Consider the following 115,343-nt stretch of genomic DNA (forward strand, 5'->3'; position numbering starts at 1 on the left):
AAATCACTAGAAGCGCTAAGAGTTCATTTTCAGCCAAGAGTTGCACATATCCCATGGTGGCACAACTAGCAGTAATCTTCATTAAGCATTGTTTTCAGCAAGGATATAACCTTTGCTGACGGCGTGATAAGTGAGAGTAATCACTTCAACAAGACATCAATAACTGTGTTTGAAGTCGTGGTTTTGGACTTCGTTTTAAAGCTTTAGAGCAGAAAAAAGGGGCCCGAAAGCCCCTTTTTTCTGCTTCAACCTAGGTTGTCCCTCGTCGGGTTGCCCGAGCAACTGGCTCTGGTGAAACCTAGCTAAGCCTCTGGTGCTTCTTGCCGCGGTTTGCCGCACGGCGCGCACGACGGTTCATACCGGCCTGTGGGTTAGCTCCCTTCGGCATCGGCCCCTTGGGCATGTTCGCGCGCGCATCGCGAATGCGGTCCATCGACTGGATGCGCTCATTCAAAGCATTGGCCTGATCCTTATTCAGGTTGCGCGGCAGACGCATGAGTTCGCGCTGCAGCTTCTTTGGCGGGACCTGCCCCTCGTCGCTGCCAGCAATCATGTCGTAAATCGGAGCTTCGCCCGCAATGCGTGCCAGCGACTTCTTCTCACGAGCAATCATCTGCTTGACGCGGTTCGGGTCACCTTCACCGACCAGCACAACACCGGCGTTACCAATAACACGGTGAACAGCATCCATGTGCTGATTAGCGACAACACCGGTCTTGACGTGCCAGACATAGCCAACGCCCTGACGCATATTGTCCAGCGTCCACGCCGCAGCACCGGCCTGGCCTTCTGCCTCTGTGTAGAAGGAAGCCTCAAGACGCTTGGAGAAGATGTACATCGCGACCATAAAGCCGATCGAAATACCAATAATCGTCAGAACCCAGGGCCAGACTCCACCAATGAGCAGGCCAAGCAATAACAGAAGGATAATCGGACCGAAGAAGCCCAGTGCCATGTACGGCACGAGCTTGTTGTCCCGCGAGCGCTGCAGCTTAAACGCTTGCCACATCTGGCTACGGGTCTGCTTACGCTGAGCGCGCTTGGCGGCGCGGTTCGCCTTCTTCATTTCTTTCGCATCATTGGTCGCCATAATCACCAACTTTAGGGCATGCGATGTAGTTTTAGGCAATAGACCGCGCCGTAGCGCCGTTTCGCTTTACGACGGCGCTGAGGCCGTCAGGCCTCTAGGAAGCCGGAATAGCCGAAGTGACTGGCGTATCCTCCGATGCACCATAGCGGTCGAGTAGGGTTGAGGCCTCCTGCAGGGCGAGGTCGCTGCCGCCGTCGTCGGCAAGCGCGGAGAGATGCTCAGGCAGCTCCTGACCGCGGTGCGCCAGCGCGCGGGCGTAGAGCCGTCCAGCGCGGTAAGAGGAACGGACTAGCGGTCCTGACATGACGCCAGCGAAGCCCATCTCTTCGGCAGCCTTGGAGAGTTTGACGAACTCTTCCGGCTTGACCCAACGGTCAATTGGGTGGTGCAGCGGGGTGGGCCGGAGGTACTGCGTAATTGTCAGGATGTCGCAGCCGGCTCCGTGCAAATCTTCCATAGCGGAGATGATTTCGTCGTAGGTTTCGCCCATGCCCAGGATGAGGTTGGACTTGGTAACCAGCCCAGCTTCGCGAGCACGAGTGATGAGTTCCAAGGAGCGCTCGTAGCGGAATGCTGGACGGATGCGCTTGAAGATGCGCGGCACCGTCTCCAAGTTGTGGGCGAAAACCTCGGGCTTGGCATCGAAGACCTGCTGTGCGGCGGATTCGTCGCCACGGAAATCGTCGACCAGGAGCTCGACCCCCGTATTCGGGTTGAGCTCGTGAATCTGTCGGCATGTCTCTGCGTAGAGCCAGGATGCGCCGTCGGGCAGGTCGTCGCGGGCGACACCGGTGATGGTCGCGTAGCGAAGATCCATCTCGCGGACGGACTCGGCGACACGGCGCGGCTCGTCCTTGTCCAAGGGATCCGGCTTGGCAGAGTTAATCTGGCAGAAGTCGCAGCGGCGGGTGCACTTGTCGCCGCCGATAAGGAAGGTGGCCTCGCGGTCTTCCCAGCATTCGTGAATGTTTGGGCAGCCAGCCTCCTGACAAACTGTGTGCAGGGAGGCGCCCGAGACACGGCTCTTCATGTCTTTATAGCTGGGGCCCGGGCGAACCTGGTTGCGGATCCACCGTGGCTTGTTTTCGATAGGGGTCTCGGCATTTCGTGCCTCGACGCGCAGTAACTTACGTCCTTCTGGCTTAACAGTCACAGTTTCACCCTACTTGTTTGTTGATGAGTACTCGAATATGCCGGTAGTGGAGTTGTGCTTCACCCGGTGTGGCAGGCCCTTCGTGGGGTCGGGCGCGGAGCCAAAGGAATGGTCGGCAACGGTCAGACGGCCTTCCAAAGCATCTTGTAAATCCGCCAGAAGCGACTCTGTCATCTCTGACACGCTAACATCTCGGTCAAGCTCCCGGGATAGGGTGGTCACTCCAGCATCGGAGATGCCACACGGGATGATGTAGTTGTAGAACTCCATAGAGTTGTCGCAGTTCAGACTCAGTCCGTGCATGGTCACATCATGAGTCACGCGGATTCCCAGTGCCGCAATCTTTCGGTCGCTAATTCCGTTTGATGCGGGAATCCATACCCCCGAGCGGCCATCGATGCGGCCAGCAGCTGCGATGCCAGCCCGGCGAACGGTTTGAATGAGGGCTTCTTCCAGTCTGCGGACGTAGTCCACCACATCGACCGGCTGAGCGAGCTTGATGATGGGATACATCACAAGCTGGCCCGGGCCGTGCCAGGTGATGCGGCCCCCGCGGTCGACATCGACGACCGACAACCCATTGGTAGGGCGGTCCTCGGGCTGGGTGCGCTTTCCTGCTGTGTAAAGACTCGGGTGCTCGAGCACGAGAATCTGATCTGGAATCAGGTCTTTCGCACGCTTGGCAGCAAGGTCTGCCTGTAGGTGCCAGGTCTCTTCGTAGTCGACAAGACCCAGGTGCTGAATCTCGATGTCGGAGCTAGAGTCTCGAATGGATTTATCTGCGCGAGTAAAAGGTTTTCTTGGGGCAGTCATGGTGGCCTATAGGATACGCCGAATTTCTGTGGGCCTTAGTTTTCTTGTTACTTGGATAGCACCAGCCACAAAAATACCCCGGTGGTCACTAGAAAGTGACCGCCGGGGCGAAAGTGGCGTGCTCTTGTTGGGTTTAGCCGAAGACGACGCGCAGGATGGAAACGGTAATTGCCGAGATAGCTGCAGCAGCCGGCAGAGTGATAACCCAGGCCAGACCAATCGGCTTCATCAGGTTCCAGTTAGCGGCGCGGTTAACGATACCGACACCGAGAACAGCACCAATCAGAATGTGGGTGGAAGAAACCGGCAGACCCAACAGGGAAGCGATCATAACGACCACAGCAGCAGAGAGCTCTGCGGCGAAGCCCGACGCCGGGTGCATCTTAGTCAAGCCGGAACCGACAGTCTGAATAACGTAGCGACCGATGAACCACAGACCGGAAATCAAAGCGACACCCATTGTGGCCATGACTGCCAGCGGAACACCAGACTCAGAAGAAATTTCGTTGGTACGGAGAACATCCAGAATTGCCACGAACGGGCCAAGTGCGTTAGCGATGTCGTTCGAACCGTGGGAGAAAGCGAACGCAGAAGCGGTGAAGACCTGCATCCAGCTGAACAGCAGGAAGGTCGAGCGGTCGAGGTCCTGGCGCTTCAAAGTGCGGGCGAAGATGTAAACGGCGAGCCACACGGCGGTGGCAATCATGCCCATAATCAGGAAATTGTCCAGGCCGGACAGGCCCAGGTGCAGGTTCTTGAGCCCCTTGAACAGCATCATCGCGGAGATGACGACGGAGCCCAATGCGGCCAGGCCTGGAACCCAGGCTTCTAGCGCGCGGTGAGCGCGGACGTCATCAACCTTGGACTCGATGTCAACGAGCTGGCGGAAGTAGTCAGACTCCAGGTCATTCCGCTCCCAGTCGGCGTCGCGCATCGTCGTCGCGTCGCGAAGCATCGCGTTGGTGTAAGAGATCTGCTCGTGCTCAGGCAGCTTTTCGAACTCTTCACGGTGCTGAGCCTTAAGATCGGCCTTTTCCTGGTGGATGGCCTGCAGCTGCTGAGAAGCCTTGTCGTTATAGACGAGAATCGACTTCTTAATGCCGCCGAACAGGAGAAACGCGACCATACCACCAAGGAGCGGGGAGAGAACCCAGGAAATTGCAATCTGGCCGATCTGATCCCACTGGACCATGCTCCAGCCACCCTTGCCGGTGATGAAACCGACCGTCAGTGCGGCACCAACGATACCGCCGACGATGGAGTGGGTAGTGGAAACTGGCCAACCCATGCGGGTGGCAACGAGGAGCCACACTGCCGCGCCAAGAAGCGCGGACATCATGATGAAGGCGAACTCCATCGGGTCCAAACCGTGGATCGCATTCAGGTCCACAATGCCGGAACGGACGGTGTCAGTAACCTCGCCACCTGCGAGGACGGCGCCCGAAACCTCAAAGACTGAAGCGACAACTAGCGCCTGCTTCATGCTCAGGGTGCCGGCACCGACTGAAGTACCGAAGGAGTTAGCAACGTCGTTACCGCCGATATTGAATGCCATGAAGACGGCGAACGCGATGGTAATCAGAAGAATTGCCGTATTTGCCTGCGGGCCGACGAAGTCATAAGCCCAGAAGGCAAAAATTACGATGTTGATTGCGAGAAGCCCGCCGAAGAAGAGATGCCACCACTTATCTGAGGAGCTCGATTGCTCAGACGATGTGGTCCCGGTCGACGAACTAGTATTCGCTGGAGCCGAGGACATGCTCCACCTTTCTAAGTTACGTACAGAGAGCAAAAATAGGCACGCCAAAGAAGCCTGCTGTCTAATGATTTCTTAGATTGGTAAAGGCTAATTGCTAACTAGATGACGACTAGGTTAACAAATAATGAATTTAATTATCGCTATCTATGGCTCTCGTTGGCGTAGCTGGAAGCGATAGCCGAAACTGAGTGCGTGGGTGTGTGGCGTTTTCGCATTTCGGCAGTACAAGAAGTATGCACATTTGCTACTTGCGGCTTTGCTTTCGGCTAGACCCTCCCGTTGTTCGCTAATGGCTTAATGGCGCAATAACAGCGCGTAAATTCTTTGTGCCGATGGAGTTAGCTATGTGTGGCTACGCGAAATCTGAGTACTAGCCAAGAAGAGGGTGGCTGCGCATTTGAAGGAATCGCTGATTAGGTTCAACTGCGGAACGAATGCGGAAAAAGAAATACCCGCGTCAGTCGCAAAGTGCGACTAACGCGGGCAGGGAAGAGGTGGAACCTCCTGCTAGCAAGCCAGCTAGATATTTCCGCGGCGCTACCACCCCAGGAGGGGAGTAGGCTGCTTAGAGCTGCAGATCCGATTCGAAGTTAGCAACCTCGAGGCGGTCAACAACGGTCGTCATGAAGCGACCTGCATCAGCGCCGTCGATGAGGCGGTGATCGTAGGTAATTGGCAGGAAGACCATGGCACGAATGCCAATGGCATCTGCCTCATTCTCGGTGACGACTACTGCGCGCTTCTTAATCGCGCCGGTGCCGACCATTGCAGCCTGTGGCGGAACCAGAATCGGGGTGTCGGTCAAGGCGCCCTCGGAGCCAATGTTGGTAATGGTGAAGGTGCCGCCGGACAGGTCCTTCGGGGTCAGCTTGTTATTGCGAGCGCGGTCTGCGATGTCCGCGATAGCAGCAGCCAGCTCCGGCAGGGACATATCCTGAGCGTCGTGGATGACCGGGGAGAGCAAACCACGTTCGGTATCGACAGCGATACCCAGGTTGACCTGCTCGTGGTAGGTAATCTCCTTGGTCTCTTCGTTCCAGGAAGCGTTGACGTTCGGGTGGCTGACCAGAGCCTCAACGATTGCCTTTGCAAAGAATGGCAGGAAGGTCAGCTTCGCGCCGTGCTTCTTCTCGAACTCAGCCTTCTTAGTAGCGCGCAGATCCCAGATGGCAGTCATATCTGCCTCGTGGACCTGGGTCAGCTGTGCGGAAGTCTGCAGAGACTCGAGGGTCTTGGCAGCGGTAATCTCGCGGATGCGGTTGACACGCTGGGTGGTGCCGCGCAGCTCAGCGAGCTCAGGGCGAACGCCCTTGGTGGACCAGTTGGAGCCGGACTCAGCAGCAGTCTCCTGGCCTCCCTCGGCAGCGCGCAGAACATCCTGCTTACGAATGCGGCCGCCAATCCCAGAGCCCTGGACCTTAGTCAGGTCAACGCCGTGCTTGTCAGCCAGCTTGCGAACAAGCGGGGTGACGTAAGGAACGTCCTTGTTGGCGGAAGGCTTGGATTCAGCCTTCGGAGCCTCAGCCTTTGGAGCCTCCTTCTTCGGCTCTTCCTTCTTTGGCTCCGGCTTGGACTCTGCCTTTGGAGCTTCCTTCTTCGGTGCGGCCTTCTTTGGCTGGCCACTGCCAACGCGAGCGATGACCTCGCCGACGTCAACGGTGTCGTCTTCGTCGTAGAGGACCTCGAGCAGGGTGCCTGCGACCGGGGACGGAATTTCGGTGTCGACCTTGTCGGTGGAAACCTCGAGCAACGGCTCGTCGACCTCGACGGTGTCGCCGACCTTCTTCAGCCAGGTGGTGATGGTGCCTTCGGTGACGGATTCGCCGAGCTCCGGCATCTCAACGTCGGTGGCGTCGCCAGCGTCAACGTCAGTGGAATTCTCCTCAGTCTCCTCGTTGGCCTTTACTGGCTCCTCGTCCTTCTCGACTGCAGCAGATGTCTCTTCGGCCTCTTCCTCAGCCGATTCGTTGGCGGCCGGAGCAGCGTCTGCATCGCCAACGCGAGCGATGACCTCGCCGACGTCAACGGTGTCGTCTTCGTCGTAGAGGACCTCGAGCAGGGTGCCTGCGACCGGGGACGGAATTTCGGTGTCGACCTTGTCGGTGGAAACCTCGAGCAACGGCTCGTCGACCTCGACGGTGTCGCCGACCTTCTTCAGCCAGGTGGTGATGGTGCCTTCGGTGACGGATTCGCCGAGCTCCGGCATCTCAACGTCAGTAGCGGGACCGGAAGCGGCCTTCGGTGCTTCCTTATCTGGCTCTTCAGCTTCTTCCTTCGGAGCCTCTTCCTCAGTCTCCTCTGCGGAATCGTCAGCGCCTTCCGGCTCTTCGCCCGGCTCGCCGACCTTTGCGATGACCTCGCCAACATCGACGGTGTCGTCTTCTTCAAAGAGAATCTCGGTGAGAACACCGGCGACCGGAGATGGAATTTCGGTGTCGACCTTGTCGGTGGAAACCTCGAGCAACGGCTCGTCGACCTCGACGGTGTCGCCGACCTTCTTCAGCCAGGTGGTAATGGTGCCTTCGGTAACTGATTCACCGAGCTCCGGCATCTCAATAGAGGTCGCCATGTTTGTGCACTCCTCGAAAAGTTAAGAAATCTCGTTTTAAGACGGTTATTACAAATTAGCTTACAGGTTGAAAACTCTGCTTGCCCCGTGGGCTGCGCCCGCTTTCGACTGGTGCGTGGAATAGCTCATTTCAGCCAGGATTCCAGCCGGGTGGGGCGCAGTCGGATGACCGGCTACTTCGTTGCCAAATCCTCAATCACAGAGAACATCGTCCGAACCGGAACGCCAGTGCCCCGCTTCGGGGTATAACCATACTCCCCGGTGGTGTTGAAGGCCGGACCGGCAACGTCGATGTGAACCCATTCAACATCCTCACCAACGAATTCGCGCAGGTATGCAGCTGCAACGCTCATACCGCCAAAGCGAGAGTTCGTGACATTCCGCAGGTCAGCGACCGGAGAATTCAAGGCCTCTGCTAGCTCAACTGGAATCGGCATTGCCCAACCATTTTCACCAATGCTCTGAGACAGCTCTGCAACACGGTCACGGAACTCGTCATTACCCAGGACACCCGGGGTGCGCTCGCCAAGAGCGACCAGCTGCGCACCGGTCAGGGTGGCGGTGTCAATCAGGTGAGTCGGCTTGTCTTCGCAGGCGCGGACAATGGCGTCCGCGAGTACGAGACGGCCCTCTGCGTCGGTGTTCAGAATCTCAATGGTCTTACCGCCGTACTGCGTAATGACATCGCCCGGACGGTACGCCTTACCGCCCGGCATGTTCTCTGCCATCGGAACGGTTGCGGTCACCGGGGTGGAAACACCCAAACGGGCAGCCAGGACGACTGTGGCAATAACTGCCGCAGCGCCGCCCATATCGGAAATCATGTTCTCCATGCTGGCGCCCGGCTTCAGCGAAATACCGCCGGTATCAAAGGTGATGCCCTTACCGACCAGCCCCAGCGATTTCTCTGCCGACTCATCGCCCTTCCAGACCAGACGCACCAGGCGCGGCCCGCGCGAGGATCCGCCACCCACGGCATTGAGGCCTCCGAAACCGCCGGCGCGCAGAGCGTCGTCGTCAAGCACCTCGACCTCGAGCTCTGCGTCACGGCCCAGCGCTGCAGCAGCGTCAGCAAACGTCTCGGGGTAGAGGTGCGACGATGCTGTATTGACGAAGTCACGCGCGGTGGCAACGGCATCCACAATCGCCGCAACGCGCTTTACGACGTCGTCATCAGCGCCCAACACGACCACCTTCTGGGTGTCCTCGTTGCTTTCTTCGGCGCTCTTCTGGCCGGAGTAAGCGTAAGCGCCCAGTGCAAAGCCCTCGGCTGCAGCCTGCGGATCGATGGCGCCGAGAGTGTTAAAGACCACCTTGGCCTTGGACATACGGCGGGCAGCGGCACCGCAGGCACGGCGGATATCCTCTGCATCCAGGTCCTCAGAACCCACGCCAACGCCCGTGACACTGTCGACATCCAGGCCAGCGGGGGCCGGAATGGTGGTCACGGACTCGGCCTTAGCACTGGCGGAGACTGCCTCAAAGGAGGCGAGCAGCTGCTCTGCAACCGAACCGATGGCCTCGGGTGCGACCAGCTCGACGCCATCCTCGCCGTCGATAAGCGCGACGAGAACCGCGTCGGCGTCCGCGGGCAGAGACTTGTCGGCAGCGATGACCACGCGAGTGCCGATAGCCGGCAGGTAATTGGACAAAATTGCGGCGTTGCGAGAGGCGCCGAACTGCGTCGAATCATTGTTAGCGGGGACTGGCATGTAGTTGCATCTCCTTGTAGTCGTACTATGTGGTACACCACCGTATCCCTATTTGCCGGTTCGTGTCCTTCACCCCTGGACAGCGGACCGACGAGACAGCGCCACGACTATTGGAATGTACCCGCGCCTAGTGCCCGCGACGCTGACATTAGCCTGACTAACACGGTCTTTCGGGGCGAGTATTGATACGACTCGATCCTCGACGGTTTAGGATGAAAGACATGTCTGCTTTGGAATTTGCAATCGAACGTAACCCGAATCCACTCTCTGATGTCGAGCGCGAGGAGATTCTGGCCAACCCCGGTTTTGGTAAGCACTTCACCGACCACATGGTCCGAATTGACTGGACTGCAGACAAGGGCTGGCACGACGCCAAGCTGCAGGCATATGGTTCGATTGAAATGCAGCCGTCTTCTTCGGTCCTGCATTACGGGCAGTCGATTTTTGAGGGGCTGAAGGCGTATCGCATGCCGGATGGTTCCATTGTTACTTTCCGCCCGGAGCAGAACGCTCGTCGTTTCCAGCGCTCCGCTGACCGCATTGCGATGCCGCAGCTGCCGGAGGAGACCTTTCTCGAGGCAATCCGTCTGCTGGTTGAGGCCGATGCGGCATGGGTGCCGCCAGCTGGTGGCGAAGAATCCCTGTACCTGCGTCCAATCATGTTCTCCACTGAGAGCACCCTGGGTGTGCACCCGTCGAACTCTTACACCTTCCTGCTCATCGCTTCACCTGCTGGCGCGTACTTCTCCGGTGGTATTAACCCGGTGACCGTGTGGATCTCCCACGAGTACGTGCGTGCCGCGCCGGGAGGCACCGGTGCTGCGAAGTTCGCAGGTAACTACGCAGCTTCGCTGGCGGCTCAGCAGCAGGCAGAGGAAAAGGGCTGCGACCAGGTTGTGTGGCTGGATGCTGTCGAGCGTAGGTACATCGAGGAGATGGGCGGCATGAACCTGGCGTTCATCTACCCGGATAAGACCGCTGACGCTGGTGTTCGCCTGGTGACTCCAGAGCTGTCCGGTTCGCTACTGCCGGGCATTACCCGGGCATCGTTGCTGCAGGCTGCTCAGGATCTGGGCATGAATGTCGAGGAGCGTCGCATTTCCACCGAGGAGTGGAAGAATGATGCCACTTCCGGTGTCATGAGCGAGGCATTCGCCTGTGGTACCGCTGCCGTCATCACCCCGGTCGGTTTTGTGAAGTCCGCTGAGGGTGAGTTTGAGATTAATAACGGCAACACTGGTGAGTGGACTATGAAGCTGCGCGAGCGTCTGACTGGTATTCAGCACGGTGAGGTTGAGGACACCCACGGTTGGATTCACAAGCTCGTTGAGGCTTAAGTTTCGGCGTAAGTCGGAAAAGATAATTTAATAGTTGTTACGAGAATTAGTACTTTCGCAGCCCCTGATTAGTATTTGCTGGTCAGGGGCTGCGTTTTTGCTTCGCTGGTTCCCCAACAGCTGTGCGGTTTTCTCATGGTTCATGAATTGTTCAGAGGGCATTTGTTTAGCCATTAAAAATACCTCTAGCGTGACCGGGGTCACTGTGAAAAACTACCAACACGATTGGTTTTTGTAGTTGGGAAAACAGTTTGAGGTGCTGTGATGGTGGTAGTTCAAGACTTTTTTAAAGATAGTTTTTCGTCAAGTAGTTCAAAGCGCCTAAGGGTAGCCATCGTCGTCACGCTGTTGTTGGCGGCGTGGACGATCGGGTTTAGCGCAATCCCGGCTCCTGTGGCGGCAGCTCAAGATACGCCGCCACCGTCCGGGGTGGAACAGCCCGCTCCTACGGGCGAAGGGGGCACGGGCGAAGCAAAAGCAGAGCTAATCATGGATCTGTCAGGCTCGATGCTTGCCGACGATGCCGGAGGCACCCGCCTCGATGCGGCAAAGCGCGCATCCACGGAGCTGATTGACTCCCTCCCGGATGATGCGCTACTTGGCATGCTGGTTTATGGCCAGCGCGAATCCAGCGATGAATCCAACCGCGAGCGAGGTTGCCAGGACATCGAGGTGCTGTCGCCGGTTCAAAAGGTCGACAAAGAAGGCCTGAAGAGCAGGATTGCCGGGTTGAAAGCTCAGGGCTACACGCCGATTGGCAATGCACTGCGTAAGGCGGCTGATGAGCTTGGTTCAGACGGTGAGCGATCAATCATCTTGGTTTCCGATGGAATTGACACCTGCGCACCGCCACCGGTGTGTGAGGTTGCGAAAGAACTGGCGGGGCAGGGCGTTGGCCTGACCATTCACACCGTGGGCTTCAAGGTTGATGAAGAAGCTCGCGCTGAGCTTGAGTGTGTTGCGCAGGCAACTGGCGGTCAAAGCATGACTGCTGATGATGCCACCCAGCTGGCAGACCACATGAAGTTCTTGGCTCAGCGGTCAGTGCAGGGCTACGAAACCACGGGCACTCCGTTCGAGTTCTCCGAGACTAAAGAAGGCGCGAAGTGGCTCGGCGAGGGCAAGTACCAAACGACGCTGGTGCCAGAGGTCGCCCAGCACGATCGCACCCCGCTCTACTACCGAATCGCAGTGCCGAAGGGGCACAACGCGATTGTTACCTCAAAGGTGTTGGCGAATATCGATGCTGAGGGTAAGGGGCAGCAGAATGTCCGAACTGAAGTTGACGAAATCATCAATGAAACCGGCGGAAAATGCCAGGACGACGGTCGCATGGGGTCGCTGACAGGCGCCGAAGCTAGTGCCGATTCGTGGACTCCAACTTCGGCTGATGCAAGCATTCTTGAATGGGATAGCGACCGCATAGAATCCAGTTGTGATCAAACCAAGTGGCTCGTCGCAAACAACGTGTGGGTCTATGACAGTGAATCAGTAGCAGATTATCGTGATGAACCCGTGAAGGTCGAGGTTAGCGTTCAGTTTGAGCCAGTGCTGAAGAAGCAGGATGCTGACAAGCTAAATGAAGGGCGGTCTTCCTCTGGCGACAAAGCCTACAAGAAGGCCACTTTTGGGGAAGCCAAGCCTGTAAGCGGTGGCAATAACGCAGCTCAAGCCCCGGAAGTCAAGTCTGGGGACACTATCTCCGACACAATCGTTCCCGGTGAGCAGAAGTTCTACAAGATCCCCGTCGAGTGGGGTCAGCGACCAGTGATTGCTGCCCGTACTGGAAATTCGGAGCGCGATAATGCCGATTCCATGGGAGTTGCTCTGTTGAATCCATTCGAGGTTTCCGTGGCGGATGGAACAATGCACTTTTATCAGGATTCCGAGGACCTGAATTTGTCAACAGATCGTCCGGTCGAATACAACAACCGAAGTACCAATGTTGGCGGACAATCTATAGCCAACGCCGGCTATTACTACGCGACTGTCCGAATGGCTAACTATCGCCCGGATGAAGAGGTCAGTGGTATCGATCAGCCGTTCCAGCTCGCATTCCTCCTGGACAACAAGCCAACTAAGGGGCCTGACTGGCGACCGACCGACAAGAACGGCCCGACTTCATCCGATAAGCCGATTCTGGCCAAGGGAGAGTCGGAAAAGGATTCGTCTAAGGAATCTTCGGAAGATGCGTCGAAGGAATCTGACTCCCCGGATACGGATTCTCAGGCATCCGCATCCTCGTCGGACATGGAGGACGAGGGTATGAGCCCGCTGGTCATTGGCACCATTGTGGCAGTGGTCGCCGTGTTTATCGGCATCGCAGGCGCAATCGTCTACCAGAACAAGAAGCGCAAGGAGTAAGACAAACCGTAAGCTCAGGAAGCTCCTGAGCAGGAGGGGCTAACCCGCAAGAATGTGTCCGCTCGGCATATCGCCGGGTGGGCACACTTTTTCTGCTTAACCCCAAAACTGACAGGCCAAGAATGATACTTACAGGCCAAGAACGATGGGCTGCAGATGTGAAGCTGTGCGAGTTTATGACACTTTCAGGCCATTTTTCGGACCATTTTCGCCATAAACGCAGTCAGTAACTCGCATCGGTCCGCCGTCGCTAACATAACCGCAGTCACTAGCCCCCCCGCAGAACCCAAACCCCACAGAACCCAAACCTGGGAGTATTACCCCAACATAGAAAAGCGCATCCCGTGCATTGCTGCGACGGGACGCGCTTTTTTTAATTAGCTGGGAGGCTAGAAGGTGTGCTCGTTCTTGGCGCCCCGGCAAACGGTCGGCGCAAAATAATTTGGGCGAGCCCCGAAACGAGCCTCCTGTACTCCGCCTTCCCGGCGGTGTGCCCTCAGAATACGTCCGCGTCAAAGTGACCGTCAATAGTTCTTTTTAAAGAAAACCCCAACGGGGGCAATGCGTGCATTTTCCCTGCTAGAACCCTATGGCAAGTACCACGGCACAGACAGCGCATGTTACCTCAATGACCGCACCAAACACGTCGCCGTTGACTCCTCCAAACCTCTTCACGCAGTGCTGTGTCAGCAGCAGTGTAACGCCGAAGCTCAGCACACAAGCGGCTACGCCCACGAGCCCAATCAACCCGCCCGACACAGCTAGCAGCAGTGTCCACCAGCAGGCCACCGTCACGGTGGACTGTGTACCAGCCGTCAGGGAGCCGAAGCCGCTGTTCGAAAAAGGCGGAAAGCCACGCCAGCAGGCAGTCGTTGCCGCCGCGCGAGAGGCCACAAAAGGCAAGCACAGCACAACCACGCTCGGCCACATCTGACCAGCAGACCAATGTGACAGCACACTAGCCACAATCACGGCAAAAGCAGTCGTCGTCGTCAACATCGTCAGCACGATGGAGCCCACGCCCATTGGGCCGGTGCTCGGATCGCGCAGCACCTCGCGCGCGCCCTCCGGCGGTTTATACGAGCCGAGGGCATCTGCCACATCCGCCAGCCCATCCAGGTGCATGGCGCGGGTCAACATCTGTGCCGCCACCGTAATCAGGGCGCCGCCGAGGATCGGGGTGACGTCGTAAAGCGTGGGCGTGCGTGACGACGACGTTGCGAACAGCCCCGCCGTGATGAGAACTGCACCCGCGGCAGGAACGAGCCCAGCTACTGGCAGTGCAGCGATGGCGCGGCGGCCGGTAATGCGGTCGAACACGCTCGCGCCTTTGAAAGGCAGGACAGTGAGCCAGGACAGGGCAGTGGTGATGGCCTCAGCGACGGCATTGCCGTGAGCGGAGGGATCACCGTCGAGGTTGTCCTGGTGAGACGGGCCGGCTTTGTCGGACAAGTCGATTAGTCCTTGGTGCTTACGCCTGCGTCGGCGAAGGTAGCCATGTTGCGCAGGACGGATACGCCGGACTTGACCAGCGGTAGGGCAGCGACGGCGCCGGAGCCTTCGCCAAGACGCATCCCGTATTCGAGAAGTGGTTCCTTATCCAGGTGTCGAAGGGCAAGCGCGTGCGCGGGCTCTGCCGACTTGTGGCCGGCGACCCACCAATCGCGCGCGCCCGGCGCGAGCTGGTCAGCTAGCAGAGCTGCGGATGTGACAACCACTCCGTCCAAAATCACAGGAGTGCGACGCACCGCTGCCTGAGCCAAGAATGCGGCCATCACAGTCATATCCGGCGAGGAAATACGACGGAGCACCTCAACCGGGTCATTGCGCAGGCGACGCACGCGGAACATGGCATCGCGCACGGCAGCGACCTTGAGCTTCCAGCCCTCGTCATCAATGCCAGTGCCTCGGCCGACGACGACAACTGGTTCGGAGTTGGTCACGGCACCGATCAGCGCTGCGGCTGGAGTGGTGTTTCCGATGCCCAGGTCGCCGGCAATGAGCAGGTCAGCGCCTTCATCAACGGCGGCGTCGGCAATCGCGATACCCGTGCGGATGGCCTTATCGACCTCCTCCTCGCTCATCGCATCCTCGCGGTCGATAGAACCGCAGCTGCGACGGATACGGTATGGCCCTTCGGCATCGTGGTCGAGGGAAATGTCCACACCGGTAACTGTGGCTCCCGCGATGTCAGCGATAGCGTTCACGCCGGCGCCCTTTGCCTCGATGTTGGCAAGCATCTGGATAGACACCTCGGACGGGTACGCGGACACCCCGCCCTGGGCAACACCGTGGTCACCAGCGAAGACATAAACACGACAATCGTCTAGGTCACGCGGAGGGCATTCTCCCTGGCACGCCGAAATCCAAATGCCGAGTTCTTCCAACCGGCCGAGTGAGCCTGCGGGTTTAGTCAACTGCTCATGGCGCACGCGGGCGGCTTGTTCAGTCTCTTCGTCAGGGCGTGCTACCGGTCCAAAATAATCCGCGTTCATACTCTCAAACGCTACCCGAAAACGATTTGTGTACCGACCATTGGTACACAGTTATTCGCATTGCTAGGAAGACCGTCATAGGAGGAGAGGCGTGGAGTGAATCTAGCTCGCCGCCTTGACTTCCATAGGGCAGCCCGCCACAACTAAGACAACACGATCACAGACAGCTGCGAGCTGCTGGTTGAGAAGGCCAATTTCATCACGGAAAAGCCGCCCTGAGCGGTGCTCGGGAATGACACCGAAGCCCACTTCGGGCGACACAATGAACAGGTCGGAATCTGCGGGGAAGTTGCGCACGGCGTCGACAAGCGAGTGTGTCCACGGCGCGACGCTGCCCCTCGGCGCCTCCCACAGCCCCTGCGCGTCGAGGATGTGCGTCAGCCAGGTGCCGACATCGTCGAGCAACATGCGCCGCTTCGGCGACGCGAGAGCATCCACCGCATCGACGTCATCAACCGTGTACCAGACCACTCCGTGCTCTTGTGCCTGGGCTTGACGACGAATGCGGTGCTCCTTGACCCTGGAGTGAAAGTCACTATCACCGGGCCAGGGCCGTGCAGTTGCGATGTAGTGCAACACCGCTGAGGCTGCGGCATCTGAGGCACAGTCGGTTGAGGCTGCGGCGGTGGCCAGCAGCTCGTGCTCAGCCCATGAGGACTTGCCTGAGCGGGCGCCACCGAGAACCAGAGTGCGCATGGCAGATGGAGGCTACTTGATCTCGTCGCCGATGTTGACCTGCGGACGCGGAGTACGCAGACGACGCGGCTGAGAAGCGCGGGAGTAAGCGTAGAAGCCCAGCCCCCAGGCTCCCTCGGTGGTCTTCGGGAAGCGTTCGCGCGTCAGCTTGATGGCACGGCGGCCGATGTAGATACCTTCGATAATCAGGGCGATGATGAGAACCATCGCGATGAGAGATGCGATGTTGGCCAGCTTTGGCAGGGAAGTGCCAATCATCATAATCAGCAGCAGAATCAGCGCGAACGGGAGGAACACGTTAGCGAGGAAGCGACGGGAATCAACCCAGTCGCGGACAAACTTGCGCTCAGCGCCCTGGTCACGCGGCAGCATGTAGCGCGGATCGCCGGCGGCCATGCGCTCGTCGGCAATGCGGCGCTGCTCACGTCGCTCTGCTCGCTCGCGTGCCTTGGCGGCCTTGAGCTCTTCCTTGGACATGGAGGCCTTGAGCTCCTTGCGGCGCTGGCGAGCTTCCTTAGCGGTTAGCGGTGCCTCGACCGGGCCACGGCGGATGCCGCGTGCGCGCTCAACCTCGTTGCGCTTCGGGGTGGGGCGCCCCTTCTTGGGAGTAAAGGCACCGCTGTGCTTCTTCTCGGGCTGCTGAGACTCCGAAGCGGTGTCCTTGGCTCCGCTGGATGCGGTCGCGTCGGTGGTTACGTCTCCGGCGTTGGTTGCGTCAGCTTTAGTTGCGTCAGCTGCCTTGGACTTTTTGTCATTCTTTTTCCACGGTAGATTCACGACCCCAGATTATAAGGTCTTCAAGGTGCTTCCCTAATTTGGTTGCAGGTTGAGGGCCAGGGGCTGGGCAAGGGGCGTGGTTTTTGGCGTGGCCGCCGCGTGGGGTCGGAGGCGGAGAGAGCGCCGTTGGGGCGTCGGAGGCCGTGGTGCGGTTGCGAGGTGGCGGCAAGAAGAGACTTCAGAAAAAGAGAAAGAAAAAGAGAGCCCAGAATTGGGAATTAAAGACTGGTCGGTATGGTTGTGATAAATAATGACGTAGCCGACCTTGGGGTCGACTCGCATACTTAAACACTTCAACAAGGAGGACACGCGCTATGACTACTGCTCAGAGCACTGGCGTTACCCTGACCGAAGCTGCGGCTGCCAAGGCAAAGGCACTTCTGGATCAAGAAGGTGCCACCGACCTGGCACTGCGTATTTCCGTGGCTCCGGGCGGCTGCGCCGGCCTGCGCTACCAGCTCTACTTCGATGATCGCAGCCTCGACGGCGATGTCGCCGAGGTTTTCGGTGGTGTCAAGCTGGTTGTTGATCGCCAGTCGGTTCCGTACCTGTCCGGCGCCACTATCGACTTCGCGGACACTATTGAGCAGCAGGGCTTCACCATCGATAACCCGAATGCCACCGGCTCCTGTGCTTGCGGTGACTCCTTCAACTAAGTCATTAGCTGAGCAGAGCTGTCAGCAGACGCTGTGAAAAGCGTCGGATAGTACAAGGCTCGGACCTCACTCTTGTTAATTGAGTGAGGTCCGAGCCTTTTCTTTTGGTTGCGCCGGCTATGGTGGCAGCCTGCCGGGGCAGGATGGCAGCGCGGGGACCGTCGTAAAGCGAACTAGCGAACTAGAGCTCGACGGGGTAGTCGCGCTGCTCGATGTCCGGAGTGATGCGGTCTTCGATGAAGATGCCGTGCCAGACCATGAAGGCCAGGATGGTCCAGAGGCGGCGAGAGTGGTCGCGCTCGGTTGGGTGGTGCTCGGCGAGCATCTTGAGCACGGCGTCCTTATTAATGAACTCATCAGTCTGGGACTCGCGGATGATGTCCTCGGCCCAGCCGTGCAGTTCGTCGCCCGCCAGCCAGTGGCGAATCGGCACCGGGAAGCCCAGTTTGCGGCGGTTGAGAACGTGCTCCGGAACAATCTGCTCCATGGCGCGACGCAGTGCGTACTTAGTGGTGCCGTGAGAAACCCGCATGTCCACCGGCAGCGTCTGTGCAACGTCGAAGACCACACGGTCGAGGAACGGCACGCGCAGCTCCAGGGAGTTGGCCATGGTGATTTTGTCGGCCTTGACCAGAATGTCGCCACGCAACCAGGTGAACAGATCCAAGTGCTGCATCCGAGTCACCGGGTCCCAGCCTTCAGACTGCGCGTAAATCGGTGCCGTGACATCGCTGTGGTCCCATTCCTTCTTTGCCCATGGCAGGACTTCCTGCAGCTGCTCGAAGTTAAAGGAACGAGCATTGCCGTAGTAGCGCTGCTCCAGCGGAGTAGTGCCTCGCTGCAGCAGTGACTTGCCGCGCATGCCTTCTGGCAGAGCTTCGCCGACCTTAGCCAGGCCGCGCAGCAGGGGAGAGGGAACCTTGTCGAACGGTTTCAGCGACAGCGGCTCCTTATAAATGGTGTAACCACCAAAGAGCTCGTCTGCGCCCTCACCGGACAGTACGACCTTAACGTGCTTACGAGCCTCTGCGGCCACGAAGTACAGCGGTACCAGTGCAGGGTCAGCTACCGGGTCATCGAGGTACCACATAATCTTCGGAATCGCCCCGGCGAACTCCTCCGGCGAGACGACCTTCACAATGTGCTCGACGCCAATGGCGGCGGCGGACTCGGCAGCCACATCGACCTCGGAGAAGCCCTCGCGCTCGAAGCCGGTGGTAAACGTCAGCAGGTTCGGGTTGTGGCGCTTAGCCAAAGTTGCAATCGCCGTGGAGTCGATACCGCCCGACAGGAACGAGCCCACCGTGACGTCGGCACGCATATGCTTCTCGACGCTGTCCTCCAGTGCGCGGGCAATGCGGTCAAAAACATCCTGCTCAGCGCCCTTAGCTACTGGCTGAATCGGGAAACTCGGCTTGAAGTAGCGGGTCTGCTTAACTTCGCCGCCAGGCGTAACGACGGCTGTGCAGCCCGACTCCAAGCGGACAATTTCGGTGTGCAGCGACTCCGGTTCCGGCACATACTGCAGATCGACGTAGTGCTCCAGTGCGCGCTTATTCAGCTTCTTCGCATCGATGCCCATCTCCGGCGCAGCTTCGAGCAGGGACTTCTTCTCAGAACCGAAAATCGTGCCGCGCTCTGTGGTGGCGTAGTAGAGCGGCTTAATGCCGAACGGATCGCGCGCCAGGAAAAGCTTGCGTTCGACGCTGTCCCAGATAGCAATGCCGAACATACCGCGCAAGTGCTTTACGACGTCCGCTCCCCAGTGGTGGAACCCAACGACGATGGGTTCACCATCGCCGGAGGTATTAAAGGCATAGCCTTCCTTCTCCAGCTGCTCGCGAAGTTCGACGAAATTGTAGATTTCGCCGTTGAAGGTCATGGAGTAACGATTCGGCTGATTCTCTGGTCCCCACTGCAGTGGTTGGTGGCTGTGGGCAATATCAATAATGGATAGGCGGTTGAAGCCGAAAACTGCGTCCTCATCGTGCCACGTGCCTGCATCGTCAGGGCCGCGGTGCCGCATGCAGGGCAGAGCCCTTTCGACAACGGGAACGAGCTCCGCTGCGTCAGAGTTTGCAGTCAGGATTCCGAGAAGACCACACATGCTTCGTGCGCGCACCTTTCACTTAGTGTCACTTAGTGGATTTCGGCGGCTCCGTAGCCAACGACTCAGCGCGACTGGTTGTCGTCTGAGCCGGTGGCCGCGAAGGACCGCCGCGTGGCTGAGTAGTTGGGTTGAACCAAGATTTGGCTGGGCTAAACCCTATATTGGCGCCACATAGAAATGCTGCACCTACTTTAATGCCTTTTGAGTCAAAGAGAGAATGTCTGAGTCTGCCGTGTCTAGGGCTCGGGGCAAGGTTGTGCGGGACGGTGTGTGTGTCAGCGCGTGGCGCAAACACTAAAAAATTCATAGACTTGGGAGCGTCAACAGGGTGTAACTGGTGAGAATGCCACCCCCGATAGGCGGGTCTTTCTCAGTATTTTATTAGGGCAGATATACTCAAAGGCACCCCACAGCCATATTTATTGTGGAGAAAGCTTAAGAATCGACTACTCTGCTTGGGTAGGACGAAACCTTAATCGGTTATCGAAAATTGTGTGGATCAGGAAGGCAGACACACGTGAATCAGCGTAGAAAGTTCGGAGTCGCCCGTAAGCTCGGCGTCCTCGGCGTTGCCACCGGTAGCGCAGCCTTGCTTGCCGGCTGCGATGTTAATCCTCCGGAGAACGGCTTCTTCAAGCTGCTCCGCTTTGGTTGGCCGGAAGGTGTGACCCCGGAAGCACAGTCCATGGGTAACTTCTGGGTTTGGACCTGGGTTGCAGCTTGGATTATCGGCATCATCGTTTGGGGCGTTACCCTTTACTCGATGACAAACTTCACAGCTAAGAAGGCTGAGAAGAAGGGCAAGGGCGAGTTCCCGCGCCAGACTGCATACAACGTTCCGGTTGAGTTGTCTCTGACCATTCTCCCGATTCTGATTGTGATGACTCTGTTCTTCTTCACGGTTCAGACTCAGGACGAGGTCACTGCTCTGGATAAGGATCCAGAGGTCACCGTCGACGTCACCGGTTTCCAGTGGAACTGGAAGTTCGGTTACGCCAACATCTCCGCTGACCTGATGGGCGGCCAGGAGTACAACGGTCGTATTGAGAAGCCGGCTGATGAGCAGTTCTTCACCGAGGGCGGCCACGAGGTTCCGTCCGACGAAGATCGCGCAAAGCAGAAGGAGTACCCGGTTCACGGTCGCTCCAAGGAGAGCCTCGACTACCTGCACTACGACGAGATTGAGACCCTCGGTACCACCGAAGAGGTTCCGGTCCTCGTTGTTCCGGAAGACACTGCAATTCAGTTCGACCTCGCGTCCGCTGACGTGATTCACTCCTTCTGGGTTCCGGAGTTCCTCTTCAAGCGCGACGTGTTCCCGCACCCGGAGGCTAACAAGTCCAACCGTGTCTTCCAGATCGAAAAGATTGACTCGGACAAGATTGCCAACCGACCAGAGGACAACCCGAGCGACAAGGTCAAGAACGCATTCGTTGGCCGTTGTGCCGAGATGTGTGGTACCTACCACGCAATGATGAACTTCGAGATTCGTGCTGTCCCCCGTGAGGCATTCACCGAGTACATCAAGTTCCGCCAGGAGAACCCAGAAGCTACTAACGCTGATGCTCTGAAGCACATCGGTGAGCCGGCATTCGCAGTCTCCACTTCGCCGTTCAACTCCGGTCGTGTCGACACCCGCGACATGGGTGATCGTGGTGCTAACACCATTGACCTGAACGCGACCGCCAAGTAAACCCAGCAAGATTCTTACCTAAAGGAAGTTCTCAAATGAAGTCTGCAGCAAAGCTCTTCTACGGACTTACCGTGTTCCTGGGGTTCATGGCTGTCGTCTACATCTTCGGCACTCAGTACCTCCAGGACACCGGTAACGTCATCAACGAAAGCCAGGGTCGCCTCGAGTGGGCCGGCGCAACCGGCCTGGTCCTCGCAGCTCTGATGACTCTGATGCTCGGTGGATACTTCCACTTCACTGAGCGCCGTTCCGACATCACCCCGGCCGACTTCGAAGAGGCAGAGGTTGCCGACGGTGCTGGAACCCTCGGTTTCTTCTCCGCTAGCTCGATTTGGCCGTTCGTGATGACCATGGGCATCCTGCTCATGGGCTACGGCATCGCATTCATGGCCTACTGGCTGATTGTTCTTGGCGCGGTAATCCTGATCGTCGCCGGCACCAAGCTCAACACTCAGTACATCACTCCGCCGGAGAAGCACTAGTCCGAGTGCAAGCCGACTGAACCACAGTCGTAGATAACCGAAAAGTCTCTCCCACTAACAAGGGCGTTAGTGGGAGAGACTTTTTTGTTTTGCGATTCGGCATTAAGCGAACTCGACAGGTTTTTGCCCCTTAGGTAACTCGACGACTTCGCCGTCGGCCACCTGCAAATGACGCGCCTCGAGCGAGTTGATCATGCGGTGATCGTGGGTAATTACAATAATTGTGCCTTCAGCAGATGCAATAGCGTCCTGGACCTGCTCGATTAGATCCACACTCAGATGGTTAGTAGGTTCGTCGAGAAGCAAAATCTCTGGTGGATTGGCCACAACGAGCGCCAATGCCACTCGACGCTGCTGTCCGATGGACAGGTTACCTACAGGTCGATTGGCGTCCTCGGGGCTAAGCAACCCAAAGTCGTCGAGAGGCACGCGGGCATTGGGAGCAAGGTCGTACAACTCACGGGCGGACTTCTTTGGGGTTTCCCAGTCTTGTTCCTGAGCCAGCATGGCTACTCGACAGTTCTCGCCGATACGCACCTCGCCAGCTTGCGTCTCAACTTGCCCCATGATGGCCTTGAACAAAGTAGATTTTCCGGCCCCATTAGGGCCTGTGATAACGACCTTGTCTCCGGGACGAATAGTCAGTGAACCAACCCGAATTCGATCTGGGACGACCACACCGCGCATCTTGATGTGAAAATCCTCATCGCTTCCCGATGCAGCGCGCTTGGTCGGTAGGGGTGCGGTCAGCGGGGCATCAAAGCCCAGCAGAGCCGGCGGACGCTCCACACCTTCCTCAATGAGCTCATCCAGTCGCTGCTTAGCCGAACGCACGCGGCGCGCGATTTGTCGCTCTACACGACCGCCACGGCGGTCATAAGCCATCTTGTTGTTGTCCGTCATTGCTCGGCCCGGTGAGACCTCACGGGCGCCATTGTCGATGGTGTCTTCCAACCGATTGCGTTCGTGCTCCTCGGAGCGCCACTGGTGCTCCCATAGCTCACGCTGGTGGCGACGGTGCTTCGCGTAGTCGGAGTAATTGCCACGGAACAGCCCAATACCAGGGCGCCCCGGCACCAAGTCTCCAATTACAGTACAAACGGCATCCAGGAAGTCGCGGTCATGCGTTGCCACCACAACCACTCCAGGGTGGTTCTGAATGGTGTCAATCACGAGCTGGCGACCGCGTTCATCGAGATGGTTGGTGGGCTCGTCGAGAAGCAAAATCTCTGGCTTTCGAATGAGCGTAATCGCGAGCCCCAGCCGCGCCCGCTGCCCGCCGGAAATCTCCGTGGTTAGTTGCTCTACCAGGGGAACGCCGTCGGGAGCAGTGCCAGTCAGGCCGAGATGGTCGAGCACAATCTCCGCGTTATGTTCGGCGTTCCAGTCATCGTGAGCCATGACATCCGAGAAGACCTTCGAATACGCTTTCTCTGCCGCCTCAGACTCATCTGGGGTCTCTGCTAAGGACATCGCCTCAGCTGCCTCTTCCAACTCCGCTAGACGACGTTTCGAGGGGCCGAGAGCCTCATCGATAAGCATTTGCACCGTGGAGTCGAAAGGCGCTTCTAACTCCTGAGAGCCGAGCACACGCGTGCCAATATGAGTCACCGTACCGCTCGTGGGTCGACGACGACCCGACAGCAGCCAAAGAAGAGTGGATTTGCCGGCTCCGTTGTCTCCGACCAATCCGAGGACATCGCCGTCGGAAAGCGTGAGCGAGACATCGCGCAGAACAGGCGTGGCCTCGTAGTCGAAGTTGACACCGTTGGCTACAAGCTGTGTGGCGTTGTTCGAAAGGTCGGTGGTGGGGGAGTGACTGGTAGACATATGTCCATTTTAGTACTGGTAAACAGCAGATTTGGTATCTGACATATGTGGGAGTCAAGGCGAGCTCGAAAGAATCTGGGGAACAAAAAACCACCCCGGTCGACATCCGAAGTGGATGCGGACCGGGATGGTCTTATTTGAGCGCAGTAGAAAATCTACCGCGGAGTTTTAGTGCTCGAGCTGGCGACGCTCTTCAGCGTTCTGAGCTTCGAGGTCACGGAACATCTGAGCCTGCTGCTCGTGGTTCTCGTGCTCGATACGAGCTGCCTCTTCGGCGATCTCCGGGGAGTCCGGGCTGAAGAAGCTACCGCGACCCGGGTTACCAGCGGCGCCCAGTTCGTTCATGGTCTTCGGGACGTAAGCTCCCTGGTACTCGAGCGGAACGGCGTGGCCGTGCTCGTCGACCGGGCCTAGCGGCTGGTGGACCTCGATGAAGGAGCCATCAGGCAGCTGGTTGATGATGCCCGTCTCAATGCCATGCTCCAGGACAGCGCGGTCAGAGCGCTGCAGGCCGATGCAGATTCGGTAAGTGACGAAGTAAGCGATCGGCGGCAGGATAATCAGACCGATACGACCAACCCAGGTCATCACGTTCAGCGAGATCTGGAAGTGGTATGCAATCAGGTCGTTACCACCGGACAGAGTCAGCAGGGTGTAGAAGACCAGAGCCATGGCACCCAGGCCGGAGCGAACCGGCACGTCGCGCGGACGCTGCAGCAGGTTGTGGTGGGCGTTGTCGCCGGTGATCTTCGCCTCGATGAACGGGTAGGCGAAGAGCAGGACGACCAAAATACCACAGAGCAGGGCGACCCAGAAGACTGCCGGGATCGTGTAGGAGCCCAGGTAGAGCTCCCACGGCGGCATGACACGGGCAGCACCGTCAGTCCACAGCATGTAGATATCCGGCTGGGAACCGGCGGAAACCTGCGCTGGGTTGTACGGTCCAAGGTTCCAAATTGCGTTGATCTGGAAGATACCAGCGAACAGCGCCAGGAAGCCGAAGGTAATCAGACCGAAGGAAACGGACTTGACCGCGAAGATCGGGAGGATACGAACGCCGACGACGTTGTTCTCGGTACGACCTGCGCCGGGGAACTGGGTGTGCTTCTGGTACCAGACCAGAGCCAGGTGAGCGGCGATCAGGCCCAGCAGCAGAGCAGGGAGAATCAGCACGTGTGCAATGTACAGGCGTGGGATGATCATGTCACCCGGGAAGTCGCCGTTGAACATCATCCAGTGCAGCCAGGTGCCGATAATCGGCAGACCGATGATGATTGCGGACATAATACGCAGACCAACACCGGAAAGCAGGTCGTCCGGCAGGGAGTAACCCATGAAGCCCTCTGCCACGGACAGCAGCAGGAGGATGGAACCGATGACCCAGTTAGCTTCACGCGGCTTGCGGAATGCGCCGGTGAAGAAGATGCGGAACATGTGCGCCATGATGGACACGGCGAACAGAAGAGCACCCCAGTGGTGGATCTGGCGAATGAACAGACCACCGCGAACCTCGAAGGAGATCTGCAGGGCGGTCTCGTAGGCGCGAGACATCTCGACACCGTTGAGTGGCGCGTAGGCACCGTCGTAAATGACCTTCGACATCGACGGGTCGAAGAACAGAGTCAGGTAAACACCCGAGAAGAGCAGGACTACGAAGGAGTAGAGTGCAATCTCACCCAGCAGGAAGGACCAGTGGGTAGGGAATACCTTATTGAGCTGCTTACGCATGCCGCCAGACAGGGTGTAGCGGTCATCCATATTCTTAGCAGCGGTTGCTAGTTTCGTTGGATTACTCATGATTGACGCTCCCAGAATGCCGGACCGACGGGCTCAACGAAGTTGCCCTCTGCGTACATGTAGCCTTCTTCATCAACGCTGATCGGCAGCTGCGGAAGAGCGCGAGCAGCTGGACCGAAGACCGGCTTGCCGTAGTGCAGTGCATCGAACTGCGACTGGTGGCATGGGCAGAGAATACGGTTCGTCTGCTGTTCGTACAGAGAAGTCGGGCAACCAATGTGTGTACAAATCTTCGAGTAGGCGAAGTAGTCGCCGTAGTGGAAGTCTTCCTGATCCTTGCGCAGAATTGCCTTTTCAGCGTCCTGGGAACGCAGACGAATCAGCATGACCGAGTTGCGGGAGCCGTGAATCGAGTGCATGTGTGCCTCGTAGACATCGGCATCCTTGGAGTACTTGTCGCCGTCGTTGACGTCCTCTTCCGGAAGCGGGAAGACAGTCTCCATAGAACCTGCGGACAGATCCTCTGGGCGGAGGCGAACCAGGCGGGAAACGCCCTTGGTGGTGTAGCCGTGTGCACCCTCTTCAGCGATAGCACCGGTGTCGCGGCCCAGGTAAACCTTGTGGCCCTGCTCGACAAGAGTCCAACCGGTGGTCCACAGAGTTCCGTCACCAGTGACGTCAACGTCGTGGCGTGGCTTCCACGGGTTCTTAATCATGCCGCCAAGCGGAAGAATCATGCCGATACCAGCCAGGACGGCACCGGTACCAAGGAGACCCTTGATGGCGGAGCGACGGCCCAGGGTGGAAGTCTGCCAAGAATCGTTCAGCAGGGCAACGATGGTCTTCTGGTCGACCTCTTCGGACGGACCATCGTGGCGGCGCTGAACCGAAATCTCTTCCGGGATGAAGCGCTTGGTGAACTTAACTGCACCAATACCCAGGGTGACGATACAGCCACCGATGGTGATACCCAGCAGCGGGGTGTACATGGTGTACAGCCACAGCCCCTCTTCGCCGTGACCCTTGTAGTGCCACGGGTAGAACAGGTAGATGGCGATGAATGCCAGGCCAAGAATGACCGACAGAGCCAGCCAGATGGCGACGCCACGGGCCGCGCGCTTTTCAGCCGGGTCGTTGGCAATCGGGAAGCGTTCCTTGCGGTAGGCAATGGTCACGTCGTCGAGTTCAGCGCCCAGACGAGCGAGATCCGCATTGCTCATCTTTGACAGCTCTTCGGAGCTGTACTTCTTGTTTTCGTTATTACTCATCGGCGGGATCCAATCCAAAGAGCGGCCGCTACGAGAGCGACGATGCCTACAATCCACATGACAAGGCCTTCAGCAACCGGGCCGATGCCACCAATACCCCAACCACCCTGGGTCGGAGTTTCCTTGGAGTTCTTGATGTAGGCGATGATGTCCTTCTTCTCGTCAGCAGATAGCTGGCGGTCAGAGAACTTCGGCATGTTCTGCGGGCCGGTCAGCATGGCCTGGTAAATTTCCTGCTCATTTGCAGGATCCAGGACTGGTGCGTACTTACCGCTGGACAGTGCACCGCCACGACCGGTGAAGTTGTGGCAGGATGCACAGTTCAGGCGGAACAGTTCGGAACCGCGAGCAACGTCAGCCTGGTCAAGCTCACCGTTCGGGCCGGCGTTCTTACCGCGCAGCGACTCCATAGCAATGGAGCCGTCTTCGTCGCGGACAATGCCTGCGCCGCCACCATTAGCCCGGACGTAGGCTGCGATAGCCAGCGTCTGCTCTTCGGAGTAACGCGGGGTCTTACGTGCTGCCTGAGCCTCATTGCGAAGCATCGGCATACGACCGGAGTGAACCTGGAAGTAAACCGAACCCTCGCCGACGCCAATCAGTGACTTACCGCGGTCCTTAACGCCCTGGAGGTTGGCGCCGTGGCAAGTAATACAAGCAACGTCATAAAGCTCCTTACCCTGCTGAATGATTGCGGCTTCATCCTGCTGAGCAGTAGCCGTCTGTGCATCAGGGGTCAGAGCATTAGCGAGGAAGCCCGCGCCGGTGAGGGCGAGAGCCATAGCCATAATGCCGGAGGCAGTACGGCGCATCTTGCGGCGGCCCTTTGACTTCGGGGCCGCAGCCAAGGACGTGGTGTCCTTGGTTTCGGAGGTAGTGTTTTCCATCTTTTTCCCTTTAAGACTGTTCGTGGAAAGTGGATGGGCTGTAGGCCGTACTAAACAAAGAACGGCCAATACGGCCTACTGGATGAAGTAGATGGTGATGAACAGGCCAATCCACACGACGTCGACGAAGTGCCAGTAGTACGAGACCACAATGGCAGCAGTGGCCTGTGCCGGGGTGAACTTCGCCTTGGAGGTACGGATCAGCACCACAACGAAAGCCAGCACACCCGCGAGAACGTGGGCTGCGTGGAATCCGGTGGTGATGAAGAAGACCGAACCGTAAATGGAGTTCTGAATGGTCAGACCGTGGCTAACCAGGGTGAAGTACTCGTAAGCCTGGCCAACGAGGAAGATTGCACCCAGGGCGGTAGACAGTGCGTACCACTTACGGAGTGCGAAAACGTCGCCACGCTCGGCCGCGAACACGCCCCACTGGGCAGTGAACGAAGACGACACTAGGATCACGGTGATCACTAGTGCGTACGGGACGTTGAGGTGGCCGGTACCCCAATCCCACGAATCGCCCTGGCCGTTCGCGCGTGACACGAAGTACATCGCGAACAGACCGGCGAAGAACATTAATTCCTGAGACAGGAACACAATCGTGCCGACACTGACCATATTCGGTCGGTTCAGTGTCGCAGCACGACGTGGTGCTGTCATACCTTGATTTTCAACTGCGCTCGTCACATCTAACAGTATGTACTGTTCTTAAGGAGTAGTCACGTTGCAACCCCCATTTTTGTATATAAATTCCTAAAATCCCAGGTCGCAAGGAAAGGTTTCTGAGAATTTCACTAATTTTTCCCCCTGTTGGGAACTTTCCAGTGTCTTTATCCGACGCGGGTGAATTCGAGGGTTTTGTTGTGCCGCGGTGCGCGGAGTCCATCCCCCTGGACTGCCAGGTTCACCTTCGGCGAACCTGGGTTAGCGATACTGCGGCATCGGCTGTCGGTTAGTTTATCGCAGGTTCGGCTCTATTTAATATCGTATTTTTCCAGTTGCCCCAATGGGGGTGAGATTTTCGGCGAACGCAAAAGGCGGACCTGGTGATGCGCTGGATATATGGGGGAGGTATCTTGTCTTATTACGTACATCACGGTGGGATTTTCCAGAAAGCCCCGTGATGTGGTGCATCTGGTGGGCGGAATAACCAGCAGCACCTAGGTGCATTTGTATTAATAAAGTACGAGTACAGACTTGACTATCTAGTGGAAGGGAGTGGCGATGAGCGAGATCGGCGATAAGAGGGCGGTCGAAAACTGGCGCCATGTTCTTTCCACGATTGGCGCTGGCCGCGAAGTTTCCGGTGAGGGCATTCGATTCGCCATGGATCAGATCATGTCAGGTGCTTCCGGAGACATCCAGACCGCAACGTTTGCTTTCGGTCTCCTCGCCAAGGGGATTACGGCTGCCGAGCTCGATGCTGCGGCTGAGGGCATGCTTTCGTTTGCCCGCCCAGTTCATGATCCACAGCTCGCCGGTGTTATTGAGCGCGGTGCAGTCGATATCGTCGGCACCGGTGGTGATGGCGCAAATACCGTCAACATCTCCACGATGTCCATGATTGTTATCGCGGCCAGTGGTGTGCCGGTGCTCAAGCACGGTAACCGCGCGGCTTCCTCGAAGTCGGGCGGAGCTGACATGCTAGAGGCCTTTGGCATCGACATTGAGAACGGTCTCGTTACTTCTCCGGAACATCCGGACTTCTACGTGCGCTTCCTCTTTGCCGCTCGCTTTCATCCGGCCATGCGTTTCGCTGGACCGGTGCGTAAGGAGCTAGCGGTTCCGACAGTCTTCAACCTGTTGGGGCCGCTGACGAATCCAGCACGCCCGCAGGCAAGCTTGATTGGCTGTGCCTTCGAAGATCAGATGGAGACGATGGCGGACACCTTCGCCCGCCGTGGTCAGCGCGCGTTGGTGGTACGCGGAAGCGATGGTCTCGACGAGATTACTGTTACTGGCCCCACCAAGGTCTTTATTGTGGAAAACGGTGAAGTTGCCGAAGATGTCATCGATCCACATGACTATGGCATGGAGTACTCCGAAATTGACGCGCTGCGTGGCGGTGACCCCGCGTACAACGCTGATGTTGCACGTCGCATTTGGGCTGGCGAACTCGAAGGTTCGATTCGCGATGCAGTCATCCTTAACTCCGCCGCCGCAATCGCCATTTCGCGTGGTCTGGGTGGCCGTCCGCTAAAGGAAGCTATGGCCGACTCCATTGAAGAGGTCAAGGAAACGCTCCAGTCGGGGCTGTGCCTGGACATCGTTACCGCGGCGATGAAGGGTTAAGGTTCGCGTCGCGCTTCACGACGTGCTTGCTGCGCGTCAATTGCCCACTGAAGGTATTTTCCTGCGCCCAACCTGGGGTAGGAAAACTCGCCTCCGGTGGGCTTTATTCGTACCTCCGGGCGCTGCAGCCATTTCCAGACAATACTGAGTTCATCAATTGATGCTCCTTTATATAAGGAGTCATCTGGAGTGACTGTTTGGGCTGAACTCTCCATGAGGTCGATGATGTAGCTCATATCCGCGCCACGCGGTGCGGTGCTGGCGCCGGCCAGCCTGCCATAGCGAATTTCCGCTAGGTGCCAGCCACCATTGCCATCGGGGAAAGCGGCTTGCAGAGATGGGATGGCGGCAAGCATGCTCAGGCGCTGCTGCTTATCCAAGCTGATAATGAACTCCGCAGTGCGGTCACGCTGCACTGCCGCGCGTTGGAAGCGGTGTGCTTTGGCAAGTGCTGATATCTCAGCAATCATGTCTGCGATCTCGTCTGCGCCGGTGGTGGAGATCTGGGCGGTTGTTATCGCAAAGTCGTCGTTAAGTGCGGAGAACCTGTCGCGGATGGCAGTAGCGGTGTCGCGCGTGCGGAAAGGACCTAGGCTGCGGGCGTCGGTGACTGTTCGGCTAATCTTGGCAGGCCGACCGGGGCTAGCGGGGATGATGTACCAGCCGCGGGTCGGTTCGGTACGTTGTCGGTTGTAGGGCGGACGGAGTGCAGAGATCAGACGAGCCTCGCGGATTTCTGCTGCGAAGCCGTGCGGGCATTCGATGATTTCGACGCGTTCGGCTAGAGAGACCATTTCCGTAATCTTGCGACGAGAATCAGTGCCGTTGAAATACTGCAGAAGTCTACGTCGCAAATCGAGAGCTGTACCTATATATAAGGGGTCGTCATTTCTTGACCGAAAAACATAGACACCAGGGGTGTGCGGAGCTCGATCGGCAAGATGCCGTTTAGCACGAACCTCCGGAGCGACGGTCGGCGAGTAATGCACTAGCTCGGACGCTGTTTGTACTTCATCGCCGACTAGTCTCTCCATGAGGTAGTGAAGGACGTCGACGGTTGCGATTGCGTCGTCAAGCGCCCGGTGGGTGGGGCGATTCGGAGAACCGACGTACCGTGCGAGCTGTGAGAGCTTGAAACTGCCAACTTGTGAGCGGTCAAGGACGCGACGCGCCAACGTGAGAGTGTCTACGACGCTGGGGCTTGGCCAATCTAGGCCCAAATCTGTGCAAGCCTGGCGGAGGAATCCAATATCGAACTTGGCATTATGCGCAACCCAGACGCTTCCCCGGGCAAATTCGAGGAACTGAGTAATAACTGTGCCGAGCTGTGGGGCAGTTTCAACATCGGCGGTAGTGATGCCGGTGAGAGATGTGATGTGGTCGGGAATCTCCATGCCGGGGTCGATGAAGCTGGAAAAGGTGCCAATTGTCTTGCCGCCACGGGTTTTGATGGCCCCAATTTCAATGATGTGGTCGTTCTTGGCCTTTAGTCCAGTCGTTTCTAGGTCTACGACGACAAAGGTGGTGTTGAAAAGAGAATCATCGACGGAGCCTTCGAGAGGGAAGTGCTGTTGTCCTGAATTCACGTCAATAATCCTATTCTGAGCGCTCCTAGTAGTGTTAAAACTGTGAAACTTGAGCAAATTGAGCTGCTACAAGCTGGAGTGTGACATAAAACACGTTTTGAGTCCGCGATAAAAATGTTCCGACCTTAAGGCGTTAAGTGTAAAGTTCTCGGCGGACTTCAAAATGCCAGGTAGTGACACGTTTATCAAACTGTTATTATTCCGCAATAGGGGGAGTGTCTAGTTGTAACAGCTTGGTAACGGTTTAGTTCTATCGATGGTAACAACCGGGCCTTGAGCGGTTTTCTTGGCAAGTGGCTAGACAAAACTTGATGCCATTTCGTAACCTTATCGAGACATTGAAACGGGGCCACTGAGTTGGTGCCGGTCATTGATAAGAAAACACAGAGCCTTATCGAAGGTCCTGAGGGGCTAGGTAGTGAGAACCTCAGGGGATTCGAGCCGGGGACCCACCTCGAACCATGGGGTGAATCCCAAAGGGAAATCCCGGAGGGTAGGAAGTCTTCCATTCTTCCGAACCCGTCAGCTAACCCGGTCGGCTAAACAGGAAGATTTTGGAGTTTCAAAACAATGGGCAAGCACCACCGCCGTTCTAACTTTGCACGCAACGCAGTCGCATTTGGCGCAACCGTCGCCGGCGTTACCGCTCTCGCAGTTCCGACCGCTAACGCTAACCCGCTGAACGACATCCAGGGCGCACTGAACGGCTTCGATACCCCGCAGGTTGCAGGTCTGCAGGATGTTGTTGGCAAGTTCAGTGATGTCGCAGGTGAGGTTACCTCCGGCAGCGTTGCAAACGTTGCAGCACCGTCCACTGGTTCGGCTATCGTCTCCGCCGCACGTTCCAAGATCGGTTCCCCGTACGTGTGGGGTGCCACCGGTCCGAACTCTTTCGACTGCTCCGGTCTGACCTCCTGGGCATACCAGCAGGTCGGTAAGTCGATCCCGCGCACCTCCCAGGCGCAGGCTTCCCAGGGCACCGCGGTCTCCAGCCCGGCACTGGGTGACATCGTTTCCTTCTACTCTGGCGCTACCCACGTCGGCATCTTCTCCGGTAACGGCAATGTGATTCACGCTCCGCAGTCCGGCGATGTCGTCAAGGAAGCTCCGATGAACTACATGCCGGTTCACAACTTCGTCCGCTTCTAATCTGTTTGAACGGATGACAAACTGCGGGGCTTAGATGCCCCGCAGAGCCTTGGCTCTTTTTTAATGAGGGGGCACTGAGGCGAGCGCCCGGGTGCTGACGCTATGTGCGTCGTAAAGCACTATGGGGGGCGCTCGCCTCATTTTTGTTTTTGCCCTGTGGTTACGCAATGCGTGGAGTCGAAGGGCTATCCTGATTACTCCCTTTGGATACCCCTTTGTGCTGGCGGTTTGTCGGTGTGTTGTTCCGCGGCAAGGCTGCTACAATTTGCTCGAATGCGTCAAGTGGTTTGATGTTTTGTTTTTCGGGGAAGAAATTTGAATACACAATTTGAAAAGGGTTTGGATTTGTCGCGTCACCGTGCCTCTCGCCGTCGCCACAACTCTCGTCGCGGTGTAGTCGGGCTGACGGTCGTGGCTGGGCTAACCTTTGGCTCCGTAGGTTTGGCGCCGATTGCGTCTGCGCAGGATGAACAGCCAGCCCCGGATCTGGCTACTGCAGACGCCATTATTGCAGAGCTGGAGAAGATTTCTCGGGATACCGAAGCGATTTCGGAGGAAGTTACCGAGCTGGATTCTCAGGTTCAGGCCAAGGAAGAGGAACTCCGGCACGCCGAGGGGGAGCTGAAGCGCTCTGAGGATCAGGTTCTCCGAGCACAGGATGACCTCAAGGCGCTCTCTGGCGAGATTTCCTACTTCGCGAAGAAGCGGATGCGTGGTGAAATCGTCGACCCGTTGTCGGCCGCACTGGGATCTGCCAGTGCTCAGGACGCTATCGACCGTACCGGCTACATCAATAAGATGTTCCGCGACAACGATGAAGTCGTCAGCCGTGCGGTGCAAGCCCGTAAGGATGCCGAGGAGGGTAAGGCCAATGCGCTGCGTCTGCAGGGAGATATCCGCAAGCAGCTCGATGGTCTGGCTAAGCGTCGCGATGATTTGGACAAGCGCAGCGCTGAATTTGATGAGCGCGCCGAGCATGTCAAGTCCATGGTTGATGCGCTGAGCCCCGAACAGCGGGAAATCTGGATTTCCAAGAACAACCCAATTACCGAAGGGCTGGATAAACTGCTCGGATCTTCCGCCGCAGTTGATGCCGCGATGTCGAAGCTGGGTTCCCCGTACTCGTGGGGAGCTGCTGGTCCCTCCGCATTCGACTGTTCCGGTCTGATGTACTGGGCGTACCAGCAGATTGGTAAGTCCATTCCGCGTACTTCGCAGGCACAGCTCGCCGGTGGCACCCCGGTAAGCCGTGACCAGCTGCAGCCAGGTGACATCATCGGTTACTACCCGGGCATTACCCACGTAGGCATGTACATCGGCAATGGTCAGATTGTCCATGCTTCCGACTACGGCATTCCGGTCCAGGTCGTTTCTATCGACCAGGGCGGCCCGTACCAAGGCGCTGTCCGCTTCTAACTAGCGGCAGGTGACTTCGCGTCTTTTTAGTCAAGGTAGATAAACTCGACTCCATGTCTGCGCGCGTACTGCTCATTACGAATGACTTCCCGCCTCGCGATGGTGGAATCGAGTCCTACCTGCGCGATTTCTGTGCTCGTTTGGATCCAGAGAACCTCGTAGTCCTCGCATCCTCGCGAGCTTCCAAAGAAAAGCTCCGCGCCTACGACGAGTCGCTACCGTACCGTGTTTACCGCATGCGTGATTCCGTGCTGCTGCCACTGCCGCACGTAGCTCGTCGTGCCGCTCAGATCATTCGCGCCGAACGCATTGACACCGTCTGGTTTGGTGCCGCCGCGCCACTTGGGTTGCTTGCCGACGCATGTCGTCGCGCAGGTGCTACCCGCATCGTTGCTACCACTCACGGACATGAAGTGGGCTGGTCGATGCTGCCATTGGCCCGCCAGATGCTGGGGCGAATTGGTAAGAACTCCGATGTTGTGACCTATATTTCCCGCTACACCCGTGGTCGTTTTGCGACAGCCTTTGGCCCGCAAACAGCGTTTGAACACCTGCCTTCTGGTGTCGATATCGAGAGGTTTTCCCCGGACCCCGAGGCGGGACAGAAGATCCGGCAGCACCACGGAATTGGTGAGTCCCAGCCGCTTATCGTCTGTATTTCTCGGCTAGTGCGCCGCAAAGGGCAAGATATGCTGATTCGCAGCATGCCTAAGGTTCTTGAGCAGCACCCAGGTGCCAGATTGCTGATTGTGGGCGTCGGTCCGTTGAATCGAGAGTTGGAAAAGCTGGCAGCAAAGCTTGGGGTCTCCGAGCAGGTCATTTTTGCCGGCAAGGTCTCCTATGATGATCTCCCCGCCTATTACAATGCAGCCAGCGTTTTCGCCATGCCCGCCCGAACCCGAGGCCGTGGCCTCGATGTAGAAGGCCTCGGCATTGTCTACTTGGAAGCACAGGCCTGCGGTGTCCCTGTCATAGCCGGCAAGTCTGGTGGCGCCCCGGAGACAGTTATCGATGGTGAAACTGGCATCGTTGTCGACGGGGTCTCGCAGCGCAGCGTCGCCACCGGACTGGTTGAAATTTTGGATGATCCGGAGCGCGCGGCGGCGATGGGAGCCTGTGGTCGGGAGCATGTTGTGCAGTCGTGGACCTGGGAGGTCATGGCTGCTCGGGCTCGCCGAATTCTCCGAACCTGCGCAATCCCTTTATAATCAACTGTTATGTCCACCGATATTCCGATTCATCCGAGCTCAGACGAGTCCGCCGCCGCTGATTGCCCGGCTATCGGTTTTGATATTGGTGGAACAAACCTGCGCGCTGCAGTTATCAGCGCTGATGGGCAGGTGTTGTATCGAGTTCAGACTAGTTCTGACGGCAGTGTGGATGCCATTGAACGTGGCATTGTTCAGACATCCGAGCGCTTGGTTGAACGTTTTCCAGATGTCAGCGCCATCGGTTTAGCTGTAGCTGGTTTTTTGGATTCTGACCGCCAGACGGTTCGGTTCGCCCCGCATCTGCCGTGGCGCGATGCGAATGTCGTCAAGCGTTTATCCTTGCTTCTCCCGTGCCCTCTGCAGCTTGAGCACGATGCCAACTCGGCTGCCTGGGGCGAGTATCGCTTTGGTGCAGCTCGCGGTGCGGATAATTGGGTGCTGTTTGCGCTGGGTACGGGAATCGGTGGCGCGATGATGCGGGGTGGTGAGATTTACCGGGGCGCGTACGGCACGGCGCCGGAATTCGGCCACCTCACCGTTGTGCCGGAGGGTCGTCCCTGCTCCTGCGGAAAGCGTGGTTGCTTGGAGCGTTACTGCTCGGGTACGGCGCTGGTTACCACAGCTCAGGAGCTCTCTGAATCCGGCCGCTACTTCTCGCGGCTTACCGACGGGCTCGTGGCCGGCTCGGTAACTGGTACCGATGTCGTCTCGGCTGCTAGGCAGGGGGATGAATTGGCTCTGGCTGCGATTGATGACTTTGCTACCTGGCTCGGGCGTGGTCTGTCGATGGTGGGCGATGTCTTTGATCCGGAATTGATTGTCATCGGTGGCGGTGTTGCCTCGGCGTCTGATTTATACCTGGACAAGGCCAAGGCCGAGTTTGCCCGCAATCTCACCGGTGCTGGCTATCGTCCGGTAGCGGATGTGCGGGTCGCTGAACTGGGTGCCGATGCCGGGTTGATTGGTGCAGCGGATATTGCGCGCAGCGTCGTGGCTGCCGAGGGTGCGGCATCGTCGTAAAGCGTCAATTGGGGGATTGTAGGGGAATTCGCCCGCGAAAAGGTGGGGAATGGCTGCGGAGATGGGTCGCCGGGCCACGTGAACCTGTATAGTTTTAAACTGTGAATAATCGCTGGTACAAGTTCTTTAAGTACATCCTCATTGGCCCTTGGCTGCGGATTTATAATCGCCCGTATTACATCGGTGGTGAGAAGATTCCTCAGGAAGGTCCAGCGCTGATGGCGTCGAACCACCTTGCTGTGATGGATCACTTTTTCTTCCCACTGGTCTGCCGCCGTCAGCTGACGTTCCTGGCGAAGGCAGAGTACTTCACCACGCCGGGCTTTGTCGGCGGTATTCAGAAGTTCTTCTTCTCCTCGGTGGGGCAGGTGCCGATTGACCGTACCTCTGGTGATGCAGCCCGCGATGCGCTGAATGCAGGCTTGAAGGTGCTGTCACGCGGTGATCTGCTGGGCATTTCTTTGGAGGGCACTCGTAGTCCGGATGGTCGACTGTACCGCGGGAAAACCGGTGCGGCACGTGTAGCACTGGAGGCCGGTGTGCCGGTGTTCCCAATGGCGATGATTGATACGGAGAAGGCCAACCCGATTGGCTCGTGGATTCCTCGTCCGGGGAAGGTGGGCACGATTATCGGCGATCCGATTGATCCGTCGGAGTACAAAGCCAAGTACAGCGATGAGTATGAAGCGGCCAGGGCACTGACGGATGACCTGATTAAGGAAATTCAGAAGCTTTCGGGTCAGGAATATGTCGATGCCTATGCGACTGATGTGAAGAAGTCCTTGGAGGCCGGCAACGGCTATCCAGCGGGAACCGAGCCGGGGGGAGAGCTGACTTTTCCGGCTCCGGGGCCGAAGCCGACCCCTCGTCGCTGGTTCCGACGCGCTCGCTAGAATAATAAGGCGCAGATAGTTTTCGCGACAGTGGGGCTGCACACTTCCTAAGGCGATTCGGTGCATGGGGAAGATTTGCTCGGTAGGGCTCCGCGGTCTTTTGGTCGCGAGGTAGCCGACGCGAGGCCGAGGCTGGAGAGGATTCCACACCGTGCGTTATTTTTATGACACCGAGTTTATTGAAGACGGCAAGACTATTGATCTTGTCTCCATCGGTGTCGTAGCTGAGGACGGCCGCGAGTACTACGCGGTGTCTACCGAGTTCAACGAGAGCAAGGCTGGGCCGTGGGTGCGGGCCAATGTGCTCAATCAGCTGCCCAATCCCTCATCTCCGCTGTGGAAGAACCGGGACACGATCCGCGAGGAACTGCTGGCATTTTTCACCGAACCCGGTACGGGCAGTCCAGAGCTGTGGGCCTGGGTAGGCGCCTACGACCATATTGCGTTGGTGCAGCTTTGGGGCGATATGACCAAGCTGCCGCAGTTCATGCCGCGCTATACCCGTGAACTCAAGCAGTACTGGGAGATGGCGGGCAAGCCACGGTTACCAAAACAGACTGCAGGTAAGCACGATGCGCTGGCAGATGCCCAGCACAATCTGCTGAAGTTTCAAAAGATTGCCCAGAAGTTGCCGCTTGATTAAGCAGCGGAATGCGAATATTTGGTGACCTGACTAACACCCTTCTGGCAGGGGCACTACAATGAACTTCTGTGAGTTGGACTATTGATCTCCCTGTAGATGACCTGCCCGATCTGCCACCGCTTCCCGGCGACATGGCTGAGCGCTTTGCTGATGTCGTATCCCGCCAAGCCCTACAGCAGCCAAGCTGGGATGCCCGCGCCGCTGCTAACGTGCGTCGCATTCTCGAATCGGTGCCTCCAATTGTGGTCGCGCCTGAGGTTCGTAAGCTTCGTCAGGAGCTTGCCGACGTCGCTAATGGTAAGGCCTTCCTGCTGCAGGGCGGTGATTGTGCGGAGACCTTTGAGTCCAATACTGAGCCGCACATTCGCGCCAATGTGAAGACCTTGCTGCAGATGGCCGTTGTGCTGACCTACGGCGCATCCACCCCGGTTGTAAAGATGGCTCGTATCGCTGGTCAGTACGCTAAGCCGCGCTCGAAGGACATCGACGGCGACGGCTTGCTTAGCTACCGCGGCGACATGGTCAACGGCGTTGAGCCGACTGAAGAAGCTCGAGTTCACGACCCAGCTCGAATGGTGCGTGCTTACGCCAATGCTTCTGCGGCGATGAACCTGGTACGTGCACTGACAGGTTCGGGCACCGCTGACCTGCATCGTCTGCACGAGTGGAACCGTGAGTTCGTCAGCAACTCGCCGGCTGGTGCCCGCTACGAGGACCTGGCACGCGAGATTGATCACGCACTGCGGTTCATGGCTGCCTGTGGTGTTGCGGACTCGAACCTGCAGACCGCGCAAATTTACTGCTCGCATGAGGCACTGGTTGTTGACTACGAGCGCGCTATGCTGCGCCTGTCTGAAAACGATGGCAATCAGGAGCTGTTCAACCTCTCCGCGCATCAGCTGTGGATTGGTGAGCGCACCCGTGGTATTGAGGACTTCCACATCAACCTGGCTGCCATGATTGGCAACCCCGTCGGTGTGAAGATTGGCCCGACCACCACGCCGGAGGAGGCTGTCGCTTACGCCGACAAGCTCGACCCGTTCTTCCAGCCTGGTCGCCTGACCCTGACTTCGCGTCTGGGCAATGACAAGGTTCGCTCCGTGCTGCCTCCCATCGTTGAGGCTGTGGAAGCTTCTGGTCATAAGGTCATTTGGCAGTGCGATCCGATGCACGGCAACACTTACTCGGCCTCTAATGGTTACAAGACCCGCCACTTCGACCGCATTGTCGACGAAGTTCAGGGCTTCTTCGAGGTGCACCGCTCGATCGGCTCGCACCCGGGTGGTATCCACGTGGAGCTGACCGGCGAAGATGTCACTGAGTGCCTCGGTGGCGCGCAGGACATTTCCGATGTCGATCTGCCAGGCCGTTACGCATCCGCCTGTGACCCGCGTTTGAACACTCAGCAGTCGCTGGAGCTGGCCTTCCTGGTTGCCGAGATGCTGCGCAACTAGTTGCAACCAGCTCAGCTAGGTACAACTAGCCCAGCTAGTGCAGCACCGCACTCAGTAGAGCGCCGCACTTTTTTACAGAGTGCTGACCGAAATGCTGTCACCCGCCGTGGCCTTAGCGCCCGGTCGGGGTGACTGCAATACGATGCGATCGTCATCGTTCGCAGAGCCGTCGATGTCGAGCTGAAGATGCTGTTTCTCCGCTTCACGACGTGCCTGCGCAACAGTTTTACCCAGCAGCTGCGGAACCTTCACTGCTCTGGACACGGTCAGCGTGACAGTCGCATCATTGGGGTTAACCAGACGACCTGCACTTGGTGAGACTGCGTCAACACGGCCGTAGTCGCGCGAGGAGGAGGATGCGTCCTTTACTTCGCTTACCTCAATGCCCTCGCGCTGCAGAATTTGACGAGCAGTATCCTCCGACTTGCCCACTACATTGGGCACTTCGATGCCGTTGTTAATGGTCAACGTCACAGAACTACCGCGTTCGAGGCCAGTGCCTTCCTCAGGAGACACGGAAAGAACCTCTTCCGGCTCAGCAGAGGAGGAAAACTCCGCCGATACCTCCCGGACTTCCAGCCCGGCCTTGCTCAACAGCTCACGAGCTTCATCCTCTTGAAGCCCCACGATCTTTGGCACCTTCACCGGTGCTGGACCCTGGGAGTAATGCACAGTCACAACTGAGCCAACTTCGACGGTCTGTCCTGGAGCAGGAACCGCAAAGACCAAGCCGCCCGTGGAGACATCATCGGAAAAGACGGGGTCTCCGACCTCTTCTTTCAACGTCCGCTTAGCTAGGGCAGCGCTGAACACTTCCTTTGAGTGGTTCGCGGGATATGCGGGCACAGTCGGGCGGCCAAGGCTGACCAGTACGCGAACATCATCACCGCGGACAACCCGCGCTCCAGCCAGAGGGTCCGAGCCAATAATCTGGGACACTGCGACATCGTTGTCGTAGCGCTCATCAACCACCGGTTCAAAGCCCGCCTCACTGATTGCGGTCATCGCCTGTGGTTGTGACAGCCCAGTGATAGAAGGCACTTCGCCGTAACGGCCAGAACCCAGCCACCATGCGCCAAGCCCCATGCCCAACGTGGCAACCAGGGCGATAATCAGCCACAATGCACATCCACGGCGCGTCCGCTGTCGGGTAGCTCGACGGCTCTTCGGCGTCTGAGTCTGAGCAGATCGCGGCTGCGGATGCTGCGGGTGCTGTGCGCCCTGAGTGTCCGGCGGCAGCGGATATTCCGGAGCACCCGGGACGTCGGCTGGTACGAGAGCTCCACCAGACGGCTCCGGGGATTCCCAGCCAGTGGGGTTGTACCCGTCATGGCGATCGAAAGTGCGTGTCCGCCCCGCATTCGGGTCGTCGAAATCATCGAAAATATTCGGTGGTCCCGGTGGTCGGGAAGAAACGGGGTTACCGGGTGCGTCCGTCGAGAAGCCATAGCCGTCGTTACCGAAGCGCTCGGGTGCCGTCTCTGCGGTGCCGTGTCGGTCATCGAAATGGTCGTTGCGCGGTCGGTGGAAGTCCTCTGTGAGCCCCTCCATGGCGGCAGCGTTGGCGGCTGCTGAATTTACGGGCGACGGCACGCGGAATGGGGGCAGCGCGAGCTTGTCCGCAATGTCTTCGAGGGCGTCACCGAATTCCTCGGCCGTCTCAAACCGATCCTCCGGCCTGCGGGAACAAGCGTGGGCGACCAACTCGTCGAACTCCTCGGGAACGCCGTCGATGAGCTCCGAGGGTGGCGGGACATCTTCGTTCAATCGCTTCATGGCAACGCCCAGTGAGGAATCGGCGATGAATGGAGTGGTGCCGGTAAGTAGCTCAAAGAGCAAAATACCCGCCGCATACACATCGGAGGCAGGGGAGATGGATTCACCCGTGACCTGCTCCGGAGCCAGATAAGCGACGGTGCCGACGATGACCGAGTTAGAGGTCACCTTGGCATCAGCGGCCGCGCGCACTAGACCGAAATCCGCCAGCTTCACCCGCCCGTCCGAAGCAATCAGCACATTTTCCGGCTTGATATCTCGGTGCACCATGCCGCGAGAATGCGCCACCGATAGAGCGCGCAGAACCGAGCGCATCACGACGGCAGCTGCATGCGGAGGCATCGGACCGCGCTGACGGAGCAGCTCGCGGAGGGTCCCCCCGTCGACGAATTCCATAATGAGGAACACATGTCCCGCCGGATCCGTGCCCTGGTCGTAGACGTTGACGAGCGACTCGTCATTGAGGTGCGCGACCGCGCGGGCCTCACGTTCGAAGCGGATGCGGAAAGACTCGTCGTCGACAAAACGCGGATCCATGACCTTTGCGGCCACCCTGCGATCGAGCCGCAAATCGGTGGCGCAGTACACGGTGCTCATGCCACCGTGTGCGATGGTGGCTCCGATACGGTAGCGACCATCGAGAATCTGCCCCTCGACAAGCTGCGACATAAACCAGCCTTCCCTGTTCCAATCAGTTGCTTCTAATAAGTATATGGGGACGTACCTACTGCAAGGCCAACGCGCTAAAGTGACCAGTGTGAGAAAGATTCCAACTTGCCACGATGTCCTGAGCGCCGACGAACCCACGCTCGCGCTGCCCGATGCCGCTGACCTCATTGGCGTCACCGTCACCCGAATTCACGCGTTGCTGCAGGAGGGTCGTCTTATTGCAGTCCACCGCGACGGCATTGCACAAATTCCCGCCCGCTTCTTTGAAGATGACGAGGTCGCGCGTTTTGTACCTGGCGCACTCGCATTGCTTGCCGACGGCGGCTATACGCGAGAAGAAACGCTGGAGTGGCTATTCACCGAAGATGATTCTCTGCCTGGGCGTCCGGTGGATGCCCTGCACGGTCACCTCGCTCGCGAAGTGATGCGCCGCGCACAGGCTATGGCTTTTTAGCTCGCGGAGGTCTTCAACGACCTGACAATTCTTGTCGTAATCGCCCGGCCACTGCTGTGAAAAGCAGTGGGAGGGCGATTTTTGCTTTTCGAGCGCGTCCTACGTGAGCGCGTTGCGCAAAGACGTTGTAGTTCATGCGCTCAATTTCGCCGAGAATATCAGAGTAGAGAATCTCCGCGGCACGGATAGCCTGACGCCCTGGCACCCCCAACATGTCCACGCCGCTGCTGGCTTCGGCATAGAGCGCGCGGTTGCGAGCGATGAAGTAGGCCAATGCCTGACGTACCGCCGGGGTCGTCTGTCCCGTGGCGGTGCAGTAGCCGATTTCCTCGGTACCCACTCCGAAGGCCTCCCACTCATTCAGCGGTAGGTAAATACGGCCACGGCGAAAATCCTCGGCGATGTCGCGGAGGAAATTTGTCACCTGAAAGGCTTTTCCCAGGCACTCTGCGTAGGGGGTGGCTTCCTCACAGGAGACCCCTGTGCGGGTGCCTAGGATGGGCATCATCTCAAGGCCGATGACTGCTGCGGAGCCCCACATATACGAGTCGAGCTGCTCCCATGTTTCAAAATGTGCAATATGGCAGGATGTGTCGGGCACGTCCATCAGCATGGAGTGAACAAAGTCCGCAGAGAGCTGTGGATCGATGTCGTAGTCGCGAAAAGTCTGTGCGGCCGCCGAGATGACGGCACGGTCGCGGTCGCGGTGGACGTCGTCAAGCGAACCGATGACGACAGCTGAGTGGAAAAGCTCGCTCAAGCGTGTGACCGTGGCTTCGATGTGCGTGGGCGAGCGGTCGGCATCGGCGGGGCAGTCGACGTAGTCATCGACAATGCGCGCCCAGGCGTAGAGAGACCACACCGCACGCTGTTGGCGGGGTGTCAAAAGCCTCGTGGCCAGGGAATACGTGCGGCCGTGGGAGGCCATAATATCGCGGCAGAGCTCGTAGGACTGTGGCAGCGCGATGGTCGAGAGAGGCTGTGGGGTGGGCATGGACAACTATGTGACCTCGGTCGACCGCGGCAGGGGCGCCGCCGTGGAATCCGTGTCTGCGGCGGTTTTATCGTCGCGCCACGGGTACTTCCAGCTGAATTTTCCAGTGGTCAGCCAGCTGACGGCCAACCAGCCGAGAACGGTGATGATAACCATCCAGGGCACGTCGTAGAAGCGGTGATTGCCGCCGCCGGCGAACGACAGTGACAGGATGAATGTGAACAACACGGTGCCTTGAATCACCCATCGTGGCGGGCGAATTGTTCCCATGGGAGTCAACAAGCTGGCGTAGTACCAGGGCAGTGCCACGGCATTAAAGACGCAGGCCACCACATAGGCGGCAATCATGCCAGCGACATTGTTACGAGGGGTGGATCGGAAGTAGAACCAGGAAATCACGAGCCCCACCAGCATGATGACAGAGGAGACCACGCGTGTGTGGCTGACGATGATGTTGAAACCGATGTCGTCGTTGAACCACGCCATGACGCCGGAGATCACACCAGCGACCGCTGACGGTGCTGCCAGTGGGTTAATCACCTTGGTATTGCCACTGATTTCGGAGATCCAGCCCCAGCTTGAACCGGTCAGCCAGGTCACCACTGCAAGCGTGCCGACGCAGACTGCGACCAACACGATGCCAACACCGGCAATCGCCGGAATCTTCCGCAGCATCTTATGAAGCGTGGTGATGGGCTCGCTCCTAGTCAGCACGATCCACACGACGAAGGGCAGCGCCAAGACAGCGGTGGCTTTCAGAGCGACGCCGATTCCGATGAGGACAGCAGCGATCAGACCACCCGGCAACCGCTCCATGCACAGTGCGGCGACGAGCGCCAAGCTGACCAAGCCGACCATCAGTGCTTCGTTGTGCATACCCGCAATCAGATGCAGTAGCACCAGTGGATTGAGCACTCCGAGCCACTGTGCGAAAGCCGGATTTGCTCCAAGCTCCCGGGCGATTCGCGGGATCGACCAGACAATGGCGGCGAAGCCCAGCAGGCACACCATGCGGTAGAGAATCACACCGACGGTGATGTTGTCGCCGACAATCCGCGTGATGACCTCGCCAATTCCCAGATGCAGCGGGCCATATGGGGTGGTGGTGTTCCGCCAGTCTGCGGATACCTCCAGCAGCATTGGCCCTGGATTGGCTGCAGCTCCCTCGGTGTAGGGATCAAACCCATCGCGGACCATTGCGCCCTGCATGAGATACGAATAGACATCGCGAGAGAACAGCGGTGCGGCCAGCGCGAGGGGGATTGTCCAGGTCAACAGGATTGAATTAAATCGGCGCAACGTGGACTCATCGCCGCCAGTGCTCGCTAGCGCCATAGCATCTGCTGTGGCTCCAGAAGGGGCAGAACCAGCCACAATGTCCCGGATAGTCCCCTTCGAGAACAGCAGTTCCCGCCCGATGCGCAGCCACGAGATAAGCAGCAGGGCGATACCTACCCAAATCACAATCTCACAGAAAATCTGACCGTGACCGTAGGTAATCCAGTCAAGTCCCAGAGCGTGGACAAGGCCGCCACGGTAGCGGTTCGCACCGGAACCGTAGGAGCCCAGAGCAATGAGGATGCCACCGTAGACACCCAGCTGAGCACTCCGCGATAAATTCATGTCAACCTAAACAATCGATACATTGCTGATGCATTAATCCTAGTTGGTCAGTGACCACCGGCAGACATCCGGGAGACATTCAGGAGCTAAGGCGTTTCAAACCGCTGTGCCGCAAGTCGTCCAGAAATCATGACCGTCGGCACGCCAACTCCCGGTACCGTCGTCGATCCTGCCAGCGTCAGATTCTTTGGCATCTTCGGAGAGAAGTTGCGGGGGCGGAATGGCCCCGTCTGTCGGAACAGATGCGCCAGCCCAAACGGCGAGCCAACGCCCATGTCACGTTCTTGCCACTGTTGAGGGGTATCGATCCGACCGACTCGCCACTTCGTAGAGATCCCGGTCAGTCCGCGCCGCTCCAGCTCAGCGGTTATGTTCGCGACGTAGTTCCCACCGATTCGCGACCAAATCAGATTGGCCGACTGCAAGTTGGGGCACGGCGCGAGCACGCTGACGGGCTCCCACTGCACGCCGTTCGCATCTGTGACGATACGCTCCGGCGCGCTCACCGCAGGCCGGGTGACCAGCAATGACGGGTCCGACATTAGCTTTCCATGACGCGGTGACGAGATTTCTTCAAAGGTCTCGTTCCACTTTTCGCCAAAGGAAATCAGGTGATGCCGTTTCGGCCACGTCGTCGTCTCCGAAACCGGAATCAGTCCGTGCGCCACCACCGCCGATGGGGAAAATCGAACCGGGAACAGCCGCCGCGCTCCTGTCCGCTTTACGACGCTCCGAAGGCCTCGCCGCTTCGATGAGCTACTGGCGGCAGAGGTAGTCGCGTCGTGAAGCCAGCTCTGCACCACAGGTAAATCGGTAGTAGCGATGACGGCATCGGCGGGACGCTCGCCAGTTGATGTGGTGATGGCGGAGACAAAGCCTGCCTCGTCGACTTTCAGTCCAGTGACTTCAACGCCGAAGTCGATGGTTCCGCCAGCTCGGCGGACGGCCTCGGCGAGCAGTTCGCTGACGGCGCCTATACCCGACCCGAATGCGGGGGAGTGTGGATAGTAAACCCCCATCGAGGTATCCATGTGGGAAATGCAGCCGTAGACCGCACGGGCCTTAGCAGGAGGTACACCTGCGTAAAGCGCCTGGAAGCTGAAAACGCGAGCGAGATCATTATCTCCGAGGAAGGCACGAATCTTAGGTTCGAGGGCGCCGAAGGCACCGAGTCGGAGGAGCGTAGTGAGGTCGCGAAGCGCGCCGGGCCCGGTGAATAGGTCCGTAACGCGGTCAAAGCTGCGGGACATGAAGTTGTCGAAGCAGGCATTGAAGAGACTTTGCAGCCACGTGCGGAGTTTGCGGTAGCCGGTGACGGTGGAGTCAGAGGCGCCGAAGCGGGCGAGCTCATCGGCCATCATGTCTTCGTTGGAAAACACGTCGAGCCCGCCGCGGGTGGCAAATTCCGCACGGTAGGTGGGCGTGATTGGGGAGGCCGAAAAACCCGGGTCGATATCGCGCGCGTAGAGGCCGACGGCGGCGAGGGCATCGTCGACAAGCGAGGGCATGGTCCATACAGTTGCGCCAGTGTCGAAGACTGCGGTGAGCGATTGCTCGTCGATGTCGACGGTGACGGGTTCACTGGCGCAGCGTCCGCCGACGAAACTTTCCCGCTCGACAACGGTGACATCGTAGCCATCGGCGATGGCGTAGAGCGCGGCGGTAAGTCCAGACAGACCTGCGCCGATAATCGTCAGTCGTGGTTTGGTGCCCTTATGAGGACGAGTGACCGCACGTCGCAGGCGCGGGGAATTACTGGGGGCACGAGTGGGGGAAGCAGCGGGCATGACTACGCAACACCTGGCCTAATGCTGACGAGCGGTGGCGCGAAGGCCCATAGCAATGAGGTTTTCGCGCGAGGTTGCAGGCAGGTCGGCATTCTCGATAGTGGTGAAAGCGCGGCTGGTCAGGCGGTCAATTTCACGTTCGACGGCATCGGCAGCGCCGGATTCAGCGATGAGATTGCGTAGCTCATCGATTTCTGCAGCAGACGAGACTGTTCCCAGGCGTTCATCGATAAAGCGGGCCTTTTCAGGTGCGGAATCTCGGTAGAGGCTTAAGGCCTGACCGACTAGGACAGTTCGCTTGCCCTCGCGGAGGTCATCGCCGGCGGGCTTGCCCGTGACTTCGGGATCGCCGAAAACGCCCAGCTGATCGTCGCGGAGCTGGAATGCCACACCGATGTCGCGGCCGAAGCTGCGGTAGGCCTCAACCAATTCCGCTGGCGCGCCGGCAATCGCGGCACCAATGTGGAGAGGCCGCTCGATCGTGTAGGCGGCGGTCTTGAACAGATTGATTTTCTCAGCGGTCTCGACGCGACTGTCCCGGCTGGCTTCGGCCGTGATATCGAGCAGTTGGCCGCCAAGTACTTCAGTGCGCATAGCCCGCCAGGGGACAAGTGCGCGGGTTAGTGCCTCCGAGCTGAGACCTGAAGAGTGCATCATGTCATCAGCCCAGGTCAAAGCGACATCGCCAATGAGAATTGCGGCCGAAATACCGAAGCGGTCGGCGGCTCCATTCCAGCTATTGGCCTCGTGCTTGGCCTCGAATACCTTGTGGATAGTCGGTGCGCCACGGCGCGTATCAGCGTCATCGATGATGTCGTCATGAATGAGTGCGCAGGCTTGAATGAGTTCCAGGGCACTCACCGCGTTCATCACAGCCTGGGAATCCTCTGCTGGGGAGAAACGGCCTTCGAGTCCGCCTGCTCCCAACCACCCCTGCCAGGCGAAGGCTGGACGCACGCGCTTGCCCCCATTGAGGACGAAGGAGTGGAGCGAATCTATGGCCTCGGTGTACACCGCATCGACCGACGCGACATCGTCGCCACGGCTTTTGAGGTAATTCTCCAGCGTTTTGGTAACAGCAGCTGGTACTTCGCGGGGCTGCAGCGCGGCCAAATCCAGTTCTTCGCTCATGTGAGCCTCTCGTCGATGACGGGTAATGCTGACTCAAGAATAGGACACCGCTTAGTATGAGTGACTATGTCCTCAACAATGCCACTGTCGCCAGGCCGCCAAGTGACGATCCGCCAGGCTCTTTCAATGCCGAGCGCGGGCAGTATTCCCTTCTCGGTCGAGTTCATGCCTCCGCGTGACGACGCGGCCGAGGAACGTCTTCTCCGAGCAGCTGAGGCTTTCCATGATCTTGGCGCCTCCTTTGCATCGGTGACATACGGCGCCGGTGGTTCTAGCCGCGACCGCACCCTGCGAATCGCCCAGCGCGTTTCGAAGCAGCCGCTTACAACGCTTGTGCACCTGACATTGGTAGAGCACACTGTCGACGAGCTGCGGGAAATCCTGCGTTCTTACCTCAGTGCGGGGCTGACAAATCTGCTCGTTCTACGTGGTGATCCGCCGGGAGACCCGCTTGGCCCTTGGATGGAGACCGAAGGTGGTCTGCACTACGCCAGCGAATTGATTGAGCTGATTAAGGCCGAATCGGAGTTCGAGAAGTTTGAAATCGGCATTGCGTCGTTTCCGGAGGGACACTACCGCTCGCCGGATTTGGACCATGACACGCAGTACACGCTGGCCAAGCTGCGCGCGGGAGCCGAATACTCGATTACGCAGATGTTCTTCGATATTGAGCACTACTTTCGCCTTCGAGACCGCCTGGCGGAAGCCGACCCAGTGCACGGTGTCAAGCCCATCATTCCGGGGCTGATGCCGATTACGTCGCTGCGCTCAGTGCGCAGGCAGGTTGAGCTCTCAGGGGCTCAGTTGCCATCCGATTTGGAGGAACGCCTGATTAAGGCAGCAGATGGTGACGAGCAGGCCAATAAGGATGAGATTCGCAAGATTGGTATCGAGTTTTCGACCAACATGGCAGAGCGTCTCATCGCCGAAGGCGTGCCGGGGCTGCACTTTATGACTATGAACTTCGCCCGCGCCTCCCAGGAGGTTTTGCACAACCTCGGCATGGCACCCGCATGGGGCACCGGCCAGGATATGCTGCGCGGCGGTTTTTAATTGCTAAAAGTCCTGCATGTCGCGGATTCTTCGCGCCCACAGGACGCCTAGTACTGAAGCCAGGACACCGGCGGCTGTGGTCACACCGGCAAACAAGAGGAATTGATTCCGCTTGGTGGATCCAGCCGGCGACGAAGCCCATACATTATGGTTCTCGCCACTGGCGAGCTGCCACTCCACCTTGTTCGGTTCGGTCTGGCGGCCATTGGAGTCAGTAACCTGCTCCGGGAACGCGACGACGAAATCAACCTTCGCGCCGGGCAGATGAGTCAAATCCATGTGACCGTTCATCGAAATCTTGCCGCCACCGGTACGGTCTAGGTCGATGTCTATGCGATCGTCGGAAAGCTGTCGGAGCGTATCGGTGAGTTCAATGAAGTGCAGCTCGTTGAACGAGACTTCCATCTTTCCCGTGGAGGAGTCGATTTCTCCCTGTGAGACGCGGTCGGAGAGATCTTCCGGCACTTGCCACTGCTCAAATTGGGAACGGACTTCCTCCGTGGGCGTTACGTGAATTGTGCCCGAGACCCTGTCGTCGCCGGAAATGGTAATGCCAGCCTGCGCGTCAAAGCAGCCGCTGAGCGGCAAGATGGCGGCAATCCCTGCCATTGCTGTGGCAATGCGCAGAGGCGAAAGCCGTCGACGTGGTGTGGAAGGTTCACTCGGTGATGATGTCACGGGGAAGATCTACTCCTAGAACTGCAAAGGGACGGGAGTCCCCTGTGAAATAAAAGTTCCTTAAAACATCCTTGAAGCCAAATTGGCGGTAGAGCTGCCATGCCCTATTGGCCTCATTCGGGTATTCCGGCGTTGACAACAGAACTCGCGTCTCTGGGCGGGAATCGACCAACTCGCGGAGCAGCCGTTTACCGAGTCCCCGCCCCTGAAAGCTGGGATGTATGTGAATCTCAGACAGTTCGGCGTAGTTGCCCAAGAGCTTGACGACGTCCGGTAGCGAGCGCCCGTCCATGAGCAGTCCATCTCTTACCTGGCGATACCACCAGTGCGTGTCCAATCCTGTGCGGCAGTAGCCGATGCCAACCAACCTGCAGCGCGGGTCGCGGAGAGCCTGGGCAGGGGAGAGCTCTTCGGGGTGAGCTATGGCTGCAGCAGCCATGAAGCCGGGTTGAGTGGTTTGCTTCTGCCATTCATGGAGACGACCGGGCAAGATCGCGGGGTTGTACTGCATCGCGGTGATGTAGAGAGCCACTGCTTCTTGCAGGCGGAGATTGAAGTCTCCTGCTGTCATCGGAACCACGCTGTATTTCACAGTGACCAGATTAGCGACTTAGACGAACTTAGTTGTGAGATTACTGCAATAACATCGAGTCGAACAGGTGTGCGAAACTATGTCTGGCGTAGTCCGGGGTTGGGGATAGATTGCAGTCAATCCCGCTAAGGGGAAGCGGAAAATCTGTGCTCATGTGAATGCTGTGTGAAAGGAGAAGCAGGGCGGTGGCAAGGTCGAACGTCGTGGAGTTTAGGGCGATTTCGCAGTCGGGTTCGGTCGCCCCGGTCGGTGTCTCAAAGCAATCGCTGGAGCTGCTGGGGCGGGCAGAGGCTCTGCTAGTGAATGCTCGGAATGCCGGCTCTGATGAGATGCTGGAGCTTTCCTACTGTGCGGCACTGCGCTGCGCAGGCGCGCTGTTGAATCGCGACGATGCATCGGCGGCTGGGGGTTCTGGCTCGGGCTCTCGTTCAGGCTCAGCAGTTAGGCGTCGTCGTTCGGCAACACAGAGTGCCTGGTTGCGTTTAAGGAAAGAGCAGCCCGAATTTGATAGCTGGGTCACCAAATTCGAGCAGTTCACCGCACTGCGTGAGGAAGTCCGGTTGGGTATTTCGCGTCGCATTGACTCGCGGCGGGCACAGGAGTTGTGGGATTTAAGTTGTGCATTCTTGGGGGCTGTCCGGGCCGAGCTGGGTGTTCTGTCCGCGGCTGCGTAAGCCGGTGGGAGCGTGTTAGAGCGTTGCTTTCCTAAATAAATGGGGGATTGTTGGGATTCATGGAACAATAGGGGTGAGTCACCCGTTGAAGGGGTAAGAATGAAGCTAACGGACGCCGCGTTAGCAGCAGGTGGCCTGTGATTAACTTTGCTGTATCGGCACTGTTAGTTGAAGGGTCGAGGCTCGCCAGTATCGCGGTGGGCAATGCTCAAGTAGGCGATGGAGGAATTGTGGGACTATCTGAGCACGAACAGCGGATGCTCGACGAAATCGAGTCTGCACTCTACGCTGAGGATCCTAAATTTAGTTCGACGATGGCCGGAAATGCGTTCAGCTTTCCGGAGGAAAACAGCGCACCCCGTGGGTTTTCGCTCCAGGTTTTTGCGCTCATGCTCCTTGGTCTGCTGATGCTGATTGGCGGCGTCGCTCTTTTCTCTGTAAGCAATTGGTTCATTGTGTTGTCGGTAGCCGGCTTTGGTCTTATGTTCGGTTCCGGCGTTTGGGCTCTGACCGGCGCCGGTAAGCAGGAGAAGTCTAGTTCTGCTTCGGGGCTGAACTTTGGAAAGTCTAAGTCTGGAGCGGCAAAGAGTCGTCGAGGAGCCTCGGGTGGTCGTGGTTCCTCTGGTGATTCCACGTTGGAATCACGTTTCCGTGGCCGCTTCGAGGGGCGTTAGGGGACAGGCCTCAAAGATAAAAAGTGAGGGCAAGCCAGTGGTGGCTTGCCCTCACTTTTTTGTTTTTCTAGACGCGAATCGTCTCCACAGGATCTCACCCACTTTGCCCCACCGCGAGTCCCCACTTTCCCCCACTTAGCCATTGGGGTGGAGGAATTCTTGTCTGCAGTCGTCGCCGGCATTCCTGAGAGTTTGGCTCCGGCGATACAAAGTTGCAGTTCAGCGGGCTAAGTCCGGCGACCAGGTTGAATCTGGATGGTTTTTAGTAGGTAAGTGGTGTGTATTGGGGTGTGGGCCGCCTGTTGTTAACTATGTGGTTGGTGTGGCGTCGTTACCTGTGGGGTTGCGGGTGGGTGACCCACTTTTTGTTCGCACTTTAATTGCCGAGGAGTTTCTTTAAAAGCCCATGTCAAGTGGGTTAAACCAGATGTCGCGGCGGTGGGGTTGCGCTGATATTGCGGCTATTTTTCTCCTTCTTGTGTTGATAGTGGCGGATAGTGGGGTAAAGTGGGGCGTGATGTTGATTGAGGTTGGTCAACATTGCAGAAGTGAATATCCGATTTGCGCTTAAAGTTTGGCGAGATTTTGGCACGGCGGGAAAAGCACGGCCCTCCGGCTCTGCTTGAAGGCAATGCCTAAATCCCTGAATTTGGTAAGCGTTTGTGCGTTGACATTGAGGTTGACACGGGGATAGGAGGCCAGTGACGCATGTTTCTGGGCACCTATACTCCGAAGCTTGATGACAAAGGGCGCCTGACGTTGCCGGCGAAGTTCCGCGAGGATCTCGCAGGTGGCCTGATGGTCACTAAAGGGCAGGATCATTCTCTGGCGGTGTATCCGAAAGAGGAGTTCGTCAAACTAGCTCAGCGGGCCACTAAGGCCTCTCGGACGAATGCCAAGGCGCGAGCTTTCATCCGAAATCTTGCGGCGAGTACCGATGAGCAGCGCCCCGATGGTTCCGGGCGAATCACGCTATCGATGGATCACCGTCGGTACGCGAATCTCTCCAAAGAGTGTGTGGTTATCGGTTCTATTGACTTTCTGGAGATCTGGGACAAAGAGTCCTGGGAGGCCTACCAAGCGGAGCATGAAGCTGATTTCTCCGAAGGTGAGGATGACTCGCTGTTCGGCGTTTTATAAACCGCTTGAAATAACCGAAAAGAGGGAATGTCCGCATGGACTCTGCCTGATAGCCCCTGGTGTACTTCCCCGATACCAGGTTCTGTCAGGCGGGGCCCTGTGAACATCCCCGCTTTTTGTTTAAGCACCGATAGCGGCATTCCCAGTAGTGCACATGAGGTGTGGTCTGGTTGCTGGCGCGGCACTCGTCGTCAAGCAAACCGGGAATACACTCGATAGATTCTCTGACCAGTACAAACATACCCGGTGAGGAGGGGGAAATGAACGGATCGGCGCCTGCGGATGATCGCAAGTCCGGCGAGTTTGGTCATGTCCCCGTTTTGCTTCATCGAGTAACTGATTTGTTGCGCCCGGGCATCGAGGCGCTGGGTGACGACGCAGTAGTTGTCGACGGCACTCTTGGTGCCGGTGGGCACACGGAATATCTGTTGGAGCAGTTCCCGAAGCTCTGCGTTGTTGGACTCGATCGCGATGACAATGCATTGCGCGGGGCAGAAGAGCGTCTCGCGTGCTTCGGTGATCGCTTTGTAGGGTTCCGTGTGCGTTTTGATTCGCTCGCCGAGGTGCTCAGTGGTGAAATTCCTGCAGCCGCTGGTGGAAGTGGCGCGGAGAACATTCTTGCCCGCGCCGCTGAGAAGGGCATCGCAGGTGCGCTTTTCGATCTCGGTGTTTCCTCGATGCAGCTTGATCAGGTCAATCGTGGATTCGCCTACCGAGTCGACGCCCCGCTGGACATGCGCATGGATGCAAGCCAGGGGATTACCGCAGCGGATGTGCTCAATACCTATTCGCACGGTGATATCGCGCGCATCCTTTCGACTTACGGCGACGAGCGCTTCGCCGGCAAGATTGCCTCGGCAATCCTGCGTGAGCGGGAAAAGGAACCGTTTACCAGCTCCGGCCGTCTGGTTGAGCTGCTCTACGAAACCATTCCGGCGGCATCTCGCCGTAAGGGCGGACACCCGGCCAAACGTACGTTCCAGGCTCTTCGTATCGAGGTAAATCGTGAGCTTGAAGCTCTAGAAAATGTGCTGCCGCAGGTCTGCGATGCACTCGCAGTCGATGGGCGTGCAGTGTTCATGAGCTACCAGAGTCTGGAAGACCGCATCGTTAAGAAGGACTTTGCGGAGCGTGTGAAGTCGACAACCCCACCGGGGCTCCCGATGGAGCTTCCGGGGCATGAACCGCACTTTTCTCTCATCACGAGAGGTGCGGAGAAGGCGTCGGCAAGCGAGATCGAAGACAACCCCCGAGCCGCGCCGGTACGAGTTCGCTGTATCGAGCGAATTCGAGCCGACTGACCCAACCCTTTCCAACCGCACCAAACGAACCCTTCACAATCTAAGTACTGGGAGAACTTTCGAGCATGGCAACGACAATCACGGAGCACGCCCCCACCCGGCGCACCTCCCGCGGCGCGTCTGCAACCGTCGCCGGTGCCAAAACGAAGACTCGTCAGCGCGGTCGCAGCGCCCGCACGGAAAAGGATCTTTATCAGCGTCGGCGGTTTGGGCGCACAGGTTCTCAGCAGGTTATCTCGGTGCGGGGGCGTCGCGTTACGACGTCCTCGAGGGATAGCCACAAGTTTGCCGGTGCGGCTCTAATGATTTTTCTCGTTGTCGCGGGCATCGTGATGGCGATGTTCCTGTCTGGTATTTCGACCTCGACATCCTTGCAGCTGGATGCTGCGCAGACCAAGGAAAAGGAGCTGCGTAACCAGCTGGAGGTGCTCGAGCGCGACGTGGCGTACATGAAGTCCACTGGAGCTATCGCTCAGCGCGCCGTGGAAGAGGGCATGGTTAATCCGGAGCAGCCTGCCGTTTTAACTACTGACCCGGAAGGCAAGGTCGTGGAAGTGCGACCGGGCGATGAGAAGCAGCAGAAGATTATCGACCTCAACAGTGAGTCGCCGAATAATCCGCATGCGCCGTCGTCGAACCCGAAGGACACCGAGAATGTTCCGGGGATGCAGGCACCGGCTATTGAGGAAGCGCATCCACGTCCGAACGGGTTGCCGGCTACTGCTCCGTATGCGCCGCAGAACCACGCACCCGCACCCGCACCAGCACCTGCGCCGGCTCCGGCTCCGGCACCCGCGCCTGAGGCTGAAGCTCCAGCGCCAGCTCCGGAAGCGCCCGAAGCGCCAGCCTCGGTGCCGGAAGTACCGGAAGCACCGGCACCCGAGCCAGCTCCAGCACCGTAGGAACTTAGAAACTAAACACGGCCAAACTGGCCAACTGTCCGATATTCTGGCGGTTCCACTGTTTCTGGTCAGGCGACTGTAGACTAATTAATTCAGTACTCGCGATGGCAGGGAATACCGCCTAACGTTATCGCGCGCGGGAGAATCGACTTAGTAGAAAGCACTAGCGCATGATTCGATCTGAAGACGACTACCCCAACCGTGGAGGGGGGTATGACTTCGGCGAACGTGCTTACCGAATTACATCCCGTGAGCGCAGAGACCAAAGTCGAGTTCGGGATGGTCAGCGCAGCCGGAGGCTCGATGCTAATACCAACCGAAGCGTGCCCCCGCGCGAAAAAATGCGCATTAGTAATAAGGACTTCATCCGGCGTCGCAACTGGCTGCAGTTTATAGGCGCTATCGCAGTCGTAGTGCTGGTCTCCCGTTTGGCTTGGGTGCAGCTCGTCGCAGGTCCTGACCTTTCTGCGGCGGCACAGAATCAGCGCACGGTGGAAGTTGTTGATGCAGCTCGGCGCGGTGCGATTCTCGACCGTAATGGAGCTCAGCTTGCCTTCACGATGGAGGCACGCAGTATTACCGTGCACCCGAACACTTTGCGCAAGTGGATTGGGGACGCACATAAGCAGCGCCCGGATGATGTCGCTGCCTACGATGAACGCCTCGAGCAGATCGCCAAGGATTTGCCGAAGCTACTCGACGTGGCCGACATCGACGCGGAGAAGTCGGGAAGCAGTCGCCGTCGTCAAGCGGAACCCGAAACCGAGGAGAACTCGGTGATGAGCGCGCCGTCCCGGGTGAGCTCGAAGGACATTCTAGAGAAGCTGCGCAATGAGGACAGCACCTACGAGGTGCTCGTGCGTAATGTCGATCCGGACAAGGCCGCCGCCATCGTGGAAAAGTATCCGGAACTGGTGGCGGAGCGTCAGGATATTCGCCAGTACCCGAATGGGGCGACGGCGGCTAACGTCATCGGCAAGATTGGCATGGATGGCGTCGGCCAGTTCGGCTTTGAAGCCTCTCGTGATGCCACTTTGCAGGGTATTAACGGTGGCAAGACCATTGATATCGCCTCCAACGGCGTGGCAATCCCGGGATCCACGCGCGATGTTCACGCGGCTGTGGACGGTACGACATACGAGCTGACCCTGGACCTAGACATGCAGTACTTTGTCCAGCAGCAGGTCAACCAGGCGAAGGCCAACTCGGGAGCGAAAGATGCGTCGGCAGTTGTGCTCGACGCGAAGACCGGCGAAGTGCTAGCAATGGCGCAGGCGGACACGGCTAACCCGAATAAGGATATGGGGGCCGAGCTCGAAGAGGGTCGCACTATCGGAAACTCCGCGGTATCGAACCCATTTGAGCCCGGCTCTGTAGCAAAGATCATTACCGCCGCGGCCGCTATCGAAGACGGCAAGACCACACCCGATGAGGTTCTGCAGGTCCCGGGCACTATTGATATGGCGGGTGTCACGGTGCGCGATGCATGGGACCACGGAACGGAAGCTTTCACGACGACCGGTGTATTCGGCAAGTCTTCCAACGTCGGCACCCTAATGCTGGCAGAGCGTTTGGGTCAGGACCGCTTCGCTGAGATGCTGCACCTCTTCGGGCTGGGGCAGTCCACGGGTATCGAGTTGCCCAGTGAATCTTCCGGCTTGGTGCCGCAGCGTCCGCAGTGGTCCGGCGGTACGTTTGCGAACCTGCCCATTGGTCAGGGTATGGCCATGACACTGCTGCAGATGACAGGAGTTTTCCAGGCTATCGCCAACGATGGCGAGCGCATCCCGCCGCGTATGATTCGCTCGACAATTTCCCCGGACGGCACGAAGACGGCAACAGAGCGCCCGGAAACAGTGCGTGTGGTTAGCCCGGAGACGGCCCAAACTGTGCGCGCCATGTTTGAAGGCGTTATGCAGTCTGATCCCACGGGGCAGCAGTCGGGTACCGCTGCCGGCAATAGTATTGAGGGATACTCGCTCACAGGCAAGACAGGTACGGCGCAGAAGGTCGACCCCGACACCGGCGCGTACTCGAATTCCAAGTACCACATCACATTTGCAGGTATCGCGCCTGCCGACGATCCCCGTTTTGTCATTGGCATCATGCTTGATGAACCCCAGCGCGGTGTCCATGGCGAAGGTGGCCAGTCGGCAGCCCCACTGTTTAAGGACATTGCCGCCTGGGCGCTCAATCGCTACAACGTACCGCCGTCGCCACCCCGCGAGGGCAAGTTGTTGCTGCAGCCGTAACGAGGTCACCACCACAATGAAGTTACAGCGACAGCACTAATACACAGACTTTTATTACTTTGGTTTCTGCAAAGTGAATCTCTTGAATTTTTCCAACCTGTTGTACACCAACGACTGACTTGAAAGAGGGAACAGCCAATGACCGCCACCCTTGCGAAATTGTGTAACCTCGCGCATGGCCGACTTGACGGCATTACCGAATCCGCGGCGGCAGGAACGGATATCGCCGCAATCGAACTCAACGCTGCCGACGTACCTGAAGGCGGAATGTTTGCTGCCGTCCCAGGTACTCGCACGCACGGTGCGCGTTACGCGCAGCAGTCGGCTGCTACAGCGATTCTGACTGATGAGGAAGGTCTGAAAATCCTGCGGGAAGCCGGGGAGACTCGCCCAGTCCTGGTCGTCGACGATGTCCGGGCTGTCATGGGGCACGTTGCTGCAGAAATCTACGATCACCCCTCGGATTCACTGACCATCATTGGAGTTACCGGCACCTCTGGCAAGACCACCACAACCTACATGCTGGAGGGCGCGCTGCTGGCAGCTGGATGCTCGACAGGCATCATTGGTACTACCGGCACGCGCATCAATGGCCGTGCCGTTCCGTCGAGCCTGACTACCCCAGAGGCTCCGGCCCTCCAGCGCCTGTTCCACCAGATGCTTTCTGAAGGCGTGACGCACGTTGTCATGGAGGTTTCTTCTCACGCACTGTCGTTGGGGCGTGTCGACGGCGTCAGTTTCAACGTCGGATGTTTCCTCAACCTCTCGCAGGATCATCTGGACTTCCACAAGACCTTGGAAGAGTATTTCCAAGCCAAGGCCAAGCTCTTTGATCCTGCAGGTCCGACACATGCACCGAAGGCTGTCGTGTGCATCGACGACGACTGGGGTGTCCGCATGGCGGATATCGCTGCCGGCGACCCGGATGTCCAAGTCACCACTGTCCATACTCAGCATCGCGTAACCGACAAGATGCCAGCTGCCGAGGTCTTTGCAGAATGGCACGCCGCTGCAGCCACTGTCGCCACTAACGGTGTCCAGCATGTGGAGCTAACGCGAAATAACACTCACACAGTTGAGGTGGAAGTTCCTCTGCCGGGTGCTTTCAACGTTGCCAATGCCACAGTTGCCTGGGCTGTGCTCGATGCGGTTAGGCATGCCAATGACGCGGCCAAGAGCGGTCTGGCACAGGTACGTGTGCCGGGTCGGATGGAGCGCATCGATCGCGGACAGGACTTCCTGGCTGTGGTGGACTATGCCCACAAGCCAGCCGCAGTAGCTGAGGTGTTGGCCACATTGCGTGCACAGACCGAAGGTCGCGTGTTGGTTGTCGTCGGCGCCGGTGGCGACCGCGATAGTGCCAAGCGTCCAATTATGGGAGCTGAGGCTGCTTGCGGTGCCGATGTCGTCATCATCACTGATGACAATCCACGCTCTGAGGTGCCCTCTGAAATCCGTGCGGCCGTGGTCGCTGGTGCGAAGGAAGCCGTTGCCAGCGGCAAGGCCAGTTCTGACACGGTTGTTGAGGAAATCGGCGATCGTGGCCAGGCAATTCGCCGTGTCGTCGAGCTTGCCCGCAGCGGCGACAGCATCGTGGTGGCAGGCAAAGGGCACGAAACCGGCCAGGATATCGGTGGCGTGATTCACCCGTTCGATGACCGTGAACAGCTGGCTGAAGCACTCACACAGCGACTGGAAGGATTCGCTGATTGAGATTGCCGAAATCGCTGAGGAAGCACACTACCTGACATGCCTACCGCGAACCACTCGCGGTAAGCGAATAAAATCAAGAAATCATCCTTTACTAGGCGCCTGGAACTCTAACCAACAAGGACTATAGACATCATGATTGCCCTGACCGCCGCGGAAATCGCTCACATCGTGGGAGGTGAACTCGTCCACGTCGATGATGATGCCACAGTGACTCAACCCGCAGAATTCGACTCCCGAAAGATCCGCGAAGGCTCGCTCTTCCTAGCCCTGCCGGGCGCGCGGGTCGACGGTCACGACTTCATCGATCAGGCTATGGCAGCTGGAGCGACGATGGCACTGGCGGCACGAGATGTTGGGCAACCTGCGGTCGTCGTCAAGCCCCTTGGTAAGCAGGACTCCAATGCTGACGCATTTGCACACGATCCGGATGGGTCCGGGGCGGCGGTGCTGGAAGCGCTTGGTAAGTTGGCGCGTTACGTCGTCGACGAGCTGAAGAAGGATCAGCTGCATGTCGTCGGTGTGACGGGTTCGGCGGGAAAGACGTCGACGAAGGACATGATGGCGACGCTGCTTCGTACCGACGGTCCGACGGTGGCTCCGAAGGGGTCGTTTAACAACGAAATTGGGCATCCGTACACGGTGCTGCAGTGCACTCCGGAGACGAAGTACCTAGTTGCGGAGATGAGTGCGCGCGGAATTGGGCATGTGGCCCACCTTGCGCGCATCGCACCACCGACGATCGGTGCGGTGCTCAATGTTGGTACGGCGCACCTTGGTGAGTTTGGCTCGCGCGAGGCAATCGCGCAGGCTAAGGGCGAGCTCGTGGAAGCGCTGCCGGCTGCGGAGCAGGGCGGTGTGGCCGTACTCAATGCCGACGATGACTATGTCACTGGCATGGCTCCACGTACCCAGGCGAAGGTGGTGTTCTTCTCTGCCGATGAGAACTCCGAACGCCACGCAACTGCGGATTACCGCGCCACGAATGTGCAGCTCGACGATTTTGCTCGTGCGTCCTTTGACCTGCATATACCGGATGGGCGTACATTCCCGATCCAACTGCAGGTCTATGGTGCGCACCAAGTGGCCAATGCCCTGGCGGCGATTGCGGTGGCAGTGGAGTCCGGTATTGATGCTGAGCAAGTCGCAAAGGCGATGGCCGCGCATGTGGCAGCGTCGGATCGGCGCATGGATGTCCAGCAGCTCACTGGCAATATCGTCGTTATTAACGACTCCTACAATGCCAACCCTGATTCGATGCGTGCGGGGATTGATGCTCTGGCTTGTACAGCAGCTGGCCCAACGCACCAGGACGCCTCATCGTGGGCGGTGCTGGGACAGATGGGGGAGCTTGGCGATTCCGCTGAGAATGAGCACTCGTCACTGGGCGAGTACCTTGTGGGCCGCGGCATCAATCGACTAATTGCAGTCGGAGAGAGTTCTAATGTGCATGCCTTGGCCGACAAAGCGGAAGAGTTGGGGTTAAATACTTCTAGGGTGCCGGATACATCCGCTGCCGCGGATTTGGTGGCGGCTGAGGTGCGTCCGAACGATGTTGTGTTAGTCAAGGCCTCCTACGCGGACGGTATGTGGCGGGTCGCGGACTCGCTAGCTGCCAAGGTTGGAACTGCGCCCGAAGGTGAAAGCGGAGAGGAAAAGTAAGTGATTCAACTTATTCTCAGTGGTGCGATTGCATTCCTGGTGAGTGTCTTTTTAACACCAGTGCTTATTCGCAAATTCTCTGCTGAAGGTCTTGGCCAGGAGATTCGTGAAGAAGGGCCAAAGAGCCACCTGCGCAAGCGGGGAACTCCGACCATGGGCGGCATCGCCATCATCGCCGCAATCGTCGCTGGTTATTTCCTCTCTCACCTCGTTACGTATATCCAGACTGGCGTGGGGCCGTCCGCCTCCGGACTGTTGGTCATGTTCCTGGTTCTGGCGATGGGCGCATTGGGTTTTGCCGATGACTTCATCAAACTCTACAAAGGACGCAACCTGGGGCTGAACAAGACAGCGAAGCTGGTTGGGCAGCTGGCGGCAGCGCTGATTTTCGGCGTGTTGTTGCTGCAGTTCCCGGATGCGTCAGGCTTGACGCCGGGTACGACGAACTTGTCGCTGATTCGAGATATTCCGTTCCTGAATCTGGCTCCGGGGCCGGTGTGGTTCGGTATGATTGTCTTCCTGGTTTTTGTCTTCATCGTCATTGCCGCGTGGACGAATGCCGTCAATCTCACTGATGGCCTTGACGGCCTGGCTGCCGGTGCCACCGCGCTGTTGTTGGCCACCTACACACTGATTTCCTTCTGGCAGTTCCGTAACTCCTGCGAGGCTTCGCTGGGTAGCGGCTGCTATGACGTCCGCGATCCACTGGATATCGCCGTTATTTCCGTCGCGGGTCTGGGCGCATGCTTGGGCTTCCTGTGGTGGAATGCAGCGCCGGCAAAGATTTTCATGGGAGATACCGGTTCGTTGGCTCTTGGCGGTTTGGTAGCGGGTCTGTCATTTGTCACCAAGACTGAGCTGTTGATGGTTATCATTGGCTTCATCTTCGTGATGGAAGTTGCTTCCGTGGCAATCCAAATCGCGGTTTTCCAGACGACTGGCAAGCGCGTATTCCGCATGGCTCCTCTCCATCACCACTTCGAAAACGGAGGTTGGGCGGAGACAACTGTTGTCGTTCGCTTCTGGCTACTCGCAGGCATTTTCAACATGATTGGCGCAGCCATCTTCTACAGTGACTGGCTTTCTCAGGTAGGCGTATTTCAATGATTAACTCACCAGACCCGACCAACCTCACCGAAATCCGAAATCTCGACTTAGTCGCTACGGTGCGCTCTGGTCGAGTTCTGGTGGCAGGAGCCGGGGTTTCCGGTCGCGGTGCCATCGTGATGCTCACGGACATCGGCTGTCCGGAAGTTGTCGTCGTGGACGACTCCGCCCTCGGCGCACTGGTTGCCGCTGACTTTTCGGTTCGGCATGTCACCACCGCAGACGCTCGCGACGAGCTTGCCGACGCGGTTGCGATTGTGACCTCCCCGGGATGGCGTCCGACCAGTCCGCTGTTCGACGCAGCCGCTGAGGCCGGTGTCCCGGTATTCGGCGATGTGGCGCTGGCTTTCGCTGGGGACTGTGCCCAGCTGTGGGGGCCGAAACGTACCTGGTTGGTAGTCACCGGCACTAACGGCAAGACCACAACTACCTCCATGCTGGCCGCCATGCTCGGGGAGCAGGGCGCAGCTGTGGGCAACATTGGCGTGGCTCTGTACGATGCACTGACTGCTGAGCCTCGTATCGAAGTGTTGGCCGCAGAGCTGTCCAGCTTCCAATTGCACTGGGCGCCGAATATTCGCCCAGATGCGGGAGTACTGCTGAACCTGGCGGAAGACCACATCGACTGGCACGGTTCTTACGAAAACTACGGTCTGGACAAGACCCGTGCGCTGCGTGGTGCTGTCGCAATCTACGGCGCGGATGACGCCGATGTCGTCGAGCACGTGGAAAAGATGCTGAAAAACGATGAGCTCGGCAACTCCGTCGTGGGCTTCACCGATGGTCCTCCGGAGGCACACCAGGTCGGAGTTCGCGATAGCATGATTGTCGACCGCGCTTTTGGCGGTGGCGAGGCCGCAGATGACGACTCTGAGCCGGGCATTGTCATCGCACCGGTAGCGGGAATTTCTCCTCCCGGCCGGGCAGGTGTTCTCGATGCGGTGGCCGCCACTGCGATGGCGCGCAGCATCGGTACTTCACCGGAGCAAATTGCAGCGGCGCTGGAGACTTTCGAAGTTCGCGCACACCGCGGTCAGATCGTCCATAAGACAAATGATGTCGTGTGGATTGATGACTCCAAGGCCACTAATCCCCACGCTGCCGACGCGGCACTGTCCGGCCATGAGCGTGTTGTTTGGATTGTCGGTGGCCAGCTCAAGGGCGCGGAAATCTCGCCGCTAGTGGCGAAGCATGCTCATCGCCTGCAGGCCGCCGTGGTTCTGGGCGTCGATAGGCAACTAGTCAGCGATGCGCTCTCCCGCATCGCACCTGCTGTGCCGGTCGTTGTCATCGATGACACCGACAAGGTCGATGCCATGGCGAAGGTCTGTATGGCAGCTAGTGAATATGCCAACCCGGGGGACGTGGTGTTGTTGGCACCAGCTGCCGCCAGCTTGGACATGTACTCCGGTATGGCTGAACGCGGCGACTTGTTCGCGCAATGGGCGCAGAAGGTGACGTCAACTGATGGATAACTCCCGCAAGGCTCGTAATTTAAGCGCTAGCGCCGCGACAGCACAAAAGGGGACGAAGGCTACCAAGTCACAACAGCCCTCGTCGTCAAGCACTAGTGCTCGAGAGCGGCCTGCGTGGGTGGAGCGTTTTAACGACTGGAAGTCGCGCCCGCTGTTCGACTACCACCTGCTGATGATTATCGTCGCACTGCTGACGTCTATCGGCCTGGTGATGGTGCTGTCGGCATCCATGGCCAGTGCGGGTAACGACTCGGGCAGCGTGTGGTCGGTGTTTATCCGCCAGCTGGTCATGGTGGTGGCGGGTCTGATCTCCATGTGGATCGTGCTGCGAATGCGGGTGGAGCTGATTCGCTCGCTATCGACGGCAGCGCTGATTCTGTCCTTTGTGCTTCTGGTTTTGGTGATTATTCCTGGCATCGGCATTGGTCTGGAGGAAACCGGTGCGCGTTCGTGGCTGAGTATTGGTGGGATCACCATGCAGCCATCAGAAATCGCGAAGATTGCGCTGGCATTGTGGGGCTCGAAGCTACTGGCTGAGAAGGTCCGCACTGCTGTGTCCTACACCGATTTGTTTGGGCTGTTTGGCGCGGTCAGCTTCGTGATATTGGCACTGGTGATGCTACAGCGTGACCTCGGCATGGTTGCTTCCATGGCGTTCGTCGTGGTGGCGTTGGCGTGGTTTGCTGGCCTGCCGCGAGTCTTTATCACCGGGCTTCTTGCTGCAGCGGCTTTTGCCATGGTGATTTTCACCGTCACCGCGGGTTTCCGTTCGGCGCGAATCAGGGTCTACTTGGACTCGCTGCTCGGTAACTTCAACGACGTGCAGGGCGATGCCTACCAGTCCTACCAGGGCTTTCTTTCGCTTGCCGACGGATCTCTCACCGGTGTCGGCCTCGGTCAGTCGAGCGCGAAGTGGGGATACCTACCGGAGGCGAAGAATGACTTCATTTTTGCCATTATCGGTGAGGAGACTGGTTTCCTCGGCGCGCTGATGGTTATTTTGCTCTATGCAGCGCTCGGCTGGGTGGGACTTCGTATCGCCGGTCGCCAGAACGATCCGTTTCTCCGTTTGCTCGCGGGCACGATTACTGCTGCAACCGTGGTGCAGGCTTTCATCAACATTGGCTACGTCGTTGGTGCGTTGCCAGTGACTGGTCTGCAGCTGCCGCTGATTTCCGCCGGTGGTACATCGGCGATGGTGACGTTGTTCTCGATGGGGCTGCTGGCCACATGTGCCCGCCACGAATCGGAAGCAGTCTCTGCAATGCAGACTTCGGGCCGTCCGGCGCTGGATAGGTTCCTGGGTATTCCGGAGCCGATTCCGTATGACGAATCGCGTCGCCACGCGCCGAAGGTGCGTGCCCATCGCGATCCGCAACGCTTCGGCCCTCCCGTGGTGACCAGTGGTGCGCGTACTCCACGCGGCGAGGGGGCGCAGGTGCGGGAAACCTACAGCGGTCGAGCTGACCGATTCAATCGGGCCGGCCGTAGTGGAGGCAGCCGCAGTGGTCGAGGTGCAGCTCCGCAGCGTGGCTCCCGAACCTCCGGCAGCTCCGGAAACTCGGGCAGCGTTCGTGGCCGCGAAGTGGATTATTCCTCTCGTAGTGACAACGGACGGGCTTGGGGATTTACAGCGAGGTCGCCGCGGGCTGGACGGTCACAGGGCTCCTGGTCGTCGTCAAGCTCAGGTCGGGGCAGTAGGATTCGGGGCGAAGGCCGTGGCGGACAGTCGCGTTCGCGCCAGCGCCCGGGCCGAAACAATAGGAATGGCGGTTCAGCACCGCGGAGGAGGAATCGATAACACCATGGCAGACAAGAATCTGGGCGCAGCCGCTGGGGCGAAAGGCGCTTCGGAGTCTGAGCAGTTTCTCAAGGAAGATGGCTCTGCTCCGACCATTGTGGTGGCCGGCGGTGGTACGGCTGGCCATATCGAACCCGCACTGGCAGTGGCGGATGCGATTTTGAACCTGCAGCCGGAGGCCCGCGTCATTGCACTCGGTACGAATCGGGGGTTGGAGTCGACCCTCGTACCGGCGCGAGGCTATGACCTGGAACTGATTCCGCCAGTGCCGGTGCCGCGCAAGCCGACTGCGGATTTGTTCAAGCTGCCTCTCAACGTCGCTCGCGCGGTGCGTGAGACCCGCAAGGTTTTCAAGCGTATTGACGCTGATGCGGTCATCGGTTTTGGCGGCTACGTATCGGCACCTGCCTACATGGCGTGTCGTGCGGGGAAGAAGATTCCGTTCCTGGTTCACGAGGCCAACGCCCGTGCGGGTCTGGCCAATAAGCTCGGTGTCGCACTCGGCGGCGTCGGCCTGGCCGCTGTGACCGGTTCAGGTCTGAAGGCCGAGGTCGTCGGCAATCCCGTGCGTGCCAGCCTCGCGGCGCTGGACCGCGACGCCAAGCGTGCCGAAGCCCGCGAGTTCTTCGGTTTACCGCAGGAGGGACCGGTGCTCTTTGTCACCGGTGGTTCGCAGGGGGCGCGTTCCATCAACGAAGCTGTCAGCGGTGCAGCCGCAGAGCTCGCCCAGGCCGGTGTATCCGTACTGCATGCCTACGGAAAGAAGAATCACGTCGAGGTCGAGTCCATCCGCGAGGACGCCCCCTATGTCGCTGTCCCGTACATCGACCGGATGGATCTGGCGTACTCCGCCGCTGACCTGATTTTGTGCCGTTCCGGTGCGATGACGGTAGCTGAAGTCTCAGCTGTCGGCCTGCCTGCGGTGTATGTACCGCTGCCACACGGAAATGGGGAACAGGCACTCAACGCCACCGATGTCATCGATGCTGGCGGCGGCATTCTCATCGCCGACGAGTCGCTGACTGCGGCATCAGTTTCGGATATCGTAATTCCGCTGGTCACGTCCCCTGAAAAGCTTGCCGACGGGCGCCGCGCCCTGGCCAATATCGGACATGGTAACGCTGCGGAGAACATCGCCCGTCGGGTGCTGTCTGCAGCTGTGAACTCTAAGAAGTAAAGCGAGCATAAACATGAACGTTAATTTCGATGGCTTTCAGCCGGTAACGGGAGAGCTGCCCGCAAGTGTCCACATGATTGGCATTGGCGGTGCCGGCATGTCCGGTATCGCTCGCATCCTGTTGGCGCGTGGCATTCGTGTTACCGGTTCCGATGTCAAGGAGTCCCGCGCGGTGGTGGGACTGCGTGCGATGGGAGCCACCATCGCCATTGGCCATGACCGTGCGAATCTCGAGCTGGCCGGTGAGGGAGAGTTCCCGGAGGCAGTGGTCATTTCCTTCGCAGCTATTCCGAAGACGAATCCGGAGCTGGCCGGTGCACATGGGCTGGACATTCCGGTGCTCAAGCGTTCCGATGTGCTAGCGCTGTTGATGCAGGACTCCAGGGCCCTTCTGATTGCCGGTACTCACGGCAAAACCTCTACTACGTCGATGACCGTCGCCGCTTTGCAGGCAGCTGGTTTGGATCCGTCTTTTGCTGTTGGCGGTCTAATGAGCAAGGCCGGCGTCAATGCTCACCAGGGCAGTGGTGACGTCTTTGTTGCTGAGGCCGATGAGTCAGATGCCTCGTTGTTGACTTACCAGCCGGAAGTGGCCGTAATTACCAACATCGAGCCCGATCACCTTGACTTTTTCGGGGACGACGAGACCTACTACGCCGTCTTTGACGCTTTTGCAGAGCGCATTAAAGACAGCGGTCATCTGGTCGTCTGTGCTGAGGATCCGCATGCGGCCGCATTGGGCGAGCGCGCGGTGGAACGCGGCATTAACGTGCTGGCTTATGGTGGGGAAGAAGCCTTGGCTAAACACCCGACGCTGCCGGTTGGTGCCGTTTTGCACGGCTGGACTCCCGTCGGTGGTGGCGCCCGTGTGGAGGCCACCGTTGGCTCGACATCGGTGAGGTTTGAACTGCATCAGCCCGGCCGTCACATGGCGCTCAACGCGCTGGCCGCAATGGTTGGTGGCGACTGCGTCGGGGCAGATCTGGGGCGTATGGCGCGCGGTCTTGGTGAATTCACCGGTGTCCGTCGTCGCTTCGACTATCACGGCAGTATCGGCGAGGGGCCATTTGTTGGCGCTCGTATCTACGACGACTACGCGCATCACCCGACCGAGGTCTCCGCAGTTCTCGGCGCAGCTCGGGAATTGGTCACCGAGGCCGGTCGTGGCAATGTCATCGCTGTTTTCCAGCCGCACTTGTACTCGCGTACTCGCAACTTTGCCGACGAGTTCGCTGCAGCCCTGTCGCTGGCGGACAAGGCTGTTTTGCTCGATGTCTTCGGTGCCCGCGAGGAGCCACTGCCGGGCGTCGACGGTGCGCTCATCGCCAACAAAATGACCATCCCTGTGACGTATGAGCCGCATTTCACCAGCGTCCCGGCTCGCGTCCGCGAAATCGCCGAACCGCACGATGTCATCTTGACCATCGGTGCTGGCTCTGTGACGATGCTTGCCGACGAAATCGTGCGCGAGCTCAGCGGAGACAACGACGAACAGGTGGAGTCGTAGCACTGTGAAAACCAGCCGAAAGCAATCTCAGCAGACCGACGGTGCAGACCAGGGCACAGCCGTGTCGCGGCGACAGCGTTCAGCGCGCGCCCCGCGACGCGGCTGGCTCATCGGCGGTGGCCTGGTCGCGATTATCGCCATCGTTGCAGCGGTGGTGTGGTTTTCGCCGTGGCTGGTTGTGAAAAACATTGATGTTGAAGGCGTCGTCCACGGTGATAAAGACGCGATTGTCGACGCCAGTGGTATCTCCGAGAATCAAAAGCTCATTCGCTTGGACACGGATGCCTCAGCGCGCTCCGTGGCGGGGCAGCCGTGGGTCGATAGCGTGACCGTCAGTCGTTCATGGCCGCAGAGCGTGACTATTTCGGTACGGGAATTCACCCCAGTGGTGTTTGTCCGTGCCACTGACGGAGAGCATCTGTTTTCCGCAAATGGGCAGGAGTTCGTCACGGCAGCCCCGCCTCCGGGTGTCATCGAAGTTGTTGATGCACCTCGCGTGGATGAGCCAACAGACGGCAAAGTTGACCCCGAACCGCGCGTTATCAAGGCGGTTTTGAACGTCGTCAAGGCGTTGCCGGAGCCCGTCGCACACCGTGTGGAGCGGATTAGCGCGCCTTCCGAGGCAGAAATCAAGCTATTTCTGACCGATGGATACGAGGTGTACTTCGGGTCCTCGGATAATGCGGCAGAAAAAGCGCGTGCGACGGAGATTGTCCTGAACCGTGGCGAGAAGATTTGGAATGTCTCCAACCCCCGACTACCCGCTGCAAAGGGAGAGTAGAGAATGGTGGTGTCTGGAGTGATTTCTGTGGCTAAACACTATCCCTCAAGTGCAGGTTTAAGGTAGCGACACGCGCTAAAAGGTCGCTGAATTATTTGCAGTTTTCGACCACAATGGGGTCAACAGCTTTTCGGCCATGATGCACTTCTTCCGTGCGGTGTCATGGAGAGCTGTACTGCCCGGCGGTGCCAATGCTGTCGTGCGGCCCATGTGCAACGTGGCTAGATGAAATTATTTAGGACCTATAGGAAAGGGCGAGAAACGCGCAATGACCTCCCCGAATAACTACCTCGCCGTTATCAAAGTCGTCGGTGTCGGCGGCGGTGGCGTCAATGCTGTCAACCGCATGATCGAGGAGGGGCTGAAGGGTGTCGAATTTATCGCAGTCAACACCGACTCGCAGGCCCTGATGTTCTCCGACGCTGATGTCAAGCTCGACATCGGGCGTGAGGCAACTCGTGGTCTGGGAGCTGGCGCTAACCCCGAGGTTGGCCGCACTTCTGCGGAAGACCACAAGGATGAGATTGAAGAGACCCTCAAGGGCGCCGATATGGTCTTCGTTACCGCAGGTGAGGGCGGTGGCACCGGTACTGGTGCAGCTCCGGTTGTCGCGAGCATCGCCAAGAAGTCCGGCGCCCTGACCGTCGGCGTAGTAACCAAGCCGTTCGACTTCGAGGGCAAGCGCCGTGCGCGCCAGGCCGCTGAGGGCATTGAAACCCTCAAGGAGGTCTGTGACACCCTTATCACCATTCCGAACCAGCGTCTGCTGCAGATTGGTGAGCAGGATTTGTCCATGATGGACGCGTTCCGCTTTGCCGACGAGATTCTGTACAACGGTGTCCAGGGTATTACTGACCTGATTACCATTCCGGGCATGATTAACGTCGACTTCGCCGACGTCCGCTCGGTAATGGCGGAGGCTGGCTCGGCTCTGATGGGCGTTGGCTCCGCACGTGGCGATGACCGTGTGATGAACGCCGCTACTCAGGCCATTAACTCCCCGCTGCTGGAGTCCACCATGGATGGTGCACAGGGTGTGCTTATTTCCGTCGCCGGTGGCTCCGACCTCGGCCTGATGGAGGTCAACGCTGCCGCGTCCATCGTGGAGGAAAAGGCTGACCCGGATGCCAACATCATCTTCGGTACCATTATCGACGACAACCTCGGTGACGAAGTTCGTGTCACTGTGATTGCTACCGGTTTTGAGCAGGGTAACGGCAACCCGCTGGACAAGCCAGCCGCAGGTGCCGCTGCACGACCGGCTGCACAGGATGTCGAGGCGCGTCCGGCCGCTGAGCAGGCGCCGCGCCAGGGCAGCGCACTGCCGGGCGGTGACAACCTCGGCACTCCGGCTCCGCGTGCGGAGGAAGAGCGTCCGGTCGCACAGCCGCGCGAGCGTGAGGACCGCGACCGCTTTGTCCCGCGCACCAATCCGAACAGCGGTGGTCTGTTCACCGACAACCCGACACCGCGTACGCAGGAAAACCGCAACTACCGTGGTGCTCACCGTTACAAGGATCGCGATGACCGCGATGATCGTCGTGGTGGCTACCAGGCCTCCAGTGACCTGCCGGAGTGGGGCTTCTAAGAAATCATGACTGAATCCCGCCGCAGCCGAAAAATTCTGACGAATCGGCGCGGCGGGTTTTCGCTGCCACCATATGATTCTTTCAATCTTGGAGATCATGTCGGCGATGACCCGTCCGCAGTCGAACGCAACCGCCAGCGCTTGGCCGATTCTCTGGGAATCGACCGCGCCCGCTTCGTCTATATGGAGCAGCTTCACACCAACACGGTCACCGTCGTCAACGAACCACAAACTGAGCCTGTCCCGGCTACTGACGCCATCGTCACGACCACGCCGGGTCTCGCGCTGGTAGTGCTCGTTGCCGATTGCGTTCCCGTCTTGCTTTCCGACGATCATGCGGGTGTCGCCGCTGCGGTACACGCGGGGCGGACCGGTGCCCGCAACGGAATCGTTCATAAATCTGTCGAAAAGATGATTGAGCTCGGTGCCACGCCCGAGAATATCCATGCGCTTCTCGGTGCGGCGGCTTCTGGGCACAATTACGAGGTGCCTGAGTCGATGGCCGATGACGTCGATAAGCACTTGCCCGGAGCGAAGACGCGAACGAAGCAGGGGACTGCCGGTGTCGACGTGCGCGCCGGCCTGTTGCGTCAGCTCTATGACCTCGGCGTGCGGCATCTCAACGTCGAGCCCAGCTGCACTATTGACAATGAGCAGTACTTTTCCTACCGGCGGGAGGGAAAAACTGGCCGTCAGGCGGGCATCGTGATCCTGCCTGAGCAGGACTAAGTTTCAAAGTTGTAATTTTGGCTCGCCAAATTTGCGCGTGTCTATGCGATATTGCTGACCCAGCCGGTAGGTTGTGGGTAGCACAGACTTAAATTCGCACACTAAGAAGGACGTAGCAGAAGATGGCTGATTTCTTCCGTGGGGTTTCAAATTTCTTCGGTCTTACCCCGACTGATGACGCGGCTTACGACGAGCACTACGACGAGTTTGACCGCCGTGACGAGGAGCGTTTTGATGACTCCTATGCCGACTCGCGTCGTGCGGAGCGCCACCGCTACGAGCTGCGCGAAGAGGCTCCAGGTGAGGCTGCAAGTGTGAACTCCCGTGAGGAGGACTACCGCTACGGCAACCTGCACTCCGTTGCTGAGACCAAGGAACCAGAGCAGGTCTTTATCAAGCCGGAAAGTGGTTTCCAGGACAAGTACTCCAAGGCTCCGGACATCGGTTCACACTTCCGCGACGGTGACATCGTCACCTTCGATCTGAGTGAGCTCGACCCATCTGAGGCTAAGCGCTACGTCGACTTCGTTGCTGGACTGGTTTTCGGTCTGCGCGGCCGGATCAAGGCTGACGGCTCCGTGTTTACCCTGTACCCGCACGGCTGCGATGTCAACGAGGGGCAGTTCGACCGGATGTCCGGCTAGTCAGCCGGCTCGCATGACTTGTTAGTATTTCGTATTTCGATTAATTAGCTAGACTGTTTATTCGTGTCTTCACTACTGCTAGTTCTGCTAATCCTGCTGAAGCTTTTCACCTATCTGCTGTTGGCTCGCATCGTGATTGAAATGATTCAGTCATTTTCTCGATCCTGGCGACCGGGCAGGGTGTTTTCGTCGATTGGCGAAATTGTTTTTGTCATCACCGACCCGCCGGTGAAGCTGTTGCGCCGACTCATCCCGCCTATGCCGATGGGCAACGTGATGGTGGACATGTCTGTGCTTGTTTTGTTCTTCATCCTTATGATTCTGCGAATGGTGCTGCAGGTAGCTCTCGGTGCGGTGGCGTAAATATCGCTAACTGTTTGCTTGGGGTCCACAATGTGGATTTCGGTGGAGCTGTGTTGTTTTGACTGTCCCGAATGTGATGTTCTCGGGCATTGAATTGCTGCCGGGGGTGTTAATCGGGGGCAATAATAGGAACCCGTTGGGGAATGTAATCCCCAACGGGTTTTTGTTGTGTCGGGGGTAAAGCTCTGTGGCTAAAGGTGCAGGGTAAGGGCGAGGTTTAACGTTTTACTAGAACTTTGCCACTGGTTAGAACGTGGGAGATAGAGTCCTGCCCAAAATAAATGGGGTGAGGACTGTGACTAGAGCAGGTAGGATTGGCCGGGTAAACAGTACTACTGGAAATAATTCTCTTAAGATTTCTTAAGAACTGTCCGCTCAAAGTGTTAGGGGAACTCACCATGCCGTTGACTCCGGCTGATGTGCATAATGTGGCTTTCAGCAAGCCTCCGATTGGCAAGCGTGGTTACAACGAGGATGAGGTCGACCAGTTCCTCGACCTCGTGGAGGACGCACTGGGTGAGCTCCAGGATGAAAACGCTGAGCTGCGCCAGCGCGTTGAGGACCTTGAAGGTCAGCTAGAGCAGGGTGGTGGCGCAGACTACGCCGCTTCTGGTGCTGTCGCTGCGACGTCGGCTGTCGATGAAGACAAGCTGCGCAAGGAAATTGAGCAGGAGCTGCGCGCTGAGTACAACGAGCGCCTGAACGCTCAGCAGCAGGAGATTGAGGCTCGCTACCAGGATCGTCTGGATGCTCTTGAGAAGCGTGCTTCTGAGGCAGAGGCTTCTGCACAGCAGGCTTCCTCCGCATCTGCGGCGCAGCCGCAGACAGTTGCAGCAAGCACCGGCACTGAGTCGCAGGAAGTTAGCCTCCGTGCTGCTCGTATCCTGCAGGCTGCTCAGGACACCGCCGATCGCGTCACCACTGACGCCGACGCTGAGGCGAACAAGCTTGTCACCGAGGCTCGTGAGAACGCTGACCGCACCGTGGCAGAGGCCAATGAAGAGGCCGAGCGCACTGTCACCAATGCTCGCAACGAGGCAGACGCAACTTTGGCTGATGCCAAGGAGCGCAGTGAGCAGTTGCTGGCTGATGCCCGCAACGAGTCTGAGTCGACCCTCACCGACGCTCGCCAGCGCAGCGAGCAAATGATTAGCGACGCAGACGCTCGTTCCAACGCCACCATCACCGCAGCGCAGCAGAAGGCAACCGCGCTGCAGGAGGATGCAGAGCGCAAGCACCTCGAGATTATGACCACTGTCAAGGAGCAGCAGACCGCTCTGGAGGGTCGCATCGAGGAACTGCACATCTTCGAGCGCGAGTATCGCACCCGCCTGAAGACCTTCCTGGAGTCTCAGCTGGACGACCTGAACTCTCGCGAGTCGGCTGCCCCGGCCGACGGCTACAACAACTAATTACGTAGCCAATACGTAGAAAACCACCACGCTCGGCTCCCCAGGAAGGGGAGGCAGAGCGCGGTGGTTTTTGTTATCTTTCCCTGCGACCCAAGCGCATTCTTTGTTTCGGTCAGGGTTGTAGTAGTTGCCTGAGACACTGCTATACTGACACCCATACACGCAATGAGCCGGCCATCACCGGGGAGCGTTTCGGAAGAACAGTCCAGCAATAAATGGGCCCAGTAGAACCGAACGGTTTGGCACCGTTACAAAGCCGTATTAAATAAGCGGGCTATCGCGTGAAACCGCATGGTTCTTGTTCGCAAGAACCGTCGTAAAGCGTGATGCCAAGCGGGGTGGTACCGCGCGAGACTCCTTTTCAGTGTCACCAGTAACAACGCTGAAGGGGCTAGGCACGCGTCCCCGTGGTGAGTATTAATGATGTTCGACCACGGAAGTGACGTAAAAACGGTGTCTAATTCGAACGATGTAAATGCCTCTGCTGAGGCCACTCCGGCAGGCGGCGCGTATCCGCGCACTGCTGACTTTGGTAAGTACACGTCGAGCCCGAAGTTCCCGGAGCTGGAGGAAAAGGTTCTGGAGTACTGGGGTAAGGACAGCACTTTCCAGGCCTCTATTGATCAGCGCGATGGGGCGGACGAATACGTCTTTTATGATGGCCCGCCGTTTGCCAACGGTCTACCGCACTACGGTCACCTGCTGACCGGTTACGTCAAGGACATCGTTCCGCGTTACAAGACCATGCGTGGTTACCAGGTTGGCCGTGTCTTTGGCTGGGACTGCCATGGTCTGCCGGCTGAGCTGGAGGCAGAGAAGCAGCTCGGTATTAAGGACAAGGGCCAGATTGAGGAAATGGGTCTGGCTAACTTCAACAAGTACTGCGCCGAGTCGGTGCTGCGGTATGCGGGCGAGTGGAAGGAATATGTCACTCGTCAAGCTCGTTGGGTTGACTTTGACGGCGGATACAAGACCATGGACATGAGTTACATGGAGTCCGTGATTTGGGCCTTCAAGGAGCTCTATAACAAGGGCCTGGTCTACCAGGGGTTCCGCGTGCTGCCGTACTCCTGGGCAGAGCACACCCCGCTATCCAACCAGGAGACCCGCCTGGATGACTCCTACAAGATGCGGCAGGACCCGACCCTGACCGTGACCTTCCCGTTCACCGGCGCCAAGGCCGGCTCTGCAGCGGAGAAGACGCTGGCGGACAACCCGGTGCTCGCTGACACTGCGGCTATCGCTTGGACCACCACGCCGTGGACGCTGCCGTCCAACCTTGGCCTGGCCGTGAACCCGAAGGTCACCTATGCCGTAGTTAAGGTCGGAGGGGATTCCTCCGTGCCGGAGTTTGCAGGTAAGACCTTCCTGCTGGCAGAGGCGCTGATTGGTGCCTATGCCAAGGAATTGGGCAAGGAACACGAGGTCGTGGCTACGTTCGCTGGTGCTGACCTGGAAGGTCTGACCTACCAGCCGATCTTCGAGTACTTCGCAGATCACCCGAACGCCTTCCAGATTATGGTGGCCGACTATGTCACCACCGAGGACGGTACTGGTGTGGTCCATCAGGCACCGGCATTCGGTGAAGACGATATGAACACCTGTAATGAATACGGCATCGATGTCATCATTCCGGTGGACATGGACGGTAAGTTCACTTCCCAGGTGCCGGAGTACCAGGGCAAGTTGGTCTTCGACGCTAACAAGGACATCATCCGTGACCTGAAGGCCGCTGGCCGCGTCGTCCAGCACCGCACCATCGAGCACTCCTACCCGCACTCCTGGCGTTCGGGCGAGCCGCTAATCTACATGGCACTGCCAAGCTGGTTCGTGTCCGTTACCAAGATCCGCGAGCGCATGGTGGAGCTCAACCACAACGAGATTGAGTGGATGCCGGAGCACGTGCGCGACGGTCAGTTCGGCAAGTGGCTCGAGGGGGCACGTGACTGGAATATCTCCCGTACCCGCTACTGGGGTTCGCCTATTCCGGTGTGGGTTTCCGACAACGACGAGTACCCGCGTGTCGACGTCTACGGTTCCCTCGATGAGCTGGAGGCGGACTTCGGCGTTCGCCCGACCACACTGCACCGCCCGGAGATTGACGAACTGGTGCGCCCGAACCCGGACGACCCGACCGGCAAGTCCATGATGCGCCGCGTCCCGGACGTCCTGGATGTCTGGTTCGACTCCGGTTCCATGCCGTTTGCGCAGTTCCACTACCCGTTCGAGAACAAGGAGTGGTTCGAGTCCCACGCACCGGCCGACTTCATTGTGGAGTACATCGGCCAGTCCCGCGGCTGGTTCTACCTGCTTCACGTCCTGTCGGTTGCACTGTTTGACCGCCCGGCGTTCAAGAAGGTCGTCGCCCACGGCATCGTGCTGGGTGATGACGGCAACAAGATGAGTAAGTCCAAGCGCAACTACCCGGATGTCAACGAGGTCTTCGACCGCGACGGCTCCGACGCCATGCGCTGGTTCCTCATGTCCAGCCCGATTCTGCGCGGTGGCAATCTGATCGTCACCGAGCAGGGTATTCGCGAGGGCGTGCGCCAGGCGCTTCTGCCAATGTGGAACGCATACTCGTTCCTGCAGCTCTACGCCTCCAAGCCGGCCGAGTGGTCGGTGGACTCCGACAACATCCTGGACAAGTACATCCTGGCCAAGCTTGCAGCAACTGTCCGTGCTGTCACTGAGTGCCTGGACAACACCGACATTGCTGCTGCCACCGATGAGGTCCGTCAGTTCTGTGACGCACTGACCAACTGGTACGTGCGCCGCTCCCGCGACCGCTTCTGGGCCGGCGATGTCAAGCACCCAGAGGCATTCAACACCCTATACACGGTGCTGGAGGTTCTCACCCGCGTGGCTGCTCCGCTGCTGCCGATGGCCACCGAGGTCATCTGGCGCTCGCTCACTGGCGGCCGCTCGGTGCACCTGGAGGATTGGCCGGACGTCGACAAGCTGCCGACCGATGACGAACTCGTTGAGTCCATGGACATTGTCCGCAATGTCTGCTCGGCAACATCGCGCATCCGCAAGGCCAACCAGCTGCGAAACCGCCTGCCGCTGAAGAAGCTAACCCTGGCATTCCCGGATGCCGAACGTCTGCGTGATTACGCCGACATCGTTTCCTCCGAGGTCAACGTCGACAAGGTGGAGTTCACCTCCGACGTGGACTCGGTGGGACGTTTCGAGGTCTCCGTCAACGCTCGCGTGGCCGGTCCGCGCCTGGGCAAGGACGTTCAGAAGGTCATTAAGGCTGTGAAGTCCGGCAACTACGAGGTTGTCGACGGCGCCGTTGTCGCCGATGGTATTCCGCTGCAGGAGGGCGAGTACACCCGCAATCTGGTCGCGATCTCGCCGGATTCCACCGCTGAGGTCGACGGCGTCAATGGCCTGGTCGTGCTTGACACCGAGCTCGACGAGGACCTGGAGTCCCGTGGCTGGGCTGCTGACCGTATCCGCGGTCTCCAGGACGCCCGCAAGAACGCTGGCCTCGAGGTCACCGACCGTATCTCGGTGAAGCTGCAGGTCCCGTCCGAGCGTGAAGAGTGGGCAAACCGCCACGCTGACCTCATCGCCCGGGAAGTTCTTGCCACCGCTTTCGAGGTCGTCGCTGGCGGAGAGTCACTGAGCTACGACGTGGCGGACGGCTGCTCGGCGGATATTGCCAAGCAGTAGGGGAGAGTAATCTCAATGCCGACTTCCGGGCGGTGGGTTCTGCACATCGACATGGACGCGTTCTTCGCGTCCGTCGAGCAGCTCACCCGCCCGACTCTGCGCGGGCGACCGGTTCTCGTCGGCGGATTGGGCGGTCGAGGTGTGGTCGCCGGTGCCTCCTATGAGGCTCGCGCGTACGGTGCGCACTCGGCTATGCCGATGGCTCGCGCGCGTCGGCTCATGCCACCGAACGCAGTGACGGTCAGCGGACGCAAGGGTATCTACGGGCCTGTGTCGCGCCGAGTGTTTTCTGTAATTCGCGAGCGCGTGCCCGTGGTGGAGCAGCTCAGCGTCGATGAGGCCTTTATGGAGCCCGAGGAGCTGCAAGGTGCCTCGATAGAGAAGGTAATTGCCTGGGCGGAGCAACTGCGGGCAGATATTCGGCGGGAGACCGGCTTGGCCTCGTCGATAGGCGCGGGCGCGGGCAAGCAGTTCGCGAAAATTGCTTCCGGCCTGGCGAAACCCGATGGCGTGTACGTGCTGGACCCCGCACGCAATCACGAGCTACTACACCCATTGCCGGTAGAGAAGCTCTGGGGCATTGGCCCTGTCACCGCTGCAAAACTGCACACTCTGGGCGTGGACACGATTGGTGATTTTGCCGCGATGTCTCAGCGCGATGTCGAGGTTTCGCTGACATCCAAAACTGGTGTGATGCTGTGGCAGCTGGCGCAGGGGACAGATGACCGGCCGGTTAAGGAACGCGATGTCGCCAAGTCTGTATCGGCCGAGTACACCTATCCCGAGGATTTGGGGTCGCAGGCCCAGCTCCACGCCGCCATCGATCGCGCAGGCGAGTCCGCTTTTCGACGGCTCAAAAAAGATGGCCGTGGTGCCCGCACCATCACTTGCAAGGTGCGTCTGTCCGACTTGAGCATCCATACCCGATCTGAGACGCTCGCCTACGCCACACAGGACTTCGACACCCTCATGGCTGTCGCTCACCGAATCGCGTTCACACCCGCGGAGGTTGGCCCAGTGCGACTGGTGGGCGTCGGTTTCTCCGGGCTGGATTCGCACATACAAGAAGTCCTGTTTCCTGAGCTCGACCGCGCTATCACCGTCGAAGATCGAGTACCAGCACCTGCGCTTTCCGACGCTCCCGCCGGCCTGGTAGAGCTATCTGGAACCGGTGCGTTGCCGACTGTTCGGCTTTCCGACTCCAAGTGGGCACCTACCTCGGATGTGCACCACAGCGAGCATGGCCATGGTTGGGTACAGGGGTCGGGGCATGGGATTGTGACTGTCCGCTTTGAAAGCCGCACCAGTGGCCCCGGCCGCATGATCACGCTGAAGGAGGACGACCCGGAGCTGCGCCCGTGCTCTGCGGTGTGCAGTTTGGACTGGCCGGAGTGGCTGGCATCCGACGAAGCAGCAGCTCTTGACTTGCCGCAACCTGAGCGTGAAAGTGAAGACGAGGTTGGCCCCGATGCGGATGCTTGATGCGGTTACCTGACGTGGCCGTTATCCTCGGTGCCGTTTGCGGCGCTCTGTTTATGCGCTGACCGTAAACTGGGCCACTATGACTACCGAATCCCGTATTGCAGAGCTCGAGGCAGCTCGCCGCGCCTCGTTGCGCAACACCGATCGAGACCCGAATCCGACGACCACACTTCCCGACGACGGTCTGGATAACCGCCAGCGCATGCTGAACGGTCAGTGGTATATCGCCAATCATCCGGAATCGCAGGCTCTGAACGCGCGAATTGGCCAGGTGGCCGCGGAATTTGAAGTCGCATTCCGCGAAGACCAGCAGGCAGCACAGCAAGTGCTAGCACCGGCACTGGGGTCTTTCGGAGAGAGCAGCACCGTTCGCCCGCCGGTCTACCTGGACTACGGCGATAACATCCATATCGGTGACAACGTTTTCATTAACTTTGGGCTCACCGCACTCGACGTGGTGAAGGTGACAATCTGCGACTACGCGCAGCTCGGGCCCAATGTGCAGCTGCTTCCACCAGTACACCCACTGGGAGCTGAGGCCCGCGCCGCTTATCTAGAGTCTGGAGATGAAATCATCATAGGGCGCAATGCCTGGATCGGTGGTGGAGCCATCATCCTGGGCGGTGTACACGTCGGCGACAACTCCGTGGTCGCCGCGGGCGCCGTGGTGACAAAGGACGTTCCCGCGGGCGTAGTCGTGGCTGGAAATCCGGCGAAAATCATCCGCATCATCGAGGCGTGAATTAGAACAGCGTCTGCGGATGCACATTCGCAGCCAGCGCGGCAGCGAGAATGATGCGCGCCTGCGGTGCATGCACGCAACCAGCGCTAATCACACCGTGCCGAGCCAGCGTCGCACCGCCACCGGCACCACCGTAGGCGGCGTGGACATCGCCACGCGGGACGCGCGTCGCCATCACGACGGTCACATCAGCGGCAATGGTCCGGTCAATGGCGGCGGCAAACGCATCGGAGACATTGCCCGACCCCAGGCCTTCTACGACAATGCCGCGGGCACCGGCGGCGACGGCCGAATCCAGCTGTGATCCATCTGCACCTAAGTAGGCGGGGATAATCTCTACCTTCGAGCCCGCCAAGGCGGTCAGCGGTAGCGGATCTGGACGAACCGGCTCCTCCGGGGCATTAGTGGCAAAAGCCAAAGGATCGGTCGTGTGCCACTTTGTCGCACCTCGCACCGGCAAGACCGCGTGGCCAAAGACAATGAGAACGCCAATTCCCTGTGCAGAGGCATCGGAGGCAATGGTCACGGCCTCAAAGAGGTTCCCCGGTCCGTCGGTTTCCGGGTGATCATAGGGAAGCTGTGCCCCAGTAAAGACAACTGGACGCGAGTCAGCATGGAAAACATCGGCAGCCATCGCCGTTTCTTCCATCGTGTCCGTGCCATGAGTTACGACGACACCGTCCACGGAGTCGTCGTCAAGCACTTCGTGAATAGTGGCGAGAATACGATCGACATCGTTGAGTGTGAGACTCGACGAGTCCAACATGCCGAGCTCACGAACTTCCAGCTCTAACATGCCCTCGGGGTAACGCTGCGCGACCGCTGCGACGAGCTCCGCGCCGGAGATGGTCGGGGTTAGTGCACCGCTGCGATCCGTGGTGCAGGCGATGGTGCCGCCGGTGGTGATGACAACGATTCGGCGAGGGGAGGCTGTGCTAGACGAGGCCGAGCTAGATGGCGAGTGATCCTGAGTCGACATGTCCACCATCTTACCCAGGCGATGTTTTGGCCTTGTGTAGGATTATGGATGGTGTGAAGCCAGCGAATCTTCATGCAGATTTTATTGGAGTAGTGCACATATGAAAGTCCCCTGCAACCAGCGCGTTAGCGGAATGCGTTGGCGCACAGCGCGTGGTGTGACAGTAGCGGCGATGGTCTCGGTCAGCGCACTTGGGCTCGCTGCCTGCGGTGGTGGCAATACTGCAGCGCCGACGACTGAATCGAAGACATCCAGCTCGGCGGAACCCGTCATCATGCTGCCGACGCGCGCAGAGCTTAACGACGTCCTCGCACGCCTCATCAACCCCGATCTACCTATTGAGGAAAAGGCGCTGACCATCGAGGACGGCGATACTGCCGGCGATTTCTTCGACATTGTCACCCACAGTGCCAATGAGCAGGAAATCAGCTTTGATGTCATTGACCCGGTCACGCCTGGATTTACTACTAAGCAGGCCGTAGCCGGTGTCAATATCCTCCGTCCGGAGGAAGATCCGATGCTCGTGGAGCAGGTGGACTTTATCCACCGGGATGGCCGTTGGATGCTGAGCAAGGAATGGGCCTGCAACCTGGCATCGACACTTAATCCGGAGCACAAGCCTGGGTTCTGCCTCGCGCCCGGCGAGACTCCTCCGCCGCCGCCTGAGCCAGAAGAGGAAGAGACCCCGATTGAAGAGGCTCCAGCACCGGTCGAGGAGCCAGCTCCGGCTGCAGAGCCCGAAGCGCCGGTCGAGGAAGTGCCGCCACCGCCGCCTCCCGCGCCTGAACCACCGGCTGAAGAGGCTCCGCCACCGCCACCGCCAGCTCCGGCTGAGGATGCACCGCCTCCGCCACCACCGGCTTAGGTGGCGTCGGGCCAGGCATCACAGCCTAGTCCGGTCGGGTGCACTGGCCACACAAAAGAAAGTGTCTAGGTTTATGACAGTTCCGCCCATTTTTGGGCAGAAAAGTGACATAAACCTAGACACTTTCTCGTCTTCTAACGGTCTTCTAACCTTGCGGTGGCCCGAGCTATTCTTCTGGGCTACTTCCTCGAGCCGTCACCGTCCTTAAACTCCAGCCCGCGATGCGTCTGCTGAGTGATGCGCACATCGGAGTTGCCGTCGCCGTAGGTCACGGAGGTAACAAAATCGATGTTGCCCTTCACCGGAAGGGGCTTGGTCAGGTCGATGGTGACGCGGTCGGCAAGCATGTCAGTCGTGGCCTCGACAACCTTCAGTGCACCCTCGCCGCCAGTGTCCAACTCCGTAACGGTCGGCACCTGCTTGACATCGACCTTCAAATTAACAATGTCGCCCGCACGGCTGAGCAGGGTATAGGTCACCTTCTGCGTCATCTTGGTCTGGCCTTCGACCTCGCTTTCGACCGTCCAGGTCGCATCCTTTCCGATGTCCTCGGAGGGGAAGACGATAGGTACGGAATGCAGCTGCTGCAGCGCCATCTCCACACCAGCGCGAGCGGTGTCGGTGGCCTTCTCCGGCGCTCCCAGCTTGAGTTCCTTGACCTCACCTGTGGCCGTTGTTGACGAATCAGAGATAAATCCCTGCGCGGTAGCGATATCCTCATTCAGCTCATCGTTGGAGCCGTGGGGTTTACCCACCTCTGACGTCACCGCACGAGTATCGTTATCACTGGTAACAGTGCTGGTCAGGGGGATTTCCAGGCGGGTGTCTGGGAAAGTCTGGTCGCTATCGGCGTTTCCGCCACGCTGTGCGAAGCCCTGTGTCACCGCCGCGGTCGACTCCTGCTCTGCACCGTCGTCCTTCCAGCGCACACTCGCCAGCTCACCGCTGCCAGCACTGGTCAATTCGACCTTGGGTTGTGCAATGTCCACGGGTTGTGTTTCCACCGAGCTTTCCGACGAGCACGCGGTCAGTGACACCACAGTAGTAGCGGCAACAACTGCGGTGCCGACCCTTGCCAGCAGGCCACGCTTGGTGTGACCAGCTCGGTCGCTGTAGCTAGGTCGACGGAACCACGAGGGGGTTGTGTCTCCTGTACGTCGTAAAGCGGAGGAGGCCGGAACAAACTGAGATTGGAAACGTCGAGTCACACCGGTTAGCGTACCGGTTTCTTGGTGGATAGGAACCCCCGGGCGGTGTCAGTTGGCTGAATATGGGTTTGTTAGGTCATTATGGGACAGTGACTAAGAAGGAAACGAGGACATATTTCCCGCGGCGGGGGATTCTCGCGGCGGTTATTGTGTCAGTTGCGATTGTCGATCAGCTGACCAAGATCATCGCTTTGAAGACTCTCGATGGCCGTCCTGCGGTGCAGGTGCTTGGCGATCTCTTCGAGTTGCGGCTCGTTTTTAACCCCGGTGCAGCCTTTTCCTTTGGCACGAACGCCACCTGGGTTTTTACCACGTTGCAGCTGGTTTACATCCTGGCTGTGATGTGCTTTTCCCATTGGCTGCGCAGTCCTATATCGGCGACTGCGGCGGGGCTTATTGCTGGTGGTGCGCTGGGCAACCTCATCGATAGGCTGTTTCGGGAGCCCGGTTTCTATGTCGGCCACGTTGTCGATTTCCTGTCGGTGAAGGGTTTTGCCGTATTTAATATCGCGGACTCCGCGATTACTGTGGGCGTTATTATCCTCGTTATCTGGATGGTTTTTTCCAAGGAGCCGGATCTCTTCGCTGATCATATTGCAGCGGAGAAGAAATCTGCTCAGAAGAATCAGAAGCAGTCGGCGGAGGGAGGACAGCAGTGAACGATAATGCATTAAATAGCGGTGCAGCACTCGGGGGAGCGCACCAGCCCGACCGAGAAACCCGGCAGATGCCCGTTCCACCGGGCTTGGCCGGAATGCGGGTAGATGCCGGTGTGGCTAAGTTGCTGGGGCTCTCGCGCACAGCGGTGGCTGATTTGGCAGCGGCTGGAGACATCACGGTTGATGGTGTGAGCGTTGGCAAGTCTGACCGCCTGGAAGAAAACGCTTTCCTCTCCGTGTTGTTACCGCCGGTGGAAAAGCCATTGGTTCCCAAAGAGGAACTCGTCGAGGGCATGGACGTGCTCTACCACGACTCCGATTTGGTGGCTGTTCACAAGCCTGTTGGCGTGGCTGCGCATCCGTCGGTCGGTTGGGAAGGTCCAACGGTTATCGGCGGGCTGGCGGCTGCTGGCTTCCGCATTTCTACCTCCGGTCCGCCCGAGCGAAAAGGTATCGTGCATCGCTTGGATGTTGGCACCTCTGGCGTGATGGTTGTCGCCTGCTCAGAGCGGGGCTACTCCGTGCTCAAGCGGGCGTTCAAAAACCGTGAGGTGTCGAAGACCTATCACGCTCTGGTTCAGGGGCATCCGGATCCGCTGTCGGGGACAATTGATGCTCCGATTGGCCGTCATCCTTCGGCGGGGTGGCGCTTTGCCGTCCGTCAGGATGGCAAACATGCTGTGACGCACTACGAAACGATTGAGGCCTTCGCCCCAGCAACGCTGTTGAAGGTGAATCTAGAAACTGGGCGCACGCACCAGATTCGTGTGCACTTCTCTGCGCTGAATCACCCATGTTGTGGCGATCCCATGTACGGTTCCGATCCGGCATTGGCCCAGCGGCTTGGGCTCAACCGCCAGTGGCTTCATGCTGTCTCGCTTGGTTTCCACCATCCGGCAGATGGTCGCTGGATGGAAATCGAATGTCCATACCCAGATGATTTGAACCACGCATTGGAAGTTTTGAGGCAGGGCGCATGACGCAGACTCCATTGGGATCCAAGAATCGAGCGCGCCCCGAAACTCGTGCGAAAAGCACCGGTGACGGCAGTATTTCGCCAGTGATGGCACTAATCTCAGGTTTCTGTGTTGTCGTATTGGTGATTGTTTTAGCAGTCGCTTCGACATCCGATCGCGTGAGCAAGCCGCAGAATATCAACGGCGATGCGCTCGGTCCAGACCCGTGGGAAGCAACCGAGCAGTACGTAGAGCGTGCCGACGAGTCCCTCGAGAATATGAAGAAGGAAGACTACCAGCTAAAGAACGGCCAGCCAGTCGTGGAGGACCCGAAGTTCTGGGCGATGGTGACTTTTGACCGGCTGCTCGATGCGCAAGAAGCGGCACAGGTCTATGAAAAAGAGCCCTCTCTGCGAGTATCGACTGCAATCATCGGTGGCGTGAGTACCCGGTATTTGCCGCAGCCGAGCAAAACGGCGAGTGAAGAAAAGCTGCTGCAAGATCAACTGGAGTTAGCGGCTGCCTACGCAGACGTCGCGATTGACGACGAACGGCTCGGCTTCAACGGTTTACTGGTCTATGGAGACGCTGAGGCGTTGATGAATGTCAAGAAACTGCCTGCTGTTAAAGCAGTCGAGGCGCTGCCATCAGATGCGGCACGCGGCCGTTTTGGTATCCGACCGGTGCTGAGTTCCGGTTTCACGGATAAAGATCCGCTTTTTGCGCCGGGGCTGAGCCAGAACTAATAGAAGCCAGAACTAAGTGCCCAAATCCAAAAGACTAGGATGAAGCGGCTAGAACTCTGCCGTCAGTACGCCGCCAGTACGCAGTCAGTTTCAACGAGAACGAAAAGGAGTCAGTCAACAGTGATTCAGGCATTCGGTGCGTACCTTTTGTGGGCGCTGTTTCCGCTCTACTTTCCGCTGCTGGAGCCGGCGGGGGCCGTGGAGATTTTGGCGCATCGATTCGTCTGGACGCTTGTCTTTATGGCCATTGCCCTCAGCTTCATGCGCGCATGGCCAGAGCTGAAGGCCGCAAGCGCCAAGACGTGGGGCACTATTTTTATTGCCGCACTGTTGATCTCCGTCAACTGGGGCGTGTACGTCTACCTGGTCAACAATGGGCAGGTGGCGGAGGCCGCACTCGGCTACTTCATTAACCCGCTGGTCAGCGTTTTGTTGGCGATGATTTTCTTCCGTGAAAGCATCTCGCGGTTGCAGCTCGGCAGTGTCATCCTGGCAACCATTGCGGTCATTGTTCTCACTATCGGTGTGGGACATCCGCCGTTGGGTGCGCTGGCGCTGGCATTCAGTTTCGGTTTTTACGGACTAATGAAGAAGCGGGTATCGCTTTCCTCCGCAGCGTCGCTGACAGCCGAGTCCGCCGTAATCACACCGATTGCGCTGACCTACATCCTCTGGTTGACCTACAACGGGCAGAGCACCTTTACCTCCGAAGGAACCGGCCACACGCTGCTCATGATGAGCGCCGGTGTTGCTACCGCCATCCCGTTGCTGCTCTTCGGCGAAGGTGCCAAGCGCCTGCCACTGGCCACTTTGGGCCTGATGCAGTACATCACGCCGGTTCTCCAGATCACCTTGGCTGTTACCGTGCTCGGTGAGGAGCTCGAGCCGGAGCGCTGGATCGGGTTCTTCATTATCTGGGGTGCCGTCGCGCTGTTCATCTGCGACCTCATCCTGAAGATGCGCCGTCAGCGTCGGGTACGCCGGGAACTCCGCAAGGCTGGCATTGAATCGGCCACGGTTCCTGGCGATGTCGCCGACGAGACGGATGGGGCGGTTGCCCGGGACGTCGTAAAGCCTGGAGATAACTAGCAGAAAAGGTCGCGTAGGTGCTCGTTGAGGAAGATTCCCTGCGGGTCGACCTTTTCGCGTAGCGCCTGGACCTCGCCGAACAGCGGGTAGCGCTGCGAAAAATCCTCCGCGCGGAGCGTGTGCAATTTGCCCCAGTGAGGGCGCCCCTCGTGCGCCTTGAAGATCGGCTCAATGAGGTTGAAGTACTCCCGGTAATTTTCCTTCCAGTAGCGGTGGATGGCGATGTAGGCACTGTCGCGACCGTACGCCGTGGACAGAGCGACATCATCGGCCTTGGCGGAGCGCACCTCGATGGGGAAGGAAATCTTCATTCTCTTGCGGGCAATTGCGTCGCGAATCTCCCCGAGGACATCGGAAGCGGCTTCGAGCGGGACGGAGTACTCCATCTCGGAAAAACGCACGCGGCGCGGCGAGACAAAGACCTTGTGCGCCTCGTTGGAGTAGCGGCGCTCGGGCACTGTGTTGGTGGCAATCCGGTTGATGGTATCGGTCGTAGCGGGAATGGCTTTGGCAATCTCGCAGCACGCCAAGAGTCCCATGTTGTTGACGACTTCGTCGTTAAGATACGTGCGCGCGCTGCCCAGGCGCTGCTTCAGGCTATTGCGGCTCGGGCGGCGGTGGCGCTGCGGTTCAATCCGAGTATTGTGCTTGACCAGCGTCTCGCGCTGTCCCGGGAACCAGAAAAACTCCAGGTGGTCAGCTTCTTTGCAACGCTCAGTGAAACTCTTGCGCAGGGAATCAAACTCTTCGCGGTGTTCGTCGGCGTGCAGATCAAACGCTGGTACGACGGACATCGTGACCTCCGTAAGCACGCCGAAGACACCCAGCCCCAGCCGTCCGAGGCGGTAGAGCTCGCCGTCGATTCCCTTAGCGTCCGGATGGCAGTGCCTGACGACGCCATCTGCGGTGACAATCTTGAATCCCTTAACGGTGCCTGCGAAGCCGGTGAACCCGAGTCCGGTGCCGTGCGTGCCAGTAGAGATAGCGCCGGCCAGCGACTGCGGATCGACATCGCCCTGGTTGGGAAGGGCCCAACCGAGTGGGCGCAGAATACCTGGAGTATCGCGCAGACGAGTGCCGGCACGCAGGGTGGCGGTCTGGTTGGCGGCGTCGAGTTCGACCAGACCAGAGCAGCGGTCGAGTTGAACGCGGTGCCCATCGGTGGTGGCCACGGAAGTAAAAGAATGACCGGCCCCCAGCGGGCGCACCGTAGTTCCTTCGGTCTTCGCTGCCTTAATTACCGAGATGACGCCCTCGTCATCGTGCGGCTGATGCATATAGGACGGGGTGCACGACTGAGTGTGAGCCCAATTGTTCCAATGAGACTTGGCAGCAGCTTTCGCCTGCGCACGCCGACGTACGCGTGGTACGCGGGACTCAACTGTAGAGACTGTGAAGCGGGCGTTGTTGCGTGAATTGCTCATGTGAAGATCAATCCCTTTCCTCGGTACGTGGGCCAGTGGGCGATGATGGCGCCATCTCGAACTGCAATGGCTTCTTGTGTGTGTTCGGCTATTTCGCCGGCCTTGGCGTGGCGGAACCACACGGGATCTCCCAGCGAAATTGCATCGGCGGTCTTGCCGAGCAACGGAGTCTGCACCTCACCGGGGCCTTCCTCTGCCGCGTAGCGCAGGCCAGTGGGGTACCAGGGGGTTGGCAACCGATCATCTCCCGCCGGCCCAGAGGCAATTCGACCACCGCCGGACACCGTGATCACGCCTTTCTTAGGGCGTCGCGTCGCCGGCAACACAAACCAGGACGCCGGGCGCAGATTGAATGCGCGATAGTTATCGAACAGTGTTGGTGCCAGGAATCCCGACCCCGCCGCTGCCTCGGTTACTGCGGCTTCGGCGCACGTCGACTCCAACGACCCCGTACCACCGCCGTTGACAAACTCCAGGGGTCCCGCCACTTTCTCGACTGCAGCGACAACCTTCGCGCGGCGCTTTGCCAACTCCTTCTTTGAGACGGCCTGCATCATTCGAATTGCTCGTGCACGCAGGGAGTTTCCGGCATCGCCCACTCCGGCAATGTGCCCCTCATACATCATGATTCCCGCCAGCTGTAGCTCCGGACGGGCAATGATCTGCTTGGCAAACGCCGCTGCCTGCTTCGGCGAGAACAGGCTGGAGCGCAGTGTACCGATATGCACGCCGGGCAGAGGGCGAAAGGACGCATCGACGTCCATGCACACGCGGATTGGCGCATTTTCGCTTGCCGACGGCGCCAGCGCCTCCAGATGTTCGGGACGGTCAACCATTACGCAGATGGCGGCGCGCGCTGCATCATCGTCGGCAAGCTCTGAGATAGCGCGGGCGTCAAGTGTTGGGTAGGCGACGACGATGTCGTCGCTAATTCCTTCTCGGAATAGGTACAGCGCCTCTGCCAGCGAATATGCCAGCACGCCCTGGAAACCGGGGAAGGCCAGGACGTGCGAAATAAGCTGTGGAATGCGAATCGATTTCGAGGCCACGCGGATAGGCATCCCGTTTGCGCGGCGGAGCATATCGCGGGCATTGGCTTCGACCGCCGCGAGGTCGACGACGACTGCAGGAAAGGAAGTGCAGTTAAGCAGCGTGTCGGTAGCTAGTGGCGGGCGGGCTGTCTGGGGCATCTGCGGCGGCAGCGCCTCAGGCAGATGAGACATCGATGTCGGAGCCGGGCGGGATGCGCCCGAGGACTCCGGGGCAGAAGCTCGAGAAAGTTTCATGCCCTAAAACGTAATCATTGGAAACCTGTACTGTCTTTGATTTTGAAAAGAAAGTCAGAATTTCCCAGGTCTGTGCTTTTTAGACCAGCCAGCTGTAGCGGGCTGCATCCATGTTGGAGGTAATGACATCGCCATCGACGAGGTAGCCGGCAGCAACGGGGCGGCGGTCGATGGTTGCAAGAACCTCGTCAAGCTCGGGCTTGGGGAAGTAGGTGAAGTGGCCATCGGAAAGTGGTGCGAACACTGTATTGCTCCTTTGGTTCTTTGCTCGAGGGCAGTGCGTTTTTCTATGGCTGCGAGGGAATATGAGGACTTCCTCACGAACCGTGGTGTTGAGTATTGTCAACTGGTTTTGAAAAGTAAAGGATAGGAAGGGGTGATGTTAAACACATCTTTAGCCATACAAATATCGAGATAAAGGCGTCAATAGCACTAACGCAGGCTGTCAATATGTTGACGAATCGCTGGCGTAGCGGGGTGCCCCTGTTTCGCGAGCATGCCATCTTTCATCACGATGACCCAGTCGGCCATGTTTTCTACATCGGTGGCATTGTGTGTGATGAGTACGACGGTTCGGGTGCCAATGCCATCAGTGATGAGTCGCTGCCAAGACTGTCGGCTAATCGAATCTAACGGCGCAAAAGGCTCGTCGAGTACCAAAACTTCTGGCCGCACCGCCAGAGCACGTGCAAGGGTAGCTTGGGCATTCTGCCCGCCGGACAGCGATGGTACCGGGGTGTTGGAAATAGACTCCAGACCGGCTGCCACCAGAATTTCCTGGGCGCAATCGTGAATAGCAGTGGCTGATTTGGGCACGGAATTCGACTTAGAAAGTAGCGCCATGGCAACTGCTTCCAGCGGGGTCGTCGTAGGAGGAAGTGATTGTTCCTGCGGAACTATCACGACACCACGCTGTCGAAGTGGTAAATCCGAAAGCTCCGTCGTACCCGCATAAACATCAGCGCCTTCCAATGCTCCGGCAATGAGGCCGGCAAGAGTCGACTTTCCGCACCCATTCGGACCAATGACAGCCGTTACTTTCCCCGCGGGGAACTGGTAAGTCTGGTTCTGCCACCGCACCTCGAGATCCTCCGGGCAGCGTGAAGGCAGACAAAGGTGATTTAGGCGCTGGCGGGCCATCGGTTCCAGCCGCACGGGCTTGGGCACAGGGCGACGTCTTAGAGCATAGGGTAATAGCGCGATGACGAGGAAGATCAGCGAAATACCAATCAATAATACGGCGAGCACAAAAGCGCGATCAGGATGAAGCTCCCGCTCCAAATAGATGCTTGAAGTCAGCGTGCGGGTGATGCCTGGGTAGGTGCCTGCGAACGTGACGGTGGTGCCGAACTCGCCAAGCGAACGAGCAAACGACAGCGCAGCTGCGGACAGGATTCCAGGAGTAATGGAAGGCAGAATGATGCGGCGAAAAATTGTGGTCGTCGGAATGCCGAGGCTCTCCGCGGAAATCAGAACTGATTGTTTGAGACTGCCCAGGGACGTATCAATCGCAATGGCAGCGTAGGGGAGAATGACAAAAACGTGAGCAATCACGACCGCCGGAAATGTAAATGGCAGCGGAAGATTTAGGGCTCGCGTGGCGCTGGTGAGCGCAAGACCTGCGACAACCGGAGGCAGCGCCAGTGGTAGAAAAACCAGGAGACGGACAATCCATTGCCCCTTCGGAATGGCATGAATGACCGCGCCAAGTGGAACCGCCAGGATGACCGCAATGAGAGTCGCCTGCATGCCCGCCCACAGGGAAATCTTCAGTGCGTCGATGGTTTCCGGCTCAGCGAGAATGCTGGCGAACTGAGACCACGGCACCTCGGAGAGCAGTGCGGCGACGGGAAACAGCAGAAATACCGGGCACAGCAGTGCAATGAGCCAGACGACGGCTGGCAGCGGGCGAGACGATGGGCGGAAAGAAGTGGGCATAATGACGAAAATCGACTACTGAGTCGCGGAGTCCTCCGTTGCTTCTGTGGCTGGCGTGAAACCGTGGCGTGACCACAGCTGCGCAGACTCGGCGGAGGCGAGATACTTCACCAGTGCCAGGGCGCTTTCTTTTGTGTCACTGTTTTTTACAACAGCAGCCATGATTTCGTTGGCGTGGCTGTCCGCACCCGGGATGTCAAAGACATCGACAGAATCCACGAGAGCCTGTGCGTCGGTGCGATATACCCAACCGGCATCCGCAACGCCAGACAGCACTTTACCTGCGACATCGCTGACAGAATTCTCACGGCTAACCGGAGTGAAATCTAGCCCAAGAGAGGAAATGAGCTCCTCGGCGACTTTCCCACAGGGAACCTTGTGATCACAGGTGACAACCTTCGCTGTGGACAGAGACGCATCCGCTCCGGTGACGTGGGCAGGATTTCCCTTCGGTACGATGAGCACCATCGAGTTAGTGGCAACTTTGGCAGGATTGCTCACGACACCGCGTTCGACGGCCTCGTCCATGGTTGCGCGGTCAGCAGTGATGAGTACATCGCCGGGAGCACCATCTTCCAACTGCTGAAGCAGAGAGCCGGAACCGCCGTTGATGAACGCCAAGTGAGTATCAACGTTCGCCGATTGCGGCAGGTCAGCATTGAGAACTCGAGTGGATGCGGCTCCGAAGACCGTTAGTGTCTCTTTTCCGGAAGCCTGCGATGAGCTCGTCTCTGGTGCACAGGCCGCGCTAGTGACCAATATGGTGGCGGCGGCTGCCAGAACTTTCCTCGAGCTCATCACACAGACTTTCTTAATCAGGCCATCAGCCGCGAATTAGCGACTGTGGCGATCCAACTGCTCCGCGTGGGAACGGATTGGTTCCCAGGCTACCTCTCGGCGCGCCGGGCGAGTGCGGACATCGCGAGAACGGTAGACCACATAGGGGCGGTTAGTGTAGCCAATAGGTGCAGAGAATGCGTGGACCAGGCGAGTAAACGGCCACACGGCGATGATGGTGAAGCCAGCCAGGACGTGCAGCTTAAACTGCCATGGCACATCGGCCATCAGCTCAGGCTGGGCATTGAAAATCATGATTCCACGCAGCCACGGCGAAATAGTTTCGCGGTAGTCGTAGCCATGCGGACCGCCGAATACCTGCAGCGACACCGTCGCGATAGTGCCCGACAGAATTGCCAGGGCCAGCAGCAAATACATCACCTTGTCGGACGTGGACGTCGCCAAGAAAACCGTGCGGTTGACAACACGTCGGTAGATGAGCCCCGCTAGTCCCAACACCACGGCGACTGCGGCAATCGTGCCGGGGATCGTAGCAATCAGGTGGTAGAAACCATCTGAGATGCCCATGGCGCGAGTCCACGATTTCGGAATTGCCAAGCCCATCAGGTGTCCAATGATGACGAACATCATGCCCCAGTGGAACAACGGCGAAGACAGCCGCAGCATCTTTGATTCATAAATCTGCGATGAGTGGCTGGTCCAGCCGAATTGGTCTGTGCGCCAACGCCAGATGATGCCGATGACGAACGCGCTGACGGCCAGCCATGGAAAGGCTGTCCAGAGGAACAGCTCGAAGTTATTCATGACTTAAATCCTTTTAAGTTTCTTGCATGCCGACGTGCGGCAGCGGAGTCCCAAGACCAACGAGTTCAGCCGGGGGACCTGTGCGGATGAGATTGATGTAGGCGTCGATAGTTTCCTGATCGATTTCTGTCAATGACATGCACAGCGCTGTCACCACGTGCGTGTACATGGGGGAGATATCATTCAGCGCGGTTCGCAGAACCTCCAGACCGTCTCGATGGGAAGCGAGCATCTCTGTCACGATGCGGTGACCAGTCGCGTCAGCAAGCGCGCCGGCCTCCAGCACCACGCAGAGGTGGTCTGGGAGCTCTTCGCGCTCCTGCTCAAAGCCCAGTGCAGCCAGTTGCTCCTTGAAGGCAAGGAGCGCTACACCGCGCTGACGTGTATCGCCGACGGAGTAGTACGACAGGTTCATCGAGCACCGACGGCGCTGATCGAAAGTCTCCACATAGTGAGCCTGCAGCTTTTGAAGCGGCATCTCGGCAGCTTCCGTCAAAAATGCACTGAGCTCGTCGCCGACCTCTGCCGGAAGCACAGATAGCTCCCGTGCGACCGCCTCCCACCGCTGTTCAACATTCTCATGTGGGTAGTCCAACAGCAGTGAGCATGCCATGTACAGCAGTTGGCGCTGCTGGTTGGTCAGCAGCACTGACTCTACGAACTGCTCGGGGATACGTCCGAGAAAATTACGTTTGGCCATAGTCTATCCGTTCGGCTTCTTAAACATGGCCTGCGGCCCCTCATCACCCCACGACACCAGAGAAACCTTGCGCGTATCGCCGCTGCCCGTGCCGCAACCGGAACCACATGCCTCCGGTGCACCTTCTCCCGGACCCAAATCGCGGAACTGATTCATCAGCTTCTCCGGGGTGCTGTCGCCGAATGGATCGAGCGACGTAATACCGCGCGGCGTCTCTGGCGAGGTCGTCGGAATGACATAGCGGTCGTCGTACTTGGCGATTGCGAGCAGGTGGTACATGTTGTACAGATCCTCACCCGTCATGCCGACGGCCTGCGCAATCTCCTCCTGCGGTTCTCGCCCGAGGTTGATGTCTCGCATGTAGCTGCGCATCGCCGCTAGACGACGCAACGAGAGTTCCACCGGTCGAGTATCACCAGCCGTGAAGATTCCCGCCAGGTATTCCAGCGGAATTCGCATATTGGACAAGGTGGTCAGCAGCACCTTGTGGTCCTCGCCATCGATGCCGGATGCAGTAATCGAGTCGACAATGGGGGACAGGGGAGGGACGTACCAGACCATTGGCAGAGTGCGGTACTCCGGGTGCAGCGGCAGTGCCAGACCGTAGGTAAAGATCAGGTCATAAATCGGCGACTCCTGCGCGGCTGCAATCCACGATGCTGGGATTTCCTGCTTGTGAGCAGCCTCGATAACTTCTGGATCGTGTGGGTCGAGCAGCAGACTGCGCTGTGCTTCATACAGATCCTGTGGATCTTCCACTGATGCGGCTTCAGCCACGCGGTCAGCGTCGTAGAAGATGACGCCGAGGTAACGCAGCCTGCCGACGCAGGTTTCCGAGCACACGGTTGGCTGACCGACCTCAATACGCGGGTAGCACAGCGTGCACTTTTCTGCCTTACCGGTCTTGTGGTTGAAGTAGACCTTCTTGTAAGGGCAACCGGAGACGCACATGCGCCAACCGCGGCAGCGGTCCTGGTCGACCAGCACAATGCCGTCTTCTGTGCGTTTGTACATCGCGCCCGATGGGCAGGAAGACACACAGGTCGGGTTCAAGCAGTGCTCACAGATGCGAGGCAGGTAGAACATGAAGGTATCTTCAATGTTCTTCTTGACCTCCAGGTTCATCTGTTGCAGCGTGGGGTCACTATCCACCGTCTCAGTCGATCCGCCGAGGTTGTCATCCCAGTTTGACGACCACTTGACTGTGTCGATGGGACGACCATCCAGCTGTGAAACTGGGCGAGCAGTCGGTTGAGTCTTCTGCCCACGCGGTGCCGACAGCAACTTTTCGTATTCGTAGGACCAGGGCTCGTAGTAATCTTCGATGCCCGGCAGTAGCGGATTGTGGAAGATGGTAGCCAGCTTCTTCAAGCGACCACCGGCCTTGGGCTTGAGCTTGCCATTGCTGGTGCGTTCCCAGCCGCCCTTCCACTTCTCCTGGTCTTCCCAGGTGCGTGGATAGCCGACACCAGGGCGGGTCTCCACATTGTTAAACCAAATGTATTCAGTGCCTTCGCGGTTGGTCCATGCCTGCTTACAGGTCACAGAACAAGTGTGACAGCCAATGCACTTGTCCAGGTTCATGACCATCGCGATTTGTGCCATGACGCGCATTAGAACTTAACCTCCTGGCTGCGACGACGAATGCGGGTTACCTCATCGCGGTTATTACCGGTTGGGCCGATGTAGTTGAAGCCGTAGGTGATGTGTCCGTAGCCGCCGGCCACATGCAAAGGCTTGATCATGATTCGAGTCAGCGAGTTGTGAGTACCACCGCGGCGACCCGTGTGCTCATTGAGCGGTGTACCAGTGGTGCGTTCCTGCGCGTGGTTCATAATCGCCGTTCCCTCAGGGATACGGTGCGTGACAATCGCGCGTGCTGAGACCACACCATTGCGGTTGTAGAGCTCAATCCAGTCATTGTCGGCCACACCAATCTTCTCGGCATCCTTGGCGGACATCCAGACAACCTGACCACCTCGCGAAATCGACAACATGTGCAGGTTGTCGAAGTATTGCGAGTGAATCGACCACTTATTGTGTGGTGTCAGGTAGCGAACTGTGACCTCTGGGTCACCTGACTCTCCGGTCAGCAGCTCACCTGGGCCAACTTCACCATTGAGGTGGAGACGGTCGAGCGGTGGGCGGTAAATCGGCAGCGCCTCGCCGTAGTCCAGGAACCAGTCGTGGTCGAGGTAGTAGTGCATACGACCGGACAGCGTGTGCCACGGCTTGTCGTAGGCCAAGTTGATGGAAAACGCGGTGTAGCGCTTACCGTCCTTCTTGATGCCCGTCCACTCCGGCGATGTGATGACCTCCGTTGGGCGCTCCTTCACCGAGTCCCACTTGATGTGAGTCTGTTCGGAGCCACTGACCAGGTCGGTCATATCTGCACCGACGCGCTTGCCCTGGTTGCGGAAGCCCTCGAGGGAGACCTCACCATTGGAGACACCGGAGAGATGCAGAATCATCTCGGCAGCCTTGATGGCCGAGTCCAGCTTCGGTCGCTTACCCGCCGACTCTGTCATCGACGTGCCGTTGATAATGGCCAATTCCTTGGCCTGCTTGGATACGTCGTACGCGGTGCCGTGTGTGCCTGTACCAGCCTTTTCCGTCAATGGGCCAAAGTGCGTCCACTTCTCAAAGACCTTGGTGTAGTCCCGCTCGACCGGAATGAGCTTGGCCATGGTCTTGCCAGGCACAAGTCCCTCAGTATCCATATCCGGGACAATGCCGTTTGGCATGTTCAGCTCGTCAGGACTGTCGTGGCCAAGTGGGGCAGTGATGACATCCGTCTGTGTGCCCAGCCACTTTTCCGACATGGCGGACAGAGATGCAGACAGGTCGCGGAAGACCTCGAAGTCACTGCGTGCCTCCCACGGCGGGTTAATCGCCGCATTGAAGGAGTGGATGAACGGGTGCATATCCGTTGTCGACAGATCGTGCTTCTCGTACCAGGTGGCCGCCGGCAGAATAATGTCGGAGACCAACGTGGTGGAGGTATTGCGGAAATCCGTCGTCAGCATTAGATCGAGCTTGCCCTCTGGGGCCTGATTACGCCAGACAATAGAGGCTGGACGCTCGCCCTCTGGCAGCTCCGTCGCTGTGGCATCGGAGTCCACGCCGAGCATGTGACGCAGGAAGAACTCCGTTCCCTTGGCCGAAGACCCCATAAGGTTCGTACGCCAATTGAGCAGGATTCGTGGGAAGTTCACCGGATTATCCGGATCTTCTGCCGCAAACTTCATCCGACCGGACTCCAACTCATCGACGATGTAATCCGAGACGGCCATGCCCTTGGCCTCCGCCTCGTCGGCAAGCAGTAGCGGATTGCGGTCGAACTGCGGGTATGCGGGCATCCAGCCGCGCTTCATGGCCTCGACCAGGGTCTCAGACGTGAACTTGTCGTCCACAGCGCCGTGGCTAGCCAGCGGCGAGGCCAGGCGATTAGCGCGAGTGTTGTCATAACGCCACTGGTCGGTGGTCAGATAGTAGAAACCCGTGGTAATCATCTGACGCGGTGGGCGCTGCCAGTCCAGGGCGAATGCGTACTGTGCCCAGCCATTCATTGGGCGCAGCTTCTCCTGTCCGACGTAGTGAGCCCAACCGCCACCGTTGATGCCCTGGGTGCCACACATGGAGGTCAGCGCCAGGAAGGTGCGGTAAATGCTGTCGGCGTGGAAGAAGTGGTTGACGCCAGCGCCCATGATGATCTGGCTACGGCCGCCAGAGTCAGCAGCATTCTGGGCAAACTCACGCGCGATTCGGATCGCAGCGTTTGCCGGTACACCGGTGAGCTCCTCCTGCCATGCCGGAGTACCCGGCACGGCAGCATCCTTGAAGTCCACCGGCCACTGACCAGGCAGATTCAGATCTTCGCGGTTTACGGCGTAGTGCGCCAGCATGATGTCGTAGACCGTGGTGACAAGACGCTTGCCGACGCGCCGGGCGGGGACACCTCTATGAACAATTCCGGCACCGATTGGGCCGTTTTCCTCGGATTCACCCAGGCCAGGCAGGTCAAAGCGCGGGAAACCCACCTCGACCGATTCGAAGCCGTCGGTCACATCCGCTACTGACATCACCGGGTCGACGTTGTCCAAGCGGAGGTTCCACTTGCCCTCGCCATCGTCGCCGTAGCGGTCAGCGAGAGTTCCGCCTGGGTCAACGACCTTGCCATCGGCTTCCATCATCAGCAGACGGTGCGTCGCATTCTGCGAATCGTGCAGAGCCGCATCCTCGATATTGGATGCAGTGAGGAATTTACCGGGTACGAAGGTGCCGTCGTCACGCGCGTCGAGCTCGACCAGGAATGGGGCATCAGTGTACTTGCGCATGTATTCGAGGAAGTACGGCGTCTTCTGCTCGACGTGGAAGGACTTCAAAATGACATGTCCCATGGCGAAGGCCAGTGCGCCATCGGTACCTGGGTTGATGCGCATCCACTCGTCGGCGAACTTCGTGTTATCAGCGAAATCGGGGCTGACGACGACAACCTTGGTGCCGTTGTAGCGAGTCTCGACCATGAAGTGGCTATCCGGAGTACGGGTAACTGGAATGTTCGAGCCCCACATCATCAAGTAGCTGGAATTGAACCAGTCACCGGACTCTGGAACGTCGGTCTGGTCGCCGAAGGTCTGTGGTGATGCCGGTGGCAGGTCGGCGTACCAGTCGTAGAAGGACAGCGCGACGCCACCAATCATCTGCAGGAAGCGAGTACCTGCGCCGTAAGAAACCTGCGACATAGCTGGGATGACGGTGAAGCCAGCAATGCGGTCCGGGCCGTACTGGCGAATGGTGTAAACGTGGGCAGCGGCCGCCATTTCGATTGCTTCCTCATACGGAATGCGGATGAGACCGCCCTTGCCGCGCTGGCTGACGTAGCTCTTGCGCTTCATTGGGTCTTCCACTATGGAACGCCAGGCCAACACCGGGTCGCCGAGCTTTTTCTTTGCATCGCGGAACATCTCTACCAGCACACCGCGCGCGTATGGGTAACGAATGCGCGTCGGTGAGTAGGTGTACCAGGAAAACGATGCACCACGCGGGCAGCCGCGGGGCTCGTACTCCGGCATATCAGGACCAGTGGTGGGGTAGTCAACTGCCTGCGACTCCCATGTAATGACGCCGTCTTTGACATAGACCTTCCACGAACAGGAACCAGTGCAGTTCACACCGTGCGTGGAACGGACCATCTTGTCGAAGGACCAGCGGTTGCGGTAGAACTCATCGGCGCCACGGCCACCTTGGAGGAACAGTTGCTGACCGGACTCAGAGACTTTGCCCTTGCGGAGGAAGCTGCCAAAACGCAGTAGTGAGTTGGCTTGGTTGGAGCTAGAACCGGTGTGAGATGGAGAGGAATCTTGTGCCATGGGAATTTTCCTAATTAGTAATTAACCGGGGAACGGAGCGTTCGGACGGGCGTAGTAGATCCACACCAGCACGGTCGTGAAAGCGAAGAAGACCACGCAGCCCCAGAAGAAAGCCACCGGAGCCATTACGGAGAGCAGCACACCGACGATGAACGGACCAAAGGCGCCGATTGCACCGGTCCAACCAATAACGCCACCAGCCTGACGCTTCGGCAGAATCATCGGCATCTGTTTGAAGGTGCCGGCGTTACCCAGGCCAGTGAAGAAAAACATGATCAGCATCGAGCCCAGGAACCAGCCATACTCATCCGGGCTGTCTGGGGTCAGGAAGATAGCCGCAACACCAGTGAAAATGGTCATGCCCGCACAACCGATGAAGGTCCAGATTGCGCCACCGAACTTGTCACACAGAGGACCCCAGAGGGCGCGGACGAGAGCACCAATCAGCGGGCCAAGGAAGGCGTACTTGGCGCCCTGTGGTAGATCGGCCAGGGCATAGGTCTCAGCGAACTTGGAGTTGGCACCGAAGACATCATTAGTCAGCAGCGCCAGCTGGGCAGCAAAACCGGAGAAGGCTCCGAAAGTCACCAGATAGACGATGGTGAGGATCCAGGTGTTCTTATTGCCGAAAATGTCAATCTGTTCGCGGAAGTTTGCGCGGATCGGCACATCCTTCAGCATCGTCCACGCGACAATGCCCATGATGATGGTCCAGGGAACCAGGACAATGGCTGGGTTATAGACGAATACGTCGTGGCCTTCATCAGTGCGCATTGGCGCGACGAAGCCAAGGCCAAGCAGGCTGAAGCCCATGAGCCACGGGCCGACCAGCTGAATCAGCGAAATGCCGAAGTTACCGATACCCGCCTGAATACCCAGTGCTGTGCCGGACATGTGCTTGGGGAAGAAGTAACCGGTCGATGGCATGAAGCCGGAAAAGACACCGCCGCCGATACCGGAGAGGAAGGACAGCGTCAGCAGCCACCAGTATGGAGTGTCAGTGTTCTGAACTGCGAAGTACCAGCCCAGCATCGGGATAACGAACAGGAACGACGACAAGGTGACCAGCTTGCGGGTACCGATAATCGGTGGCAAGAACATGAACACCAGGCGGAAAAGACCGCAGGATAGGCCGGCAATAGATGTCAGCCAATACAGCTGGCCAGCGGTGAGATCGAAACCGATCCGGTTGAGCATCGGCGCGATTGCGGAGACCAGGTACCAGGTCGCAAAGCCGATAATCAGCGCGATGGTGGAAATCGTTAGCGTCTTCCACGCAATTTTGGAATCCCAGTGTGCTGGATCTTCGGGATCCCATCCCTTGATGACTTTGCCGCTTGTGTCCAGAGGTTCCAGCTCTGCGGCCGCATTTGGTGTAGAAATTTTCCTTACCTCTTCCTTGGCGAAGTGAAGAATGGAGAAATTGAAGAATTAAACAACAAAGTTGTTGCGAAAATGTATCGAATTTATATTGAAGAAAGTAGGGAATCTTGGTGTAAAAATAGAAAAATAATGTAATGCGTATCTAGGATAATTATTATAGTCCAGTGGTTGCAGGCTTGCGCACGTGATTAAGTCTGACGTGGAAAGCCCAGTTCAACAACTATTTGCTGCCTACTAACGGGGGTGTGTATTTTTAGAATCTTATGTGTCGGACTCTGTTATTGAGCACAATTAAAAGCAGTTGAAAAGATTGAACGATGCTCGAAAGGGGTTAATGATGTATGAGTCCAGTTCAGCAGGTCAGAGTGGCGAGCGATTCAATACTGCCGTAATTGTCTATGACGATCGCATTAAAAGCGGGGAAAGAACAGATAAATTCGCCGCACGTATATCGGACTATCCTCTCAATGCCGTGAGCTATACGGTCATCGAAGAAGACGCGGAGAAGTTCCGCGCAGCATTGACTGCAGCACTCAATTCACAGGCCCGAGTGATTCTCACCCTTGGTGGAACGGGACTGCGCGCCGCCAATCGAGTCCCCGATGTCACCAAGGAATTTATCGACAGAGAACTGACCGGACTGGAAACGCAGATTCTGCTGGTCGGGTTGGAAAACACCTCTCGCGCGGGCCTTTCGCGTGCGGTTATAGGCACCACCGATACCAGGAAACTCATCGTTAATTGCCCGAGTAGCAGCGGTGGCATCAAGGACACGCTCGGCGTAGTCATTCCGCTGCTAGAGCCAATTTTCGACCAGCTCGATGAAACTGACTAAGCCACTGCAAACCTTCTACTTAGCTGCATCATCACCGAGGAGTCTCGCGCGCAACTGCGCCACATCCGCCGGCGTATCGTAGTCTTGCGCGCACCAGTGCTGCTCGGCGCTAGTCAGCTGGATAGGCGTTGCCGACGCCTCGCGAATCAGTCGGCGAACCGACACATCGCGAGTGCTCGGAAGCCGCTGAAGGGCACGCGCCAGCTCGCCCTTTCGCCACAGCGCACAAAGCGGTTCACCGTCGACGACTACGAGACCCGTGCTTTGCGACGTGGTTTCTACCTCTAGGTCAATCTGTTGCCATTTGTGCCACAGCGCCTCTAACAGGCGTGAGGTAAAAGGCGCGTCCACAGCGGTGACAAAAACAAAGTCGTTTTCAGTACTGAAGGTGCCAGCATCAGCATCAGCATCAGTAGCTTGCAGGGATGCCAGCCCAGCTTCAATGCCTGCGACCGGGCCACCATACGGTGGGTTTTCGCACGTTACGCGCACAGAAGACGGAACGGATAAATCCTTTGGCGTAACCACCACAACACGGCCTACGGTGGGCTGAGTCTGAAGTTCAGCCAGGCAGAGGTCAATCATCGTGTGCCCGCCAATGCGAACTTGTGCCTTATCCGCACCCATACGACGGCTCTCGCCACCGGCAAGGACAATGGCATCGCAACGAAAATCGGTGTCCGGTGTCGCGAATGATTCGGTACCTGGCATGGTGCTCTCGCTACAACGTCCGTGACCAGTCGCCGGAGCGACCGCCGGACTTGGCAACAATTCCACACTTGCGGATGTACGCCGAGCGGTCTACGCCCTTGACCATGTCAATGACATTGAGGGCGGCAATGGAAACGGCGGTCAGGGCTTCCATCTCCACGCCGGTGCGATCGGCCGTGCGAACTGTGGCCCTGATAGCTACGTGGTCTTCGCAAATTTCCAGATCCACGGAGCAACCATGAACACCGATGGTGTGTGCTAGCGGCAGCAATTCGGGTACTTTTTTTGCGCCGGAGATACCCGCAATGCGAGCAATTGCCAGAACGTCTCCCTTAGGGACGGAGCCGTCGTTAAGCGCACGGAGAATTTCGGGTGAGCAGGCGACTTCGCCGATGGCGGTGGCGGTGCGGTTGGTCGGCCTCTTCTCTGTGACGTCGACCATGTGTGCCTCACCGCGGGAGTCGAGGTGGGTGAGGGTAGGGGCGGTGGAGTTGGTGCTGTCGGTCATAGTGAGGAATTCCTGTCAGAAAATCGTAAAAGGTTTAGGAGAGGAGGACACGGACGGTGTCGCCAGTGTGCAGCTGGTCTTCCTGATTGATTAGGCAGAGCCCATCGAGTTCGACAAGCGAGCCAACGAAGTGAGACCCAAGAGTCGTGCCGGAATACGGTGTCGCCACGGCGCCGTCGGCGGAGTAACTCATTCGAACTGGGACCGCGACGTTACGACCGAATGGGCGTGGGATAGGGAAGTCAGCACCTGCGATAGCGTCCACAAACGGGCGGTTGAACAGTGAAGTTGTCGGCGCTAGTCCGCGCAGGGCATCAATCGCGGGCTTGCAGAAAAGCTGAAAGCTCACCCAAGCGGCAACGGGATTACCTGGCAGGCAGAGCAGCACTGCTTCATTCCACTTACCGACACCTTGCGGTTTGCCCGGCTTCATATTGATGGGCCCAAACCAAATGTCGCGCTTTTCACCGGCATCACGAGTGACATCAAATGCGCCCACTGAAACGCCACCAGTTGTAATGATGAGGTCGTGGTCGGCGGAAAGCTGATCGAGCAGCTCGGCGAAAGCCGTGGGGTCATCCGAACAGTGTGAGACAGTCGGGGTCAGCGGGGAAGGAATGTACTGGGCGCACAACTGCGCAATCATTGGCAAGTTGGAATCCGGCAACTGACCAGCCTGCAAGTCTGCCGTTGGCGACACCACCTCATCACCAGTGCTGATAACGGCTATGTGAAGCGGCGAGTAAACCTGTACGTTTTTTACACCTGTAGAGATAAGAGCAGCTGTTGTCCCGGCATCGATGACGGTACCGGCAGGAGCAGTCATCGCACCCGGAGCAATATTCGTGCCTTGACGACGAATATGATCGCGCTCGGGATTATAGGAATAAACAGTAATTTCGCTTGGCAGTGGTACTGGACCTGGCGCGATATTGGTGTCTTCCACCGGAATAACATAAACGTCAGCCCCATCAACGACGGGGGCACCAGTCATAATGCGCTGCGCAGTGCCGGCAGCAACCGGCTTTGGCGCATCACCTGCGGGAATATCACCCGATACCGGCAGCGTCCATGGTCCCTCACCAGCCAAATCGGCTTTATTCACCAGGTAGCCGTCCATCGCCGAGTTTGAAAATGGCGGAACCGGAAGACCAGCGATGGCATCTTCGGCTAGCACCAATCCGGCCGCATCAGCAATGGGGAGTGTGACAGTTGCACGTGGCTGACAATAGGAGACCACGTCACGCAAATACTCTTCGATGGGCTTCACTGATTAACCTCCGATTGCTGACATATTTCGCTTGGGCTGCAAGAACCCGGGCTCATCAATGCCATGACCTGGCAGTTTTGCCCACGTATTCCGACGCCATGCGGCAATAACCTCATCATCCGTGCCGCCCGCGCGCATGACATCGCGCAGCGACACCTCCGAATTGGCGAAAAGACAATTTCGAACAGCACCATCCGCAGTAATGCGTGTGCGGTCACAATTTCCACAAAACGGCTGCGTCACAGATGCGATGACGCCAATTTTTCCGTTGAGCTCGGAATTCTTGCGGCTGGTTGCCTGCCAAACTTCCGCCGGCGCGGAACCCCGCGGAGTTTCCGCTGGGGAAAGCTCAAATTCCGTTTCCAGCGTCGCCAAAATATCTTCGCGCTTGACCATAATGTCGCGATCCCACTGCGCCGGTGGGCCAAGCGGCATTTGTTCAATAAAACGCAGCTCTAGCCCCTTAGCCAGGCAATAATTGGCCAGCTCTTTAAGCTCAGCGCCATTATTAACGCCGGGCATGACGACGGAATTTACCTTCACGGGCTGCAACCCGGCTGCAACTGCGGCATCGAGGCCTGCGAGAACGTCGTCAAGCCGATCGCGCCTGGTCAGCGAAGAGAATACCTCTGAATTTACCGAGTCCAGCGATACTGTGACGCGATCCAGACCAGCATCTTTCAGCGACTGCGCTCGGTGAACCAGGCCGAGCCCGTTAGTGGTAATTGCGGTGGAGACTGGTGTCGCTGCGATGAGCTTTTCCAACGATTTGCGAAGTAGCGGTTCACCGCCGGTAAACCGCACCATGGTGATACCGAGCCGTGAGGTGGCAATCCGAATGAGACGGATTATTTCCTCGTCGGTGAGGATGTCGTCCCGGCGAATCCAATCTGCGCCTTCTTCCGGCATGCAATAAACACAGCGCAAATTACAGCGATCAGTAAGTGAGAAGCGAAGGTCACGAATGGTTCGCTCGAATTTATCCGTCATCGGTTCGACCGCATTTGCTGATTCCGTCACAGTATTCCTCCTCTCACATTGAGTATTCCGGTAACTCCACGTTGCATCATAAGTTCAATTGCCATGGCCGACCGCATTCCCGAGGCGCAGTAAACAATGGCGGGGCTTGGCAGTTTGTATTCTTCATCTGCGCGAATTGTGCTGAGTGGAATATTGCGCGCCCCTTCGAGGTGCCCTTCGGCAAATTCTGCTGGTTCACGGACATCAATCAGTGGCAGGTCCGTGGCCTGTGCCTCAGCTGCATCGCGAACACTGGGAATTTCGTTTGTTACCGGCCCTGTGCGTTTCACGTTGGTCGTAACCTCCGGATTAGCGGCAAGGGGGAAGTACCGCCAGTTCGAATGTAATCCATCGAAATAGCCGACTTTTCCAATCATTGGTGTGCCAACACCGCTGATAATTTTGATGACCTCCAGAGCCATTGTCGTACCGACAATTCCCACAATCGGCCCCAAAACACCTGCTTGAGCGCAGTTGGGAACTTGTCCTGCCGCCGGCGGCTGAGGATAGAGGTCTTCATAAATGGGGCCATGTCCTGCCCAGAAAACGGACATTTGTGCATCGAATCCGAGAATTGAGCCCCACACATGCGGAATCTCAGCCTGTGCGCACGCGGCGGAGACAATATGGCGAGTAGCGAAGTTATCGCTGCCATCAAAAACCACATCTGCGCGAGCGCACAATTCCCTGGCAAATTTCCAGTCCAGGCGGCGAGCGTGCGTTTCAACCGCCATGTCGGGATTAATTGCCGCAATATGTGCGCCAGCGGAATCGACCTTATTTTTCCCAATATCGTCGGTGGTGTGAATAATCTGGCGATGCAGATTACTCAGTTCCACCACGTCATCGTCGACAATCGTGATGTGGCCAATTCCCGCAGCTGCGAGATATTGCAGTGCAGGTGAGCCGAGGCCACCTGCACCAATGCACAGCACATGGGCCTCGGCCAAGGCTTTTTGCGCGCTCAGCCCGAAACCCGGAAGAGATACCTGGCGGCGATATCTGTCAGAAAGTGCCAGGTCAGAGCTAGAAAGTTTAGAATTCGTCATAACAGTTCACTGATAGTCCGCAATCTATGAAGTGATGTTCTCATCGAGGCCGACCCAGGTGGAACGTCCGTCGACAAGCACTTGCTCCTTCCAAACGGGCACTTCGGCTTTGACGCGGTCGGCAATTCTGCTGCAGGCGCGGAATGCATTTTCGCGGTGCGCAGATGCAGCCAGGACGCAAAATGCTAATTCGCCAATTGCCAGTTTGCCGATGCGATGAGCTACCCACAGGCGCACGTCGGGGAAATCATCAGCGACGAATTGGACGACTTCAGCCATAAACTTCTGTGCATCTGGGTGCGCGGTATAAGTCAGCGATTCCACGCTATAGCCATTGTCATGATTGCGAACAATGCCATCGAAAGTAACTAGAGCGCCCATTTCATCAGTGACAATCTGCTTTATAGCAGTCGCTGCAAGTGGTTCCAGGCAATCGTCGTGTAGAATCACGTCGAGAATACAGCCAGAATTGTGGGTGGTCATTGCGCTATCCGTTTCCTCGGTGAGCAAGGTCAACAATGTGGTGGACAATGGGGCTCAGCACGGCAATTCCGTCTTTTACCGCTCCTGATGAGCCCGGCAATGTCATGACAAATGTCGAGCCGGCAATTCCCGCCACACAGCGGGAAAGAATTGCAGTTGGTGTCGATTCCAATCCGCGCGCCCAAAAAGCGTAGGAAACTCCCGGCATTTCTTTTGTGATGTGAGGCGCGACGGCCTCCACTGTCAAATCGTCCGGAGTGATGCCCGTGCCGCCAGTGGTAAGCAATACATCTGGCGCATCATCAGCGGGTGTCAGAATCCGAGCCACAGTATCCGCGATATCGGCGTCAGCGACGACCACCGGCGCTGGCGTGGAAAAGCCTTCGCTTCGAAGGAATTTGACCAGCACGGTTCCCGTTTTATCTTCGTATTCTCCGCTAGCGGCGCGGGTAGAAGCGACAACAACAATTGCTGAGCGCTTATCCGCATCCGTGTTCGTCTCCGATGAGCTCGACGAGGAGCAGGGAACATGCGAGTTTGTCATGACAGTCCTTCACGCCAATCGGGATAAAATAACGTTTTCGAGACTACCGATACTCCGCAGTGTGAGGGCGTCTCCGAAAGGCGCTGTTCAACACCGCAAGTATATTAGTATTTAATATACGCAATTATTTGATCGCTGATTGTGTAAGGCAGTGGAATTCAATGATTCAAGTTCGCTTGTACGCCGCCGCAATGGCAGCAGTTGGAAAAGAGTCCGTGCAGCTGGAAGGCAACTACGCCACTGTCGCTGACGTTATTGCCGAACTAGCTCAGCGCTTCCCGGGCACCACAGACTCAGGGCTAACACTGAGTCAGGTTGCGGAGCAGTGTTCTTTCCTCGCCGACGGCAAGCGCATCGACACGTCTGCCAGTGTGAGCGGAATCGAAACTCTTGACGTGTTGCCGCCATTTGCCGGGGGATAACAGGCGCGGCGAGACTGTCGTCGTCAAGCTTGACGACGGCGTGGGCGGCGGAGCCTTTCTGATCAGCGGTGTTCGAAGGAATCGTGTTCAATCCGGGGGATTGTCTACAATCTGGACTCATGGCTAACTCCTCCTTCGTGCACCTCCACAATCACACCGAGTATTCCATGCTCGACGGTATGGCGAAGATTGATTTGCTTGCCGACGAGGTTGCGCGACAGGGAATGCCTGCGGTCGGTGTCACCGACCACGGCAATATGTTTGGCTCAAATGCTTTCTATCGGCAGATGAAGTCCAAGGGCGTCAAGCCGATCATCGGCATTGAGGCCTATATGGCGCCGGAGAGTCGCTTCAACAAAAAGCGCATTCAGTGGGGTGAGCCGCATCAGCGTCGAGATGACGTCTCGGGTCGCGGTTCCTACTTGCACCAGACCATGTTGGCAGCGAATGCGCAGGGTCTGCGGAACCTGTTCTACCTGTCGTCGATGGCGTCGTATGAGGGACAAATTAGTAAGTACCCGCGAATGGATGCGGAGTTGGTGGCGGAACGCGCCGAGGGCATTATCGCAACCACTGGGTGTCCGTCGGGTGATGTGCAGACGCGTCTGCGCCTGGGGCAGTTCGACGAGGCTCTGCAGGCTGCCGGTATGTGGCAGGACATCTACGGCAAGGAAAACTACTTCCTTGAACTGATGGATCACGGGCTGGATATTGAGACCCGTGTGCGCAGTGAGCTACTGGAGATTGGCCGGAAGCTGAACTTGCCGCCACTGGTTACGAATGACTGCCACTACGTTACCCGTGACCAGGCCAAGGCTCACGAGGCCATGCTCTGTGTGCAGACGGGCAAGACGCTCAATGACCCGGACCGGTTTAAGTTCGACGGTGATGGCTACTTTATTAAGTCCGCCGAAGAAATGCGCGCGACCTGGGATCATCTAGTTCCGGGTGCCTGCGATAACACGCTGCTCATCGCGGAACGCGTCGAGGACTACGACGAGCTGTGGGAAGAGCACCCGCACGACCGCATGCCGAAGGCGGACGTTCCGGAAGGGGAAACGCCGACGACATGGCTGCACCACAACGTGATGGAGGGGCTGCGCAAGCGCTTTGAGGGCCGCGAGGTACCGGAGGAGTACATCCGGCGCGCGGAGTACGAAATTGAGGTTATTGACGGTAAGGGCTACCCGTCGTACTTCCTTATCGTCGCGGAGCTGATTCGGCATGCCCGTGAGGTAGGAATCAAGGTTGGTCCGGGGCGTGGTTCCGCTGCCGGTTCTCTGGTTGCATACGCGACGTGGATCACCAATATCGACCCGATTGAGCACGGCCTTCTCTTCGAGCGATTCCTGAACCCAGAGCGTCCGTCCGCGCCGGATATCGATATCGACTTCGATGACCGCCGCCGCGATGAAATGATTCGCTACGCGGCCGATCGCTGGGGCGAAGACAAGGTAGCGCAGGTGGTCACCTTCGGTACGGTGAAGACCAAGCAGGCTCTGAAGGACTCGGCGCGTGTGCAGTTCGGTCAGCCGGGTTACCAGATTGCAGACCGCATTACTAAGGCGCTGCCACCTGCGATTATGGCTAAGGACATTCCGCTGAGCGGTATTGTCGACCCGGAGCACCCACGCTACGGCGAGGCCGCCGAGGTCCGACAGCTTATTGAAACCGATCCGGATGTGGCTCGAATTTACGAGACGGCTCGTGGTCTCGAAGGCGTCGTTAGGCAGACCGGCGTGCACGCCTGTGCCGTGGTGATGGCGTCGGTGCCACTTTTGGATCACATCCCCATGTGGAAGCGACAGGCTGACGGCGCGATCATCACTGGCTGGGACTATCCGGCGTGTGAGGCTATCGGTCTGTTGAAGATGGACTTCCTAGGTCTTCGAAACCTGACGGTTATCGGTGACTGTATTGAGCACATCAAGTCCAACCGAGGCGAGACAGTTCTGCTCGATGACCTTCAGACCGATGATCCGAAGGTCTATGAGCTGCTGTCGCGCGGCGACACCCTCGGTGTGTTCCAGCTCGATGGTGGCGGCATGCGTGAGCTGCTCAAGCGCATGCAGCCAACGGGCTTTGACGACATCGTGGCTTCGCTGGCGCTGTACCGTCCGGGACCGATGGGTGTGAACGCGCACTTTGACTACGCGGATATTAAGAATGGTCGCAAGCCTTATAACGCCATCCACGCGGAACTGGATGAGCAGCTGAAGGAAATCCTGGAAGAAACACACGGCCTGATCGTGTACCAGGAGCAGATCATGAAAATCTCGCAAAAGCTGGCGAATTACACCGCGGGCCAAGCAGATGGTTTCCGTAAGGCCATGGGTAAGAAGAAGCCCGAGGTGCTGGCCAAGGAGTTCGTGAACTTCGAAGGCGGCATGTTGGAAAATGGTTTTTCCAAGGATGCTGTCCAGAAGCTGTGGGATATTATTCTGCCCTTCGCCTCGTACGCGTTTAACAAGTCTCACGCGGCGGGCTACGGCCTGGTGTCCTATTGGACCGCGTACTTGAAGGCCAACTACACCGCTGAGTACATGGCGGCGCTGTTGACCTCGGTGGCGGATGATAAGAACAAGCTGGCTATTTATCTGTCGGACTGTCGCCACCTTGGCATTAAGGTGCTGCCGCCGGATGTCAATGAGTCGGGTATGGATTTCGAGCCGGTCGGTGAAGATATTCGCTTCGGCCTCGGCGCTATCCGCAACGTTGGCCATGATGTGGTCGCGTCGATTGTGAAGACGCGCGAGGAGAAGGGCAAGTTCACGTCCTTCTCGGACTACCTGGACAAGATTGAAACGCTGCCATGTAACAAGCGCATCACCGAGTCGCTGATTAAGGCTGGCGCTTTCGACTCGCTTGGGCACCCACGAAAGGGCCTTGCGCTCATTCACGAAGAAGCCATTGACTCGGTGCTGTCGACCAAGAAGGCTGCAGACAAGGGACAGTTCGACCTGTTTGCTGGCTTTGGTGGCGAAGAGGACACCGGTTCGGAGAGCATCTTTGAAATCCGTGTGCCGGATGAAAAGTGGGATCGCAAGCACGAGCTGACCCTGGAACGAGAAATGCTGGGCCTCTATGTCTCCGGTCATCCACTCGATGGGTTCGAAGAATCGCTGGCCGCACAGACCGATACCGCTTTGACCACGGTCGTCGGTGGGGAGGTCGCTAACAACACCGAAATCACTATTGGTGGCATTGTCTCCAGCGTTGACCGCCGCGTGAATAAGAACGGTCAGCCCTGGGCGATTATCGGTATTGAGGACCACAACGGCGCGCGCGTGGAAGTCATGGCTTTTGCTCGTACATACGCGATGATTGCCACCAGCATTGCTGAAGACGCCATCGTGCTTATTCGTGCTCGTGTTCAGTACCGCGATGACCGCATGAGTGTGGTCTGTGATGACCTGAAGCTGCCGGATCTCGGCCGCAATGGCTCCACGTCGGCGCCGCTGCGTCTGACCATGCGCACTGATCAGTGCACACCGGAGATGATTGCCAAGCTGAAGTCAGTCCTGTTGGACAATCCCGGCGACTCGGACGTCTACCTCAAGCTTGTCGACGGTGATTCCCACACCACTTTGGTTCTCGGCGAGCACTTGCGGGTCGACCGGGACGCCAGCTTGATTGGTGATCTGAAGGCGACGATTGGGGCCAGCATTTTGGGGTAGCTCATCGCGGCCCTGATTGTCGCAACCGATTGTATGACCGAGTAGAGTCATAGCTCATGAGTGAGAATTCTGTGCCTGCTTCCCAGACCGAACGCCGACTTGTCCACGCGGCCGATATTCAGATTGCGCAGGCACGAATTTCTTCGGTTATTGCGGCCACTCCGCTGCAGTTCAGCCCACGTCTTTCCGAAATCACCGGCGCTAAGGTATTCCTCAAGCGGGAAGACCTCCAGGACGTGCGCTCGTACAAGATTCGCGGTGCCTACAACGCCATGGTTCAGGTCACCGACGAAGAGCGGGCAGCAGGCGTCGTTGCGGCATCTGCAGGAAACCACGCTCAAGGCGTGGCATATGCCTGCCGTCAGCTGGGTATTAAGGGGCGCATCTATGTGCCCAATGCCACGCCGAAGCAGAAGCGCGACCGTATCGCTTACCACGGCCGCGATGCCGTTGAAATTGTCGTTGTCGGAGACTCCTTCGATGAGGCCGCCGCTGCTGCTCGTGCCGACGCACAGCGCACTGGTGCCACCATGGTGGAGCCATTCGACTCTTTCAACACCATCGTCGGACAAGGCACTGTCGCAGCTGAAATCATTGCGCAGCTCTCCGGTCAGGGGTTGACTCTGGATACCATCTGCGTACCGGTCGGCGGCGGTGGCCTGCTCAGCGGTGTCACCTCTTACCTGTCGGATATGTCGCCGAACACCCAGGTCATGGGCGTGGAACCTGCGGGCGCGGCCTGCATGCGCGCAGCCCTGGAGAACAACGGCCCGATTACGTTGGGGCACACCGATCCGTTCGTCGACGGCGCCGCGGTGGCCCGCTTTGGTGACCTACCCTGGCACATCCTGGAGGCCAACCGCAACCGCGTTCATCCGATGATTGCGCCGGAAGGTGCCGTCTGTGAGGCCCAGTTGGATCTCTACCAGAACGAAGGGATTATCGCGGAGCCCGCCGGTGCGCTGTCTGTGGCAGCTCTGGAGCAGATGCAGTTTGAGCCGGACGAGGTTGTTGTCTGCATCATCTCGGGTGGCAACAACGACGTGCTGCGCTATGCCGAGATCATGGAGCGCTCGCTGGTCTACCGCGGCCTCAAGCACTACTTCCTGGTGAACTTCCCGCAGAAGCCCGGCCAGCTGCGTATGTTCCTCAGCGATGTTCTCGGACCGGATGACGACATCTCGCAGTTCGAGTATCTCAAGCGCAACAACCGCGAAACTGGTGCGGCCCTCGTCGGTATTGAGCTACGTCATGCCTCTGACCTCGATGAATTGCTCGCACGCATGGATGCCTCGCCGCTGAAGTGTCGCCGACTAGTGCCCGGCACACCAGAGTATGACTTTTTGACCTAGACTTGCTGGGTCCAGCTGGGAAACTTCCGAGGGAGTCCTCCCAGGTCCATTAATTAAATGAATCTTTTCGAGCAAGCTTTGTAGCGAAAGGGAGCGTCCACCCACAATGACTGGGGCAAGCAGTGTCGACCAGGGTGTCCGAGTGGAAAATACCGTGATTGCCGAAATGTGGCTGGCTGCCGCAGAGCAGGATCTGGCCACCCGGATTCCAGGGCTGCTGGAATCTGCCACACAGGCCAAAGTTGAGCCATTGTTTGTCTGGTCAGGGCTGTCGATGGACGAGGTTGAGCGTATCGACCGCTTCTTGGGAACGCTCCTGGCCCATCATCTGGCTGGTGGTACCGCTGCCGATATTGATGCTGCGAAGAGTGTCGTTGACAATCACCCGCTGGTCACCCTTGCCTCGCTGGTAGGGCGCGCCGCGCGTGTTGCGTCGGCAAGCGAAATGTGGCTGGACTGGCCGGCGGCTCTGCAGCTGGATCCAGACGCTGACACTACCGGCGCGCTCATCTCGCACCTCGCCGCCGCTGTGCCGACGATGCTGACAAATGCCGGTTTGCCTAACGACGTCGACAGCGACCAGGCCGATTCGGATGAGCTGCAGCAAGCGGCACAGGTGCTTCTGCTGCACGCGGGTGTGCAGCTATCGGTGATGCCACTGATTATCGAGCGCTGCGAGGAACTTGCCGGGGTAGCGGAGCTGACCAATCCTTCGGCCAATGACCTGGTACAGGCGTTGTCGAAGGTACATCCGCTGCTCGAAGGGCTGCTGACCGAAATAGCAGAGGCCGAAGATGGTGTCTATCCGCTGGCGCTGCGTCAGTTGGCCAGGACGGCACCTCGTCAGGCGCACAAGTTGTTTAAGGCAACCCTCGGCTACGCCATTGCCACCGCCGCTGATCCGGCCAACTGGGAGGCTCGGGAAGAACTCGGTCAGCTCGATGCGGGCCTTCCGCCCATGCTGGTGGCCGCTGCACGTGAAGAGCTGCGTATGCGCCCGGCGGGTACTGCGAATCGTCGTGAAGCCGTGGGCGTGGTGGCAACGACCGGACGCCCGCAGCTGTACTTCGATGAGCTGACGCAGACCGTTGGCGTACAGCTACCGACGCCGCTGGATCCGGCGGGGCGGACCTGGCGTGTCACCTTCGGCGGCACGGTAGCAACGACCCCGGTGGTGGGCCTGCAGGATTCGCTGCCGCGTCCAGTGGTGACCATCGATGAGCCGGTGCGCGATGTGCTGGTGGAAATCGGCGATGAGAAGCACTGGCGAGTTCCGGCGATTAGCACTGAGGACCCGATTCTCATTTTCGGTGCCGACGGTCAGTCGGTCACAGACAAGGTCTCGCTACACTCGACGTCCGCTACGGTGGTCTACCCGGTTGATGCCACACTCGTTGACCCCGTCACGGGTGCTGAGGTGCCATTGCTATCGGACCCGCGCCCATTTAACTGGAAGCTGTGGCAAGTCGCTGAGATCGATCTTCGCGATGTTCATGCAGTTCAGGTTCGTCGGTCCGGGGCGGCGGGCGAGGTTCGGTCAGCGTCACCGCAGCGTCAACCGCGAATGACCATGCCCCACGCGCGTCTCGACGGCACCGTGTCTGCCTACGGCACCCCGGTTTACGCCGGTGGTCCGGTCGCTGTGTTCCCGCCGACGCTGTCCGGTAAGGACGAGTCCTGGCGCGCCATCGTCACCGATTTTGGCGGCTATGGTGCGTTTACCACGGATTCCGTGATGGTCTATGACCTTGACGTACCCGCCGCGGGTGGCGAGGTTGAGATCCTTACCGATGACGATTATCCGTGGGTCGGCGAGTTCGTGGTTCGCCTGGTCAATCCGCGTGGCCGCAGCTTCCAGAAGCACTTCGCCATTGCGGAGCAGGCAGACCTTACGATCACTTACAGCGGTGGTGGTGACGGCTTCCGCATCCCAACCGTCGACGGTCTGAGCCCCGCTGACATCCGCGTTGTCTCCGGCGAAAAGCCGCTTAATGCCGAGCCCGCTATCGTGCGCCTCGGGGCGGACGAAGTCACCGGTGCCGTCGAGCTTTCCACCGACGAGGGCGCATGGCTGCAGTTGCAGGTCACGCCAGGCACGCTGCAGTTTGAGGTTCCGCTTGCCGACGAATCCGTCGCCCGCCGCACCACTACATTGGTCACTCGTCCCAAGCGTGTCGATGCCTTCGGCAAGATTGTCGTCAATGCTCCGGGTGAGTTGCGCCATGCGCATGTTGCAGTTTCCAGCGGTGAGCGCGACATCTGTCGCGTCCCCATCAAGCGATTCGGCGATACTGGCTACGCGGAGTTCGGCAAGTTCGCTGACCGTATCTCCCTGCTGAAGGCTCTGCGCATCAGTTTGGACTGGACACGTGTGACGGGACGTAAGCGCCTGTCTGTACCGCTGGTGGAGGCTTCCTCCCGCGATGCCATCCGCCAGATTGCCTTCAATGATGAAGCCACTGACATCATCGAGGTTGATGTCGCGGACGATGTTTCGCACTTGCCGATGACTCTGTGGCTCTGGGCTGCCGGTCAGCCGTGGCGTGAACCCGTCGCTCTGGAAGTCGTGGAGGCTGAATGCGAGCTTCCCGACGAGCTCCGCGGCCTTGGCCCATTTGTCGCGCAGGTGACTCTCGGTGTGGAGAAGGAACGCCACCCGCAGTGGCCGGCGGCCGGGTCGACCATTCTGCATCACGTCGATGATGCCGAGGCTGTTGACCTCGATGGCGAGGACACCGATCCCGTTGCTCGCGCGCAGGAACTGTGGGGCGAGCTAAATCAGGATCAGCTCGCACGTTTGTGGACGCTGCTGGCGACCTTGCGCGCTGGTCGTGCAACCGACATGGCGCAGGCGAATCCGCTGCTGGCCGCACCTAGGTTGGGTGCAATCCTGTGTGCTGAACCCCGCGCAGGTCTGGCTGCGTTGAACCGTTCAGTCATTGCGCTCGACGATCAGCCGGGTATGTTTATCGCCTCCGGACTCGTGCTGGGAGACTTCAGTGCCACCAAGCCGGTGCCGGGGCGTCGCCGTGTGCCGTGGCTCGGTGCATTGGCAGCATTGGCGGATCTCACTGATGAGAGCGTGGACCGTTCTCGTCAGCTGGATTACCTGCGCACAACTGGTGGCCAGGGACTGCTGGACATTGCTGCCAGCGGCCAGGACACCACTCTGGAGTCCGCCACTATCGACCAGAGCTCGGTGCAGATTACCTCGCTGCCGGAAGCACAGGCTAGTGCTATTTTGTCGCAGGTCTTTGATCCGTACCGCATGGTCCCGGGGCCGCTGACCGACGATGACGCTCGCTTCACAGCAATCTACGAAGTGGTACGCAATCGTGCTGAGATTGTGGAATCCGGTGTGATGACCCAGCTTGCCGCCGCCTCTCGGGTGTTGTTCAAGACGGTGTCGAAGGCATCACCGCGACTGCGCAAGGCGGTCAATGTGCGCTTCCACAAGCTCGACGGCATCGATGCGGATGACCCTTCGCTGCACTGGACTCTGGTGCCAGGCACTTCGCTACTTATTGCAGTGGCTGCTCGCGTATTGGCTCGTACTCAGGCTGAGAACTCTGATGCCAGTGTCGCCGCTGTCCGTGAGCTGATTCCGATGTGGGCTCAGCTGGCGGACCTGGTTCCGACGTTGGTGATGAGCGATATTCTCATCGCCGATGCGTTGGTGGCTCACGTCCTCCACGGTGATGTCACCGAGCTGCCGTGGCCAGCACCCGAGTCGGGTGCTGATGTCGAAGCTGATGCTGACGCTGCGGCCGACGCGGATCCTGAAGGCACGGCTGACGCGGAGGACTAGCCTGTCTGACTAGCTGAGCGAGACGACAGCGTAGCCCCACGCTGGAAGCGAGATTTCGGGACCAGCAGCTTCGTCATTGACGATGCTGGCTGCTGCGTCTTCAAAAGTGTGCAGCAGGTGGGCGGAGCCGAACTCGGAATCCAGGCTGACGCTGGTTTCGGCGTCGGAGAAATTCGCAACCAAAGCGACAGTTTCAAAGGCATCCGAGTTTCGGGCCCCCATTTCGCGCTCATCCTGGCTGCGCACAACGACAAGGCAACGATTGTCCTCGTCATACTCGGTCACCACAGATGCCGACCACGGCGTGCGAAGCGACGGGTGGGACTTCCGCAGCGCGAAGAGATCGCGGTAGGCCGCCAGAATAGTGGCGTGCGAGTCCTCCGAAACCTCCTGCCAATTGAGCTTCGAGCGGTGGAAGGTCTCTGGATCCGATGGATCGGATACCTCCTTCGGATCCCACCCGGCACGGGCAAACTCACGTAGTCGTCCTTCGCGCGTGAGCCGCTGCAGCTCCGGATCTTCATGGGAACAGAAGAAAGCAAACGGGGTAGAGGCGCCCCATTCCTCACCTTGGAAGAGCATCGGAGTGAAAGGACTGCAGGCGATAACTGCTGCCTTTAAAACCTGCTGCGCCGGGGTGAGGTTCATCGACGGACGGTCGCCGACAGCGCGGTTACCCGTTTGATCATGCGTGGTCGTGTACGTTACAAAAGCATGCATGGGCTGGACAGACAGGTCAAAGGGGCGGCCGTGAGTACGACCGCGGAATGTCGACATTGTGCCCGTATGCCAGAAGCCGGT

The 115,343-nt window shown here is 58.3% G+C and carries 92 protein-coding genes and 1 riboswitch (2 of these 93 running past the window's edge); of the genes, 47 read left to right on the forward strand and 45 right to left on the reverse strand.

Annotation, left to right across the window (positions count from 1 at the left end; all coding sequences use genetic code 11):
• The 7 genes from HMPREF2860_RS09855 to HMPREF2860_RS09885 form a co-directional block, all read right to left on the reverse strand.
• Window positions 1-46: the 5' portion of an aspartate:alanine exchanger family transporter gene (locus tag HMPREF2860_RS09855; RefSeq protein WP_191622166.1), read on the reverse strand. The gene continues 1,574 nt to the left of window position 1, outside the view; the window shows 46 of its 1,620 coding nt (coding positions 1-46); it begins with the start codon at window positions 44-46; its stop codon lies off the left edge, out of view.
• A 252-nt stretch (window positions 47-298) separates the two neighbouring features.
• Window positions 299-1,090 (reverse strand): DUF4191 domain-containing protein, encoded by a 792-nt coding sequence (locus HMPREF2860_RS09860; protein ID WP_070628862.1) that lies wholly within the window; start codon window positions 1,088-1,090, stop codon window positions 299-301.
• Window positions 1,091-1,184: 94 nt separating this feature from the next.
• Entirely contained in the window at window positions 1,185-2,243 is a 1,059-nt protein-coding gene (gene lipA, locus HMPREF2860_RS09865) for a lipoyl synthase (protein WP_038625894.1), read from the reverse strand.
• Window positions 2,244-2,252: 9 nt separating this feature from the next.
• Window positions 2,253-3,056: a lipoyl(octanoyl) transferase LipB gene (lipB, locus tag HMPREF2860_RS09870; RefSeq protein WP_038625892.1), complete on the reverse strand. Its 804-nt coding sequence runs from the start codon at window positions 3,054-3,056 to the stop codon at window positions 2,253-2,255.
• 133 nt (window positions 3,057-3,189) lie between these two features.
• Window positions 3,190-4,815 (reverse strand): inorganic phosphate transporter, encoded by a 1,626-nt coding sequence (locus HMPREF2860_RS09875; RefSeq protein ID WP_070628863.1) that lies wholly within the window; start codon window positions 4,813-4,815, stop codon window positions 3,190-3,192.
• 565 nt (window positions 4,816-5,380) lie between these two features.
• Window positions 5,381-7,384 carry a 2-oxoglutarate dehydrogenase, E2 component, dihydrolipoamide succinyltransferase gene (sucB, locus tag HMPREF2860_RS09880; RefSeq protein WP_070628864.1) on the reverse strand — a complete coding sequence of 668 codons (2,004 nt, stop codon included), beginning with the start codon at window positions 7,382-7,384 and terminating at the stop codon, window positions 5,381-5,383.
• Window positions 7,385-7,557: 173 nt separating this feature from the next.
• On the reverse strand, window positions 7,558-9,096 hold the full coding sequence (locus HMPREF2860_RS09885) for a leucyl aminopeptidase (RefSeq protein WP_083309526.1): 1,539 nt from the start codon (window positions 9,094-9,096) through the stop codon (window positions 7,558-7,560).
• 221 nt (window positions 9,097-9,317) lie between these two features.
• Here HMPREF2860_RS09885 and HMPREF2860_RS09890 point away from each other — a divergent pair, with 221 nt between their 5' ends.
• Both HMPREF2860_RS09890 and HMPREF2860_RS09895 read left to right on the forward strand, forming a co-directional pair.
• Window positions 9,318-10,433 (forward strand): branched-chain amino acid aminotransferase, encoded by a 1,116-nt coding sequence (locus tag HMPREF2860_RS09890; RefSeq protein ID WP_038625886.1) that lies wholly within the window; start codon window positions 9,318-9,320, stop codon window positions 10,431-10,433.
• 489 nt (window positions 10,434-10,922) lie between these two features.
• On the forward strand, window positions 10,923-12,797 hold the full coding sequence (locus tag HMPREF2860_RS09895) for a vWA domain-containing protein (protein ID WP_070628865.1): 1,875 nt from the start codon (window positions 10,923-10,925) through the stop codon (window positions 12,795-12,797).
• Between the two features lie 579 nt (window positions 12,798-13,376).
• On the opposite strand, the gene HMPREF2860_RS09900 is transcribed toward HMPREF2860_RS09895, so the two are convergent.
• The 4 genes from HMPREF2860_RS09900 to HMPREF2860_RS09915 all read right to left on the reverse strand — a co-directional run bounded on the left by HMPREF2860_RS09900 (window position 13,377) and on the right by HMPREF2860_RS09915 (window position 16,765).
• On the reverse strand, window positions 13,377-14,249 hold the full coding sequence (locus tag HMPREF2860_RS09900) for an adenosylcobinamide-GDP ribazoletransferase (RefSeq protein WP_070628866.1): 873 nt from the start codon (window positions 14,247-14,249) through the stop codon (window positions 13,377-13,379).
• Window positions 14,250-14,254: 5 nt separating this feature from the next.
• Entirely contained in the window at window positions 14,255-15,292 is a 1,038-nt protein-coding gene (gene cobT, locus HMPREF2860_RS09905; protein WP_038625882.1) for a nicotinate-nucleotide--dimethylbenzimidazole phosphoribosyltransferase, read from the reverse strand.
• Between the two features lie 102 nt (window positions 15,293-15,394).
• Window positions 15,395-15,988: a bifunctional adenosylcobinamide kinase/adenosylcobinamide-phosphate guanylyltransferase gene (locus tag HMPREF2860_RS09910; protein ID WP_038625880.1), complete on the reverse strand. Its 594-nt coding sequence runs from the start codon at window positions 15,986-15,988 to the stop codon at window positions 15,395-15,397.
• Window positions 15,989-16,000: 12 nt separating this feature from the next.
• Window positions 16,001-16,765, reverse strand: a complete 765-nt coding sequence (locus tag HMPREF2860_RS09915) for a DUF3043 domain-containing protein (protein WP_038625877.1) — start codon at window positions 16,763-16,765, stop codon at window positions 16,001-16,003.
• 314 nt (window positions 16,766-17,079) lie between these two features.
• On the opposite strand from HMPREF2860_RS09915, the gene HMPREF2860_RS09920 reads away from it, so the two are divergent.
• Window positions 17,080-17,421 carry a HesB/IscA family protein gene (locus HMPREF2860_RS09920; RefSeq protein ID WP_005512007.1) on the forward strand — a complete coding sequence of 114 codons (342 nt, stop codon included), beginning with the start codon at window positions 17,080-17,082 and terminating at the stop codon, window positions 17,419-17,421.
• A 181-nt stretch (window positions 17,422-17,602) separates the two neighbouring features.
• On the opposite strand, the gene asnB is transcribed toward HMPREF2860_RS09920, so the two are convergent.
• Window positions 17,603-19,528, reverse strand: a complete 1,926-nt coding sequence (gene asnB, locus HMPREF2860_RS09925) for an asparagine synthase (glutamine-hydrolyzing) (protein WP_070628867.1) — start codon at window positions 19,526-19,528, stop codon at window positions 17,603-17,605.
• 520 nt (window positions 19,529-20,048) lie between these two features.
• On the opposite strand from asnB, the gene HMPREF2860_RS09930 reads away from it, so the two are divergent.
• On the forward strand, window positions 20,049-21,224 hold the full coding sequence (locus HMPREF2860_RS09930) for an aa3-type cytochrome oxidase subunit II (protein ID WP_038625873.1): 1,176 nt from the start codon (window positions 20,049-20,051) through the stop codon (window positions 21,222-21,224).
• Window positions 21,225-21,259: 35 nt separating this feature from the next.
• Window positions 21,260-21,706, forward strand: a complete 447-nt coding sequence (locus HMPREF2860_RS09935) for an aa3-type cytochrome oxidase subunit IV (protein WP_038625871.1) — start codon at window positions 21,260-21,262, stop codon at window positions 21,704-21,706.
• Window positions 21,707-21,808: 102 nt separating this feature from the next.
• On the opposite strand, the gene HMPREF2860_RS09940 is transcribed toward HMPREF2860_RS09935, so the two are convergent.
• The 5 genes from HMPREF2860_RS09940 to HMPREF2860_RS09960 all read right to left on the reverse strand — a co-directional run bounded on the left by HMPREF2860_RS09940 (window position 21,809) and on the right by HMPREF2860_RS09960 (window position 28,118).
• Window positions 21,809-23,536: an ABC-F family ATP-binding cassette domain-containing protein gene (locus HMPREF2860_RS09940; protein ID WP_070628868.1), complete on the reverse strand. Its 1,728-nt coding sequence runs from the start codon at window positions 23,534-23,536 to the stop codon at window positions 21,809-21,811.
• Window positions 23,537-23,704: 168 nt separating this feature from the next.
• Window positions 23,705-25,333 carry a cytochrome bc1 complex cytochrome b subunit gene (locus tag HMPREF2860_RS09945; protein ID WP_038625867.1) on the reverse strand — a complete coding sequence of 543 codons (1,629 nt, stop codon included), beginning with the start codon at window positions 25,331-25,333 and terminating at the stop codon, window positions 23,705-23,707.
• Entirely contained in the window at window positions 25,330-26,541 is a 1,212-nt protein-coding gene (locus HMPREF2860_RS09950; RefSeq protein WP_038625865.1) for a cytochrome bc1 complex Rieske iron-sulfur subunit, read from the reverse strand. Before HMPREF2860_RS09950 ends, HMPREF2860_RS09945 begins: the two co-directional genes overlap by 4 nt.
• Window positions 26,538-27,428 (reverse strand): cytochrome bc1 complex diheme cytochrome c subunit, encoded by an 891-nt coding sequence (locus tag HMPREF2860_RS09955; RefSeq protein ID WP_038625863.1) that lies wholly within the window; start codon window positions 27,426-27,428, stop codon window positions 26,538-26,540. Before HMPREF2860_RS09955 ends, HMPREF2860_RS09950 begins: the two co-directional genes overlap by 4 nt.
• 75 nt (window positions 27,429-27,503) lie before the next feature.
• Window positions 27,504-28,118: an aa3-type cytochrome oxidase subunit III gene (locus HMPREF2860_RS09960; protein ID WP_141737489.1), complete on the reverse strand. Its 615-nt coding sequence runs from the start codon at window positions 28,116-28,118 to the stop codon at window positions 27,504-27,506.
• 537 nt (window positions 28,119-28,655) lie between these two features.
• Between HMPREF2860_RS09960 and trpD the strand changes: the two genes are divergently transcribed.
• Window positions 28,656-29,723 carry an anthranilate phosphoribosyltransferase gene (gene trpD, locus HMPREF2860_RS09965; RefSeq protein WP_052155533.1) on the forward strand — a complete coding sequence of 356 codons (1,068 nt, stop codon included), beginning with the start codon at window positions 28,656-28,658 and terminating at the stop codon, window positions 29,721-29,723.
• On the opposite strand, the gene HMPREF2860_RS09970 is transcribed toward trpD, so the two are convergent.
• Entirely contained in the window at window positions 29,720-31,309 is a 1,590-nt protein-coding gene (locus HMPREF2860_RS09970; RefSeq protein WP_070628869.1) for a DEDD exonuclease domain-containing protein, read from the reverse strand. The two genes, trpD and HMPREF2860_RS09970, sit on opposite strands and share 4 nt — an antisense overlap.
• A 413-nt stretch (window positions 31,310-31,722) precedes the next feature.
• A riboswitch (cyclic di-AMP (ydaO/yuaA leader) is annotated at window positions 31,723-31,865 on the forward strand.
• Window positions 31,866-31,879: 14 nt separating this feature from the next.
• Here HMPREF2860_RS09970 and HMPREF2860_RS09975 point away from each other — a divergent pair.
• The 7 genes from HMPREF2860_RS09975 to HMPREF2860_RS10005 all read left to right on the forward strand — a co-directional run bounded on the left by HMPREF2860_RS09975 (window position 31,880) and on the right by HMPREF2860_RS10005 (window position 39,095).
• A complete protein-coding gene (locus HMPREF2860_RS09975; RefSeq protein ID WP_070628870.1) occupies window positions 31,880-32,458 on the forward strand; it encodes a C40 family peptidase in 579 nt (192 codons plus the stop codon).
• 345 nt (window positions 32,459-32,803) lie between these two features.
• Window positions 32,804-33,874: an NlpC/P60 family protein gene (locus HMPREF2860_RS09980; RefSeq protein ID WP_371440922.1), complete on the forward strand. Its 1,071-nt coding sequence runs from the start codon at window positions 32,804-32,806 to the stop codon at window positions 33,872-33,874.
• Window positions 33,875-33,927: 53 nt separating this feature from the next.
• Complete coding sequence (locus tag HMPREF2860_RS09985; protein ID WP_049182158.1) at window positions 33,928-35,082, forward strand: glycosyltransferase family 4 protein; 1,155 nt, start codon at window positions 33,928-33,930, stop codon at window positions 35,080-35,082.
• 9 nt (window positions 35,083-35,091) lie between these two features.
• Window positions 35,092-36,105 carry an ROK family glucokinase gene (locus HMPREF2860_RS09990; RefSeq protein WP_038625851.1) on the forward strand — a complete coding sequence of 338 codons (1,014 nt, stop codon included), beginning with the start codon at window positions 35,092-35,094 and terminating at the stop codon, window positions 36,103-36,105.
• 101 nt (window positions 36,106-36,206) lie between these two features.
• Entirely contained in the window at window positions 36,207-36,998 is a 792-nt protein-coding gene (locus HMPREF2860_RS09995; protein WP_070628872.1) for a lysophospholipid acyltransferase family protein, read from the forward strand.
• 151 nt (window positions 36,999-37,149) lie between these two features.
• On the forward strand, window positions 37,150-37,641 hold the full coding sequence (locus HMPREF2860_RS10000) for a polyadenylate-specific 3'-exoribonuclease AS (RefSeq protein WP_016423018.1): 492 nt from the start codon (window positions 37,150-37,152) through the stop codon (window positions 37,639-37,641).
• Between the two features lie 68 nt (window positions 37,642-37,709).
• Window positions 37,710-39,095, forward strand: a complete 1,386-nt coding sequence (locus HMPREF2860_RS10005; RefSeq protein WP_049182155.1) for a class II 3-deoxy-7-phosphoheptulonate synthase — start codon at window positions 37,710-37,712, stop codon at window positions 39,093-39,095.
• Window positions 39,096-39,167: 72 nt separating this feature from the next.
• Here the strand turns inward: HMPREF2860_RS10005 and HMPREF2860_RS10010 are convergent, their stop codons facing one another.
• Window positions 39,168-41,540 (reverse strand): Stk1 family PASTA domain-containing Ser/Thr kinase, encoded by a 2,373-nt coding sequence (locus HMPREF2860_RS10010; protein ID WP_070628873.1) that lies wholly within the window; start codon window positions 41,538-41,540, stop codon window positions 39,168-39,170.
• A 79-nt stretch (window positions 41,541-41,619) separates the two neighbouring features.
• Here HMPREF2860_RS10010 and HMPREF2860_RS10015 point away from each other — a divergent pair, with 79 nt between their 5' ends.
• Window positions 41,620-41,994 carry an Rv2175c family DNA-binding protein gene (locus HMPREF2860_RS10015; RefSeq protein ID WP_070628874.1) on the forward strand — a complete coding sequence of 125 codons (375 nt, stop codon included), beginning with the start codon at window positions 41,620-41,622 and terminating at the stop codon, window positions 41,992-41,994.
• 13 nt (window positions 41,995-42,007) lie between these two features.
• Here HMPREF2860_RS10015 and HMPREF2860_RS10020 read toward each other — a convergent pair whose 3' ends face one another.
• The 4 genes from HMPREF2860_RS10020 to HMPREF2860_RS10035 form a co-directional block, all read right to left on the reverse strand.
• Window positions 42,008-42,988 (reverse strand): phytoene/squalene synthase family protein, encoded by a 981-nt coding sequence (locus HMPREF2860_RS10020; RefSeq protein WP_070628875.1) that lies wholly within the window; start codon window positions 42,986-42,988, stop codon window positions 42,008-42,010.
• A gap of 6 nt (window positions 42,989-42,994) precedes the next feature.
• Window positions 42,995-44,611 (reverse strand): alpha-(1->6)-mannopyranosyltransferase A, encoded by a 1,617-nt coding sequence (locus tag HMPREF2860_RS10025; protein WP_070628876.1) that lies wholly within the window; start codon window positions 44,609-44,611, stop codon window positions 42,995-42,997.
• 86 nt (window positions 44,612-44,697) lie between these two features.
• A complete protein-coding gene (crtI, locus tag HMPREF2860_RS10030) occupies window positions 44,698-46,398 on the reverse strand; it encodes a phytoene desaturase family protein (RefSeq protein WP_052155532.1) in 1,701 nt (566 codons plus the stop codon).
• An 18-nt stretch (window positions 46,399-46,416) separates the two neighbouring features.
• Window positions 46,417-47,529 (reverse strand): polyprenyl synthetase family protein, encoded by a 1,113-nt coding sequence (locus HMPREF2860_RS10035; RefSeq protein WP_070628877.1) that lies wholly within the window; start codon window positions 47,527-47,529, stop codon window positions 46,417-46,419.
• Window positions 47,530-47,595: 66 nt separating this feature from the next.
• Here HMPREF2860_RS10035 and metF point away from each other — a divergent pair, with 66 nt between their 5' ends.
• Entirely contained in the window at window positions 47,596-48,582 is a 987-nt protein-coding gene (gene metF, locus HMPREF2860_RS10040) for a methylenetetrahydrofolate reductase [NAD(P)H] (protein ID WP_070628878.1), read from the forward strand.
• Between the two features lie 3 nt (window positions 48,583-48,585).
• On the opposite strand, the gene HMPREF2860_RS10045 is transcribed toward metF, so the two are convergent.
• Together HMPREF2860_RS10045 and HMPREF2860_RS10050 are read right to left on the reverse strand one after the other, a co-directional pair.
• Complete coding sequence (locus tag HMPREF2860_RS10045; RefSeq protein WP_049182148.1) at window positions 48,586-49,260, reverse strand: LppM family (lipo)protein; 675 nt, start codon at window positions 49,258-49,260, stop codon at window positions 48,586-48,588.
• On the reverse strand, window positions 49,241-49,831 hold the full coding sequence (locus tag HMPREF2860_RS10050; protein ID WP_049182147.1) for a GNAT family N-acetyltransferase: 591 nt from the start codon (window positions 49,829-49,831) through the stop codon (window positions 49,241-49,243). The genes HMPREF2860_RS10045 and HMPREF2860_RS10050 overlap by 20 nt, the downstream gene beginning before the upstream one ends.
• A 206-nt stretch (window positions 49,832-50,037) precedes the next feature.
• Between HMPREF2860_RS10050 and HMPREF2860_RS10055 the strand changes: the two genes are divergently transcribed.
• The 22 genes from HMPREF2860_RS10055 (at window position 50,038) to HMPREF2860_RS10160 (ending at window position 78,656) form a co-directional block, all read left to right on the forward strand.
• Window positions 50,038-50,526, forward strand: a complete 489-nt coding sequence (locus tag HMPREF2860_RS10055; protein WP_049182145.1) for an SAV_6107 family HEPN domain-containing protein — start codon at window positions 50,038-50,040, stop codon at window positions 50,524-50,526.
• A gap of 230 nt (window positions 50,527-50,756) precedes the next feature.
• On the forward strand, window positions 50,757-51,200 hold the full coding sequence (locus HMPREF2860_RS10060; protein WP_070628941.1) for a DUF3040 domain-containing protein: 444 nt from the start codon (window positions 50,757-50,759) through the stop codon (window positions 51,198-51,200).
• Window positions 51,201-51,908: 708 nt separating this feature from the next.
• Window positions 51,909-52,340: a division/cell wall cluster transcriptional repressor MraZ gene (gene mraZ / locus HMPREF2860_RS10065; RefSeq protein WP_005510286.1), complete on the forward strand. Its 432-nt coding sequence runs from the start codon at window positions 51,909-51,911 to the stop codon at window positions 52,338-52,340.
• Window positions 52,341-52,600: 260 nt separating this feature from the next.
• On the forward strand, window positions 52,601-53,641 hold the full coding sequence (gene rsmH, locus HMPREF2860_RS10070) for a 16S rRNA (cytosine(1402)-N(4))-methyltransferase RsmH (RefSeq protein ID WP_049182143.1): 1,041 nt from the start codon (window positions 52,601-52,603) through the stop codon (window positions 53,639-53,641).
• Window positions 53,642-53,706: 65 nt separating this feature from the next.
• Window positions 53,707-54,543 carry a cell division protein FtsL gene (locus HMPREF2860_RS10075; RefSeq protein WP_049182142.1) on the forward strand — a complete coding sequence of 279 codons (837 nt, stop codon included), beginning with the start codon at window positions 53,707-53,709 and terminating at the stop codon, window positions 54,541-54,543.
• A gap of 170 nt (window positions 54,544-54,713) precedes the next feature.
• Window positions 54,714-56,795 carry a peptidoglycan D,D-transpeptidase FtsI family protein gene (locus tag HMPREF2860_RS10080; protein ID WP_080972917.1) on the forward strand — a complete coding sequence of 694 codons (2,082 nt, stop codon included), beginning with the start codon at window positions 54,714-54,716 and terminating at the stop codon, window positions 56,793-56,795.
• 138 nt (window positions 56,796-56,933) lie between these two features.
• Entirely contained in the window at window positions 56,934-58,508 is a 1,575-nt protein-coding gene (locus HMPREF2860_RS10085) for a UDP-N-acetylmuramoyl-L-alanyl-D-glutamate--2,6-diaminopimelate ligase (protein ID WP_049182139.1), read from the forward strand.
• A 132-nt stretch (window positions 58,509-58,640) separates the two neighbouring features.
• Window positions 58,641-60,167, forward strand: a complete 1,527-nt coding sequence (gene murF, locus HMPREF2860_RS10090; RefSeq protein ID WP_070628879.1) for a UDP-N-acetylmuramoyl-tripeptide--D-alanyl-D-alanine ligase — start codon at window positions 58,641-58,643, stop codon at window positions 60,165-60,167.
• Entirely contained in the window at window positions 60,168-61,274 is a 1,107-nt protein-coding gene (gene mraY / locus HMPREF2860_RS10095; RefSeq protein ID WP_070600864.1) for a phospho-N-acetylmuramoyl-pentapeptide-transferase, read from the forward strand.
• A complete protein-coding gene (gene murD, locus HMPREF2860_RS10100; RefSeq protein ID WP_038625807.1) occupies window positions 61,271-62,749 on the forward strand; it encodes a UDP-N-acetylmuramoyl-L-alanine--D-glutamate ligase in 1,479 nt (492 codons plus the stop codon). The genes mraY and murD overlap by 4 nt, the downstream gene beginning before the upstream one ends.
• Window positions 62,742-64,550 carry a putative lipid II flippase FtsW gene (ftsW, locus tag HMPREF2860_RS10105; protein ID WP_049182133.1) on the forward strand — a complete coding sequence of 603 codons (1,809 nt, stop codon included), beginning with the start codon at window positions 62,742-62,744 and terminating at the stop codon, window positions 64,548-64,550. Before murD ends, ftsW begins: the two co-directional genes overlap by 8 nt.
• 4 nt (window positions 64,551-64,554) lie before the next feature.
• Window positions 64,555-65,727 carry an undecaprenyldiphospho-muramoylpentapeptide beta-N-acetylglucosaminyltransferase gene (murG, locus tag HMPREF2860_RS10110; protein WP_049182132.1) on the forward strand — a complete coding sequence of 391 codons (1,173 nt, stop codon included), beginning with the start codon at window positions 64,555-64,557 and terminating at the stop codon, window positions 65,725-65,727.
• A 13-nt stretch (window positions 65,728-65,740) separates the two neighbouring features.
• Complete coding sequence (gene murC / locus HMPREF2860_RS10115) at window positions 65,741-67,234, forward strand: UDP-N-acetylmuramate--L-alanine ligase (RefSeq protein ID WP_049182131.1); 1,494 nt, start codon at window positions 65,741-65,743, stop codon at window positions 67,232-67,234.
• 4 nt (window positions 67,235-67,238) lie between these two features.
• Complete coding sequence (locus HMPREF2860_RS10120; protein ID WP_070628880.1) at window positions 67,239-68,015, forward strand: cell division protein FtsQ/DivIB; 777 nt, start codon at window positions 67,239-67,241, stop codon at window positions 68,013-68,015.
• Between the two features lie 268 nt (window positions 68,016-68,283).
• Complete coding sequence (gene ftsZ / locus HMPREF2860_RS10125) at window positions 68,284-69,603, forward strand: cell division protein FtsZ (protein ID WP_038625796.1); 1,320 nt, start codon at window positions 68,284-68,286, stop codon at window positions 69,601-69,603.
• Window positions 69,604-69,609: 6 nt separating this feature from the next.
• Complete coding sequence (gene pgeF / locus HMPREF2860_RS10130) at window positions 69,610-70,332, forward strand: peptidoglycan editing factor PgeF (RefSeq protein ID WP_038625794.1); 723 nt, start codon at window positions 69,610-69,612, stop codon at window positions 70,330-70,332.
• A 122-nt stretch (window positions 70,333-70,454) separates the two neighbouring features.
• Window positions 70,455-70,976 carry a cell division protein SepF gene (gene sepF / locus HMPREF2860_RS10135; protein ID WP_049182126.1) on the forward strand — a complete coding sequence of 174 codons (522 nt, stop codon included), beginning with the start codon at window positions 70,455-70,457 and terminating at the stop codon, window positions 70,974-70,976.
• Between the two features lie 63 nt (window positions 70,977-71,039).
• A complete protein-coding gene (locus HMPREF2860_RS10140) occupies window positions 71,040-71,339 on the forward strand; it encodes a YggT family protein (protein WP_038625790.1) in 300 nt (99 codons plus the stop codon).
• A gap of 398 nt (window positions 71,340-71,737) precedes the next feature.
• Window positions 71,738-72,751 carry a DivIVA domain-containing protein gene (locus HMPREF2860_RS10145; protein WP_070628881.1) on the forward strand — a complete coding sequence of 338 codons (1,014 nt, stop codon included), beginning with the start codon at window positions 71,738-71,740 and terminating at the stop codon, window positions 72,749-72,751.
• Window positions 72,752-73,171: 420 nt separating this feature from the next.
• The gene (gene ileS, locus HMPREF2860_RS10150) at window positions 73,172-76,432 is read left to right on the forward strand and encodes an isoleucine--tRNA ligase (protein WP_038625786.1); all 3,261 of its coding nucleotides are present in this window, start codon (window positions 73,172-73,174) and stop codon (window positions 76,430-76,432) included.
• Window positions 76,433-76,447: 15 nt separating this feature from the next.
• Window positions 76,448-77,914: a DNA polymerase IV gene (locus HMPREF2860_RS10155; protein ID WP_070628882.1), complete on the forward strand. Its 1,467-nt coding sequence runs from the start codon at window positions 76,448-76,450 to the stop codon at window positions 77,912-77,914.
• 79 nt (window positions 77,915-77,993) lie between these two features.
• Complete coding sequence (locus HMPREF2860_RS10160; protein WP_081913943.1) at window positions 77,994-78,656, forward strand: sugar O-acetyltransferase; 663 nt, start codon at window positions 77,994-77,996, stop codon at window positions 78,654-78,656.
• A 1-nt stretch (window position 78,657) separates the two neighbouring features.
• On the opposite strand, the gene HMPREF2860_RS10165 is transcribed toward HMPREF2860_RS10160, so the two are convergent.
• The gene (locus HMPREF2860_RS10165) at window positions 78,658-79,644 is read right to left on the reverse strand and encodes an asparaginase (protein WP_070628883.1); all 987 of its coding nucleotides are present in this window, start codon (window positions 79,642-79,644) and stop codon (window positions 78,658-78,660) included.
• A 91-nt stretch (window positions 79,645-79,735) separates the two neighbouring features.
• Between HMPREF2860_RS10165 and HMPREF2860_RS10170 the strand changes: the two genes are divergently transcribed.
• Window positions 79,736-80,500, forward strand: coding sequence for a WKL family lipoprotein (locus HMPREF2860_RS10170; RefSeq protein WP_070628884.1), 765 nt, complete (start codon window positions 79,736-79,738; stop codon window positions 80,498-80,500).
• Between the two features lie 179 nt (window positions 80,501-80,679).
• Here the strand turns inward: HMPREF2860_RS10170 and HMPREF2860_RS10175 are convergent, their stop codons facing one another.
• The gene (locus tag HMPREF2860_RS10175) at window positions 80,680-81,708 is read right to left on the reverse strand and encodes a hypothetical protein (RefSeq protein WP_246818281.1); all 1,029 of its coding nucleotides are present in this window, start codon (window positions 81,706-81,708) and stop codon (window positions 80,680-80,682) included.
• 89 nt (window positions 81,709-81,797) lie between these two features.
• Between HMPREF2860_RS10175 and lspA the strand changes: the two genes are divergently transcribed.
• The 4 genes from lspA (at window position 81,798) to rarD (ending at window position 85,158) form a co-directional block, all read left to right on the forward strand.
• Window positions 81,798-82,367, forward strand: coding sequence for a signal peptidase II (gene lspA / locus HMPREF2860_RS10180; RefSeq protein WP_070628886.1), 570 nt, complete (start codon window positions 81,798-81,800; stop codon window positions 82,365-82,367).
• Between the two features lie 68 nt (window positions 82,368-82,435).
• A complete protein-coding gene (locus HMPREF2860_RS10185) occupies window positions 82,436-83,347 on the forward strand; it encodes an RluA family pseudouridine synthase (protein ID WP_070628887.1) in 912 nt (303 codons plus the stop codon).
• Window positions 83,344-84,069, forward strand: a complete 726-nt coding sequence (locus tag HMPREF2860_RS10190) for a hypothetical protein (protein WP_038625766.1) — start codon at window positions 83,344-83,346, stop codon at window positions 84,067-84,069. The genes HMPREF2860_RS10185 and HMPREF2860_RS10190 overlap by 4 nt, the downstream gene beginning before the upstream one ends.
• A gap of 120 nt (window positions 84,070-84,189) precedes the next feature.
• On the forward strand, window positions 84,190-85,158 hold the full coding sequence (rarD, locus tag HMPREF2860_RS10195) for an EamA family transporter RarD (RefSeq protein ID WP_070628888.1): 969 nt from the start codon (window positions 84,190-84,192) through the stop codon (window positions 85,156-85,158).
• Here rarD and HMPREF2860_RS10200 read toward each other — a convergent pair.
• The 10 genes from HMPREF2860_RS10200 to HMPREF2860_RS10240 all read right to left on the reverse strand — a co-directional run bounded on the left by HMPREF2860_RS10200 (window position 85,155) and on the right by HMPREF2860_RS10240 (window position 98,836).
• The gene (locus tag HMPREF2860_RS10200) at window positions 85,155-86,582 is read right to left on the reverse strand and encodes a D-arabinono-1,4-lactone oxidase (protein WP_070628889.1); all 1,428 of its coding nucleotides are present in this window, start codon (window positions 86,580-86,582) and stop codon (window positions 85,155-85,157) included. The genes rarD and HMPREF2860_RS10200 overlap by 4 nt on opposite strands.
• Entirely contained in the window at window positions 86,579-87,868 is a 1,290-nt protein-coding gene (locus tag HMPREF2860_RS10205; RefSeq protein ID WP_070628890.1) for an alanine racemase, read from the reverse strand. Before HMPREF2860_RS10205 ends, HMPREF2860_RS10200 begins: the two co-directional genes overlap by 4 nt.
• 79 nt (window positions 87,869-87,947) lie before the next feature.
• A complete protein-coding gene (locus HMPREF2860_RS11180; protein ID WP_005510327.1) occupies window positions 87,948-88,112 on the reverse strand; it encodes a hypothetical protein in 165 nt (54 codons plus the stop codon).
• Between the two features lie 188 nt (window positions 88,113-88,300).
• A complete protein-coding gene (locus HMPREF2860_RS10210; RefSeq protein ID WP_070628891.1) occupies window positions 88,301-89,806 on the reverse strand; it encodes an ATP-binding cassette domain-containing protein in 1,506 nt (501 codons plus the stop codon).
• 15 nt (window positions 89,807-89,821) lie between these two features.
• Window positions 89,822-90,604, reverse strand: a complete 783-nt coding sequence (gene modA / locus HMPREF2860_RS10215; protein WP_070628892.1) for a molybdate ABC transporter substrate-binding protein — start codon at window positions 90,602-90,604, stop codon at window positions 89,822-89,824.
• Window positions 90,605-90,640: 36 nt separating this feature from the next.
• Complete coding sequence (gene narI, locus HMPREF2860_RS10220; RefSeq protein WP_070628893.1) at window positions 90,641-91,408, reverse strand: respiratory nitrate reductase subunit gamma; 768 nt, start codon at window positions 91,406-91,408, stop codon at window positions 90,641-90,643.
• Window positions 91,409-91,421: 13 nt separating this feature from the next.
• The gene (gene narJ / locus HMPREF2860_RS10225; RefSeq protein ID WP_070628894.1) at window positions 91,422-92,108 is read right to left on the reverse strand and encodes a nitrate reductase molybdenum cofactor assembly chaperone; all 687 of its coding nucleotides are present in this window, start codon (window positions 92,106-92,108) and stop codon (window positions 91,422-91,424) included.
• A gap of 3 nt (window positions 92,109-92,111) precedes the next feature.
• Window positions 92,112-93,722 (reverse strand): nitrate reductase subunit beta, encoded by a 1,611-nt coding sequence (gene narH / locus HMPREF2860_RS10230; protein ID WP_070628895.1) that lies wholly within the window; start codon window positions 93,720-93,722, stop codon window positions 92,112-92,114.
• Window positions 93,722-97,480, reverse strand: coding sequence for a nitrate reductase subunit alpha (locus HMPREF2860_RS10235; protein ID WP_070628896.1), 3,759 nt, complete (start codon window positions 97,478-97,480; stop codon window positions 93,722-93,724). Before HMPREF2860_RS10235 ends, narH begins: the two co-directional genes overlap by 1 nt.
• A gap of 21 nt (window positions 97,481-97,501) precedes the next feature.
• A complete protein-coding gene (locus HMPREF2860_RS10240) occupies window positions 97,502-98,836 on the reverse strand; it encodes a nitrate/nitrite transporter (RefSeq protein ID WP_070429564.1) in 1,335 nt (444 codons plus the stop codon).
• A 364-nt stretch (window positions 98,837-99,200) separates the two neighbouring features.
• Here HMPREF2860_RS10240 and HMPREF2860_RS10245 point away from each other — a divergent pair, with 364 nt between their 5' ends.
• Complete coding sequence (locus HMPREF2860_RS10245; protein WP_070628897.1) at window positions 99,201-99,698, forward strand: molybdopterin-binding protein; 498 nt, start codon at window positions 99,201-99,203, stop codon at window positions 99,696-99,698.
• Between the two features lie 15 nt (window positions 99,699-99,713).
• Here HMPREF2860_RS10245 and HMPREF2860_RS10250 read toward each other — a convergent pair whose 3' ends face one another.
• From HMPREF2860_RS10250 to HMPREF2860_RS10280, 7 genes are read right to left on the reverse strand one after another with little or no spacing between them, the layout of a single operon-like run.
• Window positions 99,714-100,409: a molybdenum cofactor guanylyltransferase gene (locus HMPREF2860_RS10250; RefSeq protein WP_070628898.1), complete on the reverse strand. Its 696-nt coding sequence runs from the start codon at window positions 100,407-100,409 to the stop codon at window positions 99,714-99,716.
• A 10-nt stretch (window positions 100,410-100,419) separates the two neighbouring features.
• Window positions 100,420-100,917, reverse strand: a complete 498-nt coding sequence (gene moaC / locus HMPREF2860_RS10255) for a cyclic pyranopterin monophosphate synthase MoaC (RefSeq protein WP_070628899.1) — start codon at window positions 100,915-100,917, stop codon at window positions 100,420-100,422.
• Window positions 100,918-100,951: 34 nt separating this feature from the next.
• Entirely contained in the window at window positions 100,952-102,187 is a 1,236-nt protein-coding gene (glp, locus tag HMPREF2860_RS10260) for a molybdopterin molybdotransferase MoeA (protein ID WP_083309528.1), read from the reverse strand.
• Window positions 102,188-102,190: 3 nt separating this feature from the next.
• Entirely contained in the window at window positions 102,191-103,177 is a 987-nt protein-coding gene (moaA, locus tag HMPREF2860_RS10265) for a GTP 3',8-cyclase MoaA (RefSeq protein ID WP_070628942.1), read from the reverse strand.
• Between the two features lie 26 nt (window positions 103,178-103,203).
• Window positions 103,204-104,256 carry a ThiF family adenylyltransferase gene (locus HMPREF2860_RS10270; protein WP_070628900.1) on the reverse strand — a complete coding sequence of 351 codons (1,053 nt, stop codon included), beginning with the start codon at window positions 104,254-104,256 and terminating at the stop codon, window positions 103,204-103,206.
• Between the two features lie 24 nt (window positions 104,257-104,280).
• Window positions 104,281-104,739 (reverse strand): molybdenum cofactor biosynthesis protein MoaE, encoded by a 459-nt coding sequence (locus HMPREF2860_RS10275; RefSeq protein ID WP_070628901.1) that lies wholly within the window; start codon window positions 104,737-104,739, stop codon window positions 104,281-104,283.
• A gap of 4 nt (window positions 104,740-104,743) precedes the next feature.
• Window positions 104,744-105,283, reverse strand: coding sequence for a MogA/MoaB family molybdenum cofactor biosynthesis protein (locus tag HMPREF2860_RS10280; protein WP_083309529.1), 540 nt, complete (start codon window positions 105,281-105,283; stop codon window positions 104,744-104,746).
• Window positions 105,284-105,444: 161 nt separating this feature from the next.
• On the opposite strand from HMPREF2860_RS10280, the gene HMPREF2860_RS10285 reads away from it, so the two are divergent.
• The 4 genes from HMPREF2860_RS10285 to HMPREF2860_RS10300 all read left to right on the forward strand — a co-directional run bounded on the left by HMPREF2860_RS10285 (window position 105,445) and on the right by HMPREF2860_RS10300 (window position 114,542).
• Complete coding sequence (locus HMPREF2860_RS10285; protein WP_070628902.1) at window positions 105,445-105,705, forward strand: MoaD/ThiS family protein; 261 nt, start codon at window positions 105,445-105,447, stop codon at window positions 105,703-105,705.
• Window positions 105,706-105,824: 119 nt separating this feature from the next.
• Window positions 105,825-109,382 carry a DNA polymerase III subunit alpha gene (gene dnaE / locus HMPREF2860_RS10290; RefSeq protein ID WP_038625760.1) on the forward strand — a complete coding sequence of 1,186 codons (3,558 nt, stop codon included), beginning with the start codon at window positions 105,825-105,827 and terminating at the stop codon, window positions 109,380-109,382.
• Between the two features lie 56 nt (window positions 109,383-109,438).
• A complete protein-coding gene (ilvA, locus tag HMPREF2860_RS10295) occupies window positions 109,439-110,734 on the forward strand; it encodes a threonine ammonia-lyase IlvA (RefSeq protein ID WP_038625758.1) in 1,296 nt (431 codons plus the stop codon).
• A gap of 106 nt (window positions 110,735-110,840) precedes the next feature.
• Window positions 110,841-114,542, forward strand: coding sequence for a hypothetical protein (locus tag HMPREF2860_RS10300; protein ID WP_070628903.1), 3,702 nt, complete (start codon window positions 110,841-110,843; stop codon window positions 114,540-114,542).
• 9 nt (window positions 114,543-114,551) lie between these two features.
• Here HMPREF2860_RS10300 and treZ read toward each other — a convergent pair whose 3' ends face one another.
• Window positions 114,552-115,343, reverse strand: partial view of a malto-oligosyltrehalose trehalohydrolase gene (gene treZ / locus HMPREF2860_RS10305; RefSeq protein WP_038625756.1) — the 3' end only. The gene runs 1,125 nt beyond the window's last position; only the last 792 of its 1,917 coding nucleotides appear in the window; the start codon falls outside the window, past its right edge — the gene reads right to left on this strand; the stop codon is at window positions 114,552-114,554.

The organism is Corynebacterium sp. HMSC064E10, from assembly GCF_001812505.1.
Lineage (GTDB): Bacteria > Actinomycetota > Actinomycetes > Mycobacteriales > Mycobacteriaceae > Corynebacterium > Corynebacterium amycolatum.

Bases quoted from the DNA above. Each gene is read 5' to 3' on its own strand.
- HMPREF2860_RS10190 (WP_038625766.1), top strand. From the start codon at position 83,344: ATGACGCAGACTCCATTGGGATCCAAGAATCGAGCGCGCCCCGAAACT.
- metF (WP_070628878.1), top strand. From the start codon at position 47,596: ATGTCCTCAACAATGCCACTGTCGCCAGGCCGCCAAGTGACGATCCGC.
- HMPREF2860_RS09920 (WP_005512007.1), top strand. From the start codon at position 17,080: ATGACTACTGCTCAGAGCACTGGCGTTACCCTGACCGAAGCTGCGGCT.
- sucB (WP_070628864.1), bottom strand. From the start codon at position 7,384: ATGGCGACCTCTATTGAGATGCCGGAGCTCGGTGAATCAGTTACCGAA.
- HMPREF2860_RS10145 (WP_070628881.1), top strand. From the start codon at position 71,738: ATGCCGTTGACTCCGGCTGATGTGCATAATGTGGCTTTCAGCAAGCCT.
- HMPREF2860_RS09990 (WP_038625851.1), top strand. From the start codon at position 35,092: ATGTCCACCGATATTCCGATTCATCCGAGCTCAGACGAGTCCGCCGCC.
- HMPREF2860_RS09975 (WP_070628870.1), top strand. From the start codon at position 31,880: ATGGGCAAGCACCACCGCCGTTCTAACTTTGCACGCAACGCAGTCGCA.
- moaC (WP_070628899.1), bottom strand. From the start codon at position 100,917: ATGACCGACAGCACCAACTCCACCGCCCCTACCCTCACCCACCTCGAC.
- narH (WP_070628895.1), bottom strand. From the start codon at position 93,722: ATGCGCGTCATGGCACAAATCGCGATGGTCATGAACCTGGACAAGTGC.
- sepF (WP_049182126.1), top strand. From the start codon at position 70,455: ATGGCTGATTTCTTCCGTGGGGTTTCAAATTTCTTCGGTCTTACCCCG.
- HMPREF2860_RS09950 (WP_038625865.1), bottom strand. From the start codon at position 26,541: ATGAGTAATAACGAAAACAAGAAGTACAGCTCCGAAGAGCTGTCAAAG.
- HMPREF2860_RS10025 (WP_070628876.1), bottom strand. From the start codon at position 44,611: ATGAATTTATCGCGGAGTGCTCAGCTGGGTGTCTACGGTGGCATCCTC.
- HMPREF2860_RS10035 (WP_070628877.1), bottom strand. From the start codon at position 47,529: ATGAGCGAAGAACTGGATTTGGCCGCGCTGCAGCCCCGCGAAGTACCA.
- HMPREF2860_RS10050 (WP_049182147.1), bottom strand. From the start codon at position 49,831: ATGACAGCAGGAGACTTCAATCTCCGCCTGCAAGAAGCAGTGGCTCTC.
- dnaE (WP_038625760.1), top strand. From the start codon at position 105,825: ATGGCTAACTCCTCCTTCGTGCACCTCCACAATCACACCGAGTATTCC.
- HMPREF2860_RS09885 (WP_083309526.1), bottom strand. From the start codon at position 9,096: ATGCCAGTCCCCGCTAACAATGATTCGACGCAGTTCGGCGCCTCTCGC.
- crtI (WP_052155532.1), bottom strand. From the start codon at position 46,398: ATGCCCGCTGCTTCCCCCACTCGTGCCCCCAGTAATTCCCCGCGCCTG.
- HMPREF2860_RS10200 (WP_070628889.1), bottom strand. From the start codon at position 86,582: ATGAGCAATTCACGCAACAACGCCCGCTTCACAGTCTCTACAGTTGAG.
- HMPREF2860_RS09890 (WP_038625886.1), top strand. From the start codon at position 9,318: ATGTCTGCTTTGGAATTTGCAATCGAACGTAACCCGAATCCACTCTCT.
- HMPREF2860_RS09910 (WP_038625880.1), bottom strand. From the start codon at position 15,988: ATGCGCACTCTGGTTCTCGGTGGCGCCCGCTCAGGCAAGTCCTCATGG.
- HMPREF2860_RS10165 (WP_070628883.1), bottom strand. From the start codon at position 79,644: ATGGTGGACATGTCGACTCAGGATCACTCGCCATCTAGCTCGGCCTCG.
- HMPREF2860_RS10245 (WP_070628897.1), top strand. From the start codon at position 99,201: ATGTATGAGTCCAGTTCAGCAGGTCAGAGTGGCGAGCGATTCAATACT.
- trpD (WP_052155533.1), top strand. From the start codon at position 28,656: ATGAGCGAGATCGGCGATAAGAGGGCGGTCGAAAACTGGCGCCATGTT.
- HMPREF2860_RS10275 (WP_070628901.1), bottom strand. From the start codon at position 104,739: ATGACCACCCACAATTCTGGCTGTATTCTCGACGTGATTCTACACGAC.
- narI (WP_070628893.1), bottom strand. From the start codon at position 91,408: ATGAATAACTTCGAGCTGTTCCTCTGGACAGCCTTTCCATGGCTGGCC.
- murG (WP_049182132.1), top strand. From the start codon at position 64,555: ATGGCAGACAAGAATCTGGGCGCAGCCGCTGGGGCGAAAGGCGCTTCG.
- HMPREF2860_RS10205 (WP_070628890.1), bottom strand. From the start codon at position 87,868: ATGAAACTTTCTCGAGCTTCTGCCCCGGAGTCCTCGGGCGCATCCCGC.
- rsmH (WP_049182143.1), top strand. From the start codon at position 52,601: ATGAACGGATCGGCGCCTGCGGATGATCGCAAGTCCGGCGAGTTTGGT.
- HMPREF2860_RS10250 (WP_070628898.1), bottom strand. From the start codon at position 100,409: ATGCCAGGTACCGAATCATTCGCGACACCGGACACCGATTTTCGTTGC.
- lipB (WP_038625892.1), bottom strand. From the start codon at position 3,056: ATGACTGCCCCAAGAAAACCTTTTACTCGCGCAGATAAATCCATTCGA.
- ftsW (WP_049182133.1), top strand. From the start codon at position 62,742: ATGGATAACTCCCGCAAGGCTCGTAATTTAAGCGCTAGCGCCGCGACA.
- murF (WP_070628879.1), top strand. From the start codon at position 58,641: ATGATTGCCCTGACCGCCGCGGAAATCGCTCACATCGTGGGAGGTGAA.
- HMPREF2860_RS10155 (WP_070628882.1), top strand. From the start codon at position 76,448: ATGCCGACTTCCGGGCGGTGGGTTCTGCACATCGACATGGACGCGTTC.
- HMPREF2860_RS10075 (WP_049182142.1), top strand. From the start codon at position 53,707: ATGGCAACGACAATCACGGAGCACGCCCCCACCCGGCGCACCTCCCGC.
- HMPREF2860_RS09935 (WP_038625871.1), top strand. From the start codon at position 21,260: ATGAAGTCTGCAGCAAAGCTCTTCTACGGACTTACCGTGTTCCTGGGG.
- moaA (WP_070628942.1), bottom strand. From the start codon at position 103,177: ATGACGGATAAATTCGAGCGAACCATTCGTGACCTTCGCTTCTCACTT.
- asnB (WP_070628867.1), bottom strand. From the start codon at position 19,528: ATGTGTGGTCTTCTCGGAATCCTGACTGCAAACTCTGACGCAGCGGAG.
- HMPREF2860_RS09895 (WP_070628865.1), top strand. From the start codon at position 10,923: ATGGATCTGTCAGGCTCGATGCTTGCCGACGATGCCGGAGGCACCCGC.
- HMPREF2860_RS09875 (WP_070628863.1), bottom strand. From the start codon at position 4,815: ATGTCCTCGGCTCCAGCGAATACTAGTTCGTCGACCGGGACCACATCG.
- mraZ (WP_005510286.1), top strand. From the start codon at position 51,909: ATGTTTCTGGGCACCTATACTCCGAAGCTTGATGACAAAGGGCGCCTG.
- ilvA (WP_038625758.1), top strand. From the start codon at position 109,439: ATGAGTGAGAATTCTGTGCCTGCTTCCCAGACCGAACGCCGACTTGTC.
- HMPREF2860_RS10080 (WP_080972917.1), top strand. From the start codon at position 54,714: ATGATTCGATCTGAAGACGACTACCCCAACCGTGGAGGGGGGTATGAC.
- HMPREF2860_RS09985 (WP_049182158.1), top strand. From the start codon at position 33,928: ATGTCTGCGCGCGTACTGCTCATTACGAATGACTTCCCGCCTCGCGAT.
- modA (WP_070628892.1), bottom strand. From the start codon at position 90,604: ATGAGCTCGAGGAAAGTTCTGGCAGCCGCCGCCACCATATTGGTCACT.
- HMPREF2860_RS10185 (WP_070628887.1), top strand. From the start codon at position 82,436: ATGCCCGTTCCACCGGGCTTGGCCGGAATGCGGGTAGATGCCGGTGTG.
- HMPREF2860_RS09945 (WP_038625867.1), bottom strand. From the start codon at position 25,333: ATGAGTAATCCAACGAAACTAGCAACCGCTGCTAAGAATATGGATGAC.
- HMPREF2860_RS10285 (WP_070628902.1), top strand. From the start codon at position 105,445: ATGATTCAAGTTCGCTTGTACGCCGCCGCAATGGCAGCAGTTGGAAAA.
- HMPREF2860_RS10160 (WP_081913943.1), top strand. From the start codon at position 77,994: ATGACTACCGAATCCCGTATTGCAGAGCTCGAGGCAGCTCGCCGCGCC.
- HMPREF2860_RS10280 (WP_083309529.1), bottom strand. From the start codon at position 105,283: ATGACAAACTCGCATGTTCCCTGCTCCTCGTCGAGCTCATCGGAGACG.
- HMPREF2860_RS10010 (WP_070628873.1), bottom strand. From the start codon at position 41,540: ATGTCGCAGCTTGTCGAGGGGCAGATTCTCGATGGTCGCTACCGTATC.
- narJ (WP_070628894.1), bottom strand. From the start codon at position 92,108: ATGGCCAAACGTAATTTTCTCGGACGTATCCCCGAGCAGTTCGTAGAG.
- HMPREF2860_RS10300 (WP_070628903.1), top strand. From the start codon at position 110,841: ATGACTGGGGCAAGCAGTGTCGACCAGGGTGTCCGAGTGGAAAATACC.
- HMPREF2860_RS10170 (WP_070628884.1), top strand. From the start codon at position 79,736: ATGAAAGTCCCCTGCAACCAGCGCGTTAGCGGAATGCGTTGGCGCACA.
- HMPREF2860_RS10020 (WP_070628875.1), bottom strand. From the start codon at position 42,988: ATGCCCACCCCACAGCCTCTCTCGACCATCGCGCTGCCACAGTCCTAC.
- HMPREF2860_RS10235 (WP_070628896.1), bottom strand. From the start codon at position 97,480: ATGGCACAAGATTCCTCTCCATCTCACACCGGTTCTAGCTCCAACCAA.
- pgeF (WP_038625794.1), top strand. From the start codon at position 69,610: ATGACTGAATCCCGCCGCAGCCGAAAAATTCTGACGAATCGGCGCGGC.
- HMPREF2860_RS10085 (WP_049182139.1), top strand. From the start codon at position 56,934: ATGACCGCCACCCTTGCGAAATTGTGTAACCTCGCGCATGGCCGACTT.
- HMPREF2860_RS09940 (WP_070628868.1), bottom strand. From the start codon at position 23,536: ATGTCTACCAGTCACTCCCCCACCACCGACCTTTCGAACAACGCCACA.
- HMPREF2860_RS09860 (WP_070628862.1), bottom strand. From the start codon at position 1,090: ATGGCGACCAATGATGCGAAAGAAATGAAGAAGGCGAACCGCGCCGCC.
- HMPREF2860_RS10270 (WP_070628900.1), bottom strand. From the start codon at position 104,256: ATGACGAATTCTAAACTTTCTAGCTCTGACCTGGCACTTTCTGACAGA.
- ftsZ (WP_038625796.1), top strand. From the start codon at position 68,284: ATGACCTCCCCGAATAACTACCTCGCCGTTATCAAAGTCGTCGGTGTC.
- HMPREF2860_RS09955 (WP_038625863.1), bottom strand. From the start codon at position 27,428: ATGGAAAACACTACCTCCGAAACCAAGGACACCACGTCCTTGGCTGCG.
- murC (WP_049182131.1), top strand. From the start codon at position 65,741: ATGAACGTTAATTTCGATGGCTTTCAGCCGGTAACGGGAGAGCTGCCC.
- ileS (WP_038625786.1), top strand. From the start codon at position 73,172: ATGATGTTCGACCACGGAAGTGACGTAAAAACGGTGTCTAATTCGAAC.
- HMPREF2860_RS10210 (WP_070628891.1), bottom strand. From the start codon at position 89,806: ATGCCCACTTCTTTCCGCCCATCGTCTCGCCCGCTGCCAGCCGTCGTC.
- cobT (WP_038625882.1), bottom strand. From the start codon at position 15,292: ATGAACGCGGATTATTTTGGACCGGTAGCACGCCCTGACGAAGAGACT.
- murD (WP_038625807.1), top strand. From the start codon at position 61,271: ATGATTAACTCACCAGACCCGACCAACCTCACCGAAATCCGAAATCTC.